This is a genomic window from Stutzerimonas sp. LR2 (genome assembly GCF_055755175.1).
Genome location: NZ_JBVTRR010000001.1, coordinates 786,488 through 896,861, shown reverse-complemented (window position 1 = coordinate 896,861; position 110,374 = coordinate 786,488). Strand labels below are relative to the sequence as shown.

The window sequence follows — 110,374 nt, the reverse complement described above, 5'->3', positions numbered from 1 at the left end:
CGTCTACAGTGTCGCCGGCCCCTGGATGCCCGGCCTGCTGGCCCACCGCGGGGTGAGCTTCACCGCACTGGCCAACCACCAGTGGATCACCACCGAAGGCGTGTTCGGCATCGCCCTCGGCGTCTCCACCAGCTTCGTCTTCCTCTTCGTGCTGTTCGGTGCCCTGCTCGAGCGAGCCGGCGCCGGGCACTACTTCATTCAGCTGGCCTTCAGCATGCTCGGCCATTTCCGCGGTGGTCCGGCCAAGGCGGCCGTGGTGGCCTCCGGCATGACCGGCCTGATCTCCGGCTCGTCCATCGCCAACGTGGTGACCACCGGCACCTTCACCATCCCGATGATGAAACGCACCGGCTTCTCGGCGGAGAAGGCCGGCGCGGTGGAAGTGGCCTCCTCGGTCAACGGCCAGATCATGCCGCCGGTGATGGGTGCGGCGGCCTTCCTGATGGTCGAGTACGTCGGCATTCCCTATGTGGAAGTGATCAAGCATGCCTTTCTCCCGGCGCTGATCTCCTATATCGCGCTGATCTACATCGTCCACCTGGAATCGCTCAAGCTTGGTCTGCAGGCGCTGCCGCGGGCCAACGTGGCGAAACCCTGGATGCAGCGGCTGATCGGCTTCGCCTTCGGCGCTGCGCTGATCTCCGGCCTTTCGCTGGGCGTCTACTACGGCCTCGGCTGGCTCAAGCCGGCCCTCGGCGATGCCGCGCTGTGGGTCATCGCCGGGCTGCTGGCGCTGGTCTACCTCGGTCTGCTGAAGATCGCCGCGAGCAACCCGCCGCTGCCGCACGAAGATCCCAACATGCCGCTGGAGAAGCTGCCGGAAACCCGTCCGGTGCTGCTCTCCGGCCTGCACTTCCTGCTGCCGGTAGTGGTGCTGGTCTGGTGCCTGATGATCGAGCGGCTGTCACCCGGCCTCTCGGCCTTCTGGGGTTCGGTGATGCTGGTGATCATCCTGCTCACCCAGCGCCCGCTGCTGTCATGGATGCGCCATGACCGCAGCCACGTGGACGGCACCTTCATGGACGGCGTGATCGACCTGCGCGAGGGCCTGATCGCCGGTGCGCGCAACATGATCGGCATCGGCATCGCCACCGCGGCGGCGGGCATCATCGTCGGCGCGGTGTCGCAGACCGGCGTGGGCCTGGTGCTGGCGGATCTGGTGGAACTGCTGTCGATGGGCAATCTGCTGCTGATGCTGTTGCTCACCGCCTTCCTCAGCCTGATCCTCGGCATGGGCCTGCCCACCACCGCCAACTACATCGTGGTGTCCAGCCTGCTGGCGCCGGTGATCGTCGCCCTGGGCCAGCAGAACGGGCTGATCGTGCCGCTGATCGCGGTGCATCTGTTCGTCTTCTACTTCGGCATCATGGCCGACGTGACGCCGCCGGTGGGCCTGGCCTCCTTCGCCGCGGCGGCGGTGTCCAAGGGCGACCCGATCCGCACCGGGGTGACCGCGTTCTATTACAGCTTGCGCACCGCGGCGCTGCCGTTCCTGTTCATCTTCAACACCGACCTGCTGCTGATCGGCGTGGACTTCTGGCACGGCGTGCTGATCTTCATCGTCGCCACCATCGCCATGCTGATCTTCGCCGCCGGCACCCAGGGCTATTTCCTGGTGCGCAGCCGCTGGTACGAGAGCCTGCTGTTGCTGCTGGTGGCCTTCACCCTGTTCCGCCCCGGCTTCTGGATGGATCTCATCCATGACCCGTATCAGGAGATTCCGCCGGCGCAGCTGGTGGAGGCACTGGGCAACGTCGAGGAGGACAGCCAGCTGCGCCTGCGCGTGCTCGGCGAGGACGCAGTGGGCGATGCCCGTGAGTTCGTGCTGCTGCTGGCGATCCCGGACGGCGCCTCGGGCGAGGAGAAGCTGGAGAAGATCGGCCTGATGACCTACGAGCAGGACGGCAAGCTGCTGGTGGACAGCGTCACCTTCGGCAGCCCGGCTGCCGAGGCGGGGCTGGAGTTCGACCAGCAGATTCTCTCGGTACGCGCGCCGACCGACCGCTGGCCGAAGGAATTCATGTGGATTCCGGGCTTCCTGCTGTTCGGCCTGATCGTCTGGATGCAGCGCCGCCGCCGTCAGACCTGATCGACTCGGAAGCGTCTGAAACCCCGGTCACGTGCGAGCGTGCCGGGGTTTTTCATTTGGTGCTCCCACCGGCGTACCCGCGCCAGGGCACCACGATCAACCGAAGAACCAGTAGCACACCGCGATGGCAGCGATGATGCCGGCCAGATCCGCGACCAGGGCACAGCCCACCGCATGCCGCGCGCGCTGGATGCCGACCGCACCGAAGTACACCGCCAGCACGTAGAAGGTGGTCTCGGTACTGCCCTGCACCGTCGCCGCGACCAGCGCAGGGAAGCTGTCCACGCCCTGACTCTGCATGGTCTCGATCAGCATCGCCCGCGCCGCGCTGCCGGAGAACGGCTTGACCAGCGCGGTAGGCAGGGCGTCGACGAAGCGGGTGTCCCAGCCCAGCGCTTCGACCAGCCAGCGAATGCCTTCCAGACCGAAATCCAGCGCACCGGATGCGCGCAGGGCGCCAATGGCGCAGAGCATGGCGATCAGATACGGCAACAGGCTCTTGGCGACGTCGAAGCCTTCCTTCGCGCCCTCGACGAACGCCTCGTACACCGGCACCTTGCGCAGCGCTCCGACGACGAGGAAGGCGATGATCAGACCGAACAGGGTCAGGTTGCCCAGCAACGAGGACAGCGACGCCAGCGCGGTGGCCGACAGCCCTGCCAGCAGGGCCATGAAACCGCCGAGCAGCAGCGCACCGGGAATGAAATAGGCCAGCACCACCGGGTCCCACAGGCGCAGGCGCTGCACCAGCGCCACTGCCAGCAGGCCCGCCAGGGACGAGGCACTGGTGGCCAGCAGAATCGGCAGGAACACCAGAGTCGGGTCATCCGCGCCCTGCTGCACGCGGTACATGAAGATGGATACCGGCAGCAGCGTGAGCGAAGAGGTGTTGAGCACCAGGAAGAGGATCTGCGCATTGCTGGCCACGCTGGGCAGCGGGTTCAGCTCCTGCAGTGCGCGCATCGCCTTGAGGCCGATAGGCGTCGCGGCGTTGTCCAGACCAAGCCCGTTGGCTGCGAAATTGAGCGTGATCAGCCCCAGCGCCGGGTGCCCGGCCGGCACTTCCGGCATCAGCCGGCGGAACAGCGGCCCGAGCAGCCGCGCCAGCAGCTCGATCAGCCCGGCCTTTTCGGCGATGCGCAGGAAACCCAGCCAGAGCGTCAGGGTGCCGAACAGCACGATCATCACTTCCACGGCCAGCTTGGCCATGGCGAACAGGCTCTCCACCAGCGCGGCGAACACCGCGGGATCGCCACCGATCAGCCAGCGCCCCAGGGCAGCCAGCGCGGCGACCAGAAAAAAGCCCAGCCAGAGGCCATTGAGCATGTCGTTCTCCCGTCAAAGCTGGCCGCGATGATAGCGGTGCGGGCGCGCGGGGGTCATCCGCAGATCGGCAGCAAGACGAGAAAGAGAGGGAATATGCGAGAGAAAAGCGGATGGTTGTCGCCGCATGCCGGGGTGGCGATCACGCCACCACCGGCCGCAGCTTGCAGAACCCGGTCCAGTAAATGGAGGTACTCCCTGTACCCCTAGGTCGTTCCGCCAGGCAGAACAACCCGACCCCATGGTTCACCCCGTTGCAGGGGCTGAGCGCGCGTGGCCGTTACACCCTGCGCGCTTTGTGGATCACCTTCGTTGGCCGAACATGACCCGGTGAATTTGGCTTCCTATGCCGCTGGTACTCCTGTATGCAGCCGCCCTTGCGGGCGGCTATCGACGCATCAGACACGCGGTCCGCGGCCGCGGCCGAAGATCAGCGATGCCACGAACAGCACCAGGAAGACCACGAACAGGATCTTCGCAATACCTGTAGCAGTGCCTGCGATACCACCGAAGCCCAGAACTGCAGCGATGATGGCAATGATCAGGAAGGTAATGGCCCAACTCAGCATGGTGTGACTCCTCTTGGTTCAGGAACGGTTCTCAGCGGATCAGATCAGTCCGATCGGCATCGATTGTTGTTACGCATCCCTGCTGGTTCGCTCGCACGTCCCCTTCGTTGCTCAGAACACCCAGCGCTGCTCGGCAGGCGCCTGGCGATAATCGATGGTTTGCGGTTCTTGTCCGGTTCGCATGAGCTCAATAGGTTGAGCGTCGTACATACCGATTCGTTCCGCGGAATTCTGTTGCGCCTGGCTGAGCGGTTGCGACAGCGGGCGCTCGGCACCCATGATCAGCATGACAACCGCAGCAGAGAGGAAACCCTTGCTGGCTAGCGATAAGCGGGCTTGGCGATTCATTCCTCAACTCCTTCTAAGCGTAGCGAACTTCGTTTCGATAACTCTGTTATTGCAGGCGTCGTGCCAGCCTTCCGAATATATAAAAATCCTTTAAAATCAACGACTTAGCTTTATGGCAAATTGCTGCGTCCAACTCAAATTGCAAGGCAGCCCCTAGCCAGCCGGGCGTTTTGCACGAATCAGTGTCGGGCCTGTTTGAGCTGGCGCATGCGCTCGTGGCAAGTACGCAGCTTGGGCAGCTCAATAGCCAGCAAAGCCCGTACATCCGGCTCGGCGTCCTGCACGGCGTCTTCGAAAGCCTCCAGGATGTGTGCTTCGGTCTGCTCGAGCTGATCGACATAGGGCGTGTCGTGATCGCCGATGCGCGAACGGGTGTCGGCGTACAGCTCGCGCATGCGCCCGGTCAGCGTGCCGCCCTGCGAAGGCTGTTCATGGCTCGCGGCGACCTTGACGCTCAGGGCCTGGATGATCTGCGTCTTGGCCTGGGCCAGATCGCGGAACAGGTGCTGCAGCTCGACGTCCTTTACTTCCTCGGCGGCATGCTGGTAGAAACGCTGCCCGTCGCGGGTGATCTCGATGAGCTCGTTGAGCTGGTTCATGGACTTGTTCATGACACCTCCTGCATGGTTGCGACAGATGTGGCCGCCCGTGAATGGGTCGGCACCCGTTTTCAGAGGGTCGCAAGCGCCATGCCACCCGCGTGGCCATTGGCGCCCCCGACAAATCAGGCACTTGGACGCGCCCCTCTGCACAGGGGAATGCAGCATGCAGGAAAGCCTTGCCAGCACCGTGCAACTTGCAAGACTTTTCATAGACTAAAGCACTCGCCAGCAACGCAACGGCGCCGCGACGGCGCTCGACACGCCATAATCGAATCTCTACAGCGACCGAACTCGCCTTTTGATGGGAGCATCCATGGACCAAACGACGGACAACGGCGGACGCATCCTCCTGGTGGATGACGAAGCGGCGATCCTGCGTACCTTTCGTTACTGCCTGGAAGACCGTGGCTATACCGTGATGACGGCAGCCAGCGCCGCACAGGCCGAAGCGATCCTGCAGCGCCAGGTGTTCGATCTGTGCTTCCTCGACCTGCGCCTGGGCGAAGACAACGGTCTGGACGTGCTACAGCAGATGCGCACGCTGGCGCCCTGGATGCGCGTGGTGATCGTCACCGCTCACTCGGCGGTGGACACAGCGGTCGATGCCATGCAGGCCGGCGCCGCGGATTACCTGCTCAAGCCCTGCAGCCCCGAACAGCTGCGTCTGTCGGCCGCCAAGCAGCTGGAAGTCCGGCAGATGGCAGCGCGCCTGGAAGCACTGGAAGGCGAGATGAAGCAGCGCAGCGATGCGCTTGGCTCGCACAGCCCGGCAATGATGGCCGTGCTGGAGACCGCCCGGCAGGTCGCCGACACCGATGCCAACATCCTCATCCTCGGCGAATCCGGCACCGGCAAAGGCGAGCTGGCGCGTGCCATCCACACCTGGAGCCGGCGCTCGAAGAAGGCCTTCGTCACCATCAACTGCCCGTCACTGTCGGCCGACCTGATGGAAAGCGAGCTGTTCGGGCACAACCGCGGTGCCTTCACCGGAGCCACCGAAAGCACCCTCGGCCGGGTCAACCAGGCCGACGGCGGCACGCTGTTCCTCGACGAGATCGGCGACTTCCCGCTGGCGCTACAACCCAAGCTGCTGCGCTTCATCCAGGACAAGGAATACGAACGCGTCGGCGACCCGGTCACCCGCCGCGCCGACGTGCGCATCCTGGCGGCGACCAACCTCAATCTCGAGGAGATGGTCCGCGAGGGCAAGTTCCGCGAGGACCTGCTCTACCGCCTCAACGTCATCACCCTCAATCTGCCGCCGATGCGCGAGCGCCCGGAAGACGTACTGGCCCTGGCCGAGCGCTTCCTCGCCGCCTTCGTCAAGAACTACGGGCGCCCGGCGCGCGGCTTCAGCGATGCAGCGGTGGCGGCGCTCAAGGCCTATCGCTGGCCCGGCAACGTGCGCGAACTGCGCAACGTGGTGGAGCGGGCAAGCATCATCTGCCCGCAGCAGATGATCGAGGTCAACCACCTCGGGCTCGGCGAACAGGCAGGTAGCAACGCTCCGCGCATCGGCGAGCCGCTGAGCCTCGAGGCACTGGAAAAGGCGCACATCGCCGGCGTGCTGAGCACCAGCGACACCCTGGAGCAGGCCGCACGCATCCTCGGCATCGACGCCTCGACCCTGTACAGAAAGCGCAAGCAGTACGGCCTATGAAACTGCAGATGAAGCTGCGAACCCGACTCTTCCTCGGGTTCTCGGCACTGATGACGGTGGCCCTGCTGGGCCTGCTGCTGGCGCTGGTCAGCGTGATGCAGATGGCCAAGAGCCAGGAGCAGCTGATCCGCGACAACTTCAGCATCATCGAGATCAACCAGCAGCTGCGTCAGACGCTGGGCAATCATCTGATCGTGATGCTTACCGACGACAACCGCAGCGAGGCGCTCGCCCCGCTGCGCCAGAGCTTCCAGCAGACCCTGGAGCGCGGCATCGCCGAGGCCAACGACGATGTCGACCGCCAGGCCTTCCGTGCAGTCGCCAGCGCCTATGCCGCCTTCCTGCAGCAGGTCGAAGCCAGCCGCCATCAGAACCTGACCCTGCTGGAAGACAACCCGCTGAGCCAGTCCTTCAACAAGGTCCGCGGCCTGATGACCGACATGCAGGGCGCGGCCTACGACAAGATCCGCGACACCGAGCTGCGCAGCCGTGATCGCGCCTCGCTGCTGGCGGGCCTGCTGGGACTCACCGCGATAGCCGTGCTGCTGATCGGCTTCATTACCGCGCACAGCTTCGCGCGACGTTTCGGCGAGCCGATCGAGCGGCTGTCCGCCGCTGCCGACCAGATCGGCCGCGGGGATTTCAACATCGCCCTGCCGACCCCGCCCATCGCCGAGCTGTCGTCCCTGAGCCGGCGCTTCGGTCTCATGGCGCAGGCTCTGCACGAGTTCAAGCAGACCAACGTGGAGGCCTTGGTCAACGGTCAGCAGCGCCTGCAGGCGTTGCTCGACAGCATCGACGACGGCCTGCTGATCGTCGACCGCGACGGTCGCCTGGAGCACGCCAACCCGGTGGCGCAGCGGCAGCTGGCCTGGGAGAACGAGCACCTGGGCTCCACCCTTGGCGAAGCGCTGGGCTATCCGCAACTGGACAACGCCGCGCGGCAGGTACTGGACGACAAGCCGCTGTCCGACCCGCCAGAGGATCTGGTCATCGAGGCCGACGGCGAACGGCGCCTGCTGGCCTGGCGCATCAGCCCGGTCAGCCACCACGACGGCAGCATCAGTGGCGCGGTGATGGTGCTGCACGACGTCACCGACCAACGCACCTTCGAACGCGTGCGCAACGAATTCGTGCTGCGCGCCTCCCACGAACTGCGCACCCCGGTCACCGGCATGCAGATGGCCTTCAGCCTGTTGCGCGAGCGTCTGCGCTACCCCGCCGACAGTCGCGAATCCGACCTGTTCGATACGGTGCACGAGGAAATGCAGCGCCTGGTCAGGCTGATCAACGACCTGCTCAATTTCTCCCGCTACCAGAGCGGCCAGCAGAAACTGGAGCTGGAGCAGTGCGACGTGCCGGAGCTGCTCGAAGCCGCGCGCCAGCGCTTCGAGGTCAACGCCGCCGAGCAAGACGTGCAGCTCAAGCTGGAGCTGCAGCAGCCGCTGCCAACGTTGATGCTCGACCGCCAGCAGATCGAGCGGGTGCTGGACAACCTGCTGAGCAACGCCCTGCGCCACACGCCCAGGGGCGGCGAGGTGCGCCTGCTGGCGCGGCACCATGGCGAGCGGCTGATCCTCAGCGTCGAGGACAACGGCGAAGGCATTCCCTACAGCCAGCAGGCACGCATCTTCGAACCCTTCGTGCAGATCGGTCGCCGTCGCGGCGGGGCCGGACTGGGGCTTGCCTTATGCAAGGAAATTGCCCAGCTGCATGGTGGCCGCATTGGCGTGCACTCGCGGATCGGCCACGGCACTATCTTCTACGTGGCGCTGCCGATCTGACGGCGCCCCATCGAGGAACCTGCCATGCCGAGTCTGAACCCCAGCCCCGAGCAGCTCGCCGACTATGTGGCGGCGATGCCCTCGGGCGTGCCGATCCTGATGCTCAATCTGTTGCGCTACAACGCCCAGGCCACCTACCCGCCAGGCAGCCCGCACAGCCCCTGCAGCGGCCGAGAGGCCTATGCCCGCTACAGCCGCGTGGCGCTGACCAAGGTGCAGGCCGGTGGCGGCGCGGTGGAGCTGCGCGCCAAGGCCCATGCGACGCTCATAGCGCCGCCGGAGGAAGAATGGGATGACCTGCTGCTGGTCAGCTACCCGTCCAAGGAAGCCTTCCTGGCCATGCTCAGCGACCGCGAATACCAGGCTGCCGCCGAGCACCGCAGCGCGGCCCTGGCTGACTCGAGACTGATCGGCACCACCCGCTACTGAGGTCAGCGGCTCGCCTGGGCGACCAGCACCTGCAGCATCGCCGCGGTTTCCGCGTCCGGCTCTCCATCGAAGCGGGTCGGGCGGTACTTCATCTGGAACGCGGCGATCACATTGCGCGTCTCGTCATCCAGATGGCCGTGGCGGGGTACCCGATAACCCTGCGCCGCCAGTGCCTCCTGGAACCAGCCGATCGCCGGCAGCCCCGCCGCGGCGTAGTGCGCCTGCGCCGCCGCCACCGCGCCGGCATCCGGCCAGGGCACTAGGCCCTCCTCGGCCAGACGCTTCCAGGGAAACAGCGGCCCCGGATCGACCTTGCGCTGCGGCGCGATGTCGCTGTGGCCGATGATGGCGCCCGGTTTCAGGCCATGACGCGCCATGATGTCCTTGAGCAGTACCACCAGCGCATCGATCTGCGCCTGCGAGTAGGGATACCAGAGCCGCCGTCCGTCCGCGCTCTGCTCGTAACCCTGATTGACCAGCTCGATGCCGATCGAGGTAGCGTTCAGCCAGGTACGCCCGTTCCATTCGCTCTCCCCGGCATGCCAGGCGCGGCGATCCTCGTCCACCAGGCGGTAGATGGTCGCCGGCGACTCACCGATCAGGTAGTGGCTGCTCACATCGCGCCCGCCGAGCAGCTCCAGCGAGCGAGGCAGGTCGGTGGAGGTGTAATGCAGCACGATGAACTGGACGCGGCTGTCGTGGCCGATCGAGCTGTGGCTGGTGTCGATGCGTGGGCCGCTGGCACAGCCGGCCAGCAGCAGAAGCAAGAGGGTAGCGGAGAACAATTTCATCGGGACGACCTCTGTGTCGACGGCGCAAATGACGCAGATGGGCAGGAGCCCGGCATGCGGTGGCGATTCGATGCCGGAGCGGCGAGGGTCGTGATTATACCGGGCGCCCGGATACAGGCCAGGCCAGCCGGTCAGGCTGGCTCGACACGATTGCGTCCCGAATCCTTGGCGCGGTAGAGCGCCCGGTCGGCACGCTCGAAGGCACACTCGGCGGTGTCGCCAGTAACGAATGCGGTCAACCCGGCGGACAGGGTGATGGCAACCCGCTCGCCCTTGAAGTGGAACGGGCAACTGCCGATGGACTCGCGCAGCGTTTCCATCAGCTGCCGCCCCGCCTCGTAAGGCGTGTTGGGTAACAGCACGACGAACTCCTCACCACCGAAACGGGCGATGAAGTCGGTCTTGCGCAACCGCTTCTGCAGCTCCGTGCCGATGATCTTCAGCACCCGATCGCCGGCCAGATGGCCATAGCCGTCGTTGACCCGCTTGAAGTGATCGACATCCAGCACGGCCAGCAGCAGATCGCCACCGTAGCGTTGCCAGCGGGCGAATTCGAGATCCAGCCGTTCATTCCATGCCGCCCGGTTGGGCAGTCCGGTCAGCGGGTCCTGCAGGGCCTTCTGCCGCTGCTCTTCCAGATGGCCGCGCAGCCCCCGTGCCGCCTGTTCCAGGCTGCCGACACGGCTGACCAGCTGCTGCAGGCGCTCGCCCAGTTTCTGCTCCTGCTCGCTGCGCTGGCGACGGTAGTTGTCGACGGTGTCCAGCAGGCCATCCAGACGCGCCTCCACCACCCGCTTGAGGCTGTTCAGGTCGGTGGCTTCACGCATGCTGTGCTGCAGGCCGCCGACTTGTTCGCGCAGCTCGGCGTCCAGCGCCTGCGCCGCATCGCGGCCTTCCACATGGCCCTGGTGGGCGGCGAGCAGGTTCTCCTGCATCGCTGTCAGACGCTCGTTGAGAGTCTGCAGGTAGTTCTCGAAATCGCGCTGACCCTGATCGCTGAAGGCGATCATCAGCATCGCCAGATCGTCCAGCACCGGCACCAGCTCGTACCAGTTCAGGCCCTGCTGGATTCGCGCGCGCAACGTCTGCAGTTGCGGTTGATGCTGCTCGGGCAGATGCAGGCTGTCGAGCAGACTGCTGAGCGTCGCCTCCACACGTTCGGCGACAACGCTGAAAGCGGGCTCCGGCGAATCCGGCAGCGCATAGGCGGCCTCCTGCGGCGGCGGCTCGGCCGCTGGCGGCAGCTCGGCGTCCGCCACCGGCTCGTCCGCTTCCGGCTCAACTGCCGAGACGACAGGCTCGACGGCCTGCTGCTCTTCGTTCGCCGGCTCCGGCAAGGTTGCCACCACGGACGGCTCGGTCACGGTGGAGGCGACGGCCGTCTCACCGACGACGACCGCCTCTGCTTCGACCGCGACCGCTGGGGCCGACGCCGCCGCTGGAAGCGCCGTCTCGAGCGGGGCCGCCGATTGGCTGTCCCGCCCCCCGAACAGGCGCTTCAGAAAGCCGCTCTGCTGCGGCGCGGACAAGCCCTGCAGGTTGAGAACCTGACCCTGCAGTACACTGAGCTCGCCGAGCAGTAGCGGCAGCTCGCGCAATCTGGTCGCACGCTGGTCCAGATCCTTGGCGAAGCGTTTGAGCGGCTTGCGCAGCTCGGCGGGCACCGACATCCCCAGCAACTGGGACACCAGCCGATGCAGCGCCTCGGTCAACTGAACGGCACGCTCCTGGCGGTGGCGTTCGGAGTCCAGCACCGCCTTTTCCAGGCGTGGAACCAGCTGACCCAGCCCATCGTCCAGATCCCCGTCACGCAGGACCTCGCGCATCTGCTGCAGGCAGCGCTCGACGGCGGGGTCGGCGCCCTCCACCGCCAGGCTGCTGCGCACCAGGCTGCGCCGCAACAGATCGACGCGCTGCTCCCAGCGGGCGTCCAGCTGCTCCTGGCGCTCGGCCAGCTGAAGATACTTTTCCTTCCAGCGTTCGGCTTCTTCGCTCATTTACGTTCAGGCACCTGTACCGGCAGGGAGTCCGCCCGCAGGGAATCGGGCAGCCGAATTTCCACCGCCACCGGCAAATGGTCGGAAATCGGCAGAGCCAGCACGTCCACACGTTCAAGCGTAAGGCTCGGGCTGAGCAGAATATGGTCCAGGCAGCGCTGCGGCCGCCAGCTGGGGAAGGTCGCTTCGACCTGCGGCGCCAACAGGCCGAGATCGCGCAACGGCGAGTTCTCCAGCAGGTCGTTGGCGTGGGTGTTCATGTCGCCCATCAGTACCTGATGCCGATAGTCGCCGATCAGGTCGCGAATGTAGGCCAGCTGCCGGGCCCGGGCGCCACCGCCGAGTGCCAGGTGCATCATCACCACCACCAGCGCGTCCGCGCCCTCGCCAAAACGCAGCAGGATCGCGCCGCGTCCCGACGGCCCAGGTAGCGGGTGGTCCTCCAGGCCCTGGGGCTCCAGGCGGCTGAGCACCCCGTTGCTGTGCTGGGCGAAGCGTCCGAGGTTGCGATTGAGCTGCTGATACCAGTAGGGAAACGCACCCAGGTGGGCCAGATGCTCGACCTGATTGACATAGCCGGACCGCAGGCTGCCGCCGTCGGCCTCCTGCAGCGCCACCAGGTCATAGTTGCCGAGCACCTCGCCGATGCGCTGCAGGTTGCCGGCCCGACCCGGATGGGGCAGCAGATGCTGCCAGCTGCGCGTCAGGTAATGGTGGTAGCGCTCGGTGCTGATGCCAACCTGGATGTTGAAGCTGAGCAGGCGCAGCCGGCCGTCGGCCGGCAGGCCGGTGCTGGCCAGGCAGTGCGGATTGACCCGTGCCTTGCCGGGGCCGGCAAGGCGTGGGGCACTCCAACGGCGCAGCATGCCGGGTTACCGCGCTGCGCGTTCTTTTTCGATGAGGAAATCCGCCACCTGCAGCGTGCGTTCCGGACCGCCGGAGGAGCCGAGGTCAAAGCGGTACTTGCCATTGACGATCATCACCGGTACGCCGGTGATCTGGTAGGCCATGCCGAGTTTCTTCGCCTGCTCGACGCGGCCACGCACGCCAAAGGAGTTGTAGGCCTTGAGGAAGGCCTGCTTGTCGACGCCATGTCCTTCGAGGAAGTCGGCCATCTCCTCCGGCGTGGCGAGCTTCTTGCGCTCCTGGTGATAGGCGGCGAATACCGCGTCATGCACCTTCGGCTCCACGCCCATGGACTCCAGCGTGACGAACAGCTGGCCGTGCGCGTTCCAGATGCCGCCGAACATGGCGGGGATGCGCTTGAACTGCACATCCTCCGGCAGCTTCTCGGCCCAGGGCTTGATCACCGGTTCGAACTGGTAGCAATGCGGGCAGCCGTACCAGAACAGCTCGACCACCTCGATCTTGCTCGGGTCGGCAACGGGCACCGGACTGCTCAGCTCGACATATTCCTTGCCGGCCTGGAACTCTGCTGCCTGGGTCACCCCGCCGAACAGGCTGGCGGTAGCAAGGACGGCAGTGAGTAGGAAGTTACGCATGAAATACTCCTGTTTACGACGAACCGATGGCGCAACAGGCTGCAGCAAAACGCCGGGACTCGCCAGCGTTTTTCATCTGCCCGTGCCAAGCCGTGACGAAGGTAGTGTAGCCAGCCCCTAAACGCAGAAGGGCGCCCGGGCTTGCGGCCCGGACGCCCTTCTCGGTCAGCCCGCGGATGCGATCAGTGCAGGCCCTGGATGTAGCTGGACAGCGCTTCGATGTCCTTGTTGCTCAGCTTGGAGGCGACGCCACGCATGATCATGCTGTCACCGTCATTGGTGCGGTTGCCTTCGCGGAAGTCGGTCAGCTGCTTGGCTGTGTACGCGGCGTGCTGGCCACCCAGTTTGGGGAAGCCGGCCAGCTCGTTACCGACGCCGTTCGGCGCGTGGCAACCGGTACAGGCCGGCATGCCCTGATCCAGCTTGCCACCGCGGAACAGTTTCTCACCCTGCTTGGCCAGAGCCGGATCGGCATAGCCGACGCTGCCCTTCTGGCTGGAGAAGTAGGCGGCGATGTCCTGCAGGTCCTGGTCGCTCAGCGGATCGAGCATGCCGGTCATTTCCAGGACCTTGCGGCCCACACCTTCCGGGGCGCCCGGCGTGCTGCCGGCCTTGATGTCCTGGAGCTGCTTGAGCAGATAACGCTCGCCCTGGCCGGCGAGTTTCGGGAAGTTCGGCGCCGGGCTGTTGCCGTCCGCACCGTGGCAGGCGCCACACACTGCAACTTTGCCCTGACCAGCTTCGGCGTCTCCAGCCGCGTGGGCCATACCGGTGATGCCAAGGGTCAACAGCAGACTCACGAGTATTTTGTTCATCAGCTAATCCAACTACGGCTAAGGGTTTGAAAGGGAATTCATCGGGTCACGCACGGCCATCGAACCGGGGCAACGCTCGTTATAAGTGGCACGCAGGGCATCCGCAGCGGGGCGGCGACACCGCCGCACAGGCGCCCGCAACAGGCTGGACACCACGCACGGCCCGATATCAGGCCAAAGCGCACATAAAAACTGCGGCATTATATACTTCCGTTTCTGAAACGGAAACGAACCATTGCCGCACCCGCGTGCACTCACCGGAACGACCATGCTACCGAAAAACCCGATTCTCGGCCTTTGCCAACAGGCCTCCTTCATGATCAGCGCCGCCAAGGTCGATCAGTGCCCGGCCGACGAGGGTCTGGAAGTGGCCTTCGCCGGTCGATCCAATGCGGGCAAGTCCAGTGCGCTGAACACCCTCACCCACGCCAACCTGGCGCGCACCTCGAAGACACCGGGACGCACCCAGTTACTCAATTTCTTCCGCCTCGATGACGAGCGCCGCCTGGTCGACCTGCCCGGTTATGGTTACGCCAAGGTGCCGATCCCGCTCAAGCAGCATTGGCAGCGCCATCTGGAAGCCTACCTGGGCAGTCGCGAGAGTCTGGTCGGGGTGTTCCTGATGATGGATATCCGCCATCCGCTGACGGAGTTCGACCGCATGATGCTGGACTGGGCCAATGCCAGCGACATGCCGTTGCACATCCTGCTGACCAAATCCGACAAGCTGGCCTTCGGCGCGGCGAAGAACGCGCTGCTGGCGATCCAACGCGATATCCGCAAGGGCTGGGGTGCCGATGTCAGCGTGCAGCTGTTCTCCGCTCCCAAGCGGCAGGGTGTGGAAGAGGCGCAGCTGGTACTGGCCAGCTGGCTCGGTTTGCTGGACGACTCCGAGCAAGACCAGGCACCTGAAGCGTAAGACCGCTCAGAACCGCTGATCCACCACGCCGTGCCAGCACGCCTGTGGTGGATGCGAACGCGACATTTATCCGCGATGCACCGGCTGCATAGCCGGGAATAACGGCTGCCGGCCCGAGCGCGACGTTCGCCGGTCCGCCTCTCCGGACCGGGCGGATGCCGAAAAACGACATCCACCCTCTCCATCACAACCTATCAGTCACGATAGGCGTCCACCGGCACGCACGCGCAGAACAGATTGCGATCGCCGTAGACGTTGTCCACACGGTTCACCGCCGGCCAGTACTTGTGCGCACGGGCGTGGGCGCTCGGGGTCACCGCCTCGGCGATGCTGTAGGGGCGATCCCACTCGCCGATCACGTCGGCCAGGGTATGCGGCGCGCGTACCAGCGGGTTGTTGTCCGCCGGCCATTCGCCGTCCTGCACCTTGGCGATCTCCGCGCGGATGCTCAGCATCGCCTCGACGAAGCGGTCCAGCTCCGCCTTCGACTCGCTCTCGGTGGGCTCGATCATCAGCGTGCCGGGCACCGGGAACGACATGGTCGGCGCATGGAAGCCGTAGTCCATCAGGCGCTTGGCAACGTCCTCCTCGCTGATGCCGCTGGCGGCCTTGAGCGGGCGCAGATCGAGAATGCACTCGTGGGCGACACGGCCGTTGCGTCCGCTGTAGAGCACCGGGAACGCGCCGCCGAGACGGTTGGCGAGGTAGTTGGCACCGAGGATTGCCACCTCGGTCGCGTCACGCAGCTGCGGGCCCATCATGGCGATGTACATCCAGCTGATCGGCAGGATGCTCGCGCTGCCCCAGGGCGCCGCGCTCACCGCACCGTTGCCCGGTTGCGGACCTTCCAGCTCGACCACAGGGTGATTGGCCACGAACGGCGCCAGGTGCGCCTTGACGCCGATCGGGCCCATGCCCGGGCCGCCACCGCCATGGGGGATGCAGAAGGTCTTGTGCAGGTTCATGTGCGAGACGTCGGCACCGATGTCCGCCGGTCGCGCCAGGCCGACCTGGGCGTTGAGGTTGGCGCCGTCCATGTACACCTGGCCGCCCTGGGCGTGGATCGCGGCGCAGATCTCGCGCACGTTTTCTTCGTAGACGCCGTGGGTCGACGGATAGGTGATCATCAGGCAGGACAGCCGGTCGCCGGCCTCGGCGGCCTTGCGCTTGAGGTCCTCGAGATCGACGTTGCCGCCCTTGTCGCATTCGACGATGACCACACGCATGCTGACCATCTGCGCAGAAGCTGGGTTGGTGCCGTGCGCCGAGGACGGGATCAGGCAGATGTCGCGCTGCCCTTCACCGCGGCTCTCGTGATACTTGCGGATCGCGACCAGGCCGGCGTATTCGCCCTGGGCACCGGAGTTGGGCTGCATGCTGATGGCGTCGAAACCGGTGATCGCGCAGAGCCAGGCTTCCAGCTCTTCGATCATCAGCCTGTAACCCTGCGCCTGGCCCCGCGGGACGAACGGATGCAGGTTGGCGAATTCGGCCCAGGTGATCGGAATCATTTCGCTGGTGGCGTTGAGTTTCATGGTGCAGGAGCCGAGCGGGATCATCGCCTGGTTCAGCGCCAGATCCTTGTTTTCCAGCTGCTTGAGGTAGCGCAGCATCTCGGTTTCGCTGTGGTGCGAGTTGAACACCGGATGCTCCAGGTAGCCGCTCTCGCGTTGCAGCCCTGCGGGAATGCCCGCGGCCAGCTCACCGGCATCCAGCGCGGCGACATCGAGGCCGTGATCGGCACCGAGGAAGATCGCCAGCAGCTGCTCGACGGTGCGCTCGTCGCAGGTCTCGTCGAGGCTCACGCCCAGCCGGCCGCGGCCGAGGATGCGCAGGTTGATCTGCGCCGCCTCGGCACTTTCGATGATCGCGGTCTGCGCACCACCGACCTCGAGGGTTAGGGTGTCGAAGAAATGCCGGTTGAGCCGCACGATGCCCTTCTGCTCCAGACCCGCGGCGAGGATGGCGGTCAGCCGATGGACGCGCTGTGCGATGCGCTTGAGGCCCTGCGGGCCGTGATAGACGGCATAGAAGCCAGCGATGTTGGCCAGCAGCACCTGCGCGGTGCAGATGTTGGAGTTGGCCTTCTCGCGACGGATATGCTGCTCGCGGGTCTGCAGCGCCATGCGCAGCGCGGTGTTGCCGCGGGCGTCCTTGGACACGCCGATGATGCGTCCCGGCATGCCGCGCTTGAACTCGTCGCGGCTGGCGAAATAGGCCGCGTGCGGGCCGCCGTAGCCCATCGGCACACCGAAGCGCTGGGTCGAGCCGAGCACCACGTCGGCACCCAGTTCGCCCGGCGGGGTCAGCAACAGCAGGCTGAGCAGGTCGGCCGCCACGCAGGCCAGCGCCTGCTGTGCGTGCAGCTGCTCGATCGCCGGACGCAGGTCGCGAATCTCGCCATGGGTATCCGGGTACTGCAGCAGCGCGCCGAACACCTCGTGTCCGGCCAGGTCGTCCAGCGTGCCGACTACCAGTTCGAAGCCGAACGCTTCGGCGCGGGTCTGCACCACCGAAAGCGTCTGCGGATGGCAATTCTCGTCAACGAAGAAACGGTTGCTCTTGCTCTTGGCCATGCGCCGGGCCAGGGTCATGGCCTCGGCTGCTGCGGTCGCCTCATCGAGCAGCGAGGCGTTGGCCAGATCGAGACCGGTGAGGTCGATGATCATCTGCTGATAGTTCAGCAGCGCTTCCAGCCGACCCTGGGCGATCTCCGGCTGATAGGGCGTGTAGGCGGTGTACCAGCCCGGATTCTCCAGCACGTTGCGCAGGATCACCGGCGGGGTGATGGTGCCGTGGTAGCCCATGCCGATCAGGCTGGTCCAGAGCTGGTTCTGCTCGGCATAGCCCTTGAGCTTGGCCAGCGCCGCCTGTTCATCCAGCGCGGGCGGCAGATTCAGCTCGCCCTGCAGGCGGATCGCCGGCGGCACGGTCTGCTCGATCAGCTGCTCGCGGCTGGCCAGCCCCAGCGCGTCGAGCATGGCCTGCTGTTCGCCCTGATCCGGGCCGAGGTGACGGCGCAGAAAGGCATCGGTTTGCTGGAGTTGGGAAAGGCTCGGCATATACGGCATGGTCGCTACTCTCGGAAAAAACAAAAGCCCCGACAGAGCGGGGCTTTTGCGGATGATGCTTAGGCGTCGGCGTCGCAGGCGGCCTGGTAACCGGCTGCGTCGAGCAGCTTGTCCAGCTCCGCCTTGTCGCTCGGCTGCAGGCGGAAGAACCAGCTGCCGTAGGGGTCGCTGTTGACCTGCTCGGGCGAATCGGCCAGCGCCTCGTTAATGGCGATCACCTCACCGGAAACGGGGGCATAGATGTCGGAGGCGGCCTTTACCGACTCGACCACGCCGGCTTCCTGACCGGCATTGAGCTGGCGCCCGACCTCGGGCAGCTCGACGTAGACCACATCCCCCAGCGCCTCCTGGGCGTGATCGGAGATGCCGACGGTGACGCTGCCGTCCGCTTCGAGACGGGCCCACTCGTGGCTGGCGGCGTAACGCAGATCGCTGGGGATATTGCTCATTGTTGGATCCTCAAGGCTGTTGACAGCAGTCGCGCAAAACAGTCGGTCGAATTTACACCAGTACCTTGCCGTGCCGCACGAATGTCGGCTGCACGACCCGCACCGGATACCACTTGCCACGAATCTCCACTTCCGCGCGCTCGGCGGTGCCGGCCGGCACGCGCGCCAGGGCGATGGATTTGCCAAGCGTAGGAGAAAAACTGCCACTGGTGATCTCGCCGTCACCGACACCGTTGACCCGCACCACCTGATGGGCACGCAGCACGCCGCGCTCTTCCAGCACCAGGCCGACCAGCTTGGGCAGATCGCCTTCGGCGCGCTGCTGCTCCAGCGCGGCACGGCCGACGAAATCGCGCTCGGCGGGCTCCCAGGCCACGGTCCAGCCCATGTTGGCGGCCAGCGGCGAGACCTCCTCGGTCATGTCCTGGCCGTACAGGTTCAGTCCGGCTTCCAGACGCAGGGTGTCACGAGCGCCAAGGCCGATGGGGGGGATGCCGGCACCGACCAGCTCGCTGAGAAAATCCGGCGCCTGCTCGGCCGGCAAGATGATCTCCAGACCATCTTCGCCGGTGTAGCCGGTACGACCGATGAACCAGTCGCCTTCGGCCAGGCCCTGGAATGGCTTGAGTCCCTGGATCAGCGTGGCGCGGGCCTGGCTGACCAGCTCGGCGGTGCGCGCACGGGCATGCGGCCCCTGGATGGCCAGCATGGCCAGCTGCGGACGCTCGTTGATCTCGACGGCGAAATCCGCCGCCTGGGCCTGCATCCACGCCAGGTCCTTGTCGCGGGTACTGGCATTGACCACCAGGCGGTAGCCCCAGTCGGTGAGGTAGACGATCAGGTCATCGATCACCCCGCCGCGCTCATTGAGCATGGCCGAGTAAAGAGCGCGGCCGGGGCTCTTCAGGCGTGCCACGTCGTTGGCCAGCAGGTGTTGCAGATAAGCGCTGGCCTGGTCGCCGGCCACATCGACCACGGTCATGTGCGAGACGTCGAACACTCCGCAATCACGTCGCACCTGATGATGTTCTTCGACCTGGGAGCCGTAGTGCAGTGGCATGTCCCAGCCACCGAAGTCGACCATCTTGGCGCCGAGCGCAAGGTGCTGATCGTAGAGGGGAGTACGCTGACCCATGGGTTTCTCCTTCCGGGCAGGTCGCCGAATCGGCGTTGGAAAAGTCAGTAAAGCCGGCCCTTGCGGGGAGCGGCGACTTTCGAATGGCGCGCATTGTAGCCCCAAGGTGGCAGGAGGTCACGGCGCATCAGGCGGCAGGAGACTGGAGGTCGAACGGCCTTACACGGGCGCTACCGGACCGCGTGCAGCGCCACCGGAAAGCCTCGGCAGGCTAGCCGACGCGCCTGGCCGAGCGACGAATCAGCAGGATCACCGGCAGCAGGCCGACCAGCACCAGCGTCAGCGCCGGCAGCGAGGCGCGCGCCCATTCGCCTTCGCTGGTCATCTCGAAAATGCGCACCGCCAGAGTGTCCCAGCCGAACGGACGCATCAGTAGAGTCGCCGGCATTTCCTTGAGCACGTCGACGAACACCAGCAGCGCCGCACTCAGCGTGCCCGGCAGCAACAGCGGCAGATAGACGCGCAAGAACAGGGCCGGCCCGCCGACACCGAGGCTGCGCGACGCCTGCGGCAGCGATGGACGAATTCGAGCCAGGGCGTTTTCCAGCGGGCCGAAGGCGACCGCCATGAAGCGGATCAGATAGGCCAGCAGCAAGGCACCGAGGCTGCCGAGCAGGATCGGCTTGCCGGCCCCGCCCAACCAGCTCGACAGCGGTATCACCATGTGCCGGTCCAGGTAACTGAACGCCAGCATGATCGACACTGCCAGCACCGAGCCGGGCAGCGCATAACCCAGGTTGGCCAGGCTGACCGCGCTGCGGATCGAACGCACCGGCGCCTGGCGCCGGGCGAACGCCAGCAGCAGCGCCACGCTGACGGTGATAAGCGCAGCCATGCCGCCAAGGTAGAGCGTGTGCAGGATCAGCCCGGCGTAGCGCTCGTCGAGGTCGAAGCGCCCGCGCTGCCAGAGCCAGGCCAGCAGTTGCAGCACCGGAATGACGAAGGCACAGAGAAACACCAGACCGCACCAGGCGCTGGCGGCCAAGGCCTTCACGCCGGTCAGCCGATAAAGTGCAGCAGAGCGCGCGCGCTCGTTGGCCGGCCGCGCCGCGCCGCGCGCCCGGCGTTCGCCGTAGAGCACCAGCATCACCGCCAGCAGCAGCAGACTGGCCAGCTGCGTGGCGCTGGTCAGACTGAAGAAGCCGTACCAGGTCTTGTAGATGGCGGTGGTGAAGGTGTCGAAGTTGAATACCGCCACGGCACCGAAATCGGCCAGCGTTTCCATCATCGCCAGCGCCAGACCGGCACCGATGGCCGGCCGTGCCATCGGCAGCGCCACGCGCCAGAAGGCCTGCCAGGGCGTCTGGCCGAGTACCCGCGCCGCCTCCATCAGCCCCTTGCCCTGAGCCAGAAAGGCCGAGCGAGCCAGCAGATAGACGTACGGGTAGAACACCAGCACCAGCACCGCGATGACGCCCCCGGTGGAACGCACCCGCGGAAAGCGGATACCGCTGCCGAACCACTCGCGGGCCAGGCTCTGCACCGGCCCGGAGAAATCCAGCAGACCGATGAAGACGAACGCCAGCACGTAGGCGGGTATCGCGAACGGCAACATCAGCGCCCAGTCGAGCCAGCGTCGACCGGGAAACTCGCACAACGCCGTCAGCCAGGCGAGGCTGACCCCTAGCACCACCACGCCGATGCCCACGCCGAGCACCAGGGTCAGCGTGTTGCCCAGCAAACGCGGCATCTGCGTGTCCCACAGGTGCGCCCAGATGTCGCCATCGATGCTGCCCCAGCTGAACAGCAGAATGCTCAGCGGCAGCAACACCAGCGCCGCGACGGCGAATGAGATGGGATACCAGCGGCGCTCGACGGGATGGGACACTCAAGCCTCGACAGCAGGAAAAACGACGCCCCGGACAAGCCGGGGCGCGAAGTATAACCGCAGCGGCAGACCTGGCGGCTGAGCCGCGGTCACCGCAGCGATGGCGGCAGGCGGATCAGTTCCAGCCGGCGCGGTCCATCATCTTGATCGCCTCGGCCTGGCGCTTGCCGGCGACTTCAACCGGAATGGTGTCGGCCTTGAACTCGCCCCATGCCGCAACTTCGGCGGACGGTTTCACGTCCGGGTTGGCCGGGTATTCCATATTGATGTCCGCGAAAATGCTCTGAGCCTCGGCGCTGGTCATCCACTCCACCAGCTTGCGCGCAGCATCCGGATTCGGCGCGTGCTTGGTCAGACCGATGCCCGACAGGTTGACGTGCACGCCGCGGTCCTGCTGGTTCGGCCAGAACAGCTTGGCCTTGAGCTGCGGGTTCTGCGCATGCAGACGACCGAAATAGTAGGTGTTGACGATGCCGACGTCGCACTGCCCGGCGTCGACCGCCATGACCACGGCGTTGTCGTCGGCGAATACGTCGGTGGCGAGGTTGTTCACCCAGCCCTTGAGGATCTGCTCGGTCTTCTCGGCGCCATGGGTTTCGATCATGGTGGCGGTCAGCGACTGGTTGTAGACCTTCTTGCTGGTGCGCAGGCACAGGCGGCCTTCCCAGTTCTTGTCGGCCAGCGCTTCGTAGGTGGTCAGCTCACCGTCCTTGACCCGCTCCGGCGAGTAGACGATGGTCCGTGCGCGCAGCGACAAGCCGGTCCAGGCATCGCTGGAGGAGCGGTACTGCGCGGGGATGTTGTCCTTCACCACCTGGGAGTTCAGCGGCTGCAGGATGCCCATTTCTTCGGCTTGCCAGAGGTTACCGCCATCGACGGTCAGCAGCAGGTCCGCAGGAGTGTTCGCGCCTTCGGCCTTGATGCGGGCCATCAGCGGAGCTTCCTTGTCGGTGATGAACTTGATCGCTACACCGGTCTTCTTGGTGTAGGCGTCGAATACCGGTTTGATCAGCTCATCGATGCGCGAGGAGTAAACCACTACTTGATCGGCAGCCTGGACAGCGCCCGATAGCGCCGTCAGCGCCAGGGCGGCGAGAAAACCTTTGCTAGCCTGCATGGAACAGCCTCTTGGTGAGATGGAACATAGGCCTGAATAGTAGTGAATGTTATTTACCTTCTCAATGCGACAAATCGTGCCGGTAACCTTTTGTAAATATCAGTCTGCTATCAAGGCCGCGCCAGCGCAGGCAGGTCGCCGCTCAAGCCCAGCGCCTGGCGGACGAACAGCGCTTTCGCCTCCGGCAGAGCCTGTACCGCCTTGAGGCCGGTGTTGCGCAACCAGCGCAGCGGCAACGGATCGGCCTGGAACAGTCGCTCGAAGCCCTCCATCGCCGCCATCATCGCCAGGTTGTGCGGCATGCGGCGGCGTTCGAAGCGACTCAGCACCCGGATATCTTCGGGCCGCTCACCACGCGCCATGGCCGCCTCGATGACCTCCGCCAGAACCGCTGCGTCGAGAAGCCCGAGGTTGACCCCCTGCCCTGCCAGTGGATGGATGGTGTGCGCGGCATCGCCGATCAGCGCGAGCCCAGGCTGTACGTAGCGCTTGGCATGACGCTGGCGCAGTGGAATGCACAGCCGCGGATCGACCTCCTCCACCTCGCCCAGACGCTGCTCGAAGGCACGGCCCAGCGCCGCGCGGAACGCCACGTCATCCAGCGCCATCAGGCGCCTGGCTTCTAGCTCGGTAACCGACCAGACGATGGAGCACCAGTGCTGGTCGCCATCACGCTCCAGCGGCAGAAACGCCAGCGGGCCGTCGTCGGTGAAGCGTTGCCAGGCAGTCCGCTGATGCGGCTCGCTGCAGCGCACACTGGTGACGATGGCCTGATGCAGATAGTCCCATTCGCGCGTTTCACAGCCAGCCAGCCGGCGCACCGCCGAGTTAGCGCCATCGGCGGCGACCAGCAAGGGCGCGTTCAGCTGACGACCGTCGTCCAGTGTCAGTTGCCAGCCCTGCGGCGTACGTTCCAGCCGCTCGAGCCGGGCGGCGCCGAGCAACCGCTGGCCGCCACGGCGCTGCATCGTCTCCAGCAGCGCGTCCTGCACCACCCGGTTCTCGACGATATGGCCGAGCACCTCGGCATGCACGGTCTCGGCGGAAAAATGGATCTGTCCGGTACCCGAGCCATCCCAGACATGCATGTCGGTGTACGGGCTGACGCGCCGCGCCGACATCCCCGGCCAGGCGCCGAGGCGCTCGAAGATGCGCTGACTGGCTGCCGACAGGGCGCTGACTCGTGGCTCGAAGCCGCCTTGCGGGTCGAAATCGGCGGCCTCCAGCGGGCTCGCATCGAGCACCAGGATGTCCAGCCCGCTGCCTTCGAGTGCCAGCGCCAGCGCACTGCCGACCATTCCGGCACCGACGATGATCAGATCGGCTTGCATCAGTTGTCTCCTGCCTGCCGCGCGCGCGGCTTGAGTCTTATGTAGAGGGTCTTCTGCACCCGCGCCACCAGCGTACCGTCGCCATCACGCACTTCGACGTGCATCCGCGGCAGGTACTTGCAGCCATCGGCGGTGCGCATGCGAATCTCGTCGAGCAGTTGCTGGCTGATGCTGAAATCGGCGTAGACCGCACCCCGTCCGGGGCTGACGAATTCGATGTTGGCCGCCTTGTCCCAGACGATGTAGTCCGGCCCGAGGTTCTCCAAGAGCATCAGCACGAAGAACGGATCGACCATGGAATACAGCGATCCGCCGAACTGCGTGCCCACGTAGTTGCGGTTGTACCAGCGCAGCACCATCTTGACCCGGACCAGGCGCAGGTCGGCGCTGATATGTCGCACCCGCACCCCGGCGCCGAGGTACGGCGGGTAGAAGTTCAAGGCCCAGCGCAGAAATCGCGCCTTGCGCGCCAGCCTGGACCCATCCATGCGGAAGCCCGCGGGTACGGCGCGGTCAGCCGGCACGTGTGCCGAGGCCCATGGCCTGGCGCGCGAACCAGCGTTTGGCCACGGGAGCCAGGTCCAGGCCGAGCAAGCCGAGGTTACGTCCGGTGGCGACGAGCCGTCCGGAATCGCCGAACAGGCGGGTAACCTGGTCGGAGAAACCCACGGTCAGGCGCTGATCGAAACGTTGCCGGCGGGCGTATTCCTGCAGCAGCGCCAGATCGCCCAGCGGCGCTTCGCTGCGCAGCAACGCGGCACTCAGCGCATCCACGTCCCGTAGCGAGAGGTTGTAACCCTGTCCGGCGATCGGATGCAGGCTGTGGGCGGCATTGCCCAGCACCACCAGCCCCGAGCGTACCTGTTCCTCGGCCTCGATCAGCGTCAGCGGGTACAGATGACGGGCGCCGACCTGCTGCAGCGCGCCCAACCGATAGCCGAAGGCGTCCTGCAGTTCGGCAAGAAACACCGATTCGTGGGCCTGGGCCAGGCGCGTGGCATCGGCCGGCGAGCGGGTCCATACCAGGGCGCAGCGATGGTCCTGCAGCGGCAGCAGCGCCATCGGGCCGTCTTCGGTGAAGCGCTCGAAAGCCAGCCCGCCATGGGGCTTGCCCGGGGTGATGTTGGCGATCAGCGCGGTCTGCGCGTAGGGCCTGCGCGCGACCTGGATGCCGAGTTGCTCGCGCAGGCTGGAGCGGCCGCCGTCGGCCAGCACCGTCAGCGCGCACTCCAGCCGCTGGCCATCGGTGAAGCTCAGGCGATAACCGGCGGTGCCGGGCTCCAGCTGCTCGACTTCGGCCGGGCAATGGCGCACCACCACCTCGTCATCCAGCGCCTGCCACAGGCAATGTCCGATCCAGGCGTTCTCTACCACATAGCCCAGCGCCTCGACCGCCTCGTTCCGCGCATCCAGCCGGGCGGCACCGAAGCGGCCGCGTTCGGAAACGTGGATGCGCAGAATCGGCTCGGCACGCTCGGCGATCCGGCCCCACAGGCCCAGACGCTGATAGATCAGCCGGGTGCCGTAGGACAGCGCCGTGGAGCGCGCATCGTAGCTCGGCTGGTACTCGTGCCCCGGCTCGAACGGCTCGATCAGGTGGATGCGCCAGCCACGCTCACGGGCGCCCTCCTGCAAGGCCAGCGCAAGGCTCGCGCCGACCAGTCCGCCCCCGATGATCGCCAGGCTCTGCATCAGGCGGCCTGTTCTCGTGCGGCGGCCATCAGTGCCTCGATCTCGGCCACGCTCTTCGGCACGCCACCGGTGAGGATCTCGCAGCCGTTCTTGGTCACCACCACGTCGTCCTCGATGCGTACGCCGATGCCGCGCCATTTCTTGGCGACGTTCTGGTTGTCCGCGGCGATATAGATGCCAGGCTCCACGGTCATCGCCATGCCCGGCTCGAGCACGCGCCACTCGCCACCGATCTTGTAATCGCCGACGTCGTGCACGTCCATGCCCAGCCAGTGGCCGGCGCGATGCATATAGAAAGGTTTGTAGGCCTCGCTGGCGATCAGCTGGTCGACCTCACCCTGCAGCAGACCCAGCTCCACCAGGCCGGCGGTGATCACCCGCACCGTGGCCTCGTGCGCCTCGTTCCAGTGCTTGCCGGGTGCGATGTGCTTGAAGGCTTCTTCGTTGGCCTTGAGCACCAGCTCGTAGATGGCCTTCTGCTCGGGCGAGAACCTGCCGCTGACCGGGAAGGTGCGGGTGATATCGCTGGCGTAGCAGTCGATCTCGCAACCGGCGTCGATCAGCACCAGATCGCCATCCTTGAGCGGCGCATCGTTCTCCCGGTAATGCAGGATGCAGGCGTTCCTGCCGGCGGCGACGATGCTGCCGTAGGCCGGCATCTTCGCGCCACCCTTGCGGAACTCGTAGTCCAGTTCGGCTTCCAGGTGGTACTCGAACAGGCCGGCGCGGCTGGCCTGCATGGCCCGGATGTGCGCACGGGCGGAAATCTCCGCGGCGTGCTTCATCACTTTCACCTCGCTGCTCGACTTGTACAGACGCATGTCGTGCAGCAGGTGATCGAGGGCGACGAACTCGCTGGGCGGCTGCGCTCCCTGGCGCGCCTTGGCGCGGATGGTCTTGATCCACTCCATCAGCCGGTGATCGAAGGCTTCGTTGGTGCCGATGGCGTAGTAGACCCGATCGCGGCCCTCGATCAGGCCGGGCAGGATGTCGTCGATATCGCCGATGGGAAAGGCATCGTCGGCACCGTATTCAGCGATGGCACCGTCCTGCCCGGCACGCAGGCCGTCCCAGAGCTCACGCTCGGGATCGCGCTCGCGGCAGAACAGCACGTACTCGCCATGCTCGCGGCCCGGAATCAGGGCGATCACCGCTTCCGGCTCGGGGAAGCCGGAGAGGTACTGGAAGTCGCTGTCCTGGCGGTAGACATGCTCGACATCGCGGTTGCGGATGTACATCGGCGCCGCCGGCAGGATGGCGATGCTGTTGGGTTCCATCTGCTCCATCAGCGCCTTGCGCCGACGGGCGTATTCCGATCTGGGGATGCGAGTCATGGGCGCAACGGTGTCCTCAATGCAGGGAAGGTTTCGCGGCAGCGGGCAGCGGCTTGGCGCATTCGGTGAACAGCAGCAGCGGCGCTACGCGCAGATATTCCATCACTTCCATATAGTCGGTCTCGCCGTCCTCGGACTCTTCCAGCGAGTCCTGGATCTGCGCGATGGCCGAGAGATCCTGCAGCACTTCCATGGCTTCGCTGCTCAGCGCACGGTCACCGGCGGTCAGGCCGAAGCCGGCGAGAAAGCCCTGGCACCACTGGCCGAGGGCCACGGCGCGTTCGGCCAGTGGCGCATCGTCGCTGGGCAGCAGCAACACGATGGCGATGTCGTCACCGGCGAGCTCGCCCTTGACCATTTCCTGCAGGCCGATAAGCGCCTGACGCACGTTGTCCTGCGGCGCTTCGCCGAGCAGGTCAGAGGCATCGAGCAACCAGGGCTCGACGTCGAAACCGGCACCGGCGCAACTGCGCCCGAGCAACAGGCCGTGCAGCTCGGCCGGCGATACGCTTTGTGGACTGCCTGCCAGAAGCGTGGCGAAAGCAGCATAAGGGGAGTTCTGAATGGACATGGCGGCTAGGCGCACGGTGGCGCAATGACTAGAATGAAGGCTTCGTATCCTAGCACCGGCGGCCGCGGCAAGACCATCGAAGCCCCCGGGCATCGCCTCCGTCTTCAGCCGAGCCCCCAACAGGAATCCCATGGAAGACGCCGATCTGAAAGCGCTGACCGCCAAGCTGGAGCAGCTGATTCAGCGCATCGAACAACTCAAGGCGCAGAACCACTTGCTGCTGGCCAACGAGCGGGCCTGGCGCGAAGAGCGCGCTCATCTGATCGAAAAGAACGAAATGGCCCGGTTGAAGGTCGAATCAATGATTTCGCGCCTGAAAGCCCTGGAGCAGGACTCATGACCCAGCCGAACACCGTTACCGTGCACATCATGGACAAGGAATACTGCATTGCCTGTCCGCCGGAAGAACGCAGCAACCTGGAAGGCGCGGCCCGCTACCTGGATCGCAAGATGCGCGAGATCCGCAGCAGCGGCAAAGTCATCGGCGCCGATCGCGTGGCCGTCATGGCCGCGCTGAACATCACCCATGAGCTGTTGCACAAGCATGACCGCCTGGATGCCGAAGCCAGCAGCGCACGCGAGCATGTACGCATGCTGCTGGAGCGCGTGGACAGCGCCCTGGCCACCGACCCCAACCCATCCGGCAACTGATTGGCGGTGTCGCCGACCGAGTGGCGCCCTGTGCAGTGGCAGGGCTCGCGCGACGCTCGTTCCGCCTGTCGCCGGCCCGGCGCCAGGGTTCCCGATGAACCGGGACCAGAGGCCGGATTGTTGAGGTATACTGCGGCCAACTCCCTGGCATGTTCGCCAGTCGGCGATGACCCTCTCCCGATAAGCAACACCATGGAGGCTACACGTGGTGCCGGTGTGCATGTCCGCCTGACGGAAAGCCTTAAGGTACTCTGTAGTCGCCACCTTGAACTCTCGGGTTCAAGGGCCTACGCTGGCAGCGGCATGCTGGGGAGCCACTTCCGATGATCGTAGCCGAAGGCCTCTCGCGCCCGGTGCTGCGTCGCAAGCTGCGCCAGACCCGGCGCCAACTCTCTCCCGCCCAGCAACGCCACGCCGCCCGCCGACTCTACCGGCAACTCAGCCATCACCCGCTCTTTCGTCGCGCCCGGCATATCGCCCTGTATCTGCCCAACGACGGCGAGATCGATCCACGCCTGCTGCTGCGCGCCGCGCAACGCCGGGGCAAGGCGACCTATCTGCCGGTACTCAACCCATGGCCGCGCACGCGCATGGTGTTCCAGCGCATCGAGCCCGGCGAGCGACTGCGGCGCAACCGCTTCGGCATCTTCGAACCCGTGATTCGAACCGCTCGACAGCGTCGCGTCTGGGCGCTGGACCTGCTGTTGATGCCATTGGTGGGTTTCGATGGGAATGGCGGGCGGCTGGGCATGGGCGGCGGGTTCTATGATCGCAGCCTCGCGTACCGCGCCAGGCGCAAAAAAAGTCACAAACCGACACTTTTGGGCCTGGCCCATGAATGCCAGCGGGTCGATCGACTGCCGCTGGAGAGCTGGGATGTACCCCTGCTGGGTACGGTGACGGACCGGGGCTGGTACGTCGAGCGCTGAAACGCCGCGTCCATGCGGCGCTCGGTCAGCGTTGCTGGGTCTGCTGCACCTGGATCACCGGGGCCATGCCCGCGGCGCCGTCGTTGCGCTCCCACAGGCTCTGCGTATAGCCGGTGGTGACTACGCCCAGGCCGAAGATGAAGACCAGAATCCAGAGAATATCGGGCTTGCGTTTCATGTGTGTTCGCCTCCCCCTACCAGGCGAAATGCTTGCGTCGAGTCGATGTGATTTATCGTTCTAGGACTCGATAGGCCACCTTACAGCCGCGGCATTTTCCGTGAAGCCTCGGCACTGCGCAAATCCGTATTGCAGCCGATTGTCGGAGATTTTGCCATCATGGTCTGATCGAACCGAACGAACGGAGAGCAAGGTTCATGCCTTACTGGTTAATGAAGTCCGAACCCGATGAGTTTTCCATCCACGACCTGAAAAAACTGGGCCACGGACGCTGGGATGGCGTACGCAACTATCAGGCGCGTAACTTCCTGCGCCAGATGCAGGAGGGGGATCATTTCTTTTTCTATCACTCCAGCTGCGCCGAACCGGGCATCGCCGGAGTCGGCCGGGTCATCCGCAGCGCCTACCCCGACCCTACCGCCCTGGCCCCCGAAAGCCCCTATCACGATGGCAAGGCCAGCAGCGAAGCCAACCCCTGGAGTGCCGTGGACGTCGAGTTTGTCGAAGCCTTCTCGACTCCCCTCGCGCTGGCTCGGCTCAAAGCTAACCCGGCGCTGCGGGAACTGGCACTGGTGAAAAAAGGCAACCGCCTCTCGGTCATGCCGGTAAGCGACACCGAGTGGCAAGCGATCCTGGCGATGCGCTGAGCTACTGGATGATCAGGTTGTTGAACAGCAGATCGTCGACCAGAGGCTTGCCCTCTTCCTGCTCGAGCACTTCGCGCACCTGTTTCAATGCCTCCTGACGCAAGAGCTCCTTGGCCTCGACACTGCCCAGCGTCTCGTCGGTCTGCTCGGAGAACAGCATCACCAGCTGATGGCGGATCAGCGGCTCGTGGTGCTTGACCCGATCCTCCACCTCCTTGCTGGAAATGCGCAGCGCCACGTCGGCCTTGAAGTACTTGAGCCGCTCGCCGGAGGCATAGTTGCCTACCATCGCCGGCGTCAGCGCGTAATAGAGGGTCTGTGGAGCAGCGGACTCATCGGCCGACTCATTGGCTTGAACGGCTCCGGCAACTGCCAGGCAGAAAAACATCGAAAGTAGGTATCTCACGCGCTGCGGCTCCAGAGAGGAAACCCTGCCAGCATAACCAGTCACAGCACAACGCCCAAGCCGTTGCACTACCGCCTGCCACTTATACGGCGCCATTACAGCGAACGATGCTGATTGCCTCGCCACGCAGCGCTCCTAGACTGAAAGCCCTGAGCAGTCGAGCCATCCCATGTCGGACGGCAAGCGTCCGACCAGTCGAACAAGGAAAAGCGATGAAAGCCGTCCTGTGCAAAAGCTTCGGCCCGCCCGAAAGCCTGGTTGTCGAAGATGCCCCCTCCCCTCAGATCAAACCGAGCGAGATCCTGCTCGACGTGCATGCTGCCGGGGTCAATTTCCCGGACACGTTGATGATTGAGGGCAAATACCAGTTCAAGCCGCCGTTTCCGTTTTCGCCCGGCGGCGAGGCGGCCGGCGTGGTCGCTGCGGTCGGCGAAAAGGTCAGTCACCTGAAGGTGGGCGACCGGGTCATGGCGCTGACCGGCTGGGGCAGCTTCGCCGAGCAGGTGGCGGTGGCCGGCAGCAATGCGCTGCCGATTCCGCCGAGCATGGACTTCGCCACCGCTGCTGCCTTCAGCATGACCTACGGCACCTCGATGCACGCGCTCAAGCAGCGCGCCAACCTGCAGCCCGGTGAAACCCTGCTGGTACTGGGCGCCTCCGGTGGTGTCGGCCTGGCTGCCGTGGAGATCGGCAAGGCCATGGGCGCCCGGGTGATTGCCGCGGCCTCCAGCGCCGAGAAGCTGGAGGTGGCGAAGAATGCCGGCGCCGACGAGCTGATCAACTACAGCGAAGTGAGCCTGAAGGAGCGCCTGAAGGAACTTACCGGCGGTCAGGGCGTGGATGTGATCTACGACCCGGTGGGCGGCAAGCTGTTCGAGGAAGCCTTCCGCAGCATCGCCTGGAACGGCCGCATGCTGGTGGTCGGCTTTGCCGCCGGCGGCGATATTCCGGCACTACCGGCCAACCTGCCGCTGCTCAAGGGTGCGGCACTGATCGGCGTGTTCTGGGGCGCCTTCGCCCAACGCCAGCCGCAGGACAACGCTGCGAATTTCCGCCAGCTGTTCGCCTGGCACGCCGAAGGCAAGCTCAAGCCGCTGGTGTCGCAACGCTTCACGCTGGAGGAAGCCGGCCAGGCCATCGCCACGCTGGGTCAGCGCAAGGCAGTGGGCAAGCTGGTGGTGCAGGTGCGCTAAGAACGCACCTAGGGGACTGCAGGAAGCGTCAGACGCTTCCTGCACGATCCGATCGGATCAATGGGCGGTGGCGGGTGCCTCGCCGGCGCTCTGCATGCGCGCCATTTCCTGGGCGTAGAGCGCATCGAAGTTCACCGGAGCCAGCATCAGCGCCGGGAAGGAGCCGCGGGTCACCAGGCTGTCCAGCGCTTCGCGGGCATACGGGAAGAGGATGTTCGGGCAGAACGCACCAAGCGTGTGGCTCATCGCAGCCGCTTCCAGGCCCTTGATCAGGAAAATGCCGGCCTGCTGCACCTCGGCAATGAAGGCCACTTCCTCACCGGTCTTGACGGTGACCGAGAGGGTCAGCACCACTTCGTAGAAGTCGCTTTCCAACTGCTTCTGCTTGGTGTTCAGGTCCAGCGCGACACTCGGATTCCATTCCTGACGGAAAATTTCCGGGCTCTTCGGCGCTTCGAAGGACAGGTCGCGGACGTAGATGCGCTGCAGGGAGAACTGCGCACCCTGTTCGTTCTGCGACGCTGCGCCGCCGTTGTTAGCTTGTTCGGTCATTTCTGCAACCTTCTATCCAGTTGTGCGTGTCGTTTGAATTGTTCGCGGACCCGCGGTGCCGGCCTCAGGCCTGCAGCAACGGGTCGAGGCGTCCGGCGCGCTCCAGAGCGTGCAGCTCATCGCAGCCGCCGACGTGCTTGTCGCCGATCCATATCTGCGGCACCGAGGTGCGTCCGGCCTTGCTGGCCATCTCGGCGCGCAGGGTCGGGTTGCCATCCACGGGAATTTCCTCGTAGGCGACACCCTTGCGATCGAGCAGCGCCTTGGCGCGGATGCAGAACGGGCACCAGGCGGTGGTATAGATGACGACGTTGGGCATGATTACTTGACCACTGGCAGATTGTCGCCGCGCCAGCTGGAAATCCCTCCCGACAACTTGGCGGCGGTGAAGCCTGCCTTCTGCAGCTCACGGCAGGCCGTTCCGGCGTGCTGCCCCATGGCGTCGACCACGATGATGGTCTTAGCCTTGTGCTTTTCCAGCTCGCCTGTGCGGCTGACCAGTTTCTCGTAGGGAATGTTCAATGCATCGACGATATGGCCGGCGTCGAACTCCTTCTTGGCGCGCACGTCCAACACCACGCCCTCGCCACTGTTGACCAGTGCCGTCAGTTCGCGATTGCTCAGGCTCTTGCCACCCTTGCGTGTCTCGGTGATGAACAGAAGGATCAACAGCGCCACGAACAGGCTGCTGAGTACATAGTGGTTAGAGACAAATTCAATCAGGTTAGCGAGCATCAACGGGTACCCGGACGATAAAATGCGGGCCAGTATACACAGCCCCTCCGAGTGGCTGAACCCTGATGATTCGTGACCTCGCCACGGCCAGCCAGTAGACTGGCCGCCCTTTTCCGCCCCCGTGCAAGGAGCCCGAAAGCATGCCCGTCGCCCCTACCGCCGCGCCCAAACCTCTGGTACTGATCATTCTCGATGGCTTCGGGCACAGCGACAGCCCGGATTTCAATGCCATCTATGCCGCGCGCAAGCCGGTCTACGATCGTCTGCTGGCGACTCAGCCACACGGACTGATCTCCGGCAGCGGCATGGATGTCGGTCTGCCGGACGGGCAGATGGGCAACTCCGAGGTCGGCCACATGAACCTGGGTGCCGGGCGCGTGGTGTATCAGGACTTCACCCGGGTGACCAAGGCGATCCGCGACGGCGAATTCTTCGCCAACCCGACCATCTGCGCTGCGGTCGACAAGGCCGTAGGTGCCGGCAAGGCGGTGCACATCCTCGGCCTGCTTTCCGACGGTGGCGTGCACAGCCACCAGGATCATCTGGTCGCCATGGCCGAGCTGGCGGCCCAGCGCGGCGCCGAGAAGATCTACCTGCACGCCTTCCTCGACGGCCGCGACACCCCGCCGAAGAGCGCGCAAAGCTCCATCGAACTGCTCCAGGCCACCTTCACCCGCCTGGGCAAGGGCCGTATCGCCAGCCTGATCGGCCGCTACTTCGCCATGGACCGCGACAACCGCTGGGACCGCGTGCAGCAGGCCTACGAGCTGATCGTCGACGGCAAGGCCGAGTACCGCTCCGACTACGCGGTGGACGGCCTGATCGCCGCGTACGAGCGCGGCGAGAGCGACGAGTTCGTCAAGGCCACCGGCATCGGCGAGCCGGTACGTGTCGAAGACGGTGACGCCGTGGTGTTCATGAACTTCCGCGCCGACCGCGCCCGCGAGCTGACCCGCTGCTTTGTCGAACCCGGTTTCAAGGAATTCGAGCGTGCCCGAGTGCCGCAACTGGCCGAGTTCGTCATGCTCACCCAGTACGCCGCGAGCATTCCCGCGCCCGCCGCCTTCGCCCCGGAAGCGCTGACCAACGTGCTCGGCGAGTATCTGGCCAACAACGGCAAGACCCAGCTGCGCATCGCCGAAACCGAGAAGTACGCCCACGTCACCTTCTTCTTCTCCGGCGGCCGCGAGGAACCCTTCCCCGGCGAGGAGCGCATCCTGATTCCTTCGCCGCAGGTTGCCACCTATGACCTCAAGCCGGAAATGAGCGCGCCGGAGGTCACCGACCGCATCGTCGAGGCCATCGAGAACCAGCGCTACGACGTCATCGTCGTCAACTACGCCAACGGCGACATGGTCGGCCATACCGGCGTGTTCGAAGCGGCGGTCAAGGCGGTGGAGTGCCTGGACAGCTGCGTCGGTCGCATCGTCGAGGCGCTGGACAAGGTCGGCGGCGAAGCCCTGCTGACCGCCGACCACGGCAACGTCGAGCAGATGGAAGACGCCATGACCGGGCAGGCGCATACCGCGCATACCTGCGAGCCGGTGCCCTTCATCTATATCGGCAAGCGCAACGTCTCGATCCGCGAAGGCGGCGTACTGGCCGACGTCGCGCCGACCATGCTGACCCTGCTGGGCATGCCGGTTCCGCAGGAGATGACCGGCCGCTCCATCGTAGAACTCAACTGACGGGTGCCGGCGGGAAGCCGGGGGCGCACGCCTTCGCTTCCCGCGACGGGCCTCAAGCTTCCCGTCCGCTTTTTAGGCATACTACGCCGGTCATAACCCTCGGTTGACAGCCCTCCATGCCTCGTACATTCCTCGCTCTCGCCTTTCTCTGCCTGCTCGGCCCGGCCGTGGCGGACGAGCGCGCCGCCGCGCGCCAGCAGATCGAAGCCGCCCGCCAGGACATCGCCGAACTGCAAAAGCTGCTCAAGCAGATCGAGCAGGAGAAATCCGGCGTCCAGAAACAGCTGCAGACCACCGAAAGCGAGATGGGCCAGCTGGAAAAGCAGGTCGACACCCTGCAGCAGGAAATCGACCGCAGCGAGGCCGAGCTGGAGCGCCTGAACGAGGAGAAGACCACCCTCGAAGGTGCTCGCCTGGAACAGCAGCGCCTGATCGGCCTGCAGGCCCGCGCCGCCTATCAGAACGGTCGCCAGGAATACCTCAAGCTGCTGCTCAATCAGCAGAACCCGGAAAAATTCAGTCGCACCCTCACCTATTACGACTATCTCAACAAGGCCCGCCTCGAGCAGCTCGACAGCTTCAACGAGACACTGCGCCAGCTGGCCAACGTCGAGGCCGACATCGAAGCGCAGCAGAACCTGCTCGCCGAGAAGAAGGACGGCCTGCTGGAGCGCCGCGATCAGCTGGCCGAAGTGCGCAAGGAGCGCCAGCAGGCACTGGCCAAGCTGAACAGCGACCTGTCCAGCCGAGAGCAGCGGCTGCAGGCTCGCCGCCAGGAACAGGCGCAGTTCGAGCGGGTGCTCAAGACCATCGAAGAGACGCTGGCCCGTCAGGCACGCGAGGCCGAGGAGGCTCGTCAGCGCGAACTGCTTGCCGAACGCCAGCGTCAGCAGCAGCAACAACAAGCCAGGCCCAGCGGCAGCTCCGCGCCGAGTGGCCCGCTGGTATCCAGCGCCGGTGGCAGCTTTGGCGGGCCGTTCGCCCAGGCCAAAGGTAAACTGCCCTGGCCGGTGGACGGACGTCTCGTCGCCCGCTACGGCACTCCACGCGGCGGCGATGCTCGAACCAAGTGGGACGGCGTACTGATCGGCGCCAATGCCGGCACCCAGGTCCGTGCCGTGCATGGCGGCCGGGTGGTGTTCGCCGACTGGTTGCGCGGTGCCGGCCTGCTGGTGATCCTCGATCACGGCAACGGTTACCTGAGCCTTTACGGACACAACCAGAGCCTGCTGCGGGACGCCGGCGACATCGTCAAGGCCGGCGACCCGATTGCCACGGTAGGCACCAGCGGCGGCCAGGAAACCGCCGCACTGTATTTCGCCATTCGTCAGCACGGTCGCCCCAGCGACCCTGCCCAATGGTGCCGCGCGCAAGGCTGACCGAGGGCGGCATTCGGCCCCGCCGAGCCACCCGGTCCACCTGGCGTGCCCTCTCATTACTGGAGTTCGACATGTTGCACCTGCGCCGTTTCGCCCGCCCTTCCACGCTCGCCCTGGCCATCCTGCTAGGCATGCAAGGCGGTGCCTGGGCCCAGCAGCCTCCGGCGGAAGCGGCTGCAGTACCAAGTTCCAAGGCGCCGCTGCCGCTGGACGAGCTGCGCACCTTCGCCGAGGTCCTGGACCGCATCAAGGCGGCCTATGTCGAGCCGGTGGATGACAAGACCCTGCTGGAAAACGCCATCAAGGGCATGCTCAGCAACCTCGATCCGCACTCGGCCTATCTCGAGCCAGAAGCCTTTGCCGAGCTGCAGGAAAGCACCAGCGGCGAATTCGGCGGGCTGGGCATCGAGGTCGGCATGGAGGACGGCTTCATCAAGGTGGTGTCGCCGATCGACGATACGCCGGCATCCAAGGCCGGCATCGAAGCCGGCGACCTGATCGTCAAGATCGACGGGCAGCCGACCAAGGGTCTGTCGATGATGGACGCCATCGCCAAGATGCGCGGCAAACCCGGCAGCTCCATCAGCCTGACGCTGGTACGCGAAGGCGGCCAGCCGTTCGACGTCAAGCTGACCCGTGCGGTGATCAAGGTGCGCAGCGTCAAGAGCCAGCTGCTGGAGCCCGGTTACGGATACCTGCGTGTCACCCAGTTCCAGGTCAACTCCGGCGAGGAGGTCGGCAAGGCGCTGGCCAAGCTGAAGAAGGACAATGGCGGCAAGAAGCTCAACGGCCTGGTGCTGGACCTGCGCAACAACCCCGGCGGCGTGCTGCAGGCCGCAGTGGAGATTTCCGATCACTTCCTCACCAAGGGCCTGATCGTCTACACCAAGGGCCGCATCGCCAATTCCGAGCTGCGCTTCAACGCCGATACGGCCGATGCCAGCGAAGGGGTGCCGCTGGTCGTGCTGATCAATGGCGGTAGCGCCTCGGCCTCGGAGATCGTGGCCGGCGCCCTGCAGGATCACAAGCGGGCGGTGGTCATGGGCACCGACAGCTTCGGCAAGGGCTCGGTGCAGACCGTGCTGCCGCTGAACAACGATCGCGCGCTCAAGCTCACCACGGCGCTCTACTACACGCCCAAGGGCCGCTCGATCCAGGCCCAGGGCATCGAGCCGGATATCGTCGTCGAACGTGCCAAGCTGACCCGCGAACAGGCTGCCGAAGGCTTCCGCGAAGCGGATCTGGCCGGGCATCTGGGCAATGGCAACGGCGGCCCGGATCGGCCAACCAGCACGCAGATCGCCAGCGACTCGGATCGGCCGCAGGACGATGACTACCAGCTCGGTCAGGCGCTGAACCTGCTCAAGGGATTGAACCTCACCCGCGGCCAATGAGCGTGCCGCGCTGGACGGCCGGCCTGGCGCTGCTCCTGGCGCTGGCCGGGCAGCCAGGGTTTGCAGACGAAGCCGATGCAGACCGGCGCGTCGCCGCGCGGCCCAGTCTGACCCTGATCATCGACGACCTCGGCCAGAACCCCGCACGCGACCGCCGCGTGCTGCAGCTGCCCGGGCCGGTCGCATTGGCCATCCTGCCCGATACGCGCCACGCCGCGGAATTGGCCGAACAGGCCCATCGCGCCGGCAAGACGGTAATGCTGCACATGCCGATGGCGCCCGCCGGTGGCCGCTTCGCCTGGCATCCGCAACTACCCCACGACGAGCTGGCACGCCGCCTTGACGCTGCGCTGGCCGCCGTGCCCCACGTGCGCGGGCTGAACAATCACATGGGCAGCGCCATGACCGAGCAGCCGCAAGCCATGACCTGGTTGATGGGCGAGCTGCAGCGTCGTCATCTGTTTTTCCTCGACAGCCGCACCAGCCCTCGCACCGTGGCCGCTGCCAGCGCGCAGCGCACCGCGCTGGCGAGCCTGTCGCGGGATATCTTTCTCGATGACGATCCATCCCCCGCTGCGGTGGCCGAGCGGTTCCAGGCCGCGATCGCGCTTGCGCGCAAGCAGGGTTCGGTGGTGATCATCGGCCACCCCCACGAGAGCACGCTGGCGCTCCTGGAGCGGGAACTGCCGCGTCTGCCTGCGCAGGGCATCGAGTGGGTGGACGTTGGCCAAATGATCGCCACGCGCGGCAATCGCGCCATGGCCGCCCACGGTCGCGGCGGTATCTACCGCTGAAAATCAGAGGTAGCGACGCAGCATGCCGTCCACAGTGCCATCGGCACGCATAGCATCGAGCGCCCGCTGCAAGCGCTCGACCACCTCGTCCGGCGTCGCCCGATTGAGCGCAAGAAACAATCGCGCCTCATTGAAACGCAGCACCGGCTTCAGCCCGGTCACACCTTCCTGCTTGGCCAGATAGGGGCCGACCGGATCGGCAGTGGCCCAGACATCGATCTGGCCCTTGAGCAGCTTGCCGATGTTCTCCTGGTCGCGCAGCGAATTGATCGGCGCCAGCCCCAGGCGCTCCAGATGCTGGCTCACCGCGTCGTTCTTGTATGCACCGATGCGCAGGCTGCGTGCCTGTTCCAACCCGGTCAGTTGCAAAGAGCTGTCCGCTGGCGCCAGCAGCACCCAGCTGATGCTCGCCAGGGGCCCGACCCACTTGAACTGCGGCTCGCGCTCGGCAGTGAAGGTGGTGGAAAACAGCCCCTGATCGGGCTGTTCGAGCACCTGCTTGTAGATGCGATCCCAGGGAAAGCGCAGGCTGAGCTCGTAGCGGATGTTCGCCCGGCGGAACATCTCGCGAACGATGTCGGCGTTGATGCCATGGATCTTTGCATCGGCCGCGTAGTTCTTGTTGTCCTCGGCCATGTTGAAAGGTGGAAAGTTCTCGGTCAGCAGCACGACGCGATAGTCGTCGGGCAGCTCGGCATGGGCATGACTGCAGAGCAGCAGCACGATGGCGGCTAGGATTCGTTTAAGCATGGCTCGCTCCCTGGTTCTGATTCCCGATCCGCCCCTCCGCGGATCATGGCCGAAGCGGTCGAAAGCAAGATGCGAACCAGCGCAGCAGCACCGCCGCGGTACTCGGGCGGTGGCTGACAAGGACACGATGGGTGCGCCAGAACGGCGCGAGAGGCGTGTGCGGCGCACCCTGCTGGCGCGCCGCCATCACCAGCCTGACGCGGGAAACGCGTCAGGCGAGAGGAAGCAACTCAGAGATAGCGAGCGTTGATCTCGTCGATCACGCCTTCGCGGCGCATCTGGTCCAGTGCCTGCTGCAGCTTCTTCACTGTCTCGTCGGCCACCTGCTTGTTCAGCGCCAGGTAGAGTTCGGCGCTGTCGAAGCGCAGCACGCGCTTGAGCCCGGTCACGCCTTCCTGTCGGGCCAGGTAGCGGCCGGCCGGGTCGCCCGTGGCCCAGAGGTCGATCTTGCCGTCGAGCAGCTTTTTCACGTTCTCCTGATCACGCAGGGCAAGCACCGGCTGCAGACCCTGGGCCTCCAGGTGCTCGGCGATGGCGTCACCCTTGTAGGCGCCGACCGTGTACTGGCGGGCCTGGTCCAGGCTGGTCAGGTTGATCGGACTGTCGCCACGGGCCAGCAGTACCCAGTCGTCCGGGCCGATGGGGCCGACCCACTTGAACAGCTCTTCACGCTCGGGCAGCCGCGCGGTGACGAACACCCCGTAGTTGGCCTGCTCCAGCGCCATGCCGTAGATGCGCTCCCAGGGGAAACGCAGTGTCAGCGTGTAATCGACCCCGGCGCGCTTGAACATCTCGCGCACGATGTCCACCGCGATACCGCTGATGTTTTCATCGCGGGCGAAGTTCTTGCCGTCGGCCGCCATGTTGTAGGGCGGAAAGTTCTCCGTCAGCAGGTCGATCTTCGCCGGGGCCTGGGCATGAGCCAGCGAGGCGCCGAACAGCAACGCACTGGCAATGGAAGCGATGGTCTTGAGCATGAGAATCTCCTGATTGCTCGCCCGCAACAGCAGCGGGCGTGTCCTTGTAGCGCGTCAGCCGTGTCGGCGGCGCGCCGCGATCAACGCATCACGATGCCGCGAGCGGCCAGGTAGGCCTTGGCCTCCGGCACCGTGTACTCGCCGAAGTGAAAGATGCTGGCCGCCAGTACCGCGTCGGCCTTGCCCTCGAGGATGCCTTCGGCCAGGTGCTGCAGGTTGCCCACGCCCCCCGACGCGATCACCGGGATGCACAACGCTTCGCTGATGGCGCGGGTGACGCCCAGGTCGTAGCCGCTCTTCACACCGTCCTGATCCATGCTGGTGAGCAGGATCTCGCCGGCGCCGAGGGCTTCCATCTTCTTCGCCCATTCAACCGCGTCCAGCCCGGTGGGCTTGCGGCCGCCGTGGGTGAAGATTTCCCAGCGGCCCGGCTCGCCCGGCGCAGAGACCTTCTTGGCGTCGATGGCGACCACGATGCACTGCGAGCCAAAACGGTCCGCGGCCTCGCCGACGAAGTCCGGGTTGAACACCGCGGCGGTGTTGATCGAGACCTTGTCGGCTCCCGCATTGAGCAGGTTGCGGATGTCCTGCACGGTTCTCACGCCCCCACCCACGGTCAGCGGGATGAACACCTGGCTGGCCATGCGCTCGACGGTATGCAGCGTGGTATCGCGGTTGTCGACGCTGGCGGTGATGTCGAGGAAGGTGATCTCGTCGGCGCCCTGCTCGTCGTAGCGCCGGGCGATCTCCACCGGGTCACCGGCGTCGCGGATGTTCTCGAACTGAACGCCCTTGACCACGCGGCCGTTGTCCACGTCGAGGCAGGGAATGATGCGTTTGGCCAGGGCCATGGTCGATCTCTCTCGTAGGGCGGACAGCGCCGCATGGCGCTATCCGCCGGGTCACCGAATGCATGGCGGCACGCGGAGCGTGGTCCGCCTTACGGCTTACTCGTCTTTCAGCTTGAGGTCGCAGAGCGCCTGCGCCTCGGCCACATCCAGCGTGCCTTCATAGATGGCGCGGCCGGTAATGGCTCCGATGATGCCCGGGGTGTTGGTGTCGAGCAGCTTCTGGATGTCGCCGATGTTGTGGATGCCACCGGACGCGATCACCGGGATACGGCTGGCGTTGGCCAGGGCCACGGTGGCCTCGACGTTGCAGCCCTGCATCATGCCGTCCTTGGCGATGTCGGTGTAGACGATCGCCGAGACGCCATCGGCCTCGAAACGGCGGGCCAGATCGACGGCCTGCACGCTGGAGACTTCCGCCCAGCCATCGGTGGCGACGAAGCCGTCCTTGGCGTCCAGACCGACGATCACCTTGCCCGGGAAGGCGCGGCAGGCCTCGGTAACGAACTCCGGCTCTTTCACCGCCTTGGTGCCGATGATCACGTAGCTGACACCGGCGCGCACGTAGTGCTCGATGGTTTCCAGGGTACGGATGCCGCCGCCGATCTGGATCGGCAGGTCCGGGTAACGCTTGGCAATGGCGGTGACCACTTCGCCGTTGACCGGCTGGCCTTCGAAGGCCCCGTTGAGGTCGACCAGATGCAGGCGGCGGCAGCCGGCCTGGACCCACTTGGCAGCCATGGCCACCGGGTCATCGGAGAACACCGTGGCGTCGTCCATCAGGCCCTGGCGCAGACGTACGCAGGCGCCGTCCTTGAGATCGATAGCGGGGATAATCAGCATGGCTTGAACCTGTTCAAATCAAGTGTCGGTTAAGGGTCAGCTCTTCTCGAGTGCCCACAAGTCGCTTTCGATGCTCTCGAACCGCTCCTTCAGGTGGCTCTGCACGTCGAAGATCGCCTTGTTGTAATACAGCGGCGCGATTTCCCGGGCGAACAGATCGAGCACTTCCTGCGCCTCGAACGAGCCCAGTTCGAGTTCGAACCGCTCTTGCAGAAAGCGCTTGATGACCTGTTGCGCCGCCTGCTCCTGAGCGGCATCCAGCGTCAGGACCGGCGGCTTGAGCTTGGCCCGGCTCATTTACCAGCGGCCATCCCAGGCGGCGAAGTTCTGCAGCAGCTGCAGGCCGTGGGTATGGCTCTTTTCCGGGTGGAACTGCACGGCAAAGCGCGAGCCTTCTGCCAGCGCGGCGGCGAAGTCCTTGCCGTAGTGGCCACGGCCGACCACCTGGCGCGGATTGCCGGCCTCGATGTAATAGCTGTGCACGAAGTAGAAGCGGCCATTGTCCGGGATCGCGTGCCAGAGCGGGTGATCCACCGCCTGCTTGACCTCGTTCCAGCCCATGTGCGGCACCTTCAGGTGCTCGCCGTCCTCAACCAGATCCTTGCCGAAGAAGCGCACCTGGCCGGGAAACAGGCCGATGCAGTCGACGCCGTCGTTCTCCTCGCTGCGCTCCATGAGGGCCTGCATACCGACGCAGATACCGAGAAACGGGCGGTCCTGGCTGACCTCGCGGACCAGCTCGTCGAAGCCCAGCCGGCGAATCTCGGCCATGCAGTCGCGAATCGCGCCGACGCCGGGAAACACCACGCGGTCGGCTTCACGGATGACCTGCGCATCGCTGGTGATCAGCACGCGGCCAGCGCCGACATGCTCCAGCGCCTTGGCCACCGAATGCAGGTTGCCCATGCCGTAGTCGATGACGGCAACGGTCTGCATTACAGGCACCCCTTGGTCGACGGCATCTGCCCGGCCATGCGCGGATCGAGCTCGATGGCCATGCGCAGCGCGCGGCCGAAGGCCTTGAACACCGTCTCGATCTGGTGGTGGGTGTTGGTTCCGCGCAGGTTGTCGATGTGCAGGGTCACCAGGGCGTGGTTGACGAAGCCCTGGAAGAATTCCTGGAACAGGTCTACGTCGAACTTGCCGACCACCGCACGGGTGTAAGGCACGTGCATGGTCAGCCCGGGACGCCCGGAGAAGTCGATCACCACGCGCGACAGCGCCTCGTCCAGCGGCACGTAGGCGTGCCCGTAGCGGGTCATGCCTTTCTTGTCGCCGATGGCCTTGGCGAAGGCCTGGCCGAGGGTGATGCCTACGTCCTCGACGGTATGGTGGTCGTCGATGTGCAGGTCGCCGTTGCATTCGATATCCAGGTCGATCAACCCGTGACGGGCGATCTGGTCGAGCATGTGCTCGAGGAAAGGCACACCGATGGCGAAGCGCGCCTTGCCGGTGCCATCGAGATTGATGGTGACCTTGACCTGGGTTTCCAGGGTGTTGCGCTCTACGCAAGCCGTACGTTCGGACATCAACAGCTCCGCTGATCGTGGGGCGAAAAGGGGCTCATTATAGGCGCAAACGCCCGGGCGCGGATATGCGCCGGGCGGCTGGACTGCATCTTGCAGGAAGCTGGTCGTCCAACCGCCGAGGTGCCGCCCATGCACGGACGGAAAATGCCCGCGACCCTGCGCTTCATGCTCGCCTCCCGGCGCAGCGAACTGCTCGGCCTGGAGGATCTGACCCGCACCTGCGAGCTGGTCACGCGCATCAGCCAGCTGGTTCACGCGCTGCAGAAGGAACGCGGCTATTCGAACATCTACCTCGGCGGCAATGCCGCTCACCAGCGCCAGCAGCTAGATGCGCTGAGCCTGGAGGCCGAGGCGCTGGAGCGTGCGGTGCGCCAGGATCTGGACCGCATCGACCTGGAGGCGGTCAGCGCGGCGGACAAGACCCGGCTGTTCACCCGCATCGCCTATGCCCTGCACAGCCTGGACGAGCTGCCGGCGCTGCGCCGACGCATCCGCGAGCACGCCATCAGCATGCAGGACGCCACGGCGACGCTGGTACGCCTGATCGGCGGGCTGCTGGCCGTCGTCTTCGAAGCCGCTGACACCGCTTCCGATCCGCACATCACGCGCTGCCTGGTGGCACTGTTCAACTTCATGCAGGGCAAGGAGCTGGCCGGCCAGGAGCGCGCACTGGGGGTAGTCGGCTTCGCCAGCGGCTATTTCCGCGCCGACATGCTGGAGCGCCTGGAGCACCTGCTCGAAGGGCAGGAGCGTTGCTTCGACACCTTCAGCCGCTTCGCCAGCCCGGCGGCGCAGGCGCTATGGCAAGCCCTGTGTGCCAGCGATACCAATATCAACGCCTGCCGCTTGCGCGACATCGCCCGCCGGACCAGCCCGGGCGCGGCGGTCGAGGCGCAGCTGGGCGAACTCTGGTTCGAGCTGCACACCGGCCGCATCGACGCCATGAAACATGTCGAGACGCGCCTGGAGCAGGACCTGCTGCAGCAGTGCCGGCAGAGCATCGAGCGCATCCGCAAGGACCTGCAGAGCCATCGCAAGCTGCTCGACGGCATCGCCGACATGCACGCCGCCGCCGAGCAGGCCAAGCTGTTCAGCGTGCAGGCCAGCGACCTCGACACGCCACCGCCGGATGGCATGACCGCGATGGTGGCGCGCTCGACGCTGGAGCTGCTGCTGACCCAGAGCGTGCGCCTGCAGGGCCTCAATGAGGAGTTGCGCGAGGCACGCCAGGCGCTGGACGAGCGCAAGCAGGTGGAGCGTGCCAAGCAGCAGCTGATGCGCCAGCAGGGCTGCTCGGAAGGCGAGGCCTACGGCCGGCTGCGTCAGGCAGCCATGAACCAGGGCCTGCGCCTGGAGGAAGTCGCCCAGCGCCTGCTGGCGTTGGACGGTTCGGCGAACACGGCCGCACGCGGCCAGCGTTGCCGGCACTGAAAACAGGCACGCCGTGCCGCCCAGGGGCCCGCCCTGCCCCGCGACTGTGCAGCGACCCGCAAGCCAGCCTGCCCATTCAGCTCGTCGATGGCGGCGACCCGCCTCCCCAGCGCGCCGGCCTTGCGCCTCGACTGCGCGAGCCAAGTGCCTGATTTACCTGCCCACCAGCCTGTCGCTCGAGCATTCCGGCGGCGCCGACGGGCGCCTCCAGTGCACCCTGGCACAGCTTTCGCAATGACCTGTTCAAGGCCGGATCGCTCGGCTTCCACAACTGACTTTCAGGACAACGGTGTCCACGCTCTCCGGCTCCAGCCGGGCGGTGTGGCGCCGTTTTTTTTCGCCCAAAGGAAATTCGACCATGACCGACAAGCCGAACAATGACCAGCCCAGCGACCTGACCCTGGCCTCGCGCCGCAGCTTCCTCAAGCATTCGATCATCGCCGCCAGCGGGGTCGCCCTGTTCGGCGGCATGTCCCTGGGCATGCGTTCGGCCGCCTGGGCTGCGGGCGGCGACGTGGAAACCAGCAAGGCCAAGCTCGGCTTCATCGCCCTGACCGACGCCGCACCGCTGTTCGTCGCCGCGGAGAAAGGCTTCTTCGCCAAGTACGGGATGACCGAGGTCGAGGTGCTCAAGCAGTCTTCCTGGGGCACCACCCGCGACAACCTGGTGCTCGGCTCGGCGAAGAATGGCATCGATGGCGCGCACATCCTCACGCCCATGCCCTACCTGATCAGTGCCGGCATCGTCACGCCGAACAACCAGCCGGTGCCCATGTCGATCCTCGCGCGGCTCAACCTGGCCGGGCAGTGCATCTCGGTGGGCGAGGAGTATCGCGATCTGAAGATCGGCCTCGACAGCACGCCGTTCAAGGCGGCGTTGGAGGCGAAGAAGGCCGGCGGCAAGAAGGTCAGCGCCGCGGTGACCTTTCCCGGCGGCACCCACGACCTGTGGATGCGCTACTGGCTGGCCGCCGGCGGCATCGACCCGAACGCCGACATCAACACCATCGTCGTGCCGCCAGCGCAGATGGTCGCCAACATGAAGGTCGGCAGCATGGACACCTTCTGCGTCTGCGAACCGTGGAACGCCCAGCTGATCAACCAGAAGATCGGCTACACCGCCAACACCACCGGCGAGCTGTGGCACAACCACCCGGAAAAGGCCTTCGCCCTGCGCAGCGACTACGTGGCCGCCAACCCCAACGCCGCCCGCGCGCTGACCATGGCGATCATGGAAGCCCAACAGTTCTGCGAGAAGGCCGAGAACAAGGAAGAAGTGGCGAAGATCTGCTCGCAACGCAAGTGGATCGGCGCGCCCTACAAGGACATCGTCGACCGCATGAAGGGCAACTTCGCCTACGGCACCGGCAAGGTCATCGAGAACCATCCCGAGCAGATGCGCTACTGGGACGACCACGCCTCCTATCCGTTCCAGAGCCACGACCTCTGGTTCCTCACCGAGAACAAGCGCTGGGGCTACCTGCCGGCCGACTTCGACAGCCAGGCGCTGATCGCCAAGGTCAACCGCGAAGACATCTGGCGCGCCGCAGCCGGCGAGCTGAACCTGCCCGCCGAGCTGATCCCGACCTCCACCTCCCGCGGCGTGGAGAAGTTCTTCGACGGCAAGCTGTTCGACCCCGAGAACCCGCAAGCCTACCTGGACAGCCTGACCATCAAGGCCATGGCCTGATAACCGCAACCCGCGAGGAAAAGCCCATGAATGCCAACGTCAAACTGCAGCCCGCCAGCACCGAGCCGGTGTCCATTGTCCGCCCATCCAGAGCCGCTGCACTGATGCAGCGTAGCGGCCGCTACGCGGTGCAGCAGCTGTTGCCGCCCCTGGTCATCCTGCTGGTGCTCGGGGTGATCTGGGAGATGCTCTGCTCCGGTGCCGATGCCGCGCTGCCACCGCCTTCGCAGGTGATCGCGGAAACCTGGGAGCTGATCGTCGATCCGTTCTACGACAACGGCGGCAATGACGTGGGCCTGGCCTGGCAACTGCTGGCGAGCCTCGAACGGGTGGCGGTGGGTTATCTGCTGGCGGTGGTCGCCGGGGTCGGCCTCGGCGTGCTGATCGGCCAGTCGGACTGGGCCATGCGCGGCCTCGATCCGATCTTCCAGGTGCTGCGGACCGTGCCGCCACTGGCCTGGCTGCCGCTGTCGCTGGCGGGCTTTCAGGACAGTCATCCCTCGGCGCTGTTCGTCATTTTCATCACCGCGATCTGGCCGATCATCATCAATACCGCAGTGGGCATCCGCAACATCCCGCAGGACTACCGCAACGTCGCCCAGGTGCTGCAGCTCAATGGCTTCGAATATTTCAAGACCATCATGCTGCCGGCCGCCGCGCCCTACATCTTCACCGGCCTGCGCATCGGCGTCGGCCTGTCGTGGCTGGCGATCATCGCCGCGGAGATGCTCATCGGCGGCGTCGGCATCGGCTTCTTCATCTGGGATGCGTGGAACGCCTCGCGCATCAGCGACATCATCCTCGCGCTCGTCTACATCGGCGTGGTCGGCTTCGTGCTCGATCGCCTGGTGGCCTTCGTCGGCCAGCGCATCACTCGCGGCATTCCGGCCAACTGAGGAGCAACGCCATGAGCTATCTCTCCATCGAACACCTGGACAAGAGTTTCGTGCGCGGCAACCTCGCCTCGCAAGTGCTCAAGGACATCAACCTGAACATCGCGAAGGGCGAGTTCATATCCATCATCGGCCACTCCGGCTGTGGCAAGTCGACGGTGCTGAACATCGTCGCCGGGCTGCTGGAGCCCAGCCTCGGCGGGGTGATTCTCGACGGCAAGGAAGTGCGCGGGCCGGGCCCGGACCGCAGCATGGTGTTCCAGAACCATTCGCTGCTGCCCTGGCTGACCGTCTACGAGAACGTCGAGGTGGCAGTGAACAAGCTGTTCAAGCGCAGCATGGGCAAGCGCGAACGGCGCGAATGGATCGAGCACAACCTGGCGCTGGTGAACATGGGCCATGCGCTGAACAAATACCCGCAGGAAATCTCCGGCGGCATGAAGCAGCGCGTCGGCATCGCCCGCGCGCTGGCGATGAAGCCCAAGGTGCTGCTGCTCGACGAGCCGTTCGGCGCGCTGGATGCGCTGACCCGCGCGCACCTGCAGGACGAGGTGATGAAGATCCAGAAGGAGCTGGGCAACACCATGATGATGATCACTCACGATGTCGACGAGGCCGTGCTGCTCTCCGATCGCATCGTGATGATGACCAATGGCCCCTCGGCGACCATCGGCGAGATTCTCGACGTGAAACTGCCGCGCCCGCGCGACCGCATCGCCCTGGCCGATGACCCCGAGTACAACCACTACCGTCGTGCGGTGCTGAGTTTCCTCCACGAGCGCCATCGCCTGCACTGATCGGGCGCGCCCACCGCCGGCGTCTCGTGCGCTGGCGGCGGTTCGGCGTATGCTTGCCGGCATTCCGCCCAGCCGTCGCAAGGTCGCCATGCCCGTCTACGTCGAATCCGTCACCCAGCCCAGCCCGCAGGACCTTACCGACCTGGCGAAAATCTACGCCGATGCACCCGACTGGCTGCTGGCGCCCTATTCCAGCGCCGACACGCTGATCGCCGCGGCGCTGGCCGATGGCAGCCTGATCGCCGGGCGCTTCAATGACCGCCTGCTCGGCGCCGCCCTGCTGCAGCGCGGCGACGACGCCTGGCGCCTGTCGCACCTGTGCGTACGCAAGCTCACCCGAAAGCGCGGCGTCGGCCGCCGGCTGCTGGAGGAAACCCAGCGCCAGGCCAGTGAAGCCGGTAAACCGTTGCGCCTGGCCGCTCCCGCCGGCCATCTGGAAGCCAGCGCCTTGGCCGCGCGCACCCATCTGCCGCTGGACCCGCTGTAGGTAACGATGACGGGCTGAATGGCGGCCGAACGCGCTGCTGGCTCACCACCCGGCGCGACAGTTCGTCTGCCCGCGCGGTGCCGCAACCGTCGCGCGGAACCAGCTCCGCGCACGCCACTCCAACCCCGGCCGCCTCCCGACATCGGAGAGCACGGGGCTATACTCGCCACCTTTCAGACCGCTTCTCTACAAGGACTCGTCCATGAAATCGCTCGGCAAAATCCTGGGCCTGGTCATTCTCGGACTGTTGCTGATCCTCGTGGCGGCAGGCTTCGCCCTGACCCACCTGTTCGATCCCAACGACTACAAGGACGAGATCCGCGACCTGGCGCGGAACAAGGCCGGCCTCGAACTGGACATCAAGGGCGACATCGGCTGGAGCCTGTTCCCCTGGCTCGGCCTGGAACTGCACGACACCACCCTGGCCAGCGCGCAGACCCCCGGACAGCCGTTCGCCGATTTGCGCATGCTCGGGCTCTCCGTACGGGTGATGCCGCTGCTCAGCCGCGAAGTGCAGATGAGCGATATCACCGTCAATGGCCTCAACCTGACGCTCAGCCGGGACGAGCAGGGTCGCGGCAACTGGGAAGGCGTCGGCCAGCCGGCCGGTCGCCGCGAACAGGCCGGCGAGCCGCCGAAAGCTGCCGAGCCGCAAACCGAACAGCGCGAAGAGGCATCGCCCGCACGCAAGCCGCTCACACTGGATATCGACAGCCTGACCGTCAGCGATGCGCGCGTGACCTACAGCGACGCCAAGACCGGCCAGCAATACAGCGCCGAAAGCATCGAGCTCACGACCGGCGCGATCCGCGAGGGCAGCTCGATCCCGGTGAAGCTCAACGCCTTCTTCGGCAGCAATCAGCCGGTGATGCGCGCGCGCACCGAGCTGCAAGGCGCGCTGCGTTTCGACAACCAGCTCAAGCGCTACCAGTTCGAGGACATGCGCCTGTCCGGCGAGGCCTCCGGCGAGCCGCTGCAGGGCCAGACCCTGACCTTCAGCGCCCAGGGCCAGCTGCTGGTCGATCTCGCCGCGCAGATTGCCGAATGGAACAGCCTCAAGTTCACCGCCAACCAGCTGCGTGGGCTGGGCGAGCTGAAGGCGCGCGACCTGGACAAGGAACCGAAGATCAGCGGCGCGATGACCGTGGCGCAGTTCAACCTGCGCGAATTCCTCCAGGGCACAGGGCAGCAGCTGCCGGCCATGGCTGATGGCAATGCGCTGAACAGGGCCGAGCTGGTCAGCCGGCTGAGCGGTACGGCCAACAGCCTGGCGCTGGAAGAACTGACCCTCAAGCTCGATGACAGCACCTTCACCGGCCGCATCGCCATCAGCGACTTCGCCCGCCAGGCGCTGCGCGTCGATCTCAAGGGTGATCGGCTGAATCTCGACCGCTACCTGCCACCGCCAAGCAAGGACGAGCCGGCCGGCGCCGCGCGCAAGAGCGAAGTGAAGAACACCCAGGCCGCCGCGGTCGGCAGCGGTAGCACCCCGCTGCCCAACGCACCGACCCAGCAGGCCTGGAGCGAGGCCTCGGTGCTGCCGCTGGATCAGCTGCGCAAGCTCGACAGCGAGGTCAGCCTGGCCATCGGCAGCCTGACCGCCATGCAACTGCCGCTGGAGGGCTTCAACCTCAAGGCCCGAGCCCGCAACGGCCAGCTGAACCTGCAGGAACTGCGCGGCGGCCTCTACGGCGGACGCCTGGACAGCAGCGCCAGCCTCGACGTGCGCCAGGCCCAGCCGCTGCTGACGCTGCAGAACCGCTTCAACGGCGTGCCAATCGAGCGCCTGCTGGAAAGCCAGGGCGAAGAGGTGGTGGTCAAGGGCCTGCTGAACCTGGATGCCGACCTGCGCACCCAGGGCAACAGCCAGAAGGCCTGGGTCGACAACCTCAACGGCAAGGTCGGCTTCATCATCGACAACGGCGTGCTGGTCGATGCCAACCTCGAGCAGCAGCTCTGCCGCGCCATCGCCACGCTCAACCGCAAGCCGCTGTCCAGCGAGCCACGCAGCAAGGACACCCCCTTCCGCGAACTCAAGGGCAACCTGACCCTGCGCAACGGCGTGGCCAGCAACCCCGACCTCAAGGCCAGCATCCCCGGCCTGACAGTCAATGGCAACGGCGATGTCGACCTGCGCGTGCTGGGCATGGACTATCGCGTCGGCATCGTCATCGAAGGCGACAAGGGCGCCATGCCGGACCCTGCCTGTCAGGTCAACGAGCGCTACGTCGGCATCGAGTGGCCCCTGCGCTGTCGCGGCCCGCTGGAGCTGGGCGCCAAGGCCTGCCGTTTCGACAATGACGCCCTCGGCAAGATCGCCGCCAGGCTGGCCGGCGAAAGGCTCAACGAGAAGATCGAGGAGAAGCTCGGCGACAAGGTCAGCCCGGAACTCAAGGACGCCCTCAAGGGCCTGTTCAAGCGATGAGCCCGGAGCAGTTCGGCGCGGCGGTCCTCGACTGGTTCGACCGCCACGGCCGCAAGGACCTGCCCTGGCAGCAGAACATCACGCCGTACCGGGTCTGGGTGTCGGAGATCATGCTGCAGCAGACCCAGGTCAGCACCGTGCTCGGCTACTTCGACCGCTTCATGGAAGCGCTGCCTACCGTCGAGGCGCTCGCCGCGGCCGAGGAAGATGAAGTGCTGCATCTTTGGACGGGCCTCGGCTACTACAGCCGCGCACGCAATCTGCACAAGACCGCCAAGCGCGTGGTTACCGAATACGGTGGCATATTTCCCGCGGATGTCGACAAGCTCGCCGAGCTTCCCGGGATAGGCCGATCGACCGCCGGCGCCATCGCCAGCATCAGCATGGGTCTGCGCGCGCCAATTCTCGACGGCAACGTCAAACGCGTGCTGGCCCGCTACGTTGCCCAGGACGGTTATCCCGGCGAGCCGAAGGTGGCCCGCGAGCTGTGGGAGGTGGCCGAGCGCCTCACCCCCCGGCAGCGGGTCAACCATTACACCCAGGCGATGATGGACCTTGGCGCCACGCTGTGCACGCGCAGCCGCCCGAGCTGCCTGCTCTGCCCGCTCAGGGACGGCTGCCGCGCCCATCTGCTCGGGCGCGAAACCGACTTCCCGGTACCCAAGCCGCGCAAGGCGCTGCCGCAAAAGCGCACGCTGATGCCGCTGCTGGCCAATCGCGACGGCGCCATCCTGCTCTACCGTCGCCCTTCGAGCGGGCTCTGGGGCGGGCTCTGGAGCCTGCCGGAACTGGATGACCTCGCTGCCCTCGATCCTCTGGCCGAACGGCATGCGCTGCAGCTGGAAGACCGTCGCGAACTGCCAGGGTTGACCCACACCTTCAGCCATTTCCAGCTGGCCATCGAACCCTGGCTGATCAGGGTCAAGACCGCGCCCGACGCCGTGGCCGAGGCGGACTGGCTCTGGTATAACCTCGCCACCCCGCCGCGCCTCGGCCTTGCCGCGCCGGTAAAGACACTGCTCAAGCGCGCCGCCGCTGAATTGAATGCAGGAGAGACCTCATGACCCGCACCGTGAACTGCCGCAAGTACAACCAGGAACTCCCCGGCCTCGAGCGCCCGCCGTTTCCGGGCCAGAAAGGCGAGGACATCTACAACAACATCTCCAGGCAGGCCTGGGACGACTGGCAGAAACACCAGACCATGCTGATCAACGAGCGCCGCCTGAACATGATGAACGCCGAGGACCGCAAGTTTCTCCAGGGCGAGATGGACAAGTTCTTCTCCGGCGAGGACTACGCCAAGGCCGAAGGCTACGTGCCACCCAGCGAATAACCGCCCGGCTGCGCTAAGCGCCCGTCCGGATTAAATATTTTCCGGGCCGCGCTTGACAGGCAAAAGGCAAATCCGTCTAATAGCGCCCCGTTGCCCAGGTAGCTCAGTCGGTAGAGCAGGGGATTGAAAATCCCCGTGTCGGCGGTTCGATTCCGTCCCTGGGCACCACCTTTCGTTTTCAGGTGGTGTCAGCATCATCCGAAAGCCCACAAGAAGCCCGCCTAGTGCGGGTTTTTTGTTGCCTGCAATTCACCCGAATCGGCTGCACAGCCAATGGGATTCTTCCCCGCAGCTGCCGCCGGGGCCCAACATGACCATCTGAGACCTGGCTCCGGTTCGGCCGGTGATCGGCCTGTTACCCTCGCCGGCCCCAACCGAAGCGATCGCTCCCATGCTGCGCTGTGTACTCGCCGCCCTGCTGCTCACCGCCCTTCCCGCGTCCGCGCAAACAACCGACTGCCGGGTGATCGGCATTGCCGATGGCAACGTCTTCAGTTGCCGTACCGCCGAGGGCGATCGGCTCAGGGTACGGATGGCCGAGATCGATGCACCGGAGCTCAAGCAGCCGTATGGCGCCCAGGCCCGTCAGGCACTTTCCGGCTATGTGTTCGGCAAGAACGTTCAGCTCACGGTCCAGGGTCGCGACGACCAGGGGCGAACCCTGGCTCGCGTCAGGGCCGGGGACACCGACGTCAACGCCGAGATGGTCCGCACCGGCACTGCCTGGGCATATCGTGCTCAACTGAAGGACCGCACCCTGCTCGATCTCGAGGCGGTCGCCCGGGAGTTCAAGCGGGGCCTCTGGGCGTTGCACAAGACCGAACAGCAACCGCCATGGGAATGGCGCAAGGAAATGCGCAGCGCCAGGCGCTAGATAACCCGCACCTCGCAAACCGGCGTAACCCGCAGACTCGCCCCGGCCGCTCGATCCGCGACACCGTCACCGGGGGTCGCGCTGTGGCGCCCGACGCGCTAGCCTGACGCTCACGGACGGAGCGCACCTGCTGCTGTCGCCGCGCCGGGAACCTCGACCATGGCCATACGCCGAATTGCACTCTGGATGGCGCTAGCCCTGGCAGTCGGCGACAGCCATGCCGAACAGCTGCGCTTCGTCACCGAAGACTTCCCGCCATTCACCTACGCAGCCACGCATAAGACTGACGACGACAGGGCCGCCGGGCCCTTTGTCGAGATCGTCGAAGCCGTCTGCGCGCGGATGGGTATCGACTGCCCGATCCAGCTGCTGCCCTGGCGCCGCGCGCTGGCCCTGGCCGAGGCGGGTGAGGTGGACGGCATTTTCACCGTGATCCGCTCGCCGGAACGCGAACGCGCCTTCCACCTCACCCGCATGTTGGCGACCTCGCGCTACGGCGTGTATGCACGCGGCGCCAGCGGCTTCGTGTTTCATCGCGCACAAGACCTGGCTGGCCGCACCGTTGCGGTGTACGGCCCATCCGGTACCTCGTTCGTATTGAGTGAACATCTTGCCCAGGTGGACGACGTGCAGATGATTCTGGAGTCGGACAACCGCCGCCTGATGCGCATGCTGCAGGCCGGACGCTTTGGCGCGCAGGGCGTGGCGGTGGTCAACCAGGATGTGGCCTGGCACCTGATCGAGCAGGAGCGGCTGGTGGATATCCACGAAGCGGGTGAGCTGCAAAGCGTTTCCTACGCCATCGGGCTTTCCCGCGTGGCGGTGAGCGAGACACGCTTCCAGCGTTTCGACGATGCCCTGGAGGCACTGATCGCCGATGGCAGCATCGCGCGCATCCTGCGCCGACACGGGCTGCAGCCTGCCTTCTAGCGGCCACGGCCGCCCCGATCGACCTTCCATCGCATCTTTTCGCTGAATCATTCGGCGCTTCGGGCCGTCTACCCAGAAGGCAGCGTTCGGGCAATCCGGAGGTTTCGCCGCGTACATCCCGCTCATCACCCGCTCAAACGGAGGCTGACCGCCCATGGACGCCGCTAGGAAATTGCCCAAGGCCATCATTCTGTTTCCCGTGTTCATCCCCGCGGTGGTGATCACGCTGCTGCTGGTGATCGGCACGGCAAGCAATCCGGAACTGGCCGGGGCGCTGTTCGATTCGGTGCTGGCGTACATCACCCGCACCTTCGGCTGGTTCTACATGCTGTCGGTGGCGTTCTTCCTGGTGTTCATCGTCGGCATCGCCCTGACCAAATGGGGCAACATCAAGCTCGGGCCGGACCACTCCGAGCCGCAGTACAGTTTCCCTGCCTGGTTCGCCATGCTGTTCTCCGCCGGCTACGGCATCGCCCTGCTGTTCTTCGGTGTCGCCGAGCCGGTGCTGCATTATTCGACGCCACCGGCCGGCGCGCCGGAGACGGTGGATGCCGCCAAGCAGGCCATGCAGATCGCCTTCTTCCACTGGGGCTTTCACATCTGGGGCATCTTCGGCATCGTCGGGCTGGCGCTGGCCTATTTCGCCTTCCGCCATGGTCTGCCGCTGTCGCTGCGCTCGGCGCTGTATCCGCTGATCGGCGAACGCATTTACGGGCCGATCGGCCATTTCGTCGACGTGCTGGTAATCCTCGGCACGCTGTTCGGCATCGCCACCACGCTCGGCCTGTCGGTCACCCAGATCAACGCCGGCCTGAACTATCTGTGGGACGTACCGGTGGACATCACGGTGCAGGTGATCACCATCGCCATCATCACCTGCATGGCCATCGCCTCGGTGGTCGCCGGGCTCGACAAGGGGGTGAAGAACCTGTCGCTGCTCAACATCGTGCTGGCCACGGTGCTGATGCTGTTCGTGCTCGCAGTCGGCCCGACCATCTTCATCCTGGAGACCTTCCTGCAGAACACCGGCAGCTACCTGAACAACATCGTCGAGCGCACCTTCAACCTGCAGGCCTACAGCCGCAGCGACTGGATCGGCAACTGGACGCTGTTCATCTTCGGCTGGACCATCTCCTGGTCGCCCTTCGTCGGCTTGTTCATCGCCAAGATCAGCCGTGGTCGGACCATCCGCCAGTTTGTCTTCGGCGTGATGATCGTGCCGACCATGTTCACCTTCTTCTGGTTCTCGGTGTTCGGCGACACGGCCCTGCACCTGATCATGGTCGAGGGGTACAACACGCTGATCCAGGATGTGCAGGCCGACCACGCGGTGGCGCTGTTCAAGCTGTTCGAGCTATTGCCCTGGACCACATTGACCTCGATCCTCGCGGTGCTGCTGATCGTGACCTTCTTTGTCACCTCCTCGGACTCCGGCTCGCTGGTAATCGACTCCATCGCCGCCGGCGGCGCCATCCATACGCCGACCTGGCAGCGCGTGTTCTGGGCGACGATCGAAGGCGTGGTGGCCTCCGTGCTGCTGCTCGCCGGAGGCCTCAGCGCACTGCAGACCATGGCCATCGCTGCCGGCCTGCCGTTCTGCATCCTGATGATGCTGATCGCGTTGGGCATGTGGCGAGCGCTGGTGATCGAGGGACATCAGCTGAGCCTGCAGACCCACGTGCAGACCGCCAACCGGCAGAGCGCAGCAGCCGGCCCGGGCGTGTGGAAGAAGCGCCTGGCCGGGCTAGTCACCTTTCCCAGCCGCGAGGAGGTGGAAGGTTTCATGGCCAGTACCGTGCTCAAGGGCATGCGCCGCGTGCAGCGTGGTCTGACCGAGCAGGGCTGGCCGGCCGAGGTCCAGGTAGACGAAGCCAATTCGCGCCTGTATCTGGAGGTGATCAAGGACGACCAGCTCGACTTCGTCTACGAGATCCGCCTGATCAGCTACGCCATGCCGGCTTTCGCCCAGCCACAAAGCCCGGACGGCGACGAGCACTACTACCGCGCCGAGGTGTTCCTGCGCCGTGGCGGGCAGTCCTATGACATTTATGGCTATGACCAGGCAGAGATCATCAGCGACATCCTCGACCAGTTCGAGAAGTACCTGCACTTCCTGCATATCTCGCCCGGCAGCCTGCCGTGGAAGATGGACGAACACGACGAAATGCTTGGTAACGAATCGGAGCCACCGAAGGTCGCGCCGCAGTAGGGGCCGGTCGACGGCGGCCCGGCGCAGACGATACGAAGCCGCCAGCGAAAACGGTGGTTGGCGACAGATGGCAGCTTTTCGATGCCCACAGCCCGTGCGCCTCGCTTTATCGGCGCTTGGCGCATGCCGCGGTGCATGCTAGGTTTGCGCCTCGCCAGGATGGCGAGCAGTTCGCGCGGAGCGCACCAACAGAATATCCGGACCCTGGCGGCCATCGCCGGTCTGAAAGAGGACCCTTCATGGCCGAGGCCATCCCTGCACTGGAAATCCGCAACCTGCACAAGCGCTACGGCGATCTGGAAGTTCTCAAAGGCATCTCGCTGACCGCCCGTGACGGCGATGTGATTTCCATCCTCGGCTCTTCAGGCTCCGGCAAGTCCACCTTTCTGCGCTGCATCAACCTTCTGGAAAACCCTCACGAGGGCGAGATCCTGGTCGCCGGCGAGCAGCTCAAGCTCAAGCGCGACAAGCAGGGAGACCTGGTCGCCGCCGACGGCAAGCAGCTCAACCGGATTCGCAGCGAGCTGGGCTTCGTGTTCCAGAACTTCAACCTCTGGCCGCACATGACCATCCTCGACAACATCATCGAGGCGCCGCGCCGCGTGCTGGGCCAGAGCAAGGCCGAAGCCACCGAGGTGGCCGAAGCCCTGCTGGCCAAGGTCGGCATCGCCGACAAGCGCCACGTCTACCCCAATCAGCTTTCCGGTGGCCAGCAGCAGCGCGCGGCGATCGCCCGCACGCTGGCGATGCAGCCCAAGGTGATCCTGTTTGACGAGCCCACCTCGGCGCTGGACCCGGAAATGGTACAAGAAGTGCTTGCGGTGATCCGGTCGCTCGCCGAGGAAGGCCGGACTATGCTGCTCGTCACCCACGAAATGAATTTCGCCAAGCAGGTATCCAGCGAAGTGGTGTTCCTCCACCAGGGTCTGGTCGAGGAGCAGGGAACGCCCGAGCAGGTATTTGACAATCCTCAATCGGCGCGCTGTAAACAATTCATGTCCAGCCATCGCTAATGGAGCAACACCGCATGAAGAGCTATAAGAAGATCCTGCTGACCGCTGCTGCCTCGCTGATCATCGGCACCCAGGCATTCGCGGCGGAAAAACTACGGATTGGTACCGAAGGCGCCTACCCACCCTTCAACCTGATCGACGCCAGCGGCAAGGTGGTCGGCTTTGACCTGGATATCTCCCACGCGCTGTGCGCCAAGATGAAGGTCGAGTGCGAGGTGGTTACCTCTGATTGGGACGGCATCATTCCGGCGCTGAACGCCGGCAAGTTCGACTTCCTCGCCGCCTCCATGTCGGTCACCGAAGAGCGCAAGAACGCCGTCGACTTCACCGACCACTACTACACCAACAAGCTGCAGTTCGTGGCGCCGAAGAACGTCGACTTCAAGACCGACGAGAGCTACCTGAAAGGCAAAGTGATCGGTGCGCAGCGCGCGACCATCGCCGGCACCTGGCTGGAAGACAACCTGGATCGCGTCGTCGACATCAAGCTCTACGACACCCAGGAAAATGCCTATCTGGACCTGGCCTCCGGTCGCGTCGACGGCATCCTGGCCGACACGTTCGTGCAGTGGGAATGGCTCAAGAGCGATGCCGGCAAGAACTTCGAGTTCAAGGGCGAGCCGGTGTTCGATGACGACAAGATCGCCATCGCCGTGCGCAAGGGCAACGATGAACTGCGCGAGCGGCTGAACAAGGCACTGGCGGAGATCATCGCTGACGGCACCTACAAGCAGATCAACGACAAGTACTTCCCGTTCAGCATTTACTGATCCAACCGAGCCGAAGCCCGGTCGCCAGCCTGCTGGCCGACCGGGCTTCGGTGTTTGAGCTTCTATGATTCCTGACCTTCACGGATTCGGTCCGGCCCTGCTCGCCGGCACCTGGATGACCATCCAACTGGCCCTCGCCTCCCTGGCGCTGGGGCTGGTGCTCGGCCTGCTCGGCGCGTTGGCCAAGACGTCGCCTTACAGCGCCCTGCGCTGGATCGGCGGCACCTACTCGACCATCGTGCGCGGCGTACCCGAATTGCTCTGGGTGCTGCTGATCTATTTCGGCACCATCAACCTGATTCGCGGCCTTGGCGAACTGTTCGGCATCGCCAACCTGGCCCTGAGCCCGTTTGCCGCCGGCACCATCGCCCTCGGCCTGTGTTTCGGCGCCTATGCCACCGAGGTCTTCCGCGGTGCACTGCTGGCCATTCCCAAGGGCCATCGTGAAGCCGGCCTGGCACTGGGCCTGGGCAAGCGCCGTATCTTCCTGCGGCTGATCCTGCCGCAGATGTGGCGCCTGGCCCTGCCGGGCCTCGGCAACCTGTTCATGATCCTGATGAAGGACACCGCGCTGGTCTCGGTGATCGGCCTAGAGGAGATCATGCGCCGCTCGCAGATCGCGGTGACCGCCAGCAAGGAACCCTTCACCTTCTTCCTGGTGGCGGCCTTCATTTACCTGTGCCTGACCATCGTTGCCATGATCGGCATGCACTTCCTCGAAAAACGTGCCGGCCGCGGCTTCGTGCGGAGCGCAGCATGACCTGGGAAATCTTCATCAAATGGCTGCCGAGCTTCATCGACGGCGCCTGGCTGACCCTGCAACTGGTCGGCGTGTCGGTCATCACCGGACTGATCCTCGCCGTACCGCTGGGCATTGCCCGTTCTTCCCGGCACCTGGCGGTGCGGGCATTGCCTTACGGCTACATCTTCTTCTTCCGCGGCACGCCATTGCTGGTCCAGCTGTTTCTCGTGTACTACGGCATGGCGCAGTTCGACATCGTGCGCCAAAGCGCGCTCTGGCCGTACCTGCGTGACCCCTACTGGTGCGCGATCATCACCATGACCCTGCACACCGCGGCCTACATCGCCGAGATCATCCGCGGCGCGATCCAGAACGTGCCCCATGGCGAAGTCGAAGCCGCCCGTGCGCTGGGCATGTCGCGCAGCCAGGCACTGCTGCACATCATCCTGCCGCGCGCTACGCGCATCGGCCTGCCGGCCTACAGCAACGAGGTGATCCTGATGCTCAAGGCCAGCGCGCTGGCCAGCACCATCACCCTGCTGGAACTGACCGGCATGGCGCGCAAGATCGCCGCCCGCACCTACCTGCATGAGGAAATGTTCCTCACCGCCGGCCTGATCTATCTGCTGATCGCCTTCGTGCTGATGCAGGGCTTCAAACTGCTGGAGCGCTGGCTGCGGGTCGACGCCTGCCAGGGACGCTGATTCCCGCACTGCCTCCTTGCGCAAGGAGGCAGTGACCCTTTCTGAATCCCGCCTTCACTTTGCGGTCAGACGCAGATCCCGAACCCTTACGAGATTCCCCATGCCTGTCGATATCCAACGCATCGAAATGAACCAGCTCGCCTGCTGGCGAGTACGCCGCGGTGAGGACGAACTGCTGATCGCCGAACAGGGCGCGCAGATCCTCAGCTATCGCCAGGGCGATGCGCCGCCGATCATCTGGCTCAGCGAGGAGGCCGCCTTCGAACAGGGCCAATCGGTACGCGGTGGCGTACCCGTGTGCTGGCCATGGTTCGGCGATCTGGCGCGCAACCCACAAGAGGTCCAGGCGAGCTACCACGGCGAGCAACCCGCGCCCTTCCACGGCCTGGTGCGCGCCCTGCCCTGGCAATTGCGGGAGCAACGCGGCGAAGGCGATACGGCGATTCTCGAGTTCCACTGCCCGCAGGCGCTCGGCGCACTGCCGGGCTGGCCGCACCGGGTCGAACTGACACTGCAGATCCGCCTGGCCGACGAGCTGGAGCTCAGCCTCAGCAGCCGCAACGTCGGGACGGAGGCAGTCACCATCAGCCAGGCCCTGCACAGCTACTTCGCCGTCAGCGACATCCATCAGGTCCGCGTCGAAGGCCTGGCCGGCTGCCCCTACATCGATACGCTGCTGGATTGGCAGCAGCGCCAGCAGCAGGACGGCGACCTGGCGTTCAACGGCGAAACCGACCGCATCTACTTGCAGCTCCCGACAACGTTGAAACTCGTCGACCCGGCATGGAAACGCAGCATCCAGCTGACCACCCGCGGCTCGCGATCAGCGGTGCTGTGGAACCCCTGGATCGACAAGGCCAAGCGCCTGTCCAGCTTCGCCGACGACGCCTGGCAGCGCATGGCCTGCATCGAGACAGCCAACGTGCTGGACGACGCCGTGGTCTTGCAGCGGGGCCAGCAGCACCTGTTGGGCGTATCCGTCACCGCAATCCCCGCGCGCTGAGCTGAATAGTCGCTTAGTCATGCAGTACCAGCTGTCTAGGAGCTGACTCCGCGAGCGGATGTGCGGGGTAACCGTTCGGCAGCCAAACGCTGGCGGCCGATGAACGGACGAGGATTAAGCCCGCTGAAGTGACAAAATGACATCACAGCTGCGCCTGCAGCCTTTCGATGATCAGAGTCACTCACATGCCCGCCAATCGCCGCTATTCCATCATCCTCGAACACTCCGGGCAGGTCCTGCTGGAGCAGGCCTCGCTTGAGCAGGTCGAGGCGTTCTGGGATGCCAATGACGAAACCTATTTCGGCTTGCGTATCGAGGACGCCCAGAGCGAACACGCACGCGTGTACGTCACGGACGAGATTCCGGAAGACGAAGAACTCGCCCTGCCCTGATCGCCTGCACTGCTCCGCTTTCGCGCCCCGCCTGAGTACGAGTTCGGCATAATCGTCTGCCCGACCGCGGAGCAACGGCCATGCAGATCGACGAAGAGCTGACCCTGAAGAAGCTGGAAGTGTTTCTGGCCTTCATGCGCAGCGGCAATCTGGGCAAGGCCGCGGTCGAGCTGAACACCAGCAACGTCAGCGTGCATCGCGCCATCCACTCGCTTGAAAGCGCGTTGCGATGCCCCCTGTTCAAGCACGAGGGGCGCAACCTGATTCCGCTGGAAAGTGCCTATGTACTCGAAGAGCGTGCCCAACAGCTGGTCAAGGACGTGCTCGAGACGGTGCGGCGTACCCGCGAGGCGGCCGGTTTCTCGGCCGAGCGGTTCAAGCTCGGTGCGCTCTATTCGCTGACGGTGAAGACCGTGCCGCAGCTGATCATGGGCCTGAAGCTGCGCCGCAGCGAGCTCAACATCGACCTGATCCTGGGCTCCAACGTCGACCTGCTCTACAAGCTGAAGAACATGGAGCTGGACGCCATTCTGGTGTCGCTCAACGAGAGCGTCGCCGACCCGGACTGTGCCCAGGTGCAGCTGTTTTCCGACGACATTTTCCTCGCCGCGCCAGCCGACTCGCCGTTCGCCAACCAGAGCGAAGTGGATCTCAGCGATCTGCGTGACGCCACTTTCATCACCCTGTCCCAAGGCTTCGCCACCCATCAGGACGGCAACCGAGTGTTCCAGCTAGCGGGTTTCGAGCCGAAGGTGGCGATGCAGGTGAACGACATCTTCACGCTGCTCAGCATGGTCAATTCCGGGGTCGGTTACGCGCTGCTGCCGGGGCGGGTGGGCATGGTCTACGAATCGCGGGTGCGATTGATACCGCTGCAGGCGCGCTATCACCTGCAGCAGCACATCGGCGTGGTGTTTCTAAAGGCCAAGGAGCGCGACCCGAACCTGCTGGCGCTGCTCGCCGAATGCCGGATGTATGCCCGGCGCGCGCTGGAGCAGAACGAGGATGCCAAGCCTGAAACGACGTAGGGTGGAAGACCCGCGCAGCGGTTTTCCACGCGTTGGCATATGGCCAGCCGGATCGGCATGATCAGCGCGCAACGGCGGAAGACGCTTCACCGCCTTCCACCCCTGCGACCGCCACATTAGGCGACGGCTGTCTGCCCGGATGCCACCGGAGCCGGCCGGCCCAGGCTTTGCGCTACCACGTCACCAACCATGTCCGCGGTGATCGCGCTCAGCGTCCAGCCCAGGTGCCCGTGGCCGGTGTTGTAGAACACGCAGGGCGAGCTGCCGCGGCCAACCTTGGGCATCATGTTCGGCATCATCGGGCGCAGACCGGCCCAGGGCACCACGCTGCGGGTGTTGACGCCGGGGAAGCACTGGTTGACCCACTCCACCAGCGGGCGAATGCGATCGGCGCGGATGTCACGGTTGTAGCCGTTGAACTCTGCGGTTCCGGCGACGCGGAAGCGGTCGTCGCCAAGGCGGCTGCTGACCAGCTTGGTTTCGTCGTCCAGCAGGCTGACGGTCGGAGCCGAGGCGCGGCTGACCTCGTCGGTCAGGTTGACGGTGATCGAGTAGCCCTTGACCGGGTAGATGTTCACCCGGTCGCCGAGCTGGGCTGCCAATGCACGGCTGGCGGTGCCGGCGCAAACCACCAGGCCGTCGAACTCCAGCCGCTCGTCACCGCCAACGCCAGTGAGGATCACGCTGGCACGCTTGCCGTCGCTGGCCACCGACTTCACGTCGGCACCGTAGCGGCAGCGCACGCCAAGCCGCTCGATGGCGGTGGCCAGGCCGTGGGTGAACTTGTGGATATCACCGGTGGAGTCGCATTCGGTGTAGTAGCCGCCGTAGTAGCTACCAGCCAGGGTTGGCTCGATGGCGCGCATCTCCTCGGGCGTCACGCTGCGCCGCGGCAGGCCGCCTTCGGCGAGCAGGCGCGAAACCTCAGCGGCATGATCGAAGCCGGCCTTGTCGCGGTAGATGTGCAGAATGCCTTTCTTCTTCAGGTCGAAGTCGATGCCTTCGGCTTCGGCCCAGGCGAACAGATGCTCGCGCGCGGCAATGGCCAGCCGAGCGGTCTCGACGGTGTTCTTGCGGTAGTTGGGGATCGAGCCGATGAACTCGGCGAACCAGGAGAGCTTGTGCCAGCTGGGCTTGGGGTTGACCAGCAGCGGCGCGTCGCTCTTGAGCATCCACTTGAGGCCCTTGACGATCGTCGACCAGTGGTTCCAGACCTCGGCATTGGACGCCGACAGCTGGCCGCCATTGGCGAACGAGGTCTCCATGGCCGCGTAGCGGTGCTTTTCCAGCAGGGTGACCGAGAAGCCGCGCTTGGCCAGGGCATAGGCGGTGGTGACGCCGGTGATGCCGCCACCGATGACTGCGATTGTTTTCATTGTTGCGCTCCAGAACGTCGAGGGGTCATAGCCCGTGCGCCCAACGCGCGGCGGGCGCCCCCTCTGTTCTGGACCTGAGAGATTCACGAGCGCATGACGGCTCGCTTGCTCCTTCGGTGCGCCCGGCGACGAAAACCGGGCGGCTCTTCAGAGTTTCAGCGGTGGTAGCGGTCCTTTTGCCTGAGAGTTTCCGGGGCGGTTGCTCCTTCGGCGCTGCCCTGACGGCAGTCTCTCCCGCTAGCACATCGATGCGCGCCACTGGCCAGCTGTGGCAAATGGTCGCGCATCGCAGGTGACACCCTGCCAGAAAAAAGCGCCGCTGTAACCCCCCGAATGCCGGCCGCCAGTCCGCTCGCGACGAGAATGCCGAGCGGTCGCGCCGCGCCCTCAGACCCGGAAGCGCGCCGCCAGGGCCTGCAGCTCGCCGCCCAGACGGGCCAGCTGCACGGTCGAGGCCGCGGTCTGCTGGGCAGCGGCGGCCGACTGGTCAGCCACATCGCGCACGCTGAGCACGCTGCGGTTGATGTCCTCGGCCACCGAACTCTGCTCCTCCGACGCGGTAGCGATCTGCAGGTTCATCGCCTGAATGGTGGAGATGGTGCGGGTGATGGCCTGCAGCTCCTCGCCGACATCCCGCGCCAGGCTGACCGTCTCGTCGGCCAGCCCGCGGCTGCTGTCCATCAGCGACGAGGCATGCAGCGCACCCTTCTGCAGGTTGCCGATCAGCTCCTCGATCTGCGCCGTGGACTGCTGGGTACGCTGCGCCAGGCTGCGCACCTCGTCGGCGACCACGGCGAAACCGCGCCCGGCATCACCAGCACGGGCCGCCTCGATGGCCGCGTTCAGTGCCAGCAGGTTGGTCTGTTCGGCAATGCCATTGATCACCGTGAGCACCGTGCTGATCCCTGCGGTCTCGCGGTTCAGCTGGGCCATGGCTTCGGCAGACAGGCCCACCTGGGAGGACAGCCGGTCGATCTGCGCCAACGCCCGCTGCACCACGATGTCGCCCTGAGCCGCCTGGCGGTCGGCGTGCTGGGCGGCACTGGAGGCCTCGTCGGCGTTGCGCGCCACCTCCTGCACGGTCGCTGCCATCTCGTGCATGGCAGTGGCCACCTGATCAGTCTCCAGGCGCTGGCTCTGGATACCGGCGCTGGTCTGCTCGGTCACCGTGGACAGTTCTTGCGCCGCACTGGCCAGCTGGCCGGTGATGGCGCTGATCCGGCCGATCAGGTCGCGCAGGCTGCCGCGGGTGCGCTCCAGCGCATCGAGCAGCTGACCGAACTCGTCGCTGCGCGGCTGCCGCGGCTGCTCGGTCATATCGCCTGCGCCGATGCGCTCGGCAATGCGTACCGCCTGGGCCAGCGGTTGCGTCAGCTGACGCACGATCAGCCAGCTGATGACCAGCCCGAGGGCTATCGCCAGCAGCGTGATGGCAAGCAGCAGGGCCTTCTTCTCGCCGGCTTCGGCGCTGCGTCGTTCGGTCTGCGACTGCACGATTTCATTGGTGTTGCGGTAGATGCTGTCGAAGATTTCCTGCATCTCCTGACGCGCCTGCACCTGAGCGGCGACGATGGGCGGCAGCTGGCCGAACTGGCTGATGTAGGTCGCCACCGAGTCACGCAACGGCTGCAGGTCCACGCCGGGTGTGCCGGCCAGCTGGGCATCGAGCCTGTCGACCGCCGCCTGCAGCGTGCTGAACTGTTGCTGCAATTGCTGCAGCGACTGCTCGGTCTCGGTCATCAGATAGCCGCGCACCATGAAGCGCACCATGCGGTTGTGCTTGGAGACTTCACCGGCCTGCAGGCCGATGGCTGCGCTACGAGTATCCTCGTGCAGCACCGGTGCGTCCGGTGTGCCGGCCCAGCGTGCCTCCAGCGCGGCGATCAGCGCATCCGACGTGTTGCCGGCTTCGACCCAGCTGCTGCGGGTCTTCACCTTGCGCTCCCAGAGCGCCGCCAGATCGAGGAAGCGCTGGCGGTAATGCTGCACATCGGCGGCGATCGCCTGCAGGCGCTGCAGATCCTGTGGATCGCTGAATTCCCCCTTCTGCTGCTGCACCAGTTCGACGATGCGCGCGACCGACTGCTCCACCGCTTCGACATGCAGCGGATCGCCGCGGGTTTCGAAACTGACCTGCGCATAGCGGATCCGGTTGGCCTCATCCAGCAGGCGGGCCGCGCTCTGCGCCCTGTCGCTGCGGGAGATCAGCGCATCCATGCCGTAGCTGCCGATCAGGGCGACGGCCAGGGTCAGCGCCAGAACGGCGGCGAAGCCGAGGGCCAGTTTGTGGCTGACCTTGAGAGTGTTCATCTTTCGACCTTCCTTGATGAACGCAAGCGCGCCCCGATGGGGGCGCGTTGCGGATGACGGTAAGTGACGACGGGAACGGCTCAGCCGAGCAGCCCGCGCATGACGAAGAACAGCAGTGATGGCCCGAGCAGGCAGCCCAGTGCGGTGTAGAACGCCGCGGTCAGGCAGCCGTAGGGCACCAGCTTCGGATCGGTGGCCGCCAGGCCGCCGGCCACGCCGCTGGAAGTGCCGATCAGGCCGCCGAAGATCACCGCCGAGCGCGGGTTGTTCAGCCCGATGTAAGGCGCGACGAAGGGCGTGGCGACCATCACCACGATCGCCTTGACCAGCCCCGCCGCGATCGACAGCGCCATCACTTCCGAGCTGGCGCCGATCGCTGCGCCGGTGACCGGGCCGACGATATAGGTCACAGCGCCCGTGCCGATGGTGGTCAGGCTGACCGCATCGGTGTAGCCGAACGCCATGGCCACCGCCACGCCTGCCACGAACGAGGCGAGCACGCCGATGAACAGCGCGAGCACACCGACCATCCCGGCCCGCTTGAGCTCTTCCACGCTGACGCCGAAACCGGTGGCGACAATGGCGAAATCACGCAGCATGGCGCCGCCGAGCAGGCCGATGCCGGAGAACAGGGCGATATCCACCAGGCCTTTCTGCCCGCCGGTGACCACGCCGCCGATGTACGACAGCAGGAGGCCGATCAGGATCGCCACCGCCGAGCCATGCAGACGGCCCTTGGTGAGCTTGTCCGACAGCCAGTAGGAGATCCACATGGTCGCGCCGATGATGGCGAAGCCGCTGATCAGGCCATAGCCGGTGATCACTTTCATGAGCGATTCGTACATGGCCGTTACCCCCGTGCGATGCTGGTGAGCGGCTTGGCTTGATCCACCGGATCGCTCGGATCGGACGGGGCGGCCTCAAGCTTTTTTCGGCCGATCCGGTCCAGTACCGGCACCAGGGCGAAGGCCAGCGCAACCGCGGCGACGCCAGCGAGGATCGCCATCGGGCCGCCAGCCAGGGCGCCGTAGACGTTCTGCTGCGCGGCCATGGCGACCACGATCGGGATGTACACGGCGCTCCAGAACTTGATGCCCTGCTCGGACTCCGGATTGAACAGGCCGCGTTTCTTCAGGTAGCTGCCGATGAGGATCAGCAGCACCATGGCGATACCCACGCCGCCGACGTTGGCCGGCACGCCGAGGAGCTTGCCGAGCAACTCGCCGACGAAGATGCCGGTGAGGGTACACAAGGCCAGGAAGGCCACACCAAAGATGATCATTGTTTTTGTCCTTTTTGGTTGCGCTGGCTGCAGAGGGCCACGCGCGTGTTGTCGAGGTCGTTGTTGTTATCCATCGATCTGGGCGAAGGCTCACCCGGGTGCTGCACGCGGTCTATCGGCTCTGGCTGCCCTCCTGACGCAGCAAGGCGTCCAGTGTGTCCAGCCGGGCGCCGTCGAAGGCAACCAGCGTACCCTGTTCGAAAACCCGCCGTGCCAGCCCGGTCAGCACCTGGCCTGGCGGCAGTTCGATGTGCAGCCGCACCCCGCGCTCGTAGGCGGTGCGCAGGGTGCCGTGCCAGTCGACGACGCGGCACATGTTGAAGGCCAGGTCGTCGCGCAGGCGCTCTGCGTCGAACAGCGGACGCGCCGAGGAGCCGCTGAGGTAGCGAATCCGCGGGGCGCGCACCTCCACCTCGGTGAAGGCATCCGCCAGCCGCCGTGCCGGCTGCTCGAGCAGCGCGCAATGCGAGGGCACGCTCATCGCCAGGCGCCGCGTGCAGGAGGCGCCCAGCACCTTGGCCCGCGCCGCGACCGTGGCCATGGCGGCATCGCTGCCGGCGATGACGATCTGGTTGTCGGCGTTGATGTTGCCCAGGTAGACCGGGCCCTCGGCTTCGGCCAGCAGCGACTCGACCGTACCCAGCGCCAGGCCGAGGATGGCAGTCATGCCGTAGCCCTCGGGATAGGCCTGCTGCATCAGCTCGCCGCGCAGGGCGACCAGGCGCAGGGCGTCGGCGAACGTCAGCGACTCGGCGACAACCGCCGCGGCATAGGCACCGATGGACAGCCCGGCGACGTAGTCCGGCCGCTGGCCATTGCGCATCAGCAGCCGCGCCCCGGCGACCCCGGCGATCAGCAGGCAGAGCTGCACCGCGCGGGTCGATTGCAGCGCCTCGGCCGAATCGAGCAGCAGCGCATCCTCGCCGAGCACGGCACTGGCCTCGGCCAGGGTCGCGGCGACTTCCGGCGCCTCGGGCAGCCGTTGCAACATGCCGGGCTTCTGCGCGCCCTGACCGGGAAAGGCGAACAGGCTGCTCATGCGGCCCGCTCCGCAGCCCAGGGATTGCTCACCAGACGCGGTCCTTCGGCGGTCTTGACCAGCACCCGTGCGGCGCCACCGGCCCATTCGCCGAGCGCCACACCGCCCAGCGGGGTTTCCAGTTGCAGGTCGACCCGGCAGGCGCGGCCTTCGAGCAGCTGCAGCAGCGGGCGCGCCTCGCTGCGCGGCAGCGGCTGTTCGGCCCTGAGCAGCAGGTCCAGATCGCTGTCCGGATGCGCCGCCGACAAGCCGGTGGCGAGCTGGAAGCCGGCCGAGCCGGTGACACCCCAGGCATGGCCGAGGGCATCGAGCAGCGGACGCAGGCCAGCCAGCACGCGGAACACCGGCAGGTCTTCGCTGGCGCGACGATCGAGCAGCTGCTCCGGTGTCAGCCGATGGCTGATCGCGGCGATCGGCATCAGCGCGGCCAGACGCTGGTCTCGCGTGGCCCCACGCAGGCCGACCGCCACCTGCCCTGGCGCGACGACGGCACGACGCACCACCACCGGCTGGCCGGCGGCGAGCACGGCCACCGCCCAGGCCGGGGCATCGGCCGGCAACTGCTCGGGACGCATACCCCAGAGCAGGTCGTGGGGGCGAGGTGTGTCGTGCATCTACAGCCTCCTCGTGATTGTTGTTGTCGAGTCGCTGATACGGGTTCGGCGAATACGCCGCTCAGGTGTTCGTTACCACTGCGCGCGCAACAGCTCGCGCACCCGCGACGACGCCTCGCGATTCGGCGCGCCGAGACGGCCGCGCAGATCGCTGCTGCCGCCGATGTCCGCGACGGCCTTGGCGAGACAGTCGCGCACACGCGCCAGATCATCCGCCGAGGGCTGCTCGATGCTGTCCACGGCGAGGGTTTCCCAGAGCAGGCCGAGGGTCGCGTAGTTGTCGATGTCGTAGGCCATCGGCGGCACCGATTCGGCCAGGGCTTCCAGCTCCTCGACGCTGCGCAGGGTGATGCGCGCCGCGGCGGCCTTGCCCATGGCATGCACCATCACGCCCGGATCGCGCAGGGCGATGATCCGCTGGGCCTGATAGCCATGAGCGAGAAAGGCGCCGGACATGGCCTTGCCCACCAGCAGCGCGATCACCGGGTGCCCGGCCAGCCGTGCGCGGGCATAGCCGTCCACCGCGCCGGCAAGGGCTTGATGAATGCCGAGGGCTTCTTCGCGGCGGCCATAGGCCTGGCTCGGCACGTCGACCACGGCGACCACCACACGCTTGTCCGCCTTGTCGCGATCGGCCGCGATCACCTCGTCCAGCGCCTGGCCCAGAGCCCAGCCTTCGAGCAGACCGACCTCGCCATTGCGCGCGCGCGGAAAGGGATTCTCGGCGTCCGGCACCACGGCGATATAGCGGGCGGCGCGCTCACCGAGCGTGCCGTCGACCACCTTCACCGAGGCCGGATAGCCCGCCAGTGCCTGGCCGCCGGCCAGGGCTTGCAACCAGTTCAGTCCACGGCTCATTGGGCATCTCCTTCGTAGAGGGCACGCACGGCGGCGGCATCGAGCTGCGTGCGGGTGTCGACGTCGGCCAGGCGCTGGAGGTACCAGGCGTGGCGGCGGCTGCGCGGCTGCAGCGGTTTGCCGAGGGCGAACAGTTCGTGCAGTTGCGCGCGGATGGCGTCGGTGTCGTCCGCCACGTAGGCGTCCACCAGACCCGAGGCATAGCGTTGCTCGCCGCCGGTCAGGCTCCAGATGAAGGGCCGGTCGCGCGAGTCGTACTCGTCGAGCCCGGCTTCCTGCTCGATCACCTGCGGGCCATTGAGGCCGACGCGGGCTTCACGGGTGACGACCAGGTAGCTGCACAGCCCGGCGGCGATGGACATGCCGCCGAAGCAGCCGACGGAACCGGCGACCACGCCGATCACCGGCTGGTAGTCGCGCAGCTCGACGATGGCCGCCTGGATCTCGGCGATGGCGGCCAGGCCCAGGTTGGCCTCCTGCAGACGCACGCCGCCGGTTTCCAGCAGGAGCACGGCCCGGGTCGGGATGCCGTTGCGGTTGTCTTCGGCAGCCAGTTCCAGTGCGCCGGCGATCTTCGCGCCGCCGACTTCGCCCATGCTGCCGCCCTGGAAGGCGCCTTCGATGGCGGCGATCACCGCCGGCTGGCCGTCAATGGTGCCCTTGGCGACCACCACGCCGTCGTCGGCCTGGGTGACGATGCCCTGCTTCGGCAGCCAGGGCGAGATGACGCGATCGAACGGATCGAGCAGTTCGCGGAAGCTGCCCTCGTCCAGCAGTGCGCGGGCACGCTGGCGGGCACCGAGCTCGACGAAGCTGCGCGACGCGAGTAAACGGGCCACGGTGTTAGCGGACACATCAGTCATGGCCGACCTCCTCCAGTCCCTGCTCCAGGCGCAGACGCACTACGCCGGGCGTGGCCCCAAAATCGTGAATATCGATGTTCAATGCCGGTGGCGTCTGCTCGCGGAACATCCGCTCGAACAGGCTCTTCCAGCGTTGCTCGGCACCATTGACCGAGGTGACTACCTGGATCGCCAGCTTGCCGGCCTGGCCGGGTTCCAGCAGCACTTCCAGATCGCCCGAGCCGACCACGCCGACCAGGGCCTTGCCGCGGGCGGGTTGCCCGGCGGCGAATTCGAAAGACAGGGTTTCCATGTTCAGTTGCTCCCAGTCGGCGCCGGCGCATGCGGCGCCAGACGGTCGAGGAAAAGGGTGGCGGCCAGGAGGTCGGCGGCGCCCCCCGGCGAGGAGTTGAGGGCGAGCATGTCGCGATCGAGCAGGCGCAGCTGGCGACGACCGGCGAGGCTGGCGGCACCACCGGCTTCGAGCACGGCGCGGGCACCGGCCTGCATGCGGGTCAGCCCTTCAAGACCGGCGCGATGCAGCACGCAGGTGTCGGTCAGGCTGCTCATGATCGCCAGCAGTGCATCGAGCCTGGCGTTCTGCTCGCCGGCGCCGGCGCGGCGACTGGCCAGGAGTTGCGGCAAGCCGTGTTCGATGACCGCGGGAAAGCCGTGCTGCGCCTGTTCGCGGGCGCCGAGCACGCCGTAGCGACGGCAGACCCGCGCGCCATGGCTGTCCGGGTTGTGCGGCGCGGCCGGGTCGTCCAGCCGCGCCAGGGCGGCCGCGCTGGCGGCGATCCCGCCGGCCGAAGCGCCGCTTTCCAGCATGGCCGCCGCGCTGAGCAGCCCCAGCGCCCAGATCGCGCCGCGATGGGTGTTGACCCCGGCGGTGACGCGCAGCATCTCCGCTTCGCCGTCGCGGCCCAGCTGCCCGAGGGTTTCCCGCAGCGCCTGGCTGACCCGACCTTCGCTCCGCGCGGCATCGGCCATGGCGGCGAACGCCGGCCACAGCGACTGCGCCGAGGCGTGCATCAGCCCCAGGTGCAGATCGCTGTGCGCGCCACTGCCGCGCCGGTCGACCAGCCCAGGCTTGGGCGACAGGTCGGCCTCGTCGACCAGCGCCTGCACCGCCAGATCAGCCAGGCGCTCGGCCGCGGACGGCGCCTGTCGTGCAATGAGTGCGCTCATCACCAGCTCCTGAACTTGGCAGGCGGGTTGTAGAGGCCGCCGGACCACTCCACCAGCTCGGCGATGCTCTTGGCGGCGAGCAGTTCGCGGGTGGCGTCGTTGCGGCGGATGCCGAGGTCTTCCGGCAGGGCGATCAGCCCTTCGCGGCGCATGCGCTCGGTGTCCTTCGGGTTGTGCCGCAGGCCGATGCTGGTGACGCCGGCCACCGCGGCGATCATCGCCTGGCGTTCCTCCAGCGAGCGGGCCTTGTACAGGTAGGCGATGCCTTCCTCGGTGAGCAGATGGGTGACGTCGTCGCCGTAGATCATGATCGGCGCCAGCGGCATGCCGCTCTTCTTCGCCACCTCCACCGCATCGAGCTGCTCGACGAAGGTGGGTTTGCCGCCTTCCTGGAAGGTCTCGACCATCTGCACCACGAGCTTCTTGCCGCGCTCGAGCATGGTCACCGGGGCCTCGCCGCCGGGCATGGCCATGTCCAGCCAGGCCGGGGTCGGATGGCGGCGACCGCGTGGGTCGTGGCCCATGTTCGGCGCGCCGCCGAAACCGGCCAGACGCCCACGGGTGACTGTGGAGGAATGGCCGTCGCCATCAACCTGCAGGGTGGCGCCGATGAACAGGTCCACGGCGTATTGCCCGGCCAGCTGGCACATCATGCGATTGGAGCGCATGGAGCCGTCGCGCCCGGTGAAGAACACGTCCGGGCGCTGGGCGATGTAGTTCTCCATGCCCAGCTCGGTGCCGAAGCAATGCACGCTCTCGACCCAGCCAGTCTCGATCGCCGGGATCAGCGTTGGGTGCGGGTTGAGCGTCCAGTTGCGGCAGATCTTGCCTTTCAGGCCGAGGGATTCGCCGTAGGTCGGCAGGATCAGCTCGATGGCCGCGGTGTTGAAACCGATGCCGTGGTTGAGCGACTGCACGTTGTGTTTTTCGTAGATGCCGCGGATCGCCATCATCGCCATCAGCACGTGCACCGGCTTGATGTGGCGCGGGTCGCGGGTGAACAGCGGCTCGATGTAGAACGGCTTGTCTGCCACCACGACGAAATCGACCCAGCTCGCCGGGATGTCCACGCGCGGCAGCTCGTCGACGATCTCGTTGACCTGGACGATGACGATGCCGTCGCTGAAGGCGGTCGGCTCGACCAGCGCCGGGGTGTCTTCGGTGCTGGGGCCGGTGTAGATGTTGCCGTGGCGGTCGGCCTGGAAGCCGGCCACCAGCGCGACGTTGGGGATCAGGTCCACCAAGAGGCGCGAGTAGAGTTCGATGTAGGTGTGGATGGCGCCGACTTCCAGCAGGCCGTCCTCGAGCAGCTGGCTGATGCGCAGGCTCTGCGGACCGGCGAAGGAAAAGTCGAGCTTGCGCGCGATCTGCCGCTCGAACAGATCCAGATGCTCGGCGCGGCTGACGCTCGGCATGATCATGTGCAGGTCGTGCAGCTTGCCGGGGTCGGCCTTGGCCAGGGAGCGGGAGAGGAAGTCCGCCTGCTTCTGGTTGTTGCCCTCGAGCACCACCCGGTCGCCAGGGGCGATCAGCAGTTCCAGGGCCTCGACGATCCGCTCGCTGGGCAGTACCACGCCATCGGCGAGGCTCTGCACCTGATCGAGACGACGGGCTTTTTCAGCGCGACGACGCGACCACTGCGGCGGTGGGGAGATTGTTGTTGTCATGGCGACTCCACAGGTTTTCCGCTTTGTGGAGCGCACAGTAGGGAGGTGACCGAAAGGTCATCAATCAAGCAGCGGGCGTGACCGTTACGATCAGGTTAACGATGTGTCTGGATCGGCACGTTGGCCGACGCGGCGCTGCCGCGCCACGTCGGCGGCAGGCGATTTACTTGTCGCGATCGATATTGAACGGCGACCAGGCCTGGCGGGTGGGCATCACCTCCAGGCGGTTGATGTTGATGTGATCCGGCAGGGTGGCGACGTAGAAGATCTGCTCGGCGATGTCCTCGGCGGTCAGCGGCGTGGTGCCGCGGTACAGCCGGTCGCTGGCGGCCTGATCGCCCTTGGTGCGCACCAGGGTGAATTCGGTTTCGGCCATGCCCGGCGCGATGTCGGTGACGCGCACGCCGGTGCCGAGCAGGTCGCAGCGCAGGTTGTAGCCGAACTGCTCGACGAAGGCCTTGGTCGCACCGTAGACGTGGCCGCCCGGATACGGCCAGTGGCCGGCCACCGAGCCGATGTTGACGATGCTGGCGCCCTTGCCGGTGGCGATCAGCGTCGGCAGCAGCGCGTGGGTGACGTTGACCAGGCCGGTGATGTTGGTGTCGATCATGGTGTGCCAGTCGGCGAGATCGACCTGTTGCGCTGGCTGCGGCGCCAGTGCCAGGCCGGCGTTGTTGACCAGGCAATCGATCTGGCGGAATTCGGCCGGCAGCTGCGCCACCACCTCCTGCACCGCGCCGGCCTGGCGCACGTCGAGCGTGGCGATATGCACCGGCACCTTCGCCGACAGCTCGCCCTTCAGCTCTTCCAGACGCTCGCTGCGCCGCCCGGTGAGCACCAGCGCCCAGCCGGCCTCGGCGAAGCGGCGGGCGGTGGCACGGCCGAAGCCGGAGGTGGCGCCGGTGATGAATACGATCTTCTGTTTCATGCTTTTCCTCTTTCTCTGAAATGCCAGCTGTCGTGTAGGCGACGCGGCACAGGGGCGCAGTGACGGCGTCCAGCTTAGGGGGCGTTGCTGCGCCAGGCAAAGCACGGCGTGCGCTGATCGCCCGAAATGCGGCCATGCCGCCGTCGCGCAGCCGCCTTATACTCGCGCCCATCTGCCCGAAATCAGGAGCCCAATGATGCGAGGCCGCTTGATCTACCTGATCGGGCCATCCGGTGCCGGCAAGGACAGCCTGCTGGACGCCGCCCGCGAGTCGCTGGCCGGCCGTGGTGTGCGCATCGCGCGACGGGTCATCACCCGCTCGGCCGAAGCCGTCGGCGAGGCGGCGCATTCGGTGTCGCCGCAGGAATTCGAGCGTCTCGAGGCGCAGGGCGCCTTTGCCCTCAGCTGGCGGGCCAACGGTCTGGCGTATGGCATTCCGGCAGAGATCGATGAGTGGCTGGCGTCCGGCGAGCAGGTGCTGGTCAATGGTTCGCGCGGCTACCTGGCAACGGCACGGGAGCGTTATCCAGACCTGCTGGCGGTGCTGCTCAGCGTCGAGCAGGACGTGTTGCGCCAGCGCCTGCACGCACGCGGGCGGGAGACGGCGGAACAGATCGAGTCACGGCTGGCGCGCAACGCGCTGTTCGCCGGCGAACTGGACGACTACATCCGCCTGGACAACTCGACGCCGCTGACTGAAAGCGTCGAACGCCTGCTGGCGTTGATCGATGAGCATGTGCCGAGGGACTGAGCGTGGCGCCCCGGTGGGCCTCACAGCACTACCCGGCGTCAACCAGAGCCACCCCTGAATGCGCTGCCTCACCGCCCCGGTTGCGGACGGAAACCCGGTACGCCGCTCGGGCGGTCGACACGGGCGGCCGGCATGCTGCAGTTGAGGTCGCGAAAGGGCTGGTCGTCGAGCCGTTGCCAGCCTTCGCCGGGCGACGTCTGGCGGCAGATGACGGTACCGTCGACGATGCTCTGCCAACGGTAATAGGGTGCCGGCGCAGCGCTGGCGGCGACGGACAGGAGCAGGCAGAAGGCGGTCAGGAAAATGCGCATGGCGGTGTTCGACGGAACGATGGCGCCACTGTAATTCATCCGCCGTGCATGGCAAGCGCCGTCCGGCGCGCTCAGTACCAGACCCTGGCCGCCTCGCGCATGAAGATCTCCACGGTCTTGGGCCCGACGCCTTCGAACGCCGCCAGCCGCCGCTCCAGCTCCTTGCGGTTCTCGCTGAGCTCATGGATGCGCCCGAGCTTGCCGCCATACTCGTGGTTGAGCTTCTCGCAGAGCTTGAGCAGTCGCTCGGCGGTGGATTCGTCGTAGCGTACATAGCGCCCCTCGCCGAGCATGTTCACCAGCTGCTGCCAGCTGCAATTGCCCAGTTTTCGCGGCGTATCGCGCTTGTGCTTGTCGACGATGACGCGATACGCCTCGGCGGCGATGTCCTGCTGGATGCGCTTGCCGAACAGAAAGCTGGCGACGAACCACTTGAACAGCGCGGGCTCGCCGTCGGCCATGTCGATGCCCAGATCTTTGGCGCTGATTTCCGCGCTCATCAGGCGCCCTCCCTCGAACGATTGTCTGCATTCGAAGCCGTGCTTTCGGGCAAGTTTCCCCCTTGCCTGAGTCCTGATGAGCGGTTTCTTGCCTATACCGTTCATCCGATAGGCGGATTCTTGCCTAACGCTTCCGTTCAGGGAGGCAACAGCCCCTGTAGCAGGGGGCTCGCACAGGCTGGCACGCCTTCTGCTACTGGCAATGTGCTCGATGCGATTCCAACGACAAGAAGAGCTGCCAGCGATACCCACCTCCCGGGCCCGGCCCCGGTGTCATCGCCCCTCTGCTTGTACGTCTGGCGCGTTCCCCGAACGCGGCATCGTCTATCGTCAACATGCTGCGCCAATCAATAAAAACGAAACGGAGATCCATCCATGAGACTGACCAAACGCTTGGGCCTGCTCGCTGCCGCTGCGGCCTTCACCGCCAGCACCGCGGCCGTCGCTGCACCGACCTTCATCAACATCCTCACCGGCGGCACCAGCGGCGTGTACTACCCGATCGGCGTGGCCCTGTCGCAGCAGTACAACAAGATCGACGGCGCCAAGACTTCGGTGCAGGCCACCAAGGCCTCGGTAGAGAACCTCAACCTGCTGCAGGCCGGTCGCGGCGAGCTGGCCTTCTCCCTGGGTGACTCGGTGGAAGATGCCTGGAACGGTGTCGAGGACGCCGGCTTCAAGGCCCCGCTCAAGCGCCTGCGCGCCATTGCCGGCACCTACAACAACTACATCCAGATCGTCGCCAGCGCCGAATCCGGCATCAAGACCCTGGAAGACCTGAAGGGCAAGCGCATCTCCGTCGGCGCGCCGAAGTCCGGCACCGAGCTGAACGCCCGCGCGATCTTCAAGGCCGCCGGCCTGGACTACAAGGACATGGGCCGCGTCGAGTTCCTGCCCTACGCCGAGTCGGTCGAGCTGATCAAGAACCGCCAGCTTGACGCCACCCTGCAGTCCTCGGGCCTGGGCATGGCCGCCATCCGCGACCTGGCCAGCACCATGCCGGTGACCTTCGTCGAGATTCCGGCCGCCGTGGTCGAGAAGATCGAGAGCGATGCCTACCTGGCGGGCGTGATTCCGGCCGGCACCTATGACGGTCAGGACGCCGACGTTCCCACCGTGGCCATCACCAACATTCTGGTGACCCACGAGAAGGTCTCCGATGAAGTGGCTTACCAGATGACCAAGCTGATGTTCGACAACCTGGCCGCCCTGGGTAACGCCCACTCCGCCGCCAAGGACATCAAGCTGGAAAACGCCACCAAGAACCTGCCGATCCCGCTGCACCCGGGCGCCGAGCGCTTCTACAAGGAAGCCGGGGTTCTCAAGTAACCCAGCGCTGAACGACGGGCTGAGCAGGCCCTAGCGCCTGCTCCAGCCCGCTCCTTGTAGCAGCAGGCTTGCCCGCGTCGCCTCGTTGGCAAGCCTGCTTCTACAGGCATCCCCTTGCAGTGAGAGAGTGATACCCATGAGCGAAAGCCAAGGGCTGCATGCCAGCCCCAGCGAATGGCCGAGGGCGCTGTTCTACGTCGCCCTGCTGTTCTCCATCTATCAGATCGTCACCGCCGCCTTCCACCCGGTGTCCAGCCAGGTGCTGCGCGCCGGTCACGTCGGTTTCCTGCTGCTGCTGGTGTTTCTCTGCTACCCGGCGCGCGGCACCGGCAAGCCGTTCCAGCCAGTGGCCTGGGTGCTCGGCCTGGCCGGTTTCGCCACCTTCTTCTACCAGTGGTATTTCGAGGCGGACCTGATCCAGCGCTCCGGCGACATGACCACCACCGACATGGTGGTCGGCCTGACGCTGATCGTGCTGGTGTTCGAGGCCGCACGCCGCGTCATGGGCATTGCGCTGCCGATCATCTGCGGGCTGTTCCTCGCCTACGGCCTGTTCGGCGAGTACCTGCCCGGTGATCTCGCGCACCGCGGCTATTACCTCGACCAGATCGTCAACCAGCTGTCGTTCGGCACCGAAGGCCTGTACGGCACGCCGACCTACGTTTCGGCGACCTACATCTTCCTGTTCATCCTGTTCGGCTCGTTCCTCGAGCAGGCGGGCATGATCAAGCTGTTCACCGACTTCGCCATGGGCCTGTTCGGCCACAAGCTGGGCGGCCCGGCCAAGGTGTCGGTGGTGTCCTCGGCATTGATGGGCACCATCACCGGTTCCGGCGTGGCCAACGTGGTCACCACCGGCCAGTTCACCATCCCGCTGATGAAGCGCTTCGGCTATCGCCCGGCCTTCGCCGGCGGCGTCGAGGCCACGTCCTCGATGGGCAGCCAGATCATGCCGCCGGTGATGGGTGCGGTGGCCTTCATCATGGCCGAGACCATCAACGTGCCCTTCGTCGAGATCGCCAAGGCCGCGCTGATTCCGGCGCTGCTGTACTTCGGCTCGGTGTTCTGGATGGTCCACCTGGAAGCCAAGCGCGCCGGTCTCAAGGGCCTGCCGAAAGACGAATGCCCGAGTGCCTGGGCCGCGGTGAAGGAGCGCTGGTACCTGCTGATCCCGCTGCTGGTACTGGTCTGGCTGCTGTTCTCCGGGCGCACCCCGATGTTCGCCGGCACCATTGGCCTGTCGCTGACAGCCATCGTCATCCTCGGCTCGGCGATCATCCTCAAGGTCTCGTCGTTCGGCCTGCGCATTGCCTTCTGGATCGCCCTCGGCCTGCTCTGTGCCGGGTTCTTCCAGCTCGGCATCGGGGTGATCTTCGGCGTCATCGCCGCGCTGGTGGTGGTGTGCTGGTTCATCAAGGGCGGTCGCGACACCCTGGTCATCTGCCTGCACGCGCTGGTGGAAGGCGCACGCCATGCGGTGCCGGTGGGGATCGCCTGCGCCCTGGTCGGCGTGATCATCGGCGTGGTCTCGCTGACCGGCGTGGCCTCGACCTTCGCCGGCTACATCCTGGCCGTCGGCGAGAACAACCTGTTCCTTTCGCTGCTGCTGACCATGCTGACCTGCCTGGTGCTGGGCATGGGCATCCCGACAATCCCGAACTACATCATCACCAGCTCGATTGCCGCGCCCGCGCTGCTGGACCTGGGTGTGCCGCTGATCGTCTCGCACATGTTCGTCTTCTACTTCGGCATCATGGCCGACCTCACCCCGCCGGTGGCGCTGGCCTGCTTCGCCGCCGCGCCGATCGCCAAGGAGAGGGGCCTGAAGATCAGCATGTGGGCCATCCGCATCGCCATCGCCGGTTTCATCGTGCCGTTCATGGCGGTGTACAACCCGGCGCTGATGATGCAGGGCGGCGACTGGGGCGCCACGCTGTACATGCTGTTCAAGGCGGCCTTCGCCGTCGGCCTGTGGGGCGCCGTGTTCACCGGTTACCTGCAGCGGCCCATGGCGCTGTGGGAGAAGGTCCTCGCCTTCGCCGCAGCCGCCTCGATGGTGCTGGCGATGCCGATCAGCGATGAAATCGGCTTCGGCCTGGGCGCGCTGTTCCTTATCCAGCACTTCTGGCGCGCCCGTCGCGCCGAGCCGGCGGCGGCGTGATCGGTCTGTGCCTGGGGCTGGCAGGCGTGGTGTGGGCCGAAGTGCCCACCCCCGCCTTCACCCTGGCGTGGAACCACACCATCGAGAAGATCCGCTGGGAAGAGGATTACCGCGTGACGCCGGACGGGCTGCTGCTCGGCGAAGCGCGGGTCAAGGGTTCTGGTGCCGGGATGGAAATCCCGGATGACGCCGAACTGCGCGACGGAGCCTGGCACTACCAGCGCCAGATGCCTGCGTTGCCACTCCTGCGCCTGGGGCGAACCCCCGAGGCAGGAGATTACCAACTGTGTTTTGACCAGCGTTGCCACGCCATGAGCGAATGGCTCGGCCCGCCACAAGCGGACCAGCCGGCGCTGGAAGTCTGGGGCTGTACCGTGCAAACGGCGAGTGTCGGGAACGATTGACCGGCTCGCCGGTGATCGTTGAGGAGGGGTGTTCGCGCAGGCGGCACCCCTTTTTCTTTGCTTCTTTTCCGGCCAGGCAAGGCTGGGTGCATTGGATGAACGTTTTGTTTGATAGCGCTTAGCGAGTCGCCTGAAAGTCTGGTTTCGCCCTGCTGGGCGAGTTTCTTTTGGCAGTCGCCCCAAAAGAAACCAAAAGGTCTTGCCCCTGCCATCCGGCCCCGCGCTTCGCGCGGGGTACGTTCGCTCCATCGCTGCTCCAGGGGTCGGCTTACAAGGGCCATCCATGGCCCTTTAAGCCTTTCGCCGCATCCCTGCGGCTCAACCCCTTACACAGCGATTCCACTCACCCTCCTGATGGGGCGCTTGCGTATCGCCTGATACTCCGTGCGAATAAAAGCAAGAACTCGACAAATCCCAGTAGCCCCGAGGGCCACTGCTGCAATCCTACGGCAGACGCGTTTAGCGGCGAGGTGGCGCCGGGAGCGGCTATCTACTCAAAAGCGTGGGAACAGTTAACGAATTCTTGGCTTGGCTTTAGCGCACAGGTCCTCAGGCGACTCCATACGCCCCTTCAGGAGGGTGAACGAAGCCGTCGTGGAGAGGGGCGAGCCGCAGGGATGCGGCGAGAGCCGTAGGGATGCGGCGAGAGCCGTAAAGGGCCATGGATGGCCCTTGTGCGGCGACCCTCGGAACGGCGGCGTAGGGAACGAACCCGGAGCGAAGCGCAGGGCCGGATGCAGGGGCAAAGCGTTTTTGGTTACTTTTTCCGCGCCTGGAAAAAGTGACTCGCCCAGCAGGGCGAAACCAAACTCCCAAGCAGCTCGCAAATAGTTCCAAAAACTCAACACTCAACAGCCCAAGATCGTTCCTTCCTAACGCCGCACCACCCTTTTCCCCGACCAAAAAAAAGACGCACACCCCTTTCGGTGGTGTGCGCCAAAGCGTCCCGCTCGCACGCTGTTACTTGGTCTGCATGATCAGATCGCGGCGCATCAGCGTCTTGATCTTCACCAGATGGTCGTCTTCCTGGGTCTTGGCCTTCGTGAAGCTATCGGCAATGTTCGGATGGCCCGCCGCCTGTGCCAGCTCGATCAACAGCTCCCAGGCTGCGTTGTCGGTCAGCTCCACGGTCAGAAGCGCATTCAGGCACTGGTCGACGTTGGTCCGCGGGTCGGTCAGCACGTTGACGATTCCCAGGGACATGGCCCCGACGACATCGGCGCAAGGGGTCTGCGCGGTCGGGTCGGCGCCGAGGGTTTCGATCGCCTGGTGCACCAGCATCATGTGCTCGTGCTCCTCGTTGCGGATGTGCATGAGCGTATCGACCAGGGCGGTGTCCGGCGTGTCGAGCGCCTTGACCTTGGCGATCATCGCTTCGTACAGACGCACACCGTTGCGCTCGTAGGCCAGGCGCTCGCCCAGCTTGTCGAGAAACACCTCGGGGCTCTTGCCGCGCATCATGTCGAAGCCGGTCTTGAGCATGCCCTTGGCCGAACCCGGCACCGGCACGGAGCCGATGCGGTCGGCCTCGGCGGCGCGTTCGGTGCGCTCGACCAGCATGCCGCGCTCATCACCCGGCACGTCCGGATGAATCTCGTTGACCGCCTCGAGCAGGCGCTTGGTGTCCTTCGGGGACATCTGCACGCCGGTGAAGTTGGAACCCACTTTCGCTGCTGTAGCCATGATCGTCTCCTCAGGAAGCCTTGCGCATCAGTTCGCCACCCGGCGCCCACTGGTAGCCCGCCGAGACGATGTCCGAGGCGAGCCCTTCCGAGGCGAGGTGGTTGCGGTAATCCAGCGAGGACTGCGGCTCCTTGGCCTTGTCCACGTAGGCGGGGCCGGCGGTACGCAGGTTGACCTCGGCGGCCAGCACCTGGCGCACGAAATCGCGCTGGCTCTTGAACTCGACCATCTTCGGCAGCGGGCCGGCGAGCACCTCGGCCGGGTCGCGGCCTTCGAGCTTCTTGAACCATTCGCAGGCGACATTGAGGTGGCCCAGCTCATAGTCGAGGAAGCGCTCCCACATGGCCTTGATGCGCGGATTGGTCTCCTGCTCGGCGCAGCTGGCGTACATGTAGACTTCCATCGCCTCGTGCACCAGCCACTTCTCCATATGGCTTTCGCTGGGGTCGGAGAGCGCGCCGTACTGGGTCACGTGCTGCTCTTCCACCGACGCGATCTCGGCATACAGCTGGCGCGCCAGCGGGTCGGCGAACAGCGGGCCGATGTTCATGTAGTAGTCGTGGGTCTGGTATTCCGCGCCGGTGATCAGCGCTGCGTGGATCTTGGTGATGAGCGCGGCGGAGTTCTTCTCGTAGTTGTCCCGGATGTCGTTTTCCGGATGACGATGGTGCTCCGATGTTTTCCGCCCGGGCACGATGTCGGTATAGCCCTGCAGGATGTTGTTGGCATCCTTGCCCTCGAGGCGATCGAGCATCGCCGAGTAGCGGTACAGGTGATCGAAGTCTTCCAGCAGGCCGAAGCGATAGGTCTGCGCCTGGTAGGGGTCGGGCTCGTTCTGCGCCACGGCGGCGGTCACCTCGATGGCTACCTGCTCGTAGGCCACAGTAGTTTCCAGCGGCGAGTGGTCGGCGCCGATCAGCCAGTTGACCATGGTTGCCTGGTGCTGCTCGACGCGGCGGATCTCGGCCAGCGGCAGGCGCAGCTCCTTGTTGAAGCGCGCAATGCCGTGCTTGAGGCGCAGGGCGTCGGTCTCGACGCCGTTCATGAGGATGATGCGCACACGGGTAAACGCATCGTCATCGAGTTTGCTGATCGGCTTGCCGGCCATTTCCTTCCATGTGAACTTCTGCTTCTCCAGTGGCGTGCCTTTGTTATCGAGAATTCCGGAAATGGTCTCCATGGAGCCTCCGTTGTTATGCGTGGGAATCAGGCATAGGGGGATCGCCGCGTGAAAATTGCGCGACCTATAGAGGGGACCGGAGGGGCTGAAAAATGATTCGCGCCGTTCAGCGGGTCACCAGATCGCAGCCGATGAACGGTAAATTGCAGATTTTCGAAACACAGGGCATCAGACGACGTAACCCGCGCCGTTGCCGGGCGCGCCGTTTCGCTTGTTCATTCGGCCAGTTGCGTTAGCGCCTGTTCCCGCTCGTCGGCAGGGCGTTTGGCCAGTGCCGCGACCGCCTCGTGGAAACGTTCCCAGTCGCGCCCATTCGCGTCGAACAGCGCGGCGAAGGCCGGCACCCAGCGGTCGTACAGGCCGAACGGCACCAGGGTGGCATTGTTCAGCGGCTGGGCGAACCAGCGGTCGAAACGCGCGTCGCCACCCCACGAACCATCACGTAGGGTGCGATAGCGCTGGCGCAGCGCAGCGAACTCGGCCTGTTTGAGGCCCGCCAGTTCCGCCGCCGGCCGCCCCGAGCCATACAGCGAGGCAAGACGCTCGCGGGTGTCGAGCAGCAGTTGCACCAGCTGCCGATAACGCTCGCGACCCTGCTCGTCCGGTTCGGCGAGGCCTCGACTGGCGCGCCACTGCCGCAGCCCTTCGCGCTCGACGAAGGTGGCATAGGACTCGTTGAACGCCGTATCGCCGGGCAGGTACAGCTGCTGGTGCGCCAGTTCGTGGAACACCAGCGCGGCCAGCTGCTCGTCGTTGCGCCGCAGCATCGAACTGAGCAGCGGGTCGGCGAACCAGCCGAGGGTGGAATAGGCCTCGACGCCGGCGACGTGGGTGTCCAGCCCGGCCATGCGCAGGCGCGCCGCCTCGCCGCGGGCGGCGCCCTGGCGGAAGTAGCCGCGATAGGCGACGCAGCCGGCGATCGGGAAGCAATGTTCCACCGGCTTGACCGAATAGGCCTCGGTGGCGAACAGGTTCCACACCACATAGGGCCGCTGGATATCGGCGTAGACGCGATAGCTGCGGTTGTCCGGCAGGCCCAGCGCGGTGCTGGCGAAGCCCCGCGCCTCGAGCACCCCAGCCAGGCGCTGGCGCAGCGCCGGATCGCGCGACTCGTCGGCCAGCAGCGTCTCGATCGCTTCCCGCTGGCGCAGCAGCTCGACCTGGCCGACCGCCAGCTGGGTGTAATAGGCGCAGCCATTCAGACAGACGGCAAGCAGCAGGGGAACCCAGCGCAGGGTGCGGCTGTCGATCAAGGCGGCGTTGGGCTTGGTCATCGGATGAACCGGTCGGTGGTCGGGGCTGGCGCCGGCGCGCTTGGCGCACCCTACAAAGGCCCTGCCGTGCAATGCAACCGCGGCAGCATGCGCCTCCACTTCGATTTCTCACCGGGCCGGATGGTTGCGGCCGGAGCTTCTCACATGCGCGGTTTCGTTCTTGTCCCGTTGATCGCCCTCCTCGCTGGCTGCTCGTCCTGGATGCCCAAGCCCGACCCGCAACAGGCCTGGGTCGACCTCGACCCGAACGGCCAAACCACGCTGCAGGCCGTGGCCGTGGACGGCAGGACACTGGACGACGACCGCTTCTTCCAGGTCCCGCCCGGCAGCCGCCGACTGGAGATGCGCTACCGCTTCGACGTCGACGGCGCCAACATCGGCCCCGGCAGCAGCTCGCTGGCCCGCGACTGCAAGCTGACCCTGGAATACGACCAGTTCACCGCCGGCGCACGCTATCGCCTGGTGGCCGGCGGCTACGGCTTCCGCCCCTGGGCCAAGCTCTATGACCAGCACCAGTACGTGCTGGCCCGTGCCGAGGAAAAGGGCTGCGGCGACCTCGCCGGCCGCTGAGCCGCGTTGAAATGCGCCGCCATCTGGCGCACGCTCGGCAGTAGAGGTGAGGCGCCGTGAGCCCCTCGCCCAGTCGCCGAGGAAATCCAGCCATGCGCCAGCCACTTTCCCTCGCTCTGTTCAGCCTGCTTCTGGCGGGCTGTGCCGGGCCCCTGCCGCAACACGACCCGAACATGGCCTGGGTCGACCTGCGCGCGCAGACCATCGATGTATTCATGTCCGATCGACTGGATGGCAAGCGCACCCACGACGGCCGCTACTTCCAGGTTCCGCCGGGCAGCCATGAACTCGAAGCCAACTATGAATTCGAAGTCAGTGGCGGCGGGCCAAACCTGTTCGCCGAAACCCAGACCATGCGCTGCACCATGGTGGTGCGCTACGACCAGTTCGAAGCGGGCAAGCGCTACCTGTTCCAGGCCCGCTCGCTGGGCTTCACGCCGCAGGGCTGGCTGCTCGACGAGGAGCGCAACGTGCTGGTCGAAGCCAAGGCCGAGCACTGCCGCTAGAGCCGGCACGCCAGCGCCAACCGACCGAACCTGAACGCGCGCGTCCAAGTCCGCCATCCGCATGAGGTTACCGATGTCCCGCATTGCCCAGACCCGCTTTTCCGCCCTCGACCTGGCACCGATCCGTGACGACGGCACGCCGGCCCAGGCGCTGCACAACGCCCTGGCGCTGGCGCGGCACGTGGAAGGGCTCGGCTTCCAGCGTTTCTGGGTCGCCGAACACCACAACATGGACGGCATCGCCAGCGCCGCCACCGCCGTGCTGATCGGTTATCTGGCGGCCAACACCACGCGCATCCGCCTCGGTGCCGGCGGGGTGATGCTGCCCAACCATGCGCCGCTGGTGATCGCCGAACAGTTCGGCACGCTGGAGGCGCTGTATCCCGGCCGCATCGACCTGGGCCTTGGCCGTGCACCGGGCGCCGACCAGTTCACCGCCCACGCCCTGCGCCGCGACCGCATGGGCAGTGCCGACGACTTTCCGCAGGATGTCGAGGAGCTGGAGCTGCTGCTCGGCCCGCGGCAGCCCAATCAGCGCGTGATCGCCATGCCCGGGGTGGACAGCAACGTGCCGATCTGGCTGCTCGGTTCGAGCCTGTTCAGCGCCCAGCTGGCCGCCGCCAAGGGTCTGCCCTATGCCTTCGCCTCGCACTTCGCGCCGCGCTACATGCATCAGGCGATCAGGCTCTACCGCGACAACTTCCAGCCTTCGGCCGTGCTCGACAAACCCTACGTGATGCTCGGCGTGCCGCTGATCGCCGCCGACAGTGACGAGCAGGCCGAACACCTGGCCACCAGCGTCTACCAGCGCATCCTCTCGCTGATCCGCGGTCAGTCCCTGGTGCTGCGCCCGCCGGTGGAGAGCATGCATGGCCTATGGCTGCCCCACGAGCAGCAGGCCGTGGGCGATTTTCTCGGCCTCGCGCTGATCGGCGGCCCGGAAAAGGTGCGCGCGCGCCTCGACGTGTTGCTGGAGCAGACCCAGGCCGACGAGCTGATCTTCACCTGCGACCTCTACGAGACCGCCGACCGCCACCGCGCCTTCGAGATCGTCGCCGGCCTGCGCGCGTAACCGCCCCGCGACCTGACCGGCGGCGGCCTGCCTCGATGCCGGCGGCGAACCCTGCCGCCGGCCTCCGTTCCAATGGCTACACAGCCTCCGGGCACTGCACGCCCCGCCATCGGAATACCCCATGAGCTTTCTCGAATGGATGGCCGTTCTCGGCATCCTGTTGCTGATCCTCGCGCTGGCATCGGCCTATCTGCGCTGGCTGCCGGTCACCACCTCGCTGATCTACCTGGGCTTCGGCCTGCTGATCGGCCAGCTCGGCGTCGGCCTTTGGGAAATGGAATTCCTGCACATCGCCAGCTGGATGGAGCACCTCACCGAAATCGCCGTGCTGGTGTCGCTGTTCGTCAGCGGTCTGAAGCTGCGCATGCCGCTGCGCCACCCGGCCTGGAAGAGCGCCTACGTGCTGGCCGGGCCGGTGATGCTGGCCTGCATCGCCGGGGTCGCCGCGTTCTGTCATTACCTCTTCGGGCTGCCCTGGGGCATCGCCGTGCTGATCGGCGCCATCCTCGCGCCCACCGACCCGGTGCTCGCCAGCCTGGTGCAGGTCAACAACTCGCGTGACAGCGACCACGTGCGCTACGGGCTGTCCGGCGAGGCCGGCTTCAACGACGGCACCGCCTTTCCCTTCGTCGTCTTCGGCCTGCTGCTGATCGAACAGGGCAGCCTGTCGTCCGGCTGGGTCGGCGACTGGGCCTTGCACCGGTTGCTGTGGGCGGTGCCGGCGGGCCTGGGCTTCGGTTACCTGCTCGGGCGGCTGATCGGCAAGCTGGCGATCTACCTGCGCGCGCGGCACGCCGACACCTCCATGTCACCCAACGACTCCCTGGCCTTGGCGCTGATCGCGCTGGCCTACGTCGGCGCCGAGCTGATCGGTGCCTGGGGCTTTCTCGCGGTGTTCGCCGCCGGCCTCGGCCTGCGCCATGCGGAAAAGGACGCTGCCCACGAATCGGACACGCCCTCCGAAGAGCTGATCGCCCACGCCGTGCCGCACCTGGTCGAAGGCGGACTGTCGCCACGGGAACTGCCGCTGGAGGGTCAGAAGATCGCCGAGCCCAAGGTCGCCGCCGGGGTGATGATGGGCGACATCCTGACCTTCGGCGGGCAGATGGAACGCAGCCTGGAAGTGCTGCTGGTGACCATGCTCGGCGTGCTGGTCTCGGTGCACTGGGACTGGCGGGCGATACCCCTGGCGCTGGCGCTGTTCCTGCTGATCCGCCCGCTCGCCGTCTGGCTGCTGATGCCACGGCGCTACCTGGATCGTGGCCAGTGCCTGACGGTCGGCTGGTTCGGCATCCGCGGCATCGGCAGCCTCTACTACCTGAGCTACGCGGTCACCCACGGGCTGCTGCCGGACGAGACGGAAGTGATCATTTCCCTGGTGATCTCGGTGGTGGCGCTGAGCATCCTGATCCACGGCCTCAGCACCCAGCCGCTGCTGCGGCGCTACGAACGCAGCCGTGGCCAGGCGCCTACCCGCCACGGTTGAGACGGCATCCCGCGAGGCCGACTGGCCAGCCGCGGGTCGCCTGCAGGCAGGTCAGCTGTTGGCGAGGCGGAAGCCGACCTTCATGGTGACCTGGAAATGCCCGACCTTGCCGTTCTCGACATGGCCGCGGATTTCGCCGACCTCGAACCACTCGACGTTCTGCAGCGACTTGGACGCCTCGGCGATACCGTTCTGAATCGCCTCGTCGACGCTGTTACGCGAGGAACCGACGATTTCAACCTTCTTGTAGGTGTGATGATCCGACATGAATGTCCCCTTCTGGTCTGAGGAGCCTCCGGCTCGATTGATGACGCTTCCTGTCTGACTGAGGCCCGCGAAGCAGCGCGGAAGTTCAGCGAAACGGCCAGATCGGACCGGTAAACCGAGGGCTCGCCCGCGCCTTCACGACGAACGAATCATCCGCCGTCGATGACCAATATCGACCGGCTCGATTTCGACCATGCCGGCAGAGCGCGTAGCATGCCCGGCACATCCCCCGTTTCCCGTTCGAGGAGATCGCCATGCCTGATACCCCCTACGTACCGCCGAAGGTCTGGACCCACGACGCCCCGTCGGGCGGCAAGTTCGCCAGCATCAACGCACCGACCGCCGGTGCGCGCGAGGAGAAGGCGCTGCCGGTGGGCCAGCACCCGCTGCAGCTCTATTCGCTGGCCACGCCCAACGGGGTGAAGGTGAACATCATGCTCGAGGAGCTGCTCGCCCTCGGTCACCACGGTGCCGAATACGACGCCTGGCTGATCAATATCGGCGAAGGCGACCAGTTCGGCAGCGGCTTCGTCGAGATCAACCCGAACTCGAAGATCCCCGCGCTGGTGGATCGCAGCATCGACGGCGAGCCGTTGCGGGTGTTCGAATCCGGCTCGATCCTGGTCTACCTCGCCGAGAAGTTCGGCGCCTTTCTGCCGACCGAGGTCCGGTCACGCACCGAGACGCTGAACTGGCTGTTCTGGCAGATGGGTTCGGCGCCCTTCCTCGGCGGCGGCTTCGGCCACTTCTACGCCTACGCACCGGAAAAATACGAATACCCGATCAATCGCTACGCCATGGAGGTCAAGCGTCAGCTCGACGTGCTCGATCATCAGCTGGCGGAGCATCGCTACGTGGCCGGTAACGACTACAGCATCGCCGACATGGCCATCTGGCCCTGGTACGGCGGGCTGGTGCTGGGCGAGCTGTACGGCGCCGGCGAGTTCCTCTCGGTGCACGAGTACCAGCATGTGCAGCGCTGGGCTCGCGAGATTGCCGAGCGCCCGGCGGTCATCCGCGGACGCAAGGTCAACCGCACCTGGGGCGATGAATCCGAACAGGCGCCCGAGCGTCACAGCGCCGCCGACCTCGACTGATCACTTCCCTGCGGGTGGCGCGGCGTCGCCCACCCGCATCGGTGTGCAGGTCAGCAACGGCCTGCCTGTTCCACATGCGCCGGACGCGCGCACGCCCTCTCCCTCAGCGCCGACCGCTGATCCCCGCCGCTGAACTCTACCGGTACGCCTCGACCCAACCTCTATGAGCGCCGCGTTGGCCGATGCCCCGCCGTGCTCGCAAACCCGGTTGTTCGACACAACGTGAGGTGAACCATGAAACACACACTGGTAGCAGCGTTCGCCACGCTGACCGATGCCAATCGCACCCGCGGCGACCTGATGGCGCGGGGCATTCCCCGCGAGCAGATCCATGCGGTGGGCGCCGAAAGCGCCGATATCCATGCCTACGACGCACCCTACAGCACCAGCCCGGACGTCCCGGTGGACCGCCACGAGCACGAATCGAAGGTCGCGCACTTCTTCAAATCGCTGTTCGGCCACGAGCCCCATGAACAGCACCGTCATTACGCGACCGCCTATCCCGACGCGGTGCGCCGCGGCGCCCTGGTGATCGCGGTGGACGTGGTCGACGAGGATCAGCTGGCCAGGGCGCGGGATGCGCTGGAGTACAACGGCGCCATCGATATCGACGAGCACGGCGGCAGCGGCACGGCAGACGGCTATCCCGGCCCCAGCAGCCCCTACGCCGGCGCCACCGGCGGCGACAGCCACCTGGACAAGCACTTCACCCGACCCACAAGCGGAACGACGGGTGCCACCACCGGCGCCGGCCTGCACTCGGCCAGCGAACGCTTCGGTGACAACGCCGGCACCGGCGCCGCGGCTGAAGTCGGTGCCCACGCCTCCACCCCCAGCGCCTACCACGACAGCAACACCGCCGACACCGCCGACGCCGGGCGCTACGACATCGGCAGCGCGGCCAAGCGCGCCGGCACCGACTACCCGGAAACCACCGCCACCAGCCACCCGACCGGTGCCGGCATCACCGGCCACGGCAGCAACAGCGATGCGCCGGAGATCGCGCCCGGCGTCGGCACGCGCGAAGCCGGGCTGTGCCGTGACCGGATCTGCGTGATCCAGCGACCGAGCTGAAGCGGTCGTCGCCAGGCGTGAGCGAGGAACGGCGTGGGTGGGCTGCAGCCCACCCTGTCGTCGCCGCTGCCACCCTGCGGCGATTGGCATCAGCCAGCGTGAGTGAAGCGCAGCTCGGGGCTGGCGTAATCTGCACCTCGAGCGGCCCGTCGGCCGCGTGTTTGCCGAGGGCCGCGCCATGCCTGCGCCGAGAACCACCGTCTGCCTGCTGCTCTGTCTGTCCTTCGTTCCGACTGCCTGGGCCGCCCGGCTTGCCATGGAGCAGACCGAAGGCGATTCGCAGCGTGCGTTCGTGTTGCACGAGGGCGGCAACATGCACACCGACCAGGCCGCACTGCGCGAGCGCCGCGCCAGAGCGTACGAGATCGAACAGCAGGAAGCCTTCGACGAACTGATGTTCGCCAAGTACGCCATCATCCGCAAATACCTGGCCAAGCTGCCCGCCCACGAGCAGCAAGCCATGCAGGCCGAACTGGCCAAGCAGCACGCCCTCTTTGCCTATCGCTACCCGGATGCGAACACGCGTCTGCTGGGCAGCAACCCGCACAAGCCCGGCCGCCGCGCCGACTGAGGCCCGGCAAACGCCCAGGGAGGAACGGCAGCGCCGTTTCCACCTTTCGCCCGCCTCAGCGTTCGCCCCGGCCGTCTCCCAACGCGCGCCGCAGCCCGGCTCGAGCAACCGTCAACGCCAGGCACTCCTCGACTGCACCCAGCACGGCATTGACCAGCGGTCTGGGCTGATACGGCTTGCGCAGACCCAGCCCGACCCTGGCGGCGACCAGCGCCGCCGTCGCACCGAGCAGCGCGGGCAGCAGCACGGGCTCGCGGCGCACACCCGCCAGCGCCGCCGCACTCGCACCGCCGGAAAGCGCGCGGAACATCATCGACGGCACGATGGTGCGGTCCGGCGCGAAGGGCATCTTGTCGCCGATCATCTCGCTGGCCGCGAGCACTGGCAGGAAGGTCTGCGCCGTATCCGATGTGAGCAACTGCGCGGCCTCCCCCGCCCCGGCAAGATCATCGCGCTCGCTCAACGCCCGGCTGACCAGCGTCGGCGCCAGCATGCTGCGCATGCCCGTCACCGCCCCGATCGCCAGCGCGGCCCATATCAGATTGCTCGAAGTCGACATCATCAGATCTCCCGGTGGTTGTTAATACCGACCGGCCTTTGGCAGCAGGCGTTCGGCGCCATCTGCCGGGCATCGACGGGCGACACCAGGGCGCGACAGACATGGCACTTCGCTACGAAGCCGCACGTCGGCGCTCGTCATAACGCAAACCGGCCGTCATCAACCTGCCACCTGAGCTTCCTAGTTTCGGTCCCTGCCCATCCCACCGCACCCGAGGAAAACAACAATGCGTATGCGCGTATTGGATTGGTTGTTCGCCGCAGGCCTGATCGGCCTTGCCGCCCCAACGCTGGCCCAGACCCAGAATCAGCCCGAGCACGGTTCCACCGAGCAGGACTACCGCGAGGAGCGCCAGGAAGGACTGCAGGCCCGGCAGCAGGCCAGCGAGCGACGCCGCTGGCGCGCACCGGACTGGCGCCCCGAGCCGGTGGTGTCGGTGAACATCCTCGGCATCAACGACTTCCACGGTCAGCTGTCGCCGCGCACCGTTGCCGGACGGCCGGCAGGCGGCGCGGCAGTGCTGGCGTCCTACCTCAGATCGGCCAGCCGCGAGTACACCCTCATCGTTCACGACGGCGACCAGGTCGGCGCCTCGCCACCCAACTCCGCCCTGCTACGCGACGAACCTGCGATCAGCCTGCTCAATCTGCTGGCCAATCCGTTCTGCCGTCCGTTCAGCTGGCAGATGAAGCTGCCCCGCAGCGCCCAGCCCCTCGCCCAGCAGCGCTGCAACGTGGTCGGCACCCTTGGCAACCACGAGTTCGACTATGGCAAGAATGAGCTGCTGCGCCAGCTCACCGGTGGCAACCATGCCAATGGTCCCTACCTCGAAGAGAACTGGCAGGGCGCGCGCTACCCCACGGTGTCGAGCAACGTCATCAATCAGTCGAGCGGCCGATCGCTGTTGCCGCCGCACACCATCTACAACGCCGGCGGCGTACGCATCGGCGTGATCGGCGCCGCGCTGAAGGAAACCCCCTCCATCGTCTCGCCCAGCGGCGTGGCCGGCCTGCGCTTCATCGACGAAGCGGCCGCCATCAACCGTTCGGTGGCACAACTGCGCCGCCAGGGCGTGCGCGCCATCATCGTCGCGCTGCACCAGGGCGGCCAGCAGACCAGCTACAACGGCCCGACCAACGCCGAGGCGGACACCGTGGTCGGCCCGGTGGTCGATATCGTCAAGCGCCTGGATGACGAGGTGGACGTGGTCATCTCCGGCCATGCCCACGGCTTCACCAACGCGCTGCTACCCAACGCCAACGGCAAGCCGATCCTGGTGACCCAGGCCTTCTCGGCGGGCACCGCCTATGCCGACATCGAGCTGCTGGTCAGCCGCCGCAGCCGCGACGTCGTCGAAAAATCCGCTGCGATCCTCACCACCTGGGCCGACCAGGGCGCAGGCCTCACGCCGGACCCGCAAGTCGCCGCGCTGGTGGCCCAGGCCGATGCCCGCGTCGAGCCGCTGGTGGCGCGGGTGGTCGGCCTGGCGCAAGGGACCATCACCCGCACCGAGGCGCCCGCCGGTGAGTCCGCACTGGGCAACCTGATTGCCGACGCCCAGCGCGTGGCCACCGGTGCGCAGATCAGCTTCATGAACCCGGGCGGCATCCGCGCGGACCTCGACGGCGGCGAAGTAACCTGGGGCGAACTGTTCGCCATCCAGCCGTTCGCCAACGACCTGGTCTCGATGGACCTCACCGGCGCGCAGATCAAGACCCTGCTCGAACAGCAGTGGATCGGCCAGAGCTACCCGCGTCTGCTCAAGCCTTCCGGCATCCTGTACAGCTGGGCCGCGAACCGCCCCGAGGGCAACCGCGTGATCGAAATGCGCGACGCCAGCGGCGCCCCCATCAACCCGGCGGCAACCTATCGCGTCACGGTGAACTCCTTCCTCGCAGGCGGCGGCGACAACTTCACGGTCCTCAACGAAGGCCAGAACCGCGTCGTCGGCCCGGTGGATCTGGATGCGCTGGTGGGCTACATCGAAGCCCTGCCGCAACCGTTCAGCGCCAGCGTCGAAGGGCGTATCCAGCGGGTGGATTGAAGCCAGAACAAACGAGGCCGACACCCCGTAGGGCCGGGCGTCAGCCCACCCGCCATCCCCCGCGTAGCTGCAACGAGCTACAGCGCCATCGCCGCGTGACCCGCCACAGGTCGCGCGGCGCCATCACCATTGCCAGAGTCCGTAGCCGACCACACCCAGGCCAAAGCCCATCTGCGCCAGCAGCAGTGCGCGGATGGCGAAGGTGTAGCTGATCACCCGGCTCTGCCCCAGCGCATCGGCGGCGAACAGCCGGTAACTCTCGGGATAGTCGGCCTCCATCTCCTTGAGGGCGACGATGGTCAGCTCCAGCAGTTGCCGGCTGCGCGCGTCCACCAGCCAGAACACCTGCGCCAGCAAGACGGTGAAGGCGCCCAGCAGAATCAGCAGCCCCGGCGAGAAGCCCTGCTGCAGGGCCGCCAGTACACCGCCATCGGCAAAGATCGCCAGCACCACGAAGAAGTTGAAGCCCCGCAGGCGCTGCTCGGCATTGAGCTTGAAATGCGCCCAGACAAACTCTCGACCATCCACGCGATTGCCCTCTGCTAAGCCAGGCGGCGGCACACCACGACCATCACCCCGGTCGCGACCGTTGGCGGGCTGAAGCCCGCCGCTGCATATCGACCTCAGAGCGGATCGTCCAGGTCCTGCCATTCCTCGTGGCGCTCAATGTACCTGGCGATGAACTCGCACTGCGGCACCACGCGCTTGCCGCGCCGCCGTGCATCGTCCAGCGCGCCCTTGGCCAGCACGCTACCCAGCCCCTGCCCGGACAGGCTGGGGTCGACCTCGGTATGGGTGAAGACCATCCGCTCGCCCTGCTCGCTGTACGCAGCGAAGCCGAGTGGCTGGCCCTCCACCAGCAGTTCATAGCGCTGCTGCGCAGCATCGTGGCGGACGCTGGCTTGTTTATCGGTCATGGCAGATTCCCTCTCGGTTCTTTGGCTGTGGCTAGAAGTACGAGTGGACGCGGTGTGGGAGGGTTCAGATGGATCGACGATGAAACGCCCTGCGCCGACTCGCCCAAGGTGGGCCGCAAGTAGGCTCGGGCCGGGTATGAAACTCAATCACCGCTGGTTTGAAGCTCGGCTTGGCCGCCCGACAAGGCGATCGCCTGGTTATTGCTGAATGGTCGGAGATCCAGCGCATCCCCATACTCTTTCAGCACCTGCTCGACAGCCTCGGCAAACGGCTCGTTTCGGTAATGCGGCAGCGGGTAGAAATCGACCAACCCCAAGGCCGCAAAGGACTCGAGATCAGGCGCGGCAGAAACATCGTCCAGCGCCGTTATGTATTCGATGCTGGGGGCGAGTATCGCGGAGCCGGCGGATTCGCCGATGTAGCACTTCCCGGCTTTGACGTGTTCGGCGATCAGCAGGTCCGCGCCTGTGCGCTTGAGCTCCTGCAGCAGAAAGAAGGTGTTGCCGCCGGACACATAGATGTAATCGCCGCGTTCGAGCTTGCTGACGATTTCGTCCTGAGTTGCGGTTGAAACCTCGAGTTCATCGATCACCAGACCGGCTTCGACGAGCGCCTCCCTGGCCGCAACAAGGTAGGAATTGACCTCCTCAACAAGACTCGCCGTAGGAATCAACGTAACCGTCTTACCGCTGCACTCGCCCTTGGTGAACCTGACAAACAAGTCCACGACTTCAGCAAAGGAGGATGTCAGGAAAATGTTCATATGCACCTCTGCGCTCGACTGGATTCAGGCTCGCCCAACCCGCCCCTGGTTATTGAGAACACGGCGGGACAGCTCAGCGCTGCCGCGCCGCGCCTTCCAACAGGCCGACAAGCAGAGTGGACGAAAAACCCCTGGCTTGCCCGTTTCCTATCAATCCACCCCGACAAAGCCACCGGTCTGGTGTTGCCACAGCCGCGCATAGAGGCCACCGCGGGCGATCAGCTCGGCGTGGGTGCCGGTCTCGATCACCTGCCCCTTGTCGATCACCACCAGCCGATCCATGCGCGCGATGGTCGACAGCCGGTGGGCGATGGCGATCACCGTCTTGCCTTCCATCAGGCTATCCAGGCTCTCCTGAATCGCCGCCTCGACCTCCGAATCCAGCGCCGAGGTGGCTTCGTCGAGCACCAGGATCGGCGCGTCCTTGAGCAGCACCCGGGCGATGGCGATGCGCTGCCGTTGCCCGCCGGAGAGCTTCACGCCGCGCTCGCCCACCATCGCCTCGAAGCCCTTGCCGCCCTGGCTGTCGTCCAGCGTCTTGATGAACGCATCCGCGCGGGCCTTGCGCGCCGCGGCCCAGAGTTCTTCCTCGCTGGCGTCGGGCTTGCCGTAGCGCAGGTTGTCGCGGATGGAACGGTGCAGCAGCGCGGTGTCCTGGGTGACCACGCCGATATTGGCGCGCAAACTTTCCTGGCTGACCTCGGCGACGTTCTGCCCGTCGATCAGGATGCGCCCGCTCTCCAGGTCATAGAGACGCAGCAGCAGGTTGACCAGCGTCGACTTGCCCGCACCCGACGGCCCGACCAGGCCGATCTTCTCGCCCGGGCGAATATCGATGGTCAGCCCGCTGATCACCCCGCCCTGCTTGCCGTAGTGGAAATGCACATCCTCGAAGCGCACGCCGCCTTGCTCCACCTGCAGCGGCCTGGCGTCCTCGGGGTCGAGCACATCGCGCGGCCGGACGATGCTCTTCATGCCGTCCTGCACGGTGCCGACATTCTCGAAGATGCCGTTGACCACCCACATGATCCACTCGGCCATGTTGTTGATGCGGATCACCAGGCCCAGCGCCAGGGCGATGGCGCCTGTGGTGATCAGCGCCTCGCTCCACAGCCACAGCGCCAGCGCGCCGGTGCCGACGATCAACAGGCCGTTCATGCAGGTGATGAGGAAATCCAGGCTGGTGATCACCCGCGACTGCAGGCGGAACTTGCCGAGCAGCTCCTGCATCGCCTCGCGGGCGTAGCTCTCCTCCTCCCGCGAATGGGCGAACAACTTGAGCGTGGCGACGTTGCTGTAGCCGTCCACCACCCGCCCCATCACCTTCGAACGCGCCGCGGACGCCGCCGCCGAACGCGCACGGATACGCGGCACGAAGTACCAGAGCGCGGCGCTGTAGCCGACGATCCACAGCAGCAAGGGCACGATCAGGCGCAGGTCGGCGGCGGCGAACAGATACAGCGCGCTGCCGGCATAGACCACCACATGCCACAGTGCATCGATCACCTGCATGGCCGAATCGCGCAGCGACGGCCCGGTCTGCATCACGCGCTGGGCGATGCGTCCGGCGAAGTCGTTCTGGAAGAAGTTCAGGCTCTGCTTGAGCACGTAGCGATGGTTCTGCCAGCGGATCAGATTGGTCAGCCCGGGGTTGATCGCCTGATGCGTCAGCAGGTTGTGCAGGCCGAATACCAGGGGCCGGATGACCAGCGCCACCGCTGCCATCCACAGCAACGCGTTGCGGTGCTCGGCAAAGAAGGTCCGCGCGTCATCGGTCGCCTGAGCCATATCGATCAACTGGCCGAGAAAGCTGAACAGCGCCACCTCGATCAGCGCCGCGAAAAAGCCCACCACCAGCACGGCCGTCATCAACGGCCAGACCTGCTTCAGGTAATGGGCATAGAAGCGCAGCATCCCGGCCGGCGGCGCAACGTCCGGGCTGGGCTTGAAGACGTCGATCAGGTTTTCGAAACGGCGGAACAACATGAGGAGGTCTGCTTTGTGGCGGGGCGGGCGGGCGTCTTTCCCGAATTCGACCGCTCGGGCGCGGCATCCGGTTGGACGCCCCGAACCCGCGAGCGTTTCGCCAACCACCTGCCCTGCCCGTCGATTCGCATCGGTGGACAAGCGCAGCGTTGTCCACCCTACGCCACTCGGCCTCCTCTGCCGACACCGTGCATGCGTAGGGTGGAAAACGGCGAAGCCTTTTCCACGCGTTACGTCCAGGCTACCTCGCTAACCGCAAGAGCTGCCGCCTTTAAGAGGTAAAAGCTCGAAACACAGCACCCCAATAAAACCCAGCGGCGCGACACACCGGCGTGTTTTGATTGGTAGCGTATTGCCCTGTTGATAATCTCTGCCGCCGTCGCCAGCGAGGCGACCGACCCCTTTCGATGACCTGCCGTTCATTGTTCCTGCGGCAAGCCCAGGCACTACCGAAAACCTCGAACTGGAATCGACGATGACCGAGGACGCAGTAAAAAACCCAGATACCACAGGGCTGATCCTCTCCGGCGGCGGCGCGCGAGGGGCCTATCAGGTTGGTGTGCTGTCGGCCATCGCCGATCTGCTGCCCGACTCGTCGGGCAATCCGTTTCCGGTGATCGTCGGCACCTCGGCGGGCGCGATCAATGCCGTCAGCCTCGCCTGCGGCGCCCTGCATTTTCGCGAGGCGGTGCGGCGGTTGAGCAGCGTGTGGCGCAGTTTTCATACCGATCAGGTTTACCGCAGCGACTGGCCCGGCGTGTTGCGCCAGGCCAGCCGCTTCCTCGGCCACAGCGTGCTCGGTATCGGCAAGCAGGTGCCTGTTGCGCTGCTCGACAGTTCGCCACTGGCCGGGCTGCTCGAGCGTGAACTGGATTTTTCCGGCATCGCCGCGGCCCTCCGCCAGCGGCAACTGCGCGCGATAGCGGTGACGGCATTCGGCTACGAGTCGGCCGAGGCGGTGACGTTCTATCAGGGGCATGCGGCCATCGATCCATGGCTGCGCCATCGTCGGGTAGGTGTGCCGACCCGCCTGGGAATATCCCATTTGCTGGCCAGCACTGCCATTCCGCTGGTCTTCGAGCCGGTAAAGATCAACCGCGAGTACTTTGGCGATGGCGCGGTACGCCAGACCGCACCCATCAGCCCGGCCCTGCACCTGGGCGCCACGCGCGTGCTGGTGGTCGGGGTCAGTGGCAACCCGGTGGATGATCAGAGCGAGACCGCTCCAACACCGCGGCCGACCGGCGCCAGCCCCAGCCTGGCGCAAATCTCCGGACACATGCTCAACAGCACCTTCATCGACAACGTCGAGAGTGATATCGAACTGCTGGAGCGCCTCAACCTGCTGGGGCAACTGGTGCCGGCCGAAAAACGCAAGCGCGCCTACGGTCTGACGCCCGTCGAGGTGCTGGTGATTTCCCCCAGCCAGCCGCTGGACAGGATCGCCGCCCGCCATCGAAAGGAGCTACCCGCCGCCATGCGCCTGTTCCTGCGCGGCCCTGGCGGCACGCGCGAAGGCGGCGGCGGGCTGCTGAGCTACCTGTTGTTCGAACCCGGCTACTGCAGTGACCTGATCGAACTGGGTTACCAGGACGCCATGGCCAAGCAAGCCGAGCTCAGGGCCTTTCTCAGGCTCGAAAAGCCAGAGCAGCGCAGCCAGCAGCTCTCGCCAAGCGCGCACAGCGCTTCAGCGGTGAGCGGTGAGCGGTGAGCGCGTAGGGTGGAAAACGGCGAAGCCTTTTCCACGCGTCACCTCCAGGCCACCTCGGCTCAAGGGCATGCACCATCGCCTGGATTACCCATAACACGAGCTTCGGCGCCCTGCGCGGCTACACCGAGACATTCGGACGGCAGAGCAGCCATTACCCCTTCGGAACCGATTCCGGCCGCAGATACGGCAGCATATGCGCCACATAGTCCGCCTTGCCCAGCTCGATCCCTTCCTTACGCAGGATCGAATACGCGGTCATCACGTGAAAATAGAACTGCGCCAGCGTCCAGTCACGGGTGTACTGCTGCGCAGTCAGGTCGAAGATCATCCCATTCGCCAGCTCGTGGGCGATTGGCTTGTCCGCCTCCATATCCAGCGCATCGGCGGCGAGACCGTCGAGCAACGCCACCGTCTCTTCGATCCGGGCATAGGCATCAGCCAGCGTGCCCGGCCGCTCCCCCGCCTGCCGCCCCTCGTCCAGCAGTTCGTTGATCACAGCCGGAAAGGCCTCGCCTCTCAGCCGGCAAACGGCCTCCCTCGCCTGCACACAGGCAAAGCGCACCTGAGTCGACAGCGGAAACATATCCGGCGCCAGCCGCGCGGATAACAACGCCTGCGCCTCCCCTTCCGGCAGCTGGACCTGCGCTTTCTTCAGCCAGCCTGAGAGGGTTTTGAGCATTTGCGTATAGGTTGGGATGAGGAGGGTTGTTAGTTGCATGGGTTCTTACCTTGTGGAGAGCTACGCCGGAGAACATGTCAGGGTGCTACGAAGCTAGCCACCTGACAATATCTGTCCCCTTTTATGCTGCCCTGTTTGCTGCCCCTTTCTCTATGCAGCCGAAATATCGACCCCATACTCTCTAGCGTAGCGAACCTTTGGATCCTTTATCTCGTAAATTACACCGCCTTGTGTTGTTTTATTTCCAGTCTTTCTAATGAGCCCCATATTTTCCATGGAAATAACATAGTTATTTGTGGATCCGCCAGTTTTAGCCATTTCACTCAATTTGTTCTTGGTAAAGTCATTAGAGTCTAGCTTCATAAGGTGCTTAATAAAAGAATAAACATCCATAGAATCAGCTCGCGCATTAGACTTCCTAGGATAATACTCATAGTAATTGAACTGTCTGACAAACCTTTCAATTCCAATATCTATCGCTTCTTTAGTAATTTTTTTTGAGCTATCTATTTCAAATTGAGCCACAAGCGCTTTATCCAAAAGGTGCCATAGATCCCTTGGGTTTTCATTCGACATTTCTATAAGACGCTCAAAAGAATCAAAACCATCCTCATCAAAAATCTGATCTAAACTAACCAGCTGCTGATTAGAAAACGCAGATAGCCTTTTCCCAGCAGCCTCTCTTAGCCCATCGCGAGTCCATGAAAGTGGTTGCAGAACTATTTTTTGTGTCCGGATATTTGATCTCACGGAATTAAATGGCGTCGACCAAACAAAAAGCAGCACCTTGAAATCATTATTTATCAAAACTTTATGATTTGAGGCGAAACCCTCTATAAAACTAGCTATTCGCTCCGCATCGTTCTGCAACCTGGGGTCCTCGTCTATCTTGTCTATAACAAGAATGATTTCTTTAATCTTTGAGTTCAAAACCAACGAGCATAGCTTTTCCAACAAATAAAAACTTCGATCAGCTGGCGTAAACCCCTCATCCACCTCCATTTCTAGCTTTCTAAAGTACTCAATGTCGCCTGAATCAAATTCGGGGAGCGCCGAAAAATGTTTGGTTAACGCATCGCTGACTGTTTTAGTTATCGCTTTCAACCCATAATTTAAAACTAATCTCGTTGAATTATATAGCCCTACCGCTGACCGCTTAACGAAACCCTGCTGTATTTTCCTGATCTGTTCTCTAAGCTGATGCTTTGTTGAGGCGGGAACATACTGATGAAGATACATCGACAAATGAAGACGGTCATCTTTGTTGTATTTCCAAAGACTCCCTGGATGAGAACTTATTTTCTTGAAAAACTCGCTTGCTATATGTTGGACGATGAAATCGTATAGCTGCTCAGGACCATATCCCTCCTCTAGACCTGAAAACTCTTCTAACCGCACCAATAAAATATGCTCAGAATTTTTGCGCCTCACCACATCCAAATTCAACGCCGTTTTACCACTTCCGCGCTCTCCGGTTATGATTACTGAGCTACTCCTTATTGCCTCATCTATGACTGAGTAGTTTGAAGGCTTCTTATAAATACTCTCAGCCTTATCCCTTTCGGCTTCTGCGGTATAGAGCGAGAATGGATAGCTTACCAACCCTAGCGACTTATAATACTCTTCGAACTCCAACGCCTTTTCTCCTTAAACTTATTATCAGCAGCGCCACCAATTTAATTAGAACATTCGTTCAACACGCCCTTCGCGCGCAAACGCCTATTGCGTAAAAGAGGCGACATCTTTAGTTTCATGCTATGCCGCAGCAACGGGGGGCTTTCTTATGCATGCCGACTTCAACGAAATAGGATCGCAACGGTCTTCGGGCCGCTGCCGGTGTGCAGGGTGACCTTGCCGTGGTGGTACATCAGCGAGCTTCCAGTCCTTGACCTCGAACACGAGGATGTCGCGGCGCGAGTGCAGGACGACGAAGTCGGGATATCGCGCCATGGGCCCGACTGGAGCGTTGCTCCAGCAGAGGTAATCGTCTCGAGCAGCTTTTCCAGCCGCTTGGCGAAGCGCCGCTCGCCGGGTGTGCCGAACTGACATTGCGAGCGGACTGGGGAAAAGCGCGCCATCTGTACCTTCCTTGGTAGCGGACCGGTGCAGACCGTAGCGTCGCAGCGGAACCGTGATCGAGTGCGCAGTTGCTGCGCGTGATGGCACATTAGCCACTGCTTCCGTATGGGTAAAGCAGGCGATGAATTAATCCTCGGTTTTCATGCCGTCACCTACGCGCGATCACTTGCGCCGTATGCACTTTCCGCCCACCTACCCTGTCCACCCCTGCATGGCTCAGGTGCGGAGGTGATCGTGGAAGGCATGTTTTTCAGTAGTGGAACGACGTTGATACGCACGCTGGTGGTGGGTGTGCTGGCCTATATCAGCCTGGTGCTGTTGTTGCGTCTGTCCGGGCGGCGGACGTTGTCGAAGATGAATGCGTTCGATCTGGTGGTAACGGTGGCGCTGGGCTCGACCTTCGCGACGATTCTGCTCAATCGCGATGTGTCGCTGGCCGAGGGGGTGCTGGCATTGGCGCTGTTGATCGGGCTGCAGTACGTGGTCACCTGGTCCAGCGTGCGGGTGGCATGGGTGCGGCGGACGGTGACGGGCGAGCCGGCGCTGCTGTTCTTTCGCGGGCGTTTTCTCGGCGATGCCATGCGCGTGGCGCGGGTGACCGAGGACGAGGTGCGGGCTGCCGCGCGCAGTCAGGGGCTGGCCGCGCTGGATGGCATCGAGGCGGTGGTGCTGGAGACCGATGGCAGTTTCAGCGTGATCACCGATGGCGCCGGCGACAGCCGTTCCACACTGGACGGGGTGAATGTGCCGGGGCCGAATGAAAAGGGCGTTTGAGGCCGTGGCCCCTTTCGCCAGCGGCTGATCGACGGGCCCGCCGCCGGGGGCCCGCGCCGGCCCGGTTGCCGCCACACGGCGCTGCCGCCAGACTCGTTGTTCCCGCCCTTCGATGCGATTCCCACCCATGAAAACCAACCTCGACGAAATGCTCGCCTTTGTCAGCGTGGTCGACAGTGGCTCGATCAGCGCTGCGGCCGAGCAGCTGGAACAGACCGCCTCGGGCGTTAGCCGGGCGTTGAGTCGGCTGGAGGACAAGCTGGCGGTGACGCTGTTGCGCCGCACCACGCGGCGCCTGGAGCTGACCGAGGAAGGCGAGGCGTTCCTGGCGCAGGCGCGGCGGATTCTGGCCAGCGTCGAGGAAGCCGAGGAGCAGATGGCGCTGCGGCGTCAGGCGCCGGCCGGGCGCTTGCGGGTCAATACCGCGTCGCCGTTCATGCTGCATGTGATCGTCCCGCTGATCGGCGATTTCCGCGCGCGCTATCCGCTGATCGAGCTGGAGCTGCACAGCGACGACCGCATCGTCGATTTGCTGGAGCGGCGCATCGATCTGGCCATCCGCATCGGTCCGCTGCCCGATTCCAGCCTGCATGCACGGCCGCTGTGCCATACCACGCGCCGGGTGCTGGCGAGCCCGGCCTATCTGGCGCGGCATGGCACACCGCAACAGGTCGAGGACCTGGCGGAGCACAGCCTGATTGGCTTTACCGAGCCGGATCGCCTCAACGACTGGCCGCTGCGCCACGCGCTGGGCGAGAGCTGGCGGATCAACCCGGCGCTACGCGCCTCCAGCGGCGACACGGTGCGCGAGCTCGCGCTGGCCGGCGAAGGGATCGCCAGCCTGTCGGACTTCATGACTGGCCGGGACCGCCAGCGCGGCGAGCTGGTGGAGGTGCTGGCGGCGCAGCGCGTCGACGTGCGCCAGCCGATCAACGCGGTGTACTACCGCAACACCGCGCTGGCCTCGCGCATCACCTGTTTTCTGGATTATCTGAGTGAGCGCCTGGGAGCCGGCGCCCCGCACGACTGAGCATGGGTCGCGCGTCCGGGTATCCACGGCGGTGGCGCCGGTCGAACGCCAGGAAGTGAAACGGCCCTGTCCATCGGTCACCGATGGCAGGGCCGTTTCCCAGGTGCGTCAGTAGCGCCGACTATTGCCCCAGCAGGCCGGCGTTCTGTACGGAGCCGAAGGCAAAGCCGAGGAACTCCGGCACGCTCATTTCGCGGCCGTTGAAGGTCACCTTGTCATTGGCGTAGTGCAGCGAACTGACCAGCCGCTCGCCCTCCAGACGCGACCAGCCGGTGTTCAGCGCCATGCCGCTGAACAGCTCGGTGGCGGCCTCGGTTTCCTGCTGCAGTGCCGCCTGGTCGAGCTGGCCGTCACGCGCGTTGTTCTGCACGACCAGCCCGGCGATGTCGCGCACCAGGTTCCTGTCGACGCCGGCGTCGGCCTTGAGCGAGGCGAGCATGCTGGTGATCATCGCGTCCGGGGTGAAGGCTTCTGCGCTCGGCGATTGCAGGTCGAGCACGACCGACAGGCGGGCCGCGCCGTGGGCGGTTTCGAAGCCGAACTCGTCGAGGGCCAGGGTGGGCTTGTGTTCGAGCAGCCGCAGGCCGTGGGCCTGCAGTGCCTGCTGCTGGGCGCTGGTCATGCCGGCGAAGGATTCCTGCGGGGTGGCGCTCTGCTCGAGGATGTCCTTGTAGCTCGCCACCAGGGCCTTGAGGCTGCTTTCCTCGAGGTTGCGCAGGCTGAAGACGAGGGCGAGGTTGCGGAAGGTCTGGCCTTTGGCGCTGACCTCGCCGATGCGGTAGCCGATGGTCTGGTCGAGGCCACGGCTGCCGCGGCTCAGTGCCTCCTCGACGGAGGCCTGTTGGATGACCACGGCGGGCTCGTCGCCGGCCTTGATTTCCATGCGCTGCAGGGTGATGGCGGACGGTCCGAAGCCGAAACCGGCGTCGTAATCCTGCTTGTCGGCGCTCAGGCCGATGCCGCGCAGGCTCACCTGCACCGGCTGGCCACTGTCGCTGCGCTGCAGGTCGATATCGATTTCCGCCAGCTCGCCGTCCATGCGTACGTCGCTGCCGTCCCTGTTCGCCTCGAAGTTGAGGTTGGCGGGGGCGATGCGCACGCTGCCGTCCTCGTCTTCGATATTCAGCGCGGCCGTGCGCAGATCGCCGGCCTGGCCGCCGTCGTAGCCGATGGTCACCTCGCCCACCAGCGGCACTTCGCCGGAGGCGGCGTCGAACAGCTTCTGCGTCAGCGGTGTGCGTTCGAGTTCGAAGTGGCTCTGCGCGGCGACCGGCATCAGCTGGCCGCGGCTCAGGCGCGAGACGGGAAAGGGGCCATGTTCGAGGCGATCGTTCAGCAGCAGGGCGTAGTGCTCGGTGTTGCCTTCGTCATCCGCTACGTCGATGTCGATCTGGTAGCGCGCGGTGCTGGACAGCAGGCCGCGTTCGAAGCTGAGCAGGGTGAGGCTGACATCGGCACCGGCGCCGACGCCCATCTCGCGCAGCTTGAGGTTGGCCTGGTCGACGGCATCGCGGGCGGTCGATTCGACCTGAGTGCTGGTGTAGAAAGTGGCGGCCCCGAAAAGGGCCAGGGGTACGGCTACGGCGAGCGCGAGCTTTTTCATGGAAGCATCCTGTGCGGCGGCTGGGCAGACGTCCTGTCAGCCGGTGGTTGGCAAGCGGCGGCACTCTAGCAGCGCGCCTCGACAGGCTCCAGCGCACCAGGCATCCGGATGAAAAGGCTGAGAACGTCGCAGCAGATTCGGGCGGGACGACGCGTGCCGCGTCCTCGCCGCCCTGCCGGCGCCGCTATCGATCGCCACCCGATTTCGGCATCGGAATGGCCACGCTGCTTTCGATGCCGCCGGCTTCGGCGTTGCCTTCCTTGTAGAAGGGCTCGATCTCGTCCCGGGCGCGCTGCCAGTGGTCGGCTTCCTGGCCTTCGGGGCGGCCCTCGGCTTCCCATATTTCATAGGCGCGCTGGCGGATGCGTTCGTCGACGTTCATGGCTGAAATCTCCGGGTAACGGGCCGGCGAATTGCCGGCCGTTAAGCAGAAGAAAGGCCGGCCCGCTACAGGTTCCGGCGGGGCGACGAGCGCGCTTGGCCGGGACGCAGCAGCGCGTGACCTGCCGATCAGGGAACCGCCACCGTCGCTGCGGTCTTAGCTCTGGATAAACGACGCCGACTGGCGTTTCATTCGCTCTTCGCCGCGCCCGGATCGGCCGGCGCATCGCCTTCTTCACAAAGGACCGCCCCATGAGCATCGCCCCCAACGCCGGACGCCTGCCCGACCCGCACACCCTGACCCACCTGCCGCGCCTGGTGGCGCGCTACTACAGCGACCGACCGGACCCGTCCGACCCGGCGCAGCAGGTGGCGTTCGGCACCTCCGGGCATCGCGGTTCCTCGCTCAAGGGCAGCTTCAACGAGTGGCACATCCTCGCCACCACCCAGGCGATCTGCGATTACCGCCGCCAGGAAGGCATCGACGGCCCGCTGTTCATGGGCATGGACACCCATGCGCTGTCCGAGCCGGCGTTCGTCTCGGCACTGGAAGTGCTGGCGGCCAACGGCATCGAGACGCGCATCGACGCCGGTTGCCCGGAAACCGGCGGCGAGCCGGGCTACACCCCGACCCCGGCGATCTCCAACGCGATCCTCAGCTACAACCGCGGCCGCACGAGCGGGCTGGCCGACGGCATCGTCATCACGCCGTCGCACAACCCGCCGGGCGACGGCGGCTTCAAGTACAACCCCACCAATGGCGGCCCGGCCGACACCGGCGTTACTAAGTGGATTCAGGAGCGCGCGAATGCGCTGCTGGTCGCCGGTCTCGATGGCGTCAAGCGCATGGATTACCGCCAGGCGCTCAAGGCCGCCACCACCCAGCGCTTCGATTTCATCGACGCCTATGTCGGAGGGCTCGAGCGGGTGATCGACCTCGACGCCATCCGCGGCTCGGACCTGAAGTTCGCCGTCGACCCGCTGGGCGGCGCCGGTGTGCACTACTGGCCGCGCATCGCCGAGCGCTTCGGCCTGCCGCTGGAGGTGCTGTCCACGGTGGTCGACCCGACCTTCCGCTTCATGCGCCTGGACTGGGACGGCAAGATCCGCATGGACTGCAGCTCGCCGCACGCCATGGCCGGGCTGATCGAGAACAAGGACCGCTTCGACGTGGCCTTCGCCTGCGACACCGACCATGACCGCCACGGCATCGTCACCCGCTCCGGCGGGCTGATGAACCCCAACCATTACCTGGCGGTGGCCATCGAATACCTGTTCACCCATCGCCCGGGCTGGAGCGCCGAGGCCGGCATCGGCAAGACGCTGGTGTCTTCGTCGATGATCGACCGTGTTGCCGCCGGCATCGACCGCCGTCTGGTGGAGGTACCGGTGGGCTTCAAGTGGTTCGTCGACGGCCTGATGGATGGCAGCCTGGGCTTCGGCGGTGAGGAGTCGGCCGGCGCTTCGTTCCTCGACAAGCAGGGCGGCGCCTGGTCCACCGACAAGGACGGGCTGATCCTCGGTCTGCTGGCGGCGGAGATCACCGCAGTCACCGGCAAGGACCCGAGCGAACGCTACCAGGCGCTGACCGACCGCTTCGGCGCGCCGGTGTACCAGCGCATCGACGCTGCCGCCAATCGCGAGCAGAAGGCACGCCTGGGCAAGCTGTCGGCATCGCAGGTCTCGGCCAAGGAGCTGGCCGGCCAGCCGATCACCCGCATCCTCACCGAGGCGCCGGGCAACGGCGCGGCCATCGGCGGGCTGAAGGTGGAAACGGCGAACGGCTGGTTCGCCGCGCGGCCGTCCGGCACCGAGGACGTGTACAAGATCTACGCCGAGAGCTTCGAGGGCGAAGCGCACCTGGCACGCATCCAGGCCGAGGCCAAGGCGCTGGTGGACTCGGTGCTGGCCGGCTGAGGCTCACGGCCCCACGCCGGGCTATCGCTGCTGGCGGTCGCTGACGCTGACCGCCAGCTGTGCAGCTTCGACTTCGTCGGTGAGGTAGCGGCTGTGGCCCTCGGCATCGGTCACCCGGTAGACCACCCGGATATCCGGCCCGCGCAGATGCTCGGGAATCTCGTCGCCCTGGAGCTTGCTCACGGTGACGCTCATGGCGGGGCTCCTTCATTTGGCATTGGCTGTCTGGAGTGTGACTGCGCCATCGCCAATCCGATCCTTGCCGTTCGCCGCACCGCGCCAGGGCTTTGCGCCCTGGCGCATCTCGCTAGGGCACCAGCACCGCAGCACCCTGGAAACGCCCGTTGCGCAGGTCATCCAGTGCCTGGTTGGCCTGCTCCAGCGGGTAGGCGTGGGTTTCGGTATGGATGCCGACCTGGGCGGCCACCGGAAAGAACTCCAGGCCGTCCTGGCGGGTGAGATTGGCCACCGAGACCACCTCGCGCTCCTGCCAGAGGATGTTGTAGGGAAAGCTCGGGATATCGCTCATGTGGATGCCGGCGCAGACCACCCGGCCACCCTTGCGCAGCGCGCGCAACGCGGCCGGCACCAGCTCGCCCGCCGGCGCATAGATGATCGCCGCATCCAGCGGCACCGGCGGCAGCTCGCCCGAATCACCGGCCCAGACCGCGCCCAGCGAACGGGCGAAGTCCTGCGCCGCCACATCGCCCGGGCGGCTGAAGGCATACACATCGCGCCCCTGCCAGCGCGCCACCTGCATGACGATATGCGCCGCGGCACCGAAGCCGTACAGCCCGAGACGCTTGCCGTCACCGGCCTTGACCAGCGAACGCCAGCCGATCAGCCCGGCGCAGAGCAGCGGTGCCAGCGCCACGGGGTCGCCCTCCTCGCCGAGGGCAAAAACGAAACGGGCATCGGCCACCACGTATTCGGCGTAGCCGCCGGGCCGCGTGTAACCGGTGAACTGCGGCGCGTCGCAGAGATTTTCCTCGGCGTGTTGGCAGTAGCTGCAGGTGCCGCAGGTGTGCCCCAGCCAGGGAATGCCGACCCGCTGGCCCGGCTCGAAGCCCGTCACGCCCTCGCCCAAGGCATCGACCAGACCGACGATCTCGTGGCCGGGAATGATCGGCAGCGGCGCCTCCGGCAACTCGCCATCCACCACGTGCAAGTCGGTGCGACAGACACCGCAGGCCAACACCCGCACGCGGACCTCGCCAGGCCCCGGTTGCGGCACGGGCAGCTCGCGCAGCTGCAAGGGTTGGCCAATCTGTTCCAGCAACATGGCACGCATCGACGTCTCTCCTTTCGTCTCCGGTCTGCTGCAGGGTAGGCCGATCGGCGGAAAAAGGCTCTAGGGACGGTTGTGAATCAAGGCGCTTCTGCCGGGCTGAAGCCCACCGGCGATGCTCGGTACGGCCAGAAAGCCTCTACACTCGAAACGTCTTGCCATTTCCGGAGTACGACCCGATGACGCTTTCGCCCTTCCATCTCGCCATTCCCGTCTACGATCTGGCCGCCGCCCGTGCCTTCTACGGCGAGGCGTTCGGCTGTACCGAGGGCCGCAGCAGCGATCACTGGGTGGATTTCGATTTCTTCGGCCACCAGCTGGTGATCCACGAGGCGCCGAAGATGCCGCATCAGGAGGCGGCGCACAGCAACCCGGTGGATGGCCACGACGTGCCGGTGCCGCACTTCGGCGTGGTACTCGGCTGGGAGCAATGGGAGGCGCTGGCCGAGCGGCTGAAGGCGCGCGGCACGCGCTTCGTGATCGAGCCCTACGTGCGCTTCCAGGGCCAGGTCGGCGAACAGGCGACCATGTTCCTGCTCGACCCCTGCGGCAACGCCCTGGAGTTCAAGGCGTTCAAGGACATCGGCCAGCTGTTCGCCAAGTGAGGGGGATCAGCCGCGCTCGGCAAGGTGCTGGTCCTTGAGCTTGACGTAGTTGCCGGCGGTATAGCTGAAGAAGCTGCGCTCCTTGTCGGTCAGCGGGCGCGCCTGCTTCACCGGGCTGCCGACATAGAGATAGCCCGACTCGAGCGTCTTGCCCGGCGGCACCAGGCTGCCGGCGCCGATGATCACCTCGTCCTCGACCACCACGCCGTCCATCACGATCGAGCCCATGCCCACCAGAATGCGGTTGCCCAGGGTGCAGCCGTGCAGCGTGACCTTGTGCCCGACCGTGACCTCGTCGCCGATGGTCAGCGGGAAGCCGTCCGGGTTGTACGGGCCGGCATGGGTGATGTGCAGCACGCTGCCGTCCTGGATGCTCGAGCGCGCACCGATGCGGATGCGGTGCATGTCGCCGCGGATCACCGTGAGCGGCCACACCGAGCTGTCGGCGCCGATTTCCACCTCGCCGATGACCACGGCGGAGTCGTCGACGAACACGCGCTCGCCCAGTGTCGGAGTGCTGTTTTGGTAGCTGCGTATCGCCACGATAGAAACCTCTTTGGCTGCGGGAAGGGTCGATTGTAATTAAGATGGCCGGCATTGCCGCTGCGGACCCGGGCTGAGCAGCATGCCGCCCGCCGTGGTCAGAGTAACAACCGGCCGACCGGCGTTGAAAAAGCACGACAGCGCGTCCATCTAGGACATCTGCCTGCCACGTCCGGTCTCGCTCCAGCGAGCGGCCTGCAATCCTCTTCGTCACAAGGTGTCCCCGTGAGCGCGAACAATCCCCTGCTGCAACAATTCGACCTGCCGCCCTATTCCGAAATCCGTCCGGAGCACGTCGAGCCGGCCGTCGACACCATCCTCGGCGACAACCGCGTGGCGATCCAGGAGCTGCTCAGCCGCCCGGCCGAAAGCCTGGACTGGCAGACCCTGGTGGTCGGGCTGGACGAGCTGAATGATCGCCTCGCCCGTGCCTGGGGGCCGGTCGGTCACCTCAACTCCGTGTGCAACAGCCCGGAATTGCGCACCGCGTACGAGGCCTGCCTGCCCAAGCTGTCGGCCTACTACACGGAACTCGGGCAGAACCGCGCGCTGTTCGAGGCCTACCAGGCGCTTGCCTCCGGCCCCGCGGCGGCCGGTTTCGAGGTGGCGCAGAAGACCATCCTCGAGCATTCGCTGCGCGACTTCCGCCTATCCGGTATCGACCTGCCGCCGGTCGAGCAGCAGCGCTTCGGCGCCATCCAGATGAAGCTTGCCGAGCTGGGCAGCAAGTTCTCCAACCAGCTGCTGGACGCCACGCAGGCCTGGACCCGGCACATCACCGACGAGAGCGTGCTGGCCGGCATCACCGAATCGGCCAAGGCGCAGATGGCCGAGGCGGCCAAGGCCAAGGGCCTCGACGGCTGGCTGATCACCCTGGAATTCCCCAGCTACTACGCGGTGATGACCTACGCCGACAACCGCAGCCTGCGCGAGGAGGTCTACACCGCCTACTGCACCCGCGCCTCGGACCAGGGCCCGAATGCCGGGCAGTTCGACAACGGCCCGGTGATGGCCGAGATCCTCGAGCTGCGTCACGAGCTGGCCGGCCTGCTGGGCTATCGCAACTTCGCCGAGCTGTCGCTGGCGACCAAGATGGCCGAATCCACCGAGCAGGTACTGAGCTTTCTGCGCGACCTGGCGGTGCGCAGCAAGCCGTTCGCCGAACGCGACCTGGCCGAACTGCGCGCCTTCGCCGCCGAGCAGGGTCTGGACGACCTGCAGAGCTGGGACCTGGGCTACTACGCCGAGAAGCTGCGCCAGCAGCGCTACAGCCTGAACCAGGAAGAGCTGCGCGCCTACTTCCCGATCGACAAGGTGCTGTCCGGGCTGTTCGGCATCGTCCAGCGCCTGTATGGCATCCAGATCCATGAACTGGAGCAGTTCGACGGCTGGCACCCGGACGTGCGGCTGTTCGAGATCACCGAGAACGGCGAGCACGTCGGGCGCTTCTTCTTCGACCTCTACGCGCGGCCGAACAAGCGCGGCGGCGCCTGGATGGACGGCGCCCGCGACAAGCGCCGCACCGCAGACGGCACGCTGCAGACGCCGGTGGCCAACCTGGTCTGCAACTTCACCCCGCCGGTG

General features: G+C 65.5%; 112 protein-coding genes, 1 tRNA gene, 1 other RNA gene and 1 riboswitch (2 of these 115 cut by a window edge). Of the genes, 52 read left to right on the top strand and 62 right to left on the bottom strand.

The features are described 5' to 3' along the window. Positions 1-2,089: the 3' portion of a TRAP transporter permease gene (locus ACVRRC_RS04220; protein WP_011915052.1), read on the top strand. The gene continues 464 nt to the left of window position 1, outside the view; the window shows 2,089 of its 2,553 coding nt (coding positions 465-2,553); the start codon falls outside the window, past its left edge; it ends in the stop codon at positions 2,087-2,089. Positions 2,090-2,185: 96 nt separating this feature from the next. Here the strand turns inward: ACVRRC_RS04220 and ACVRRC_RS04215 are convergent, their stop codons facing one another. The 4 genes from ACVRRC_RS04215 to ACVRRC_RS04200 form a co-directional block, all read right to left on the bottom strand. Then, complete coding sequence (locus ACVRRC_RS04215; RefSeq protein ID WP_013984399.1) at positions 2,186-3,415, bottom strand: nucleoside recognition domain-containing protein; 1,230 nt, start codon at positions 3,413-3,415, stop codon at positions 2,186-2,188. Positions 3,416-3,810: 395 nt separating this feature from the next. Continuing rightward, entirely contained in the window at positions 3,811-3,981 is a 171-nt protein-coding gene (locus tag ACVRRC_RS04210) for a DUF1328 domain-containing protein (RefSeq protein ID WP_003282841.1), read from the bottom strand. A 111-nt stretch (positions 3,982-4,092) separates the two neighbouring features. Then, positions 4,093-4,329, bottom strand: coding sequence for a hypothetical protein (locus ACVRRC_RS04205; protein WP_014598056.1), 237 nt, complete (start codon positions 4,327-4,329; stop codon positions 4,093-4,095). A 179-nt stretch (positions 4,330-4,508) separates the two neighbouring features. Further along, complete coding sequence (locus ACVRRC_RS04200; RefSeq protein ID WP_014598057.1) at positions 4,509-4,940, bottom strand: PA2169 family four-helix-bundle protein; 432 nt, start codon at positions 4,938-4,940, stop codon at positions 4,509-4,511. A gap of 304 nt (positions 4,941-5,244) precedes the next feature. On the opposite strand from ACVRRC_RS04200, the gene algB reads away from it, so the two are divergent. Genes algB through ACVRRC_RS04185 form a run of 3 tightly spaced genes read left to right on the top strand, consistent with a single transcriptional unit; the run spans position 5,245 to position 8,804 of the window. Then, on the top strand, positions 5,245-6,591 hold the full coding sequence (gene algB / locus ACVRRC_RS04195) for a sigma-54-dependent response regulator transcription factor AlgB (protein WP_011915056.1): 1,347 nt from the start codon (positions 5,245-5,247) through the stop codon (positions 6,589-6,591). Further along, positions 6,588-8,375 carry a KinB sensor domain-containing domain gene (locus tag ACVRRC_RS04190; RefSeq protein WP_020305596.1) on the top strand — a complete coding sequence of 596 codons (1,788 nt, stop codon included), beginning with the start codon at positions 6,588-6,590 and terminating at the stop codon, positions 8,373-8,375. Before algB ends, ACVRRC_RS04190 begins: the two co-directional genes overlap by 4 nt. Positions 8,376-8,399: 24 nt before the next feature. Continuing rightward, positions 8,400-8,804, top strand: coding sequence for a DUF1330 domain-containing protein (locus ACVRRC_RS04185; protein ID WP_011915058.1), 405 nt, complete (start codon positions 8,400-8,402; stop codon positions 8,802-8,804). 2 nt (positions 8,805-8,806) lie between these two features. Here ACVRRC_RS04185 and ACVRRC_RS04180 read toward each other — a convergent pair whose 3' ends face one another. From ACVRRC_RS04180 to ACVRRC_RS04160, 5 genes are all read right to left on the bottom strand, one after another. Beyond that, positions 8,807-9,595 carry an N-acetylmuramoyl-L-alanine amidase gene (locus ACVRRC_RS04180; protein WP_472996656.1) on the bottom strand — a complete coding sequence of 263 codons (789 nt, stop codon included), beginning with the start codon at positions 9,593-9,595 and terminating at the stop codon, positions 8,807-8,809. A gap of 131 nt (positions 9,596-9,726) precedes the next feature. Beyond that, complete coding sequence (locus tag ACVRRC_RS04175; protein ID WP_472996655.1) at positions 9,727-11,592, bottom strand: GGDEF domain-containing protein; 1,866 nt, start codon at positions 11,590-11,592, stop codon at positions 9,727-9,729. Next, the gene (locus ACVRRC_RS04170; RefSeq protein ID WP_011915061.1) at positions 11,589-12,458 is read right to left on the bottom strand and encodes an endonuclease/exonuclease/phosphatase family protein; all 870 of its coding nucleotides are present in this window, start codon (positions 12,456-12,458) and stop codon (positions 11,589-11,591) included. Before ACVRRC_RS04170 ends, ACVRRC_RS04175 begins: the two co-directional genes overlap by 4 nt. A 6-nt stretch (positions 12,459-12,464) precedes the next feature. After that, complete coding sequence (locus ACVRRC_RS04165; protein WP_011915062.1) at positions 12,465-13,094, bottom strand: thiol:disulfide interchange protein DsbA/DsbL; 630 nt, start codon at positions 13,092-13,094, stop codon at positions 12,465-12,467. Between the two features lie 182 nt (positions 13,095-13,276). Then, entirely contained in the window at positions 13,277-13,909 is a 633-nt protein-coding gene (locus ACVRRC_RS04160; RefSeq protein ID WP_017244153.1) for a c-type cytochrome, read from the bottom strand. 268 nt (positions 13,910-14,177) lie between these two features. On the opposite strand from ACVRRC_RS04160, the gene yihA reads away from it, so the two are divergent. Then, entirely contained in the window at positions 14,178-14,828 is a 651-nt protein-coding gene (gene yihA / locus ACVRRC_RS04155; RefSeq protein ID WP_014598062.1) for a ribosome biogenesis GTP-binding protein YihA/YsxC, read from the top strand. Between the two features lie 194 nt (positions 14,829-15,022). On the opposite strand, the gene gcvP is transcribed toward yihA, so the two are convergent. The 10 genes from gcvP to ACVRRC_RS04105 form a co-directional block, all read right to left on the bottom strand. Continuing rightward, positions 15,023-17,899: an aminomethyl-transferring glycine dehydrogenase gene (gcvP, locus tag ACVRRC_RS04150; RefSeq protein ID WP_045157886.1), complete on the bottom strand. Its 2,877-nt coding sequence runs from the start codon at positions 17,897-17,899 to the stop codon at positions 15,023-15,025. Positions 17,900-17,958: 59 nt separating this feature from the next. After that, a complete protein-coding gene (gcvH, locus tag ACVRRC_RS04145; RefSeq protein ID WP_013984409.1) occupies positions 17,959-18,348 on the bottom strand; it encodes a glycine cleavage system protein GcvH in 390 nt (129 codons plus the stop codon). Between the two features lie 52 nt (positions 18,349-18,400). Beyond that, a complete protein-coding gene (gene gcvT / locus ACVRRC_RS04140) occupies positions 18,401-19,483 on the bottom strand; it encodes a glycine cleavage system aminomethyltransferase GcvT (RefSeq protein ID WP_285532403.1) in 1,083 nt (360 codons plus the stop codon). Between the two features lie 211 nt (positions 19,484-19,694). Next, positions 19,695-21,311: an ABC transporter permease gene (locus tag ACVRRC_RS04135; protein WP_279649327.1), complete on the bottom strand. Its 1,617-nt coding sequence runs from the start codon at positions 21,309-21,311 to the stop codon at positions 19,695-19,697. 115 nt (positions 21,312-21,426) lie between these two features. Beyond that, positions 21,427-22,428 carry an extracellular solute-binding protein gene (locus tag ACVRRC_RS04130; RefSeq protein ID WP_017244157.1) on the bottom strand — a complete coding sequence of 334 codons (1,002 nt, stop codon included), beginning with the start codon at positions 22,426-22,428 and terminating at the stop codon, positions 21,427-21,429. 110 nt (positions 22,429-22,538) lie between these two features. After that, positions 22,539-23,759: a 2-octaprenyl-3-methyl-6-methoxy-1,4-benzoquinol hydroxylase gene (locus tag ACVRRC_RS04125; protein ID WP_472996654.1), complete on the bottom strand. Its 1,221-nt coding sequence runs from the start codon at positions 23,757-23,759 to the stop codon at positions 22,539-22,541. Next, positions 23,759-24,247, bottom strand: a complete 489-nt coding sequence (locus ACVRRC_RS04120; RefSeq protein WP_472996653.1) for a DUF4442 domain-containing protein — start codon at positions 24,245-24,247, stop codon at positions 23,759-23,761. Before ACVRRC_RS04120 ends, ACVRRC_RS04125 begins: the two co-directional genes overlap by 1 nt. Before the next feature lie 25 nt (positions 24,248-24,272). Further along, positions 24,273-25,451, bottom strand: coding sequence for a 2-octaprenyl-6-methoxyphenyl hydroxylase (gene ubiH, locus ACVRRC_RS04115; protein WP_472996652.1), 1,179 nt, complete (start codon positions 25,449-25,451; stop codon positions 24,273-24,275). Beyond that, complete coding sequence (gene pepP / locus ACVRRC_RS04110) at positions 25,451-26,785, bottom strand: Xaa-Pro aminopeptidase (protein ID WP_013984415.1); 1,335 nt, start codon at positions 26,783-26,785, stop codon at positions 25,451-25,453. The genes ubiH and pepP overlap by 1 nt, the downstream gene beginning before the upstream one ends. A 16-nt stretch (positions 26,786-26,801) precedes the next feature. Next, complete coding sequence (locus ACVRRC_RS04105) at positions 26,802-27,356, bottom strand: YecA/YgfB family protein (protein WP_017244161.1); 555 nt, start codon at positions 27,354-27,356, stop codon at positions 26,802-26,804. Between the two features lie 130 nt (positions 27,357-27,486). Here ACVRRC_RS04105 and ACVRRC_RS04100 point away from each other — a divergent pair, with 130 nt between their 5' ends. The 4 genes from ACVRRC_RS04100 (at position 27,487) to ACVRRC_RS04085 (ending at position 28,936) form a co-directional block, all read left to right on the top strand. Continuing rightward, positions 27,487-27,696, top strand: coding sequence for a TIGR02449 family protein (locus ACVRRC_RS04100; RefSeq protein ID WP_011915075.1), 210 nt, complete (start codon positions 27,487-27,489; stop codon positions 27,694-27,696). Then, the gene (locus tag ACVRRC_RS04095) at positions 27,693-28,007 is read left to right on the top strand and encodes a cell division protein ZapA (protein WP_013984417.1); all 315 of its coding nucleotides are present in this window, start codon (positions 27,693-27,695) and stop codon (positions 28,005-28,007) included. The genes ACVRRC_RS04100 and ACVRRC_RS04095 overlap by 4 nt, the downstream gene beginning before the upstream one ends. 138 nt (positions 28,008-28,145) lie before the next feature. After that, positions 28,146-28,324, top strand: a non-coding RNA gene (ssrS, locus tag ACVRRC_RS04090) — 6S RNA. Between the two features lie 6 nt (positions 28,325-28,330). After that, complete coding sequence (locus tag ACVRRC_RS04085) at positions 28,331-28,936, top strand: 5-formyltetrahydrofolate cyclo-ligase (protein ID WP_014598071.1); 606 nt, start codon at positions 28,331-28,333, stop codon at positions 28,934-28,936. Positions 28,937-28,961: 25 nt separating this feature from the next. On the opposite strand, the gene ACVRRC_RS04080 is transcribed toward ACVRRC_RS04085, so the two are convergent. After that, complete coding sequence (locus tag ACVRRC_RS04080; protein WP_011915077.1) at positions 28,962-29,114, bottom strand: hypothetical protein; 153 nt, start codon at positions 29,112-29,114, stop codon at positions 28,962-28,964. Positions 29,115-29,311: 197 nt separating this feature from the next. Here ACVRRC_RS04080 and ACVRRC_RS04075 point away from each other — a divergent pair, with 197 nt between their 5' ends. Next, on the top strand, positions 29,312-29,761 hold the full coding sequence (locus tag ACVRRC_RS04075; RefSeq protein WP_472996651.1) for an EVE domain-containing protein: 450 nt from the start codon (positions 29,312-29,314) through the stop codon (positions 29,759-29,761). A 1-nt stretch (position 29,762) separates the two neighbouring features. On the opposite strand, the gene ACVRRC_RS04070 is transcribed toward ACVRRC_RS04075, so the two are convergent. Beyond that, a complete protein-coding gene (locus ACVRRC_RS04070; RefSeq protein WP_014598073.1) occupies positions 29,763-30,149 on the bottom strand; it encodes a flagellar basal body-associated protein FliL in 387 nt (128 codons plus the stop codon). Between the two features lie 230 nt (positions 30,150-30,379). Here ACVRRC_RS04070 and ACVRRC_RS04065 point away from each other — a divergent pair, with 230 nt between their 5' ends. Continuing rightward, positions 30,380-31,360 (top strand): NADPH:quinone oxidoreductase family protein, encoded by a 981-nt coding sequence (locus ACVRRC_RS04065; protein ID WP_048330216.1) that lies wholly within the window; start codon positions 30,380-30,382, stop codon positions 31,358-31,360. A gap of 57 nt (positions 31,361-31,417) precedes the next feature. Here the strand turns inward: ACVRRC_RS04065 and secB are convergent, their stop codons facing one another. From secB to ACVRRC_RS04050, 3 genes are all read right to left on the bottom strand, one after another. Further along, positions 31,418-31,912 carry a protein-export chaperone SecB gene (gene secB / locus ACVRRC_RS04060; protein WP_011915080.1) on the bottom strand — a complete coding sequence of 165 codons (495 nt, stop codon included), beginning with the start codon at positions 31,910-31,912 and terminating at the stop codon, positions 31,418-31,420. A gap of 64 nt (positions 31,913-31,976) precedes the next feature. Next, the gene (gene grxC, locus ACVRRC_RS04055; RefSeq protein WP_011915081.1) at positions 31,977-32,231 is read right to left on the bottom strand and encodes a glutaredoxin 3; all 255 of its coding nucleotides are present in this window, start codon (positions 32,229-32,231) and stop codon (positions 31,977-31,979) included. 2 nt (positions 32,232-32,233) lie between these two features. Then, on the bottom strand, positions 32,234-32,647 hold the full coding sequence (locus ACVRRC_RS04050) for a rhodanese-like domain-containing protein (protein ID WP_011915082.1): 414 nt from the start codon (positions 32,645-32,647) through the stop codon (positions 32,234-32,236). 140 nt (positions 32,648-32,787) lie between these two features. On the opposite strand from ACVRRC_RS04050, the gene gpmI reads away from it, so the two are divergent. The 4 genes from gpmI (at position 32,788) to ACVRRC_RS04030 (ending at position 37,902) form a co-directional block, all read left to right on the top strand. Then, positions 32,788-34,335 (top strand): 2,3-bisphosphoglycerate-independent phosphoglycerate mutase, encoded by a 1,548-nt coding sequence (gene gpmI, locus ACVRRC_RS04045; protein WP_017244167.1) that lies wholly within the window; start codon positions 32,788-32,790, stop codon positions 34,333-34,335. Positions 34,336-34,451: 116 nt separating this feature from the next. Beyond that, entirely contained in the window at positions 34,452-35,714 is a 1,263-nt protein-coding gene (locus ACVRRC_RS04040; protein ID WP_013984423.1) for a murein hydrolase activator EnvC family protein, read from the top strand. Positions 35,715-35,785: 71 nt separating this feature from the next. Continuing rightward, the gene (locus ACVRRC_RS04035) at positions 35,786-37,108 is read left to right on the top strand and encodes a S41 family peptidase (RefSeq protein WP_019406016.1); all 1,323 of its coding nucleotides are present in this window, start codon (positions 35,786-35,788) and stop codon (positions 37,106-37,108) included. Then, entirely contained in the window at positions 37,105-37,902 is a 798-nt protein-coding gene (locus tag ACVRRC_RS04030; protein ID WP_068506099.1) for a divergent polysaccharide deacetylase family protein, read from the top strand. Before ACVRRC_RS04035 ends, ACVRRC_RS04030 begins: the two co-directional genes overlap by 4 nt. 3 nt (positions 37,903-37,905) lie before the next feature. Here ACVRRC_RS04030 and ACVRRC_RS04025 read toward each other — a convergent pair whose 3' ends face one another. The 7 genes from ACVRRC_RS04025 to hisB form a co-directional block, all read right to left on the bottom strand. Further along, positions 37,906-38,652, bottom strand: a complete 747-nt coding sequence (locus tag ACVRRC_RS04025) for a substrate-binding periplasmic protein (protein ID WP_017244169.1) — start codon at positions 38,650-38,652, stop codon at positions 37,906-37,908. A 230-nt stretch (positions 38,653-38,882) separates the two neighbouring features. Beyond that, entirely contained in the window at positions 38,883-39,629 is a 747-nt protein-coding gene (locus ACVRRC_RS04020) for a substrate-binding periplasmic protein (protein WP_019406014.1), read from the bottom strand. Between the two features lie 80 nt (positions 39,630-39,709). Then, on the bottom strand, positions 39,710-40,480 hold the full coding sequence (hisF, locus tag ACVRRC_RS04015; protein WP_045157895.1) for an imidazole glycerol phosphate synthase subunit HisF: 771 nt from the start codon (positions 40,478-40,480) through the stop codon (positions 39,710-39,712). 96 nt (positions 40,481-40,576) lie between these two features. Then, complete coding sequence (hisA, locus tag ACVRRC_RS04010; RefSeq protein ID WP_011915091.1) at positions 40,577-41,320, bottom strand: 1-(5-phosphoribosyl)-5-[(5-phosphoribosylamino)methylideneamino]imidazole-4-carboxamide isomerase; 744 nt, start codon at positions 41,318-41,320, stop codon at positions 40,577-40,579. 36 nt (positions 41,321-41,356) lie between these two features. After that, positions 41,357-41,617, bottom strand: a complete 261-nt coding sequence (locus ACVRRC_RS04005; protein WP_003303327.1) for a DUF2164 domain-containing protein — start codon at positions 41,615-41,617, stop codon at positions 41,357-41,359. Next, a complete protein-coding gene (hisH, locus tag ACVRRC_RS04000) occupies positions 41,618-42,256 on the bottom strand; it encodes an imidazole glycerol phosphate synthase subunit HisH (protein ID WP_013984427.1) in 639 nt (212 codons plus the stop codon). Then, complete coding sequence (hisB, locus tag ACVRRC_RS03995; protein WP_013984428.1) at positions 42,256-42,849, bottom strand: imidazoleglycerol-phosphate dehydratase HisB; 594 nt, start codon at positions 42,847-42,849, stop codon at positions 42,256-42,258. Before hisB ends, hisH begins: the two co-directional genes overlap by 1 nt. 129 nt (positions 42,850-42,978) lie before the next feature. Here hisB and ACVRRC_RS03990 point away from each other — a divergent pair, with 129 nt between their 5' ends. The 19 genes from ACVRRC_RS03990 (at position 42,979) to ACVRRC_RS03900 (ending at position 61,570) form a co-directional block, all read left to right on the top strand. After that, entirely contained in the window at positions 42,979-44,280 is a 1,302-nt protein-coding gene (locus tag ACVRRC_RS03990) for a nitrate regulatory protein (protein WP_026006472.1), read from the top strand. Positions 44,281-44,638: 358 nt separating this feature from the next. After that, entirely contained in the window at positions 44,639-45,970 is a 1,332-nt protein-coding gene (locus tag ACVRRC_RS03985) for a CmpA/NrtA family ABC transporter substrate-binding protein (protein ID WP_011915095.1), read from the top strand. Between the two features lie 26 nt (positions 45,971-45,996). Then, positions 45,997-46,866, top strand: a complete 870-nt coding sequence (gene ntrB, locus ACVRRC_RS03980; RefSeq protein ID WP_013984430.1) for a nitrate ABC transporter permease — start codon at positions 45,997-45,999, stop codon at positions 46,864-46,866. 11 nt (positions 46,867-46,877) lie between these two features. After that, a complete protein-coding gene (locus tag ACVRRC_RS03975) occupies positions 46,878-47,660 on the top strand; it encodes an ABC transporter ATP-binding protein (RefSeq protein ID WP_011915097.1) in 783 nt (260 codons plus the stop codon). Positions 47,661-47,748: 88 nt separating this feature from the next. Continuing rightward, a complete protein-coding gene (panM, locus tag ACVRRC_RS03970; RefSeq protein ID WP_026012467.1) occupies positions 47,749-48,147 on the top strand; it encodes an aspartate 1-decarboxylase autocleavage activator PanM in 399 nt (132 codons plus the stop codon). 202 nt (positions 48,148-48,349) lie between these two features. Next, a complete protein-coding gene (locus tag ACVRRC_RS03965; RefSeq protein WP_181120885.1) occupies positions 48,350-50,572 on the top strand; it encodes an AsmA family protein in 2,223 nt (740 codons plus the stop codon). Continuing rightward, positions 50,569-51,636, top strand: a complete 1,068-nt coding sequence (gene mutY, locus ACVRRC_RS03960) for an A/G-specific adenine glycosylase (RefSeq protein WP_019406010.1) — start codon at positions 50,569-50,571, stop codon at positions 51,634-51,636. Before ACVRRC_RS03965 ends, mutY begins: the two co-directional genes overlap by 4 nt. Then, complete coding sequence (locus tag ACVRRC_RS03955; protein ID WP_011915101.1) at positions 51,633-51,905, top strand: oxidative damage protection protein; 273 nt, start codon at positions 51,633-51,635, stop codon at positions 51,903-51,905. Before mutY ends, ACVRRC_RS03955 begins: the two co-directional genes overlap by 4 nt. A 92-nt stretch (positions 51,906-51,997) precedes the next feature. Further along, positions 51,998-52,073, top strand: a tRNA-Phe gene (locus ACVRRC_RS03950). Between the two features lie 223 nt (positions 52,074-52,296). Then, positions 52,297-52,779 (top strand): thermonuclease family protein, encoded by a 483-nt coding sequence (locus ACVRRC_RS03945; protein ID WP_017244187.1) that lies wholly within the window; start codon positions 52,297-52,299, stop codon positions 52,777-52,779. A gap of 186 nt (positions 52,780-52,965) precedes the next feature. Beyond that, positions 52,966-53,709, top strand: coding sequence for a substrate-binding periplasmic protein (locus tag ACVRRC_RS03940; protein ID WP_192475503.1), 744 nt, complete (start codon positions 52,966-52,968; stop codon positions 53,707-53,709). A gap of 154 nt (positions 53,710-53,863) precedes the next feature. Next, positions 53,864-55,918: a BCCT family transporter gene (locus tag ACVRRC_RS03935; RefSeq protein ID WP_125849409.1), complete on the top strand. Its 2,055-nt coding sequence runs from the start codon at positions 53,864-53,866 to the stop codon at positions 55,916-55,918. 239 nt (positions 55,919-56,157) lie between these two features. Next, positions 56,158-56,931, top strand: coding sequence for an ABC transporter ATP-binding protein (locus ACVRRC_RS03930; protein ID WP_003281313.1), 774 nt, complete (start codon positions 56,158-56,160; stop codon positions 56,929-56,931). A gap of 14 nt (positions 56,932-56,945) precedes the next feature. Further along, entirely contained in the window at positions 56,946-57,701 is a 756-nt protein-coding gene (locus tag ACVRRC_RS03925) for an ABC transporter substrate-binding protein (protein WP_011915106.1), read from the top strand. A 64-nt stretch (positions 57,702-57,765) separates the two neighbouring features. Beyond that, positions 57,766-58,461: an ABC transporter permease gene (locus ACVRRC_RS03920; protein ID WP_011915107.1), complete on the top strand. Its 696-nt coding sequence runs from the start codon at positions 57,766-57,768 to the stop codon at positions 58,459-58,461. Beyond that, entirely contained in the window at positions 58,458-59,147 is a 690-nt protein-coding gene (locus ACVRRC_RS03915; RefSeq protein ID WP_011915108.1) for an ABC transporter permease, read from the top strand. Before ACVRRC_RS03920 ends, ACVRRC_RS03915 begins: the two co-directional genes overlap by 4 nt. A gap of 100 nt (positions 59,148-59,247) precedes the next feature. After that, positions 59,248-60,150 carry a D-hexose-6-phosphate mutarotase gene (locus ACVRRC_RS03910; RefSeq protein WP_472996650.1) on the top strand — a complete coding sequence of 301 codons (903 nt, stop codon included), beginning with the start codon at positions 59,248-59,250 and terminating at the stop codon, positions 60,148-60,150. Positions 60,151-60,335: 185 nt separating this feature from the next. Continuing rightward, positions 60,336-60,542: a hypothetical protein gene (locus ACVRRC_RS03905; RefSeq protein ID WP_013984451.1), complete on the top strand. Its 207-nt coding sequence runs from the start codon at positions 60,336-60,338 to the stop codon at positions 60,540-60,542. A gap of 80 nt (positions 60,543-60,622) precedes the next feature. Continuing rightward, positions 60,623-61,570 (top strand): LysR family transcriptional regulator, encoded by a 948-nt coding sequence (locus tag ACVRRC_RS03900; protein ID WP_011915111.1) that lies wholly within the window; start codon positions 60,623-60,625, stop codon positions 61,568-61,570. A gap of 116 nt (positions 61,571-61,686) precedes the next feature. On the opposite strand, the gene ACVRRC_RS03895 is transcribed toward ACVRRC_RS03900, so the two are convergent. From ACVRRC_RS03895 to ACVRRC_RS03840, 12 genes are all read right to left on the bottom strand, one after another. After that, positions 61,687-62,946 (bottom strand): D-amino acid dehydrogenase, encoded by a 1,260-nt coding sequence (locus ACVRRC_RS03895; protein WP_265661981.1) that lies wholly within the window; start codon positions 62,944-62,946, stop codon positions 61,687-61,689. Positions 62,947-63,104: 158 nt separating this feature from the next. After that, a riboswitch (glycine riboswitch) is annotated at positions 63,105-63,193 on the bottom strand. 140 nt (positions 63,194-63,333) lie between these two features. Continuing rightward, a complete protein-coding gene (locus tag ACVRRC_RS03890; RefSeq protein ID WP_125885914.1) occupies positions 63,334-65,256 on the bottom strand; it encodes a methyl-accepting chemotaxis protein in 1,923 nt (640 codons plus the stop codon). An 80-nt stretch (positions 65,257-65,336) separates the two neighbouring features. Further along, positions 65,337-66,101: a malonate transporter subunit MadM gene (gene madM, locus ACVRRC_RS03885; RefSeq protein WP_020308811.1), complete on the bottom strand. Its 765-nt coding sequence runs from the start codon at positions 66,099-66,101 to the stop codon at positions 65,337-65,339. A gap of 5 nt (positions 66,102-66,106) precedes the next feature. Continuing rightward, positions 66,107-66,538 carry a malonate transporter subunit MadL gene (madL, locus tag ACVRRC_RS03880; protein WP_472996649.1) on the bottom strand — a complete coding sequence of 144 codons (432 nt, stop codon included), beginning with the start codon at positions 66,536-66,538 and terminating at the stop codon, positions 66,107-66,109. A 112-nt stretch (positions 66,539-66,650) separates the two neighbouring features. Beyond that, entirely contained in the window at positions 66,651-67,577 is a 927-nt protein-coding gene (gene mdcH / locus ACVRRC_RS03875) for a malonate decarboxylase subunit epsilon (RefSeq protein WP_472996648.1), read from the bottom strand. Further along, entirely contained in the window at positions 67,574-68,191 is a 618-nt protein-coding gene (locus tag ACVRRC_RS03870; RefSeq protein ID WP_472996647.1) for a malonate decarboxylase holo-ACP synthase, read from the bottom strand. Before ACVRRC_RS03870 ends, mdcH begins: the two co-directional genes overlap by 4 nt. Positions 68,192-68,263: 72 nt before the next feature. Continuing rightward, entirely contained in the window at positions 68,264-69,049 is a 786-nt protein-coding gene (gene mdcE / locus ACVRRC_RS03865; RefSeq protein ID WP_011915118.1) for a biotin-independent malonate decarboxylase subunit gamma, read from the bottom strand. Further along, positions 69,046-69,912 carry a biotin-independent malonate decarboxylase subunit beta gene (locus tag ACVRRC_RS03860; protein ID WP_011915119.1) on the bottom strand — a complete coding sequence of 289 codons (867 nt, stop codon included), beginning with the start codon at positions 69,910-69,912 and terminating at the stop codon, positions 69,046-69,048. The genes mdcE and ACVRRC_RS03860 overlap by 4 nt, the downstream gene beginning before the upstream one ends. Next, positions 69,905-70,204, bottom strand: coding sequence for a malonate decarboxylase subunit delta (locus ACVRRC_RS03855; RefSeq protein WP_003281886.1), 300 nt, complete (start codon positions 70,202-70,204; stop codon positions 69,905-69,907). The genes ACVRRC_RS03860 and ACVRRC_RS03855 overlap by 8 nt, the downstream gene beginning before the upstream one ends. A 2-nt stretch (positions 70,205-70,206) precedes the next feature. After that, positions 70,207-71,079, bottom strand: coding sequence for a triphosphoribosyl-dephospho-CoA synthase (locus ACVRRC_RS03850; RefSeq protein WP_472996646.1), 873 nt, complete (start codon positions 71,077-71,079; stop codon positions 70,207-70,209). Continuing rightward, entirely contained in the window at positions 71,079-72,746 is a 1,668-nt protein-coding gene (gene mdcA / locus ACVRRC_RS03845) for a malonate decarboxylase subunit alpha (protein WP_011915121.1), read from the bottom strand. The genes ACVRRC_RS03850 and mdcA overlap by 1 nt, the downstream gene beginning before the upstream one ends. 163 nt (positions 72,747-72,909) lie before the next feature. Next, on the bottom strand, positions 72,910-73,674 hold the full coding sequence (locus ACVRRC_RS03840) for an SDR family oxidoreductase (protein ID WP_013984463.1): 765 nt from the start codon (positions 73,672-73,674) through the stop codon (positions 72,910-72,912). A 196-nt stretch (positions 73,675-73,870) separates the two neighbouring features. Here ACVRRC_RS03840 and phnN point away from each other — a divergent pair, with 196 nt between their 5' ends. Further along, positions 73,871-74,425, top strand: a complete 555-nt coding sequence (gene phnN, locus ACVRRC_RS03835; RefSeq protein ID WP_013984464.1) for a phosphonate metabolism protein/1,5-bisphosphokinase (PRPP-forming) PhnN — start codon at positions 73,871-73,873, stop codon at positions 74,423-74,425. Between the two features lie 68 nt (positions 74,426-74,493). Here the strand turns inward: phnN and ACVRRC_RS03830 are convergent, their stop codons facing one another. Further along, on the bottom strand, positions 74,494-74,736 hold the full coding sequence (locus tag ACVRRC_RS03830) for a hypothetical protein (protein ID WP_045633675.1): 243 nt from the start codon (positions 74,734-74,736) through the stop codon (positions 74,494-74,496). Positions 74,737-74,807: 71 nt separating this feature from the next. Continuing rightward, the gene (locus ACVRRC_RS03825) at positions 74,808-75,236 is read right to left on the bottom strand and encodes a DNA methylase (protein ID WP_019405995.1); all 429 of its coding nucleotides are present in this window, start codon (positions 75,234-75,236) and stop codon (positions 74,808-74,810) included. A gap of 375 nt (positions 75,237-75,611) precedes the next feature. Here ACVRRC_RS03825 and ACVRRC_RS03820 point away from each other — a divergent pair, with 375 nt between their 5' ends. The 3 genes from ACVRRC_RS03820 (at position 75,612) to ACVRRC_RS03810 (ending at position 79,130) form a co-directional block, all read left to right on the top strand. Beyond that, complete coding sequence (locus ACVRRC_RS03820; protein WP_013984467.1) at positions 75,612-76,565, top strand: TAXI family TRAP transporter solute-binding subunit; 954 nt, start codon at positions 75,612-75,614, stop codon at positions 76,563-76,565. 136 nt (positions 76,566-76,701) lie between these two features. Beyond that, a complete protein-coding gene (locus tag ACVRRC_RS03815) occupies positions 76,702-78,726 on the top strand; it encodes a TRAP transporter permease (RefSeq protein WP_019405994.1) in 2,025 nt (674 codons plus the stop codon). Beyond that, positions 78,723-79,130, top strand: coding sequence for a DUF1850 domain-containing protein (locus ACVRRC_RS03810; RefSeq protein WP_017244207.1), 408 nt, complete (start codon positions 78,723-78,725; stop codon positions 79,128-79,130). The genes ACVRRC_RS03815 and ACVRRC_RS03810 overlap by 4 nt, the downstream gene beginning before the upstream one ends. Before the next feature lie 960 nt (positions 79,131-80,090). On the opposite strand, the gene ACVRRC_RS03805 is transcribed toward ACVRRC_RS03810, so the two are convergent. The 3 genes from ACVRRC_RS03805 to ACVRRC_RS03795 all read right to left on the bottom strand — a co-directional run bounded on the left by ACVRRC_RS03805 (position 80,091) and on the right by ACVRRC_RS03795 (position 83,267). Beyond that, entirely contained in the window at positions 80,091-80,813 is a 723-nt protein-coding gene (locus ACVRRC_RS03805) for a ferritin-like domain-containing protein (RefSeq protein ID WP_013984470.1), read from the bottom strand. A 10-nt stretch (positions 80,814-80,823) separates the two neighbouring features. Next, positions 80,824-81,993, bottom strand: a complete 1,170-nt coding sequence (locus ACVRRC_RS03800; RefSeq protein WP_013984471.1) for a hypothetical protein — start codon at positions 81,991-81,993, stop codon at positions 80,824-80,826. 215 nt (positions 81,994-82,208) lie between these two features. Next, positions 82,209-83,267, bottom strand: a complete 1,059-nt coding sequence (locus ACVRRC_RS03795) for an aminopeptidase (RefSeq protein ID WP_196111710.1) — start codon at positions 83,265-83,267, stop codon at positions 82,209-82,211. A 144-nt stretch (positions 83,268-83,411) separates the two neighbouring features. Between ACVRRC_RS03795 and ACVRRC_RS03790 the strand changes: the two genes are divergently transcribed. The 4 genes from ACVRRC_RS03790 (at position 83,412) to ACVRRC_RS03775 (ending at position 86,901) form a co-directional block, all read left to right on the top strand. Beyond that, on the top strand, positions 83,412-83,837 hold the full coding sequence (locus ACVRRC_RS03790; RefSeq protein ID WP_013984473.1) for a PA0061/PA0062 family lipoprotein: 426 nt from the start codon (positions 83,412-83,414) through the stop codon (positions 83,835-83,837). 92 nt (positions 83,838-83,929) lie between these two features. Then, positions 83,930-84,343 (top strand): PA0061/PA0062 family lipoprotein, encoded by a 414-nt coding sequence (locus tag ACVRRC_RS03785; RefSeq protein ID WP_045159487.1) that lies wholly within the window; start codon positions 83,930-83,932, stop codon positions 84,341-84,343. Between the two features lie 73 nt (positions 84,344-84,416). Continuing rightward, a complete protein-coding gene (locus ACVRRC_RS03780) occupies positions 84,417-85,415 on the top strand; it encodes an LLM class flavin-dependent oxidoreductase (RefSeq protein ID WP_017244210.1) in 999 nt (332 codons plus the stop codon). A gap of 121 nt (positions 85,416-85,536) precedes the next feature. Beyond that, a complete protein-coding gene (locus tag ACVRRC_RS03775; protein WP_017244211.1) occupies positions 85,537-86,901 on the top strand; it encodes a cation:proton antiporter in 1,365 nt (454 codons plus the stop codon). 51 nt (positions 86,902-86,952) lie between these two features. Here the strand turns inward: ACVRRC_RS03775 and ACVRRC_RS03770 are convergent, their stop codons facing one another. After that, positions 86,953-87,168: a dodecin gene (locus ACVRRC_RS03770; RefSeq protein WP_011915136.1), complete on the bottom strand. Its 216-nt coding sequence runs from the start codon at positions 87,166-87,168 to the stop codon at positions 86,953-86,955. A 254-nt stretch (positions 87,169-87,422) separates the two neighbouring features. Between ACVRRC_RS03770 and yghU the strand changes: the two genes are divergently transcribed. From yghU to ACVRRC_RS03755, 3 genes are all read left to right on the top strand, one after another. Continuing rightward, a complete protein-coding gene (gene yghU, locus ACVRRC_RS03765) occupies positions 87,423-88,265 on the top strand; it encodes a glutathione-dependent disulfide-bond oxidoreductase (RefSeq protein WP_472996645.1) in 843 nt (280 codons plus the stop codon). Between the two features lie 234 nt (positions 88,266-88,499). Beyond that, positions 88,500-89,339, top strand: coding sequence for a hypothetical protein (locus ACVRRC_RS03760; protein ID WP_472996644.1), 840 nt, complete (start codon positions 88,500-88,502; stop codon positions 89,337-89,339). A gap of 178 nt (positions 89,340-89,517) precedes the next feature. Beyond that, positions 89,518-89,910 carry a hypothetical protein gene (locus tag ACVRRC_RS03755; RefSeq protein WP_053527417.1) on the top strand — a complete coding sequence of 131 codons (393 nt, stop codon included), beginning with the start codon at positions 89,518-89,520 and terminating at the stop codon, positions 89,908-89,910. A 55-nt stretch (positions 89,911-89,965) separates the two neighbouring features. Here the strand turns inward: ACVRRC_RS03755 and ACVRRC_RS03750 are convergent, their stop codons facing one another. After that, complete coding sequence (locus ACVRRC_RS03750; protein WP_061374429.1) at positions 89,966-90,469, bottom strand: DUF4126 family protein; 504 nt, start codon at positions 90,467-90,469, stop codon at positions 89,966-89,968. A gap of 226 nt (positions 90,470-90,695) precedes the next feature. Between ACVRRC_RS03750 and ACVRRC_RS03745 the strand changes: the two genes are divergently transcribed. Then, the gene (locus ACVRRC_RS03745; RefSeq protein ID WP_472996643.1) at positions 90,696-92,513 is read left to right on the top strand and encodes a bifunctional metallophosphatase/5'-nucleotidase; all 1,818 of its coding nucleotides are present in this window, start codon (positions 90,696-90,698) and stop codon (positions 92,511-92,513) included. Between the two features lie 123 nt (positions 92,514-92,636). Here the strand turns inward: ACVRRC_RS03745 and ACVRRC_RS03740 are convergent, their stop codons facing one another. The 4 genes from ACVRRC_RS03740 to ACVRRC_RS03725 all read right to left on the bottom strand — a co-directional run bounded on the left by ACVRRC_RS03740 (position 92,637) and on the right by ACVRRC_RS03725 (position 96,180). Then, positions 92,637-93,041 carry a hypothetical protein gene (locus ACVRRC_RS03740; protein WP_013984481.1) on the bottom strand — a complete coding sequence of 135 codons (405 nt, stop codon included), beginning with the start codon at positions 93,039-93,041 and terminating at the stop codon, positions 92,637-92,639. A gap of 95 nt (positions 93,042-93,136) precedes the next feature. Further along, positions 93,137-93,430: a GNAT family N-acetyltransferase gene (locus ACVRRC_RS03735; protein WP_472996642.1), complete on the bottom strand. Its 294-nt coding sequence runs from the start codon at positions 93,428-93,430 to the stop codon at positions 93,137-93,139. A gap of 143 nt (positions 93,431-93,573) precedes the next feature. Then, positions 93,574-94,194 carry a Type 1 glutamine amidotransferase-like domain-containing protein gene (locus ACVRRC_RS03730; RefSeq protein WP_122097658.1) on the bottom strand — a complete coding sequence of 207 codons (621 nt, stop codon included), beginning with the start codon at positions 94,192-94,194 and terminating at the stop codon, positions 93,574-93,576. 150 nt (positions 94,195-94,344) lie between these two features. Then, positions 94,345-96,180 carry an ABC transporter ATP-binding protein gene (locus tag ACVRRC_RS03725; protein WP_472996641.1) on the bottom strand — a complete coding sequence of 612 codons (1,836 nt, stop codon included), beginning with the start codon at positions 96,178-96,180 and terminating at the stop codon, positions 94,345-94,347. A gap of 475 nt (positions 96,181-96,655) precedes the next feature. Between ACVRRC_RS03725 and ACVRRC_RS03720 the strand changes: the two genes are divergently transcribed. After that, complete coding sequence (locus ACVRRC_RS03720) at positions 96,656-97,891, top strand: patatin-like phospholipase family protein (protein WP_014598111.1); 1,236 nt, start codon at positions 96,656-96,658, stop codon at positions 97,889-97,891. Between the two features lie 151 nt (positions 97,892-98,042). Here ACVRRC_RS03720 and ACVRRC_RS03715 read toward each other — a convergent pair whose 3' ends face one another. The 3 genes from ACVRRC_RS03715 to ACVRRC_RS03705 all read right to left on the bottom strand — a co-directional run bounded on the left by ACVRRC_RS03715 (position 98,043) and on the right by ACVRRC_RS03705 (position 100,648). Beyond that, complete coding sequence (locus tag ACVRRC_RS03715) at positions 98,043-98,609, bottom strand: DUF1993 domain-containing protein (protein ID WP_472996640.1); 567 nt, start codon at positions 98,607-98,609, stop codon at positions 98,043-98,045. 111 nt (positions 98,610-98,720) lie between these two features. After that, entirely contained in the window at positions 98,721-100,205 is a 1,485-nt protein-coding gene (locus ACVRRC_RS03710; protein WP_472996639.1) for a P-loop ATPase, Sll1717 family, read from the bottom strand. Positions 100,206-100,366: 161 nt separating this feature from the next. Beyond that, the gene (locus ACVRRC_RS03705; RefSeq protein ID WP_472996638.1) at positions 100,367-100,648 is read right to left on the bottom strand and encodes a hypothetical protein; all 282 of its coding nucleotides are present in this window, start codon (positions 100,646-100,648) and stop codon (positions 100,367-100,369) included. A gap of 235 nt (positions 100,649-100,883) precedes the next feature. Here ACVRRC_RS03705 and ACVRRC_RS03700 point away from each other — a divergent pair, with 235 nt between their 5' ends. Together ACVRRC_RS03700 and ACVRRC_RS03695 are read left to right on the top strand one after the other, a co-directional pair. Then, entirely contained in the window at positions 100,884-101,423 is a 540-nt protein-coding gene (locus tag ACVRRC_RS03700) for a DUF421 domain-containing protein (RefSeq protein WP_045159530.1), read from the top strand. 127 nt (positions 101,424-101,550) lie between these two features. After that, entirely contained in the window at positions 101,551-102,453 is a 903-nt protein-coding gene (locus ACVRRC_RS03695; RefSeq protein WP_020308379.1) for a LysR substrate-binding domain-containing protein, read from the top strand. A 121-nt stretch (positions 102,454-102,574) separates the two neighbouring features. Here the strand turns inward: ACVRRC_RS03695 and ACVRRC_RS03690 are convergent, their stop codons facing one another. Together ACVRRC_RS03690 and ACVRRC_RS03685 are read right to left on the bottom strand one after the other, a co-directional pair. Next, positions 102,575-104,056 carry a YdgA family protein gene (locus tag ACVRRC_RS03690; protein ID WP_472996637.1) on the bottom strand — a complete coding sequence of 494 codons (1,482 nt, stop codon included), beginning with the start codon at positions 104,054-104,056 and terminating at the stop codon, positions 102,575-102,577. A 184-nt stretch (positions 104,057-104,240) separates the two neighbouring features. Next, entirely contained in the window at positions 104,241-104,438 is a 198-nt protein-coding gene (locus ACVRRC_RS03685; RefSeq protein WP_011915152.1) for a DUF2934 domain-containing protein, read from the bottom strand. 251 nt (positions 104,439-104,689) lie between these two features. On the opposite strand from ACVRRC_RS03685, the gene pgm reads away from it, so the two are divergent. Beyond that, entirely contained in the window at positions 104,690-106,354 is a 1,665-nt protein-coding gene (pgm, locus tag ACVRRC_RS03680; protein WP_472996636.1) for a phosphoglucomutase (alpha-D-glucose-1,6-bisphosphate-dependent), read from the top strand. A gap of 21 nt (positions 106,355-106,375) precedes the next feature. Here the strand turns inward: pgm and ACVRRC_RS03675 are convergent, their stop codons facing one another. After that, positions 106,376-106,549 (bottom strand): hypothetical protein, encoded by a 174-nt coding sequence (locus tag ACVRRC_RS03675; protein WP_472996635.1) that lies wholly within the window; start codon positions 106,547-106,549, stop codon positions 106,376-106,378. A gap of 112 nt (positions 106,550-106,661) precedes the next feature. Then, entirely contained in the window at positions 106,662-107,645 is a 984-nt protein-coding gene (locus tag ACVRRC_RS03670) for a zinc-dependent alcohol dehydrogenase family protein (RefSeq protein ID WP_472996634.1), read from the bottom strand. 176 nt (positions 107,646-107,821) lie between these two features. Here ACVRRC_RS03670 and ACVRRC_RS03665 point away from each other — a divergent pair, with 176 nt between their 5' ends. Further along, positions 107,822-108,247: a VOC family protein gene (locus tag ACVRRC_RS03665; protein ID WP_079327913.1), complete on the top strand. Its 426-nt coding sequence runs from the start codon at positions 107,822-107,824 to the stop codon at positions 108,245-108,247. Positions 108,248-108,253: 6 nt separating this feature from the next. Here the strand turns inward: ACVRRC_RS03665 and ACVRRC_RS03660 are convergent, their stop codons facing one another. Beyond that, positions 108,254-108,790, bottom strand: a complete 537-nt coding sequence (locus ACVRRC_RS03660) for a gamma carbonic anhydrase family protein (protein ID WP_045159504.1) — start codon at positions 108,788-108,790, stop codon at positions 108,254-108,256. 225 nt (positions 108,791-109,015) lie between these two features. On the opposite strand from ACVRRC_RS03660, the gene prlC reads away from it, so the two are divergent. Continuing rightward, positions 109,016-110,374, top strand: partial view of an oligopeptidase A gene (prlC, locus tag ACVRRC_RS03655; protein WP_045159505.1) — the 5' portion only. 693 nt of this gene lie beyond the right edge of the window; the window shows 1,359 of its 2,052 coding nt (coding positions 1-1,359); the start codon lies at positions 109,016-109,018; the stop codon falls past the right edge of the window.

Coding starts and splice junctions, on each gene's coding strand:
- ACVRRC_RS04065 (WP_048330216.1), top strand. CDS start 30,380: ATGAAAGCCGTCCTGTGCAAAAGCTTCGGCCCGCCCGAAAGCCTGGTT.
- ACVRRC_RS03985 (WP_011915095.1), top strand. CDS start 44,639: ATGACCGACAAGCCGAACAATGACCAGCCCAGCGACCTGACCCTGGCC.
- hisB (WP_013984428.1), bottom strand. CDS start 42,849: ATGTCCGAACGTACGGCTTGCGTAGAGCGCAACACCCTGGAAACCCAG.
- ACVRRC_RS03800 (WP_013984471.1), bottom strand. CDS start 81,993: ATGGAGACCATTTCCGGAATTCTCGATAACAAAGGCACGCCACTGGAG.
- ACVRRC_RS04175 (WP_472996655.1), bottom strand. CDS start 11,592: ATGAGCGAAGAAGCCGAACGCTGGAAGGAAAAGTATCTTCAGCTGGCC.
- ACVRRC_RS03705 (WP_472996638.1), bottom strand. CDS start 100,648: ATGGCGCGCTTTTCCCCAGTCCGCTCGCAATGTCAGTTCGGCACACCC.
- ACVRRC_RS03890 (WP_125885914.1), bottom strand. CDS start 65,256: ATGAACACTCTCAAGGTCAGCCACAAACTGGCCCTCGGCTTCGCCGCC.
- mdcE (WP_011915118.1), bottom strand. CDS start 69,049: ATGAGCCGTGGACTGAACTGGTTGCAAGCCCTGGCCGGCGGCCAGGCA.
- ACVRRC_RS04180 (WP_472996656.1), bottom strand. CDS start 9,595: ATGAAATTGTTCTCCGCTACCCTCTTGCTTCTGCTGCTGGCCGGCTGT.
- ACVRRC_RS03745 (WP_472996643.1), top strand. CDS start 90,696: ATGCGTATGCGCGTATTGGATTGGTTGTTCGCCGCAGGCCTGATCGGC.
- ACVRRC_RS04095 (WP_013984417.1), top strand. CDS start 27,693: ATGACCCAGCCGAACACCGTTACCGTGCACATCATGGACAAGGAATAC.
- ACVRRC_RS03830 (WP_045633675.1), bottom strand. CDS start 74,736: ATGCGCATTTTCCTGACCGCCTTCTGCCTGCTCCTGTCCGTCGCCGCC.
- ACVRRC_RS03935 (WP_125849409.1), top strand. CDS start 53,864: ATGGACGCCGCTAGGAAATTGCCCAAGGCCATCATTCTGTTTCCCGTG.
- ACVRRC_RS03975 (WP_011915097.1), top strand. CDS start 46,878: ATGAGCTATCTCTCCATCGAACACCTGGACAAGAGTTTCGTGCGCGGC.
- ACVRRC_RS04130 (WP_017244157.1), bottom strand. CDS start 22,428: ATGCAGGCTAGCAAAGGTTTTCTCGCCGCCCTGGCGCTGACGGCGCTA.
- hisF (WP_045157895.1), bottom strand. CDS start 40,480: ATGGCCCTGGCCAAACGCATCATTCCCTGCCTCGACGTGGACAACGGC.
- ACVRRC_RS03955 (WP_011915101.1), top strand. CDS start 51,633: ATGACCCGCACCGTGAACTGCCGCAAGTACAACCAGGAACTCCCCGGC.
- ACVRRC_RS04030 (WP_068506099.1), top strand. CDS start 37,105: ATGAGCGTGCCGCGCTGGACGGCCGGCCTGGCGCTGCTCCTGGCGCTG.
- ACVRRC_RS03910 (WP_472996650.1), top strand. CDS start 59,248: ATGCCTGTCGATATCCAACGCATCGAAATGAACCAGCTCGCCTGCTGG.
- ACVRRC_RS03860 (WP_011915119.1), bottom strand. CDS start 69,912: ATGACTGATGTGTCCGCTAACACCGTGGCCCGTTTACTCGCGTCGCGC.
- ACVRRC_RS03685 (WP_011915152.1), bottom strand. CDS start 104,438: ATGAACGTCGACGAACGCATCCGCCAGCGCGCCTATGAAATATGGGAA.
- algB (WP_011915056.1), top strand. CDS start 5,245: ATGGACCAAACGACGGACAACGGCGGACGCATCCTCCTGGTGGATGAC.
- ACVRRC_RS03790 (WP_013984473.1), top strand. CDS start 83,412: ATGCGCGGTTTCGTTCTTGTCCCGTTGATCGCCCTCCTCGCTGGCTGC.
- pgm (WP_472996636.1), top strand. CDS start 104,690: ATGAGCATCGCCCCCAACGCCGGACGCCTGCCCGACCCGCACACCCTG.
- ACVRRC_RS03940 (WP_192475503.1), top strand. CDS start 52,966: ATGGCGCTAGCCCTGGCAGTCGGCGACAGCCATGCCGAACAGCTGCGC.
- ACVRRC_RS03785 (WP_045159487.1), top strand. CDS start 83,930: ATGCGCCAGCCACTTTCCCTCGCTCTGTTCAGCCTGCTTCTGGCGGGC.
- ACVRRC_RS04025 (WP_017244169.1), bottom strand. CDS start 38,652: ATGCTTAAACGAATCCTAGCCGCCATCGTGCTGCTGCTCTGCAGTCAT.
- grxC (WP_011915081.1), bottom strand. CDS start 32,231: ATGCCCAACGTCGTCATCTATACCACCGCCTGGTGCCCGTTCTGCATC.
- ACVRRC_RS03905 (WP_013984451.1), top strand. CDS start 60,336: ATGCCCGCCAATCGCCGCTATTCCATCATCCTCGAACACTCCGGGCAG.
- gpmI (WP_017244167.1), top strand. CDS start 32,788: ATGCCCGTCGCCCCTACCGCCGCGCCCAAACCTCTGGTACTGATCATT.
- ACVRRC_RS03815 (WP_019405994.1), top strand. CDS start 76,702: ATGAGCGAAAGCCAAGGGCTGCATGCCAGCCCCAGCGAATGGCCGAGG.
- ACVRRC_RS03900 (WP_011915111.1), top strand. CDS start 60,623: ATGCAGATCGACGAAGAGCTGACCCTGAAGAAGCTGGAAGTGTTTCTG.
- ACVRRC_RS03670 (WP_472996634.1), bottom strand. CDS start 107,645: ATGCGTGCCATGTTGCTGGAACAGATTGGCCAACCCTTGCAGCTGCGC.
- yihA (WP_014598062.1), top strand. CDS start 14,178: ATGCTACCGAAAAACCCGATTCTCGGCCTTTGCCAACAGGCCTCCTTC.
- ACVRRC_RS04080 (WP_011915077.1), bottom strand. CDS start 29,114: ATGAAACGCAAGCCCGATATTCTCTGGATTCTGGTCTTCATCTTCGGC.
- ACVRRC_RS03895 (WP_265661981.1), bottom strand. CDS start 62,946: ATGAAAACAATCGCAGTCATCGGTGGCGGCATCACCGGCGTCACCACC.
- gcvP (WP_045157886.1), bottom strand. CDS start 17,899: ATGCCGTATATGCCGAGCCTTTCCCAACTCCAGCAAACCGATGCCTTT.
- ACVRRC_RS03780 (WP_017244210.1), top strand. CDS start 84,417: ATGTCCCGCATTGCCCAGACCCGCTTTTCCGCCCTCGACCTGGCACCG.
- secB (WP_011915080.1), bottom strand. CDS start 31,912: ATGACCGAACAAGCTAACAACGGCGGCGCAGCGTCGCAGAACGAACAG.
- ACVRRC_RS04125 (WP_472996654.1), bottom strand. CDS start 23,759: ATGCAAGCCGATCTGATCATCGTCGGTGCCGGAATGGTCGGCAGTGCG.
- yghU (WP_472996645.1), top strand. CDS start 87,423: ATGCCTGATACCCCCTACGTACCGCCGAAGGTCTGGACCCACGACGCC.
- hisH (WP_013984427.1), bottom strand. CDS start 42,256: ATGCAGACCGTTGCCGTCATCGACTACGGCATGGGCAACCTGCATTCG.
- madM (WP_020308811.1), bottom strand. CDS start 66,101: ATGTACGAATCGCTCATGAAAGTGATCACCGGCTATGGCCTGATCAGC.
- mdcH (WP_472996648.1), bottom strand. CDS start 67,577: ATGAGCAGCCTGTTCGCCTTTCCCGGTCAGGGCGCGCAGAAGCCCGGC.
- ACVRRC_RS03850 (WP_472996646.1), bottom strand. CDS start 71,079: ATGAGCGCACTCATTGCACGACAGGCGCCGTCCGCGGCCGAGCGCCTG.
- ACVRRC_RS03675 (WP_472996635.1), bottom strand. CDS start 106,549: ATGAGCGTCACCGTGAGCAAGCTCCAGGGCGACGAGATTCCCGAGCAT.
- gcvH (WP_013984409.1), bottom strand. CDS start 18,348: ATGAGCAATATCCCCAGCGATCTGCGTTACGCCGCCAGCCACGAGTGG.
- ACVRRC_RS04190 (WP_020305596.1), top strand. CDS start 6,588: ATGAAACTGCAGATGAAGCTGCGAACCCGACTCTTCCTCGGGTTCTCG.
- ACVRRC_RS04005 (WP_003303327.1), bottom strand. CDS start 41,617: ATGAGCCGGGCCAAGCTCAAGCCGCCGGTCCTGACGCTGGATGCCGCT.
- ACVRRC_RS04210 (WP_003282841.1), bottom strand. CDS start 3,981: ATGCTGAGTTGGGCCATTACCTTCCTGATCATTGCCATCATCGCTGCA.
- ACVRRC_RS03965 (WP_181120885.1), top strand. CDS start 48,350: ATGAAATCGCTCGGCAAAATCCTGGGCCTGGTCATTCTCGGACTGTTG.
- ACVRRC_RS03945 (WP_017244187.1), top strand. CDS start 52,297: ATGCTGCGCTGTGTACTCGCCGCCCTGCTGCTCACCGCCCTTCCCGCG.
- ACVRRC_RS03770 (WP_011915136.1), bottom strand. CDS start 87,168: ATGTCGGATCATCACACCTACAAGAAGGTTGAAATCGTCGGTTCCTCG.
- ACVRRC_RS03730 (WP_122097658.1), bottom strand. CDS start 94,194: ATGAACATTTTCCTGACATCCTCCTTTGCTGAAGTCGTGGACTTGTTT.
- ACVRRC_RS04165 (WP_011915062.1), bottom strand. CDS start 13,094: ATGCGTAACTTCCTACTCACTGCCGTCCTTGCTACCGCCAGCCTGTTC.
- ACVRRC_RS03840 (WP_013984463.1), bottom strand. CDS start 73,674: ATGAAACAGAAGATCGTATTCATCACCGGCGCCACCTCCGGCTTCGGC.
- mdcA (WP_011915121.1), bottom strand. CDS start 72,746: ATGACAACAACAATCTCCCCACCGCCGCAGTGGTCGCGTCGTCGCGCT.
- phnN (WP_013984464.1), top strand. CDS start 73,871: ATGCGAGGCCGCTTGATCTACCTGATCGGGCCATCCGGTGCCGGCAAG.
- ACVRRC_RS03920 (WP_011915107.1), top strand. CDS start 57,766: ATGATTCCTGACCTTCACGGATTCGGTCCGGCCCTGCTCGCCGGCACC.
- ntrB (WP_013984430.1), top strand. CDS start 45,997: ATGAATGCCAACGTCAAACTGCAGCCCGCCAGCACCGAGCCGGTGTCC.
- ACVRRC_RS03690 (WP_472996637.1), bottom strand. CDS start 104,056: ATGAAAAAGCTCGCGCTCGCCGTAGCCGTACCCCTGGCCCTTTTCGGG.
- gcvT (WP_285532403.1), bottom strand. CDS start 19,483: ATGGGTCAGCGTACTCCCCTCTACGATCAGCACCTTGCGCTCGGCGCC.
- ACVRRC_RS04035 (WP_019406016.1), top strand. CDS start 35,786: ATGTTGCACCTGCGCCGTTTCGCCCGCCCTTCCACGCTCGCCCTGGCC.
- ACVRRC_RS03795 (WP_196111710.1), bottom strand. CDS start 83,267: ATGACCAAGCCCAACGCCGCCTTGATCGACAGCCGCACCCTGCGCTGG.
- ACVRRC_RS03990 (WP_026006472.1), top strand. CDS start 42,979: ATGCACGGACGGAAAATGCCCGCGACCCTGCGCTTCATGCTCGCCTCC.
- ACVRRC_RS03930 (WP_003281313.1), top strand. CDS start 56,158: ATGGCCGAGGCCATCCCTGCACTGGAAATCCGCAACCTGCACAAGCGC.
- ACVRRC_RS04200 (WP_014598057.1), bottom strand. CDS start 4,940: ATGAACAAGTCCATGAACCAGCTCAACGAGCTCATCGAGATCACCCGC.
- ACVRRC_RS04020 (WP_019406014.1), bottom strand. CDS start 39,629: ATGCTCAAGACCATCGCTTCCATTGCCAGTGCGTTGCTGTTCGGCGCC.
- ACVRRC_RS03720 (WP_014598111.1), top strand. CDS start 96,656: ATGACCGAGGACGCAGTAAAAAACCCAGATACCACAGGGCTGATCCTC.
- ACVRRC_RS03695 (WP_020308379.1), top strand. CDS start 101,551: ATGAAAACCAACCTCGACGAAATGCTCGCCTTTGTCAGCGTGGTCGAC.
- hisA (WP_011915091.1), bottom strand. CDS start 41,320: ATGCTGATTATCCCCGCTATCGATCTCAAGGACGGCGCCTGCGTACGT.
- mutY (WP_019406010.1), top strand. CDS start 50,569: ATGAGCCCGGAGCAGTTCGGCGCGGCGGTCCTCGACTGGTTCGACCGC.
- ACVRRC_RS04075 (WP_472996651.1), top strand. CDS start 29,312: ATGCCTTACTGGTTAATGAAGTCCGAACCCGATGAGTTTTCCATCCAC.
- ACVRRC_RS04215 (WP_013984399.1), bottom strand. CDS start 3,415: ATGCTCAATGGCCTCTGGCTGGGCTTTTTTCTGGTCGCCGCGCTGGCT.
- ACVRRC_RS03915 (WP_011915108.1), top strand. CDS start 58,458: ATGACCTGGGAAATCTTCATCAAATGGCTGCCGAGCTTCATCGACGGC.
- ACVRRC_RS04105 (WP_017244161.1), bottom strand. CDS start 27,356: ATGTCCATTCAGAACTCCCCTTATGCTGCTTTCGCCACGCTTCTGGCA.
- ACVRRC_RS03925 (WP_011915106.1), top strand. CDS start 56,946: ATGAAGAGCTATAAGAAGATCCTGCTGACCGCTGCTGCCTCGCTGATC.
- ACVRRC_RS04160 (WP_017244153.1), bottom strand. CDS start 13,909: ATGAACAAAATACTCGTGAGTCTGCTGTTGACCCTTGGCATCACCGGT.
- ACVRRC_RS04085 (WP_014598071.1), top strand. CDS start 28,331: ATGATCGTAGCCGAAGGCCTCTCGCGCCCGGTGCTGCGTCGCAAGCTG.
- ACVRRC_RS03735 (WP_472996642.1), bottom strand. CDS start 93,430: ATGACCGATAAACAAGCCAGCGTCCGCCACGATGCTGCGCAGCAGCGC.
- ACVRRC_RS04040 (WP_013984423.1), top strand. CDS start 34,452: ATGCCTCGTACATTCCTCGCTCTCGCCTTTCTCTGCCTGCTCGGCCCG.
- ACVRRC_RS03825 (WP_019405995.1), bottom strand. CDS start 75,236: ATGAGCGCGGAAATCAGCGCCAAAGATCTGGGCATCGACATGGCCGAC.
- ACVRRC_RS03820 (WP_013984467.1), top strand. CDS start 75,612: ATGAGACTGACCAAACGCTTGGGCCTGCTCGCTGCCGCTGCGGCCTTC.
- pepP (WP_013984415.1), bottom strand. CDS start 26,785: ATGACTCGCATCCCCAGATCGGAATACGCCCGTCGGCGCAAGGCGCTG.
- ACVRRC_RS03755 (WP_053527417.1), top strand. CDS start 89,518: ATGCCTGCGCCGAGAACCACCGTCTGCCTGCTGCTCTGTCTGTCCTTC.
- ACVRRC_RS03855 (WP_003281886.1), bottom strand. CDS start 70,204: ATGGAAACCCTGTCTTTCGAATTCGCCGCCGGGCAACCCGCCCGCGGC.
- ACVRRC_RS03665 (WP_079327913.1), top strand. CDS start 107,822: ATGACGCTTTCGCCCTTCCATCTCGCCATTCCCGTCTACGATCTGGCC.
- ACVRRC_RS03870 (WP_472996647.1), bottom strand. CDS start 68,191: ATGCACGACACACCTCGCCCCCACGACCTGCTCTGGGGTATGCGTCCC.
- ubiH (WP_472996652.1), bottom strand. CDS start 25,451: ATGCAGAGCCTGGCGATCATCGGGGGCGGACTGGTCGGCGCGAGCCTT.
- panM (WP_026012467.1), top strand. CDS start 47,749: ATGCCCGTCTACGTCGAATCCGTCACCCAGCCCAGCCCGCAGGACCTT.
- ACVRRC_RS03715 (WP_472996640.1), bottom strand. CDS start 98,609: ATGCAACTAACAACCCTCCTCATCCCAACCTATACGCAAATGCTCAAA.
- ACVRRC_RS04185 (WP_011915058.1), top strand. CDS start 8,400: ATGCCGAGTCTGAACCCCAGCCCCGAGCAGCTCGCCGACTATGTGGCG.
- ACVRRC_RS03760 (WP_472996644.1), top strand. CDS start 88,500: ATGAAACACACACTGGTAGCAGCGTTCGCCACGCTGACCGATGCCAAT.
- madL (WP_472996649.1), bottom strand. CDS start 66,538: ATGATCATCTTTGGTGTGGCCTTCCTGGCCTTGTGTACCCTCACCGGC.
- ACVRRC_RS03775 (WP_017244211.1), top strand. CDS start 85,537: ATGAGCTTTCTCGAATGGATGGCCGTTCTCGGCATCCTGTTGCTGATC.
- ACVRRC_RS03750 (WP_061374429.1), bottom strand. CDS start 90,469: ATGTCGACTTCGAGCAATCTGATATGGGCCGCGCTGGCGATCGGGGCG.
- ACVRRC_RS04205 (WP_014598056.1), bottom strand. CDS start 4,329: ATGAATCGCCAAGCCCGCTTATCGCTAGCCAGCAAGGGTTTCCTCTCT.
- ACVRRC_RS04050 (WP_011915082.1), bottom strand. CDS start 32,647: ATGCTCGCTAACCTGATTGAATTTGTCTCTAACCACTATGTACTCAGC.
- ACVRRC_RS03725 (WP_472996641.1), bottom strand. CDS start 96,180: ATGTTGTTCCGCCGTTTCGAAAACCTGATCGACGTCTTCAAGCCCAGC.
- ACVRRC_RS04070 (WP_014598073.1), bottom strand. CDS start 30,149: ATGTTTTTCTGCCTGGCAGTTGCCGGAGCCGTTCAAGCCAATGAGTCG.
- ACVRRC_RS03805 (WP_013984470.1), bottom strand. CDS start 80,813: ATGGCTACAGCAGCGAAAGTGGGTTCCAACTTCACCGGCGTGCAGATG.
- ACVRRC_RS04120 (WP_472996653.1), bottom strand. CDS start 24,247: ATGGATGGGTCCAGGCTGGCGCGCAAGGCGCGATTTCTGCGCTGGGCC.
- ACVRRC_RS04100 (WP_011915075.1), top strand. CDS start 27,487: ATGGAAGACGCCGATCTGAAAGCGCTGACCGCCAAGCTGGAGCAGCTG.
- ACVRRC_RS04170 (WP_011915061.1), bottom strand. CDS start 12,458: ATGCTGCGCCGTTGGAGTGCCCCACGCCTTGCCGGCCCCGGCAAGGCA.